This is a genomic window from Serratia sp. szju (genome assembly GCF_044594185.1).
Lineage (GTDB): Bacteria > Pseudomonadota > Gammaproteobacteria > Enterobacterales > Enterobacteriaceae > Serratia > Serratia bockelmannii.
The window spans coordinates 168628-283066 of the sequence record NZ_CP172576.1 but is presented as its reverse complement, the minus strand read 5'-3'; the positions used below and the strand labels follow the sequence as shown (position 1 = coordinate 283066).

General features: G+C 60.1%; 105 protein-coding genes, 1 other RNA gene and 1 other annotated feature (2 of these 107 running past the window's edge). Of the genes, 59 read left to right on the top strand and 47 right to left on the bottom strand.

Translation table 11 applies throughout. From position 1 onward, the window contains the following. Both brnQ and proY read left to right on the top strand, forming a co-directional pair. On the top strand, positions 1–912 hold the 3' portion of the coding sequence (brnQ, locus tag RE418_RS01410) for a branched-chain amino acid transport system II carrier protein (protein WP_025301742.1). It extends 405 nt beyond the left edge of the window; the window shows 912 of its 1317 coding nt (coding positions 406–1317); its start codon lies beyond the left edge, outside the window; the stop codon is at positions 910–912. Between the two features lie 73 nt (positions 913–985). Continuing rightward, positions 986–2392, top strand: a complete 1407-nt coding sequence (gene proY, locus RE418_RS01405; RefSeq protein ID WP_025301743.1) for a proline-specific permease ProY — start codon at positions 986–988, stop codon at positions 2390–2392. Between the two features lie 32 nt (positions 2393–2424). Here the strand turns inward: proY and RE418_RS01400 are convergent, their stop codons facing one another. Beyond that, on the bottom strand, positions 2425–2688 hold the full coding sequence (locus tag RE418_RS01400; RefSeq protein ID WP_089180595.1) for a hypothetical protein: 264 nt from the start codon (positions 2686–2688) through the stop codon (positions 2425–2427). A 132-nt stretch (positions 2689–2820) separates the two neighbouring features. Next, on the bottom strand, positions 2821–4077 hold the full coding sequence (locus RE418_RS01395) for a mechanosensitive ion channel family protein (protein WP_049295136.1): 1257 nt from the start codon (positions 4075–4077) through the stop codon (positions 2821–2823). Between the two features lie 247 nt (positions 4078–4324). Between RE418_RS01395 and malZ the strand changes: the two genes are divergently transcribed. Beyond that, a complete protein-coding gene (gene malZ / locus RE418_RS01390) occupies positions 4325–6148 on the top strand; it encodes a maltodextrin glucosidase (protein ID WP_089180596.1) in 1824 nt (607 codons plus the stop codon). 53 nt (positions 6149–6201) lie between these two features. On the opposite strand, the gene ggt is transcribed toward malZ, so the two are convergent. The 3 genes from ggt to RE418_RS01375 all read right to left on the bottom strand — a co-directional run bounded on the left by ggt (position 6202) and on the right by RE418_RS01375 (position 9613). Beyond that, positions 6202–7965: a gamma-glutamyltransferase gene (gene ggt / locus RE418_RS01385; RefSeq protein WP_089180597.1), complete on the bottom strand. Its 1764-nt coding sequence runs from the start codon at positions 7963–7965 to the stop codon at positions 6202–6204. Between the two features lie 234 nt (positions 7966–8199). Further along, positions 8200–8802 carry a peroxiredoxin C gene (locus RE418_RS01380; RefSeq protein ID WP_004940403.1) on the bottom strand — a complete coding sequence of 201 codons (603 nt, stop codon included), beginning with the start codon at positions 8800–8802 and terminating at the stop codon, positions 8200–8202. 229 nt (positions 8803–9031) lie between these two features. Then, the gene (locus RE418_RS01375) at positions 9032–9613 is read right to left on the bottom strand and encodes an ACP phosphodiesterase (protein ID WP_033651078.1); all 582 of its coding nucleotides are present in this window, start codon (positions 9611–9613) and stop codon (positions 9032–9034) included. Between the two features lie 120 nt (positions 9614–9733). Between RE418_RS01375 and queA the strand changes: the two genes are divergently transcribed. The 5 genes from queA to secF all read left to right on the top strand — a co-directional run bounded on the left by queA (position 9734) and on the right by secF (position 15218). Further along, positions 9734–10804, top strand: coding sequence for a tRNA preQ1(34) S-adenosylmethionine ribosyltransferase-isomerase QueA (queA, locus tag RE418_RS01370; RefSeq protein ID WP_089180598.1), 1071 nt, complete (start codon positions 9734–9736; stop codon positions 10802–10804). A gap of 72 nt (positions 10805–10876) precedes the next feature. Continuing rightward, positions 10877–12001, top strand: coding sequence for a tRNA guanosine(34) transglycosylase Tgt (tgt, locus tag RE418_RS01365; RefSeq protein WP_016928877.1), 1125 nt, complete (start codon positions 10877–10879; stop codon positions 11999–12001). Positions 12002–12034: 33 nt separating this feature from the next. Then, positions 12035–12367 (top strand): preprotein translocase subunit YajC, encoded by a 333-nt coding sequence (gene yajC / locus RE418_RS01360; protein WP_004940391.1) that lies wholly within the window; start codon positions 12035–12037, stop codon positions 12365–12367. A gap of 24 nt (positions 12368–12391) precedes the next feature. Further along, the gene (gene secD / locus RE418_RS01355) at positions 12392–14239 is read left to right on the top strand and encodes a protein translocase subunit SecD (protein WP_004940390.1); all 1848 of its coding nucleotides are present in this window, start codon (positions 12392–12394) and stop codon (positions 14237–14239) included. A gap of 10 nt (positions 14240–14249) precedes the next feature. Next, positions 14250–15218, top strand: coding sequence for a protein translocase subunit SecF (secF, locus tag RE418_RS01350; protein WP_004940389.1), 969 nt, complete (start codon positions 14250–14252; stop codon positions 15216–15218). A gap of 65 nt (positions 15219–15283) precedes the next feature. On the opposite strand, the gene RE418_RS01345 is transcribed toward secF, so the two are convergent. Beyond that, positions 15284–15844, bottom strand: coding sequence for a DUF3251 domain-containing protein (locus tag RE418_RS01345; RefSeq protein WP_089180599.1), 561 nt, complete (start codon positions 15842–15844; stop codon positions 15284–15286). Between the two features lie 176 nt (positions 15845–16020). Between RE418_RS01345 and nrdR the strand changes: the two genes are divergently transcribed. From nrdR to pgpA, 6 genes are all read left to right on the top strand, one after another. Next, the gene (gene nrdR, locus RE418_RS01340) at positions 16021–16470 is read left to right on the top strand and encodes a transcriptional regulator NrdR (protein ID WP_004940387.1); all 450 of its coding nucleotides are present in this window, start codon (positions 16021–16023) and stop codon (positions 16468–16470) included. A gap of 10 nt (positions 16471–16480) precedes the next feature. Then, the gene (gene ribD, locus RE418_RS01335; protein ID WP_025301750.1) at positions 16481–17590 is read left to right on the top strand and encodes a bifunctional diaminohydroxyphosphoribosylaminopyrimidine deaminase/5-amino-6-(5-phosphoribosylamino)uracil reductase RibD; all 1110 of its coding nucleotides are present in this window, start codon (positions 16481–16483) and stop codon (positions 17588–17590) included. Positions 17591–17697: 107 nt separating this feature from the next. After that, positions 17698–18168, top strand: coding sequence for a 6,7-dimethyl-8-ribityllumazine synthase (gene ribE / locus RE418_RS01330; protein WP_004940385.1), 471 nt, complete (start codon positions 17698–17700; stop codon positions 18166–18168). Positions 18169–18188: 20 nt separating this feature from the next. Continuing rightward, the gene (nusB, locus tag RE418_RS01325) at positions 18189–18605 is read left to right on the top strand and encodes a transcription antitermination factor NusB (protein ID WP_004940384.1); all 417 of its coding nucleotides are present in this window, start codon (positions 18189–18191) and stop codon (positions 18603–18605) included. A gap of 51 nt (positions 18606–18656) precedes the next feature. Further along, positions 18657–19649: a thiamine-phosphate kinase gene (thiL, locus tag RE418_RS01320; RefSeq protein ID WP_043135634.1), complete on the top strand. Its 993-nt coding sequence runs from the start codon at positions 18657–18659 to the stop codon at positions 19647–19649. Further along, a complete protein-coding gene (pgpA, locus tag RE418_RS01315) occupies positions 19642–20136 on the top strand; it encodes a phosphatidylglycerophosphatase A (protein WP_004940382.1) in 495 nt (164 codons plus the stop codon). Before thiL ends, pgpA begins: the two co-directional genes overlap by 8 nt. A gap of 33 nt (positions 20137–20169) precedes the next feature. On the opposite strand, the gene RE418_RS01310 is transcribed toward pgpA, so the two are convergent. From RE418_RS01310 to xseB, 4 genes are all read right to left on the bottom strand, one after another. Beyond that, positions 20170–21144, bottom strand: coding sequence for an aldo/keto reductase (locus RE418_RS01310; protein ID WP_049206201.1), 975 nt, complete (start codon positions 21142–21144; stop codon positions 20170–20172). A 107-nt stretch (positions 21145–21251) separates the two neighbouring features. Then, on the bottom strand, positions 21252–23117 hold the full coding sequence (gene dxs / locus RE418_RS01305; RefSeq protein ID WP_025301753.1) for a 1-deoxy-D-xylulose-5-phosphate synthase: 1866 nt from the start codon (positions 23115–23117) through the stop codon (positions 21252–21254). Positions 23118–23151: 34 nt separating this feature from the next. After that, positions 23152–24072, bottom strand: coding sequence for a (2E,6E)-farnesyl diphosphate synthase (gene ispA, locus RE418_RS01300; RefSeq protein WP_043135638.1), 921 nt, complete (start codon positions 24070–24072; stop codon positions 23152–23154). 5 nt (positions 24073–24077) lie between these two features. Continuing rightward, positions 24078–24341: an exodeoxyribonuclease VII small subunit gene (gene xseB, locus RE418_RS01295; protein WP_025301755.1), complete on the bottom strand. Its 264-nt coding sequence runs from the start codon at positions 24339–24341 to the stop codon at positions 24078–24080. A gap of 160 nt (positions 24342–24501) precedes the next feature. Here xseB and thiI point away from each other — a divergent pair, with 160 nt between their 5' ends. Further along, positions 24502–25950, top strand: a complete 1449-nt coding sequence (thiI, locus tag RE418_RS01290; RefSeq protein ID WP_025301756.1) for a tRNA uracil 4-sulfurtransferase ThiI — start codon at positions 24502–24504, stop codon at positions 25948–25950. Positions 25951–26016: 66 nt separating this feature from the next. Here thiI and yajL read toward each other — a convergent pair whose 3' ends face one another. Both yajL and panE read right to left on the bottom strand, forming a co-directional pair. Continuing rightward, on the bottom strand, positions 26017–26607 hold the full coding sequence (gene yajL, locus RE418_RS01285) for a protein deglycase YajL (RefSeq protein WP_043135643.1): 591 nt from the start codon (positions 26605–26607) through the stop codon (positions 26017–26019). Further along, positions 26570–27481 (bottom strand): 2-dehydropantoate 2-reductase, encoded by a 912-nt coding sequence (panE, locus tag RE418_RS01280; RefSeq protein WP_049295137.1) that lies wholly within the window; start codon positions 27479–27481, stop codon positions 26570–26572. Before panE ends, yajL begins: the two co-directional genes overlap by 38 nt. A gap of 182 nt (positions 27482–27663) precedes the next feature. On the opposite strand from panE, the gene RE418_RS01275 reads away from it, so the two are divergent. Continuing rightward, complete coding sequence (locus RE418_RS01275; RefSeq protein WP_025301759.1) at positions 27664–28155, top strand: YajQ family cyclic di-GMP-binding protein; 492 nt, start codon at positions 27664–27666, stop codon at positions 28153–28155. Positions 28156–28189: 34 nt separating this feature from the next. Here the strand turns inward: RE418_RS01275 and RE418_RS01270 are convergent, their stop codons facing one another. The 8 genes from RE418_RS01270 to RE418_RS01235 form a co-directional block, all read right to left on the bottom strand. After that, positions 28190–29554, bottom strand: a complete 1365-nt coding sequence (locus RE418_RS01270; RefSeq protein WP_025301760.1) for an MFS transporter — start codon at positions 29552–29554, stop codon at positions 28190–28192. Positions 29555–29752: 198 nt separating this feature from the next. After that, positions 29753–30643 carry a heme o synthase gene (cyoE, locus tag RE418_RS01265; protein ID WP_025301761.1) on the bottom strand — a complete coding sequence of 297 codons (891 nt, stop codon included), beginning with the start codon at positions 30641–30643 and terminating at the stop codon, positions 29753–29755. Positions 30644–30660: 17 nt separating this feature from the next. After that, on the bottom strand, positions 30661–30999 hold the full coding sequence (locus RE418_RS01260; RefSeq protein WP_016928864.1) for a cytochrome o ubiquinol oxidase subunit IV: 339 nt from the start codon (positions 30997–30999) through the stop codon (positions 30661–30663). Beyond that, a complete protein-coding gene (locus RE418_RS01255; RefSeq protein WP_004940367.1) occupies positions 30999–31613 on the bottom strand; it encodes a cytochrome o ubiquinol oxidase subunit III in 615 nt (204 codons plus the stop codon). Before RE418_RS01255 ends, RE418_RS01260 begins: the two co-directional genes overlap by 1 nt. Then, a complete protein-coding gene (gene cyoB, locus RE418_RS01250; protein ID WP_025301762.1) occupies positions 31603–33594 on the bottom strand; it encodes a cytochrome o ubiquinol oxidase subunit I in 1992 nt (663 codons plus the stop codon). The genes RE418_RS01255 and cyoB overlap by 11 nt, the downstream gene beginning before the upstream one ends. 3 nt (positions 33595–33597) lie before the next feature. Beyond that, positions 33598–34548 carry a cytochrome o ubiquinol oxidase subunit II gene (gene cyoA / locus RE418_RS01245; protein WP_025301763.1) on the bottom strand — a complete coding sequence of 317 codons (951 nt, stop codon included), beginning with the start codon at positions 34546–34548 and terminating at the stop codon, positions 33598–33600. A 440-nt stretch (positions 34549–34988) separates the two neighbouring features. Beyond that, positions 34989–36467, bottom strand: coding sequence for a muropeptide MFS transporter AmpG (gene ampG / locus RE418_RS01240; RefSeq protein ID WP_089180600.1), 1479 nt, complete (start codon positions 36465–36467; stop codon positions 34989–34991). 51 nt (positions 36468–36518) lie between these two features. Then, a complete protein-coding gene (locus RE418_RS01235) occupies positions 36519–37097 on the bottom strand; it encodes a lipoprotein (protein WP_033634001.1) in 579 nt (192 codons plus the stop codon). A gap of 314 nt (positions 37098–37411) precedes the next feature. On the opposite strand from RE418_RS01235, the gene bolA reads away from it, so the two are divergent. From bolA to RE418_RS01190, 9 genes are all read left to right on the top strand, one after another. Further along, the gene (bolA, locus tag RE418_RS01230) at positions 37412–37726 is read left to right on the top strand and encodes a transcriptional regulator BolA (protein ID WP_004940361.1); all 315 of its coding nucleotides are present in this window, start codon (positions 37412–37414) and stop codon (positions 37724–37726) included. Between the two features lie 367 nt (positions 37727–38093). Continuing rightward, entirely contained in the window at positions 38094–39398 is a 1305-nt protein-coding gene (tig, locus tag RE418_RS01225) for a trigger factor (protein ID WP_060447644.1), read from the top strand. A 438-nt stretch (positions 39399–39836) separates the two neighbouring features. Further along, positions 39837–40460, top strand: coding sequence for an ATP-dependent Clp endopeptidase proteolytic subunit ClpP (gene clpP / locus RE418_RS01220; protein WP_004940356.1), 624 nt, complete (start codon positions 39837–39839; stop codon positions 40458–40460). Between the two features lie 143 nt (positions 40461–40603). Beyond that, entirely contained in the window at positions 40604–41875 is a 1272-nt protein-coding gene (gene clpX / locus RE418_RS01215) for an ATP-dependent protease ATP-binding subunit ClpX (RefSeq protein WP_004940354.1), read from the top strand. 194 nt (positions 41876–42069) lie between these two features. Beyond that, on the top strand, positions 42070–44424 hold the full coding sequence (gene lon / locus RE418_RS01210) for an endopeptidase La (protein WP_025301766.1): 2355 nt from the start codon (positions 42070–42072) through the stop codon (positions 44422–44424). A 216-nt stretch (positions 44425–44640) separates the two neighbouring features. Continuing rightward, positions 44641–44913 carry a nucleoid-associated protein HU-beta gene (hupB, locus tag RE418_RS01205; RefSeq protein WP_004940351.1) on the top strand — a complete coding sequence of 91 codons (273 nt, stop codon included), beginning with the start codon at positions 44641–44643 and terminating at the stop codon, positions 44911–44913. 178 nt (positions 44914–45091) lie between these two features. Beyond that, positions 45092–46975 (top strand): peptidylprolyl isomerase, encoded by a 1884-nt coding sequence (gene ppiD / locus RE418_RS01200; protein ID WP_049209308.1) that lies wholly within the window; start codon positions 45092–45094, stop codon positions 46973–46975. A 138-nt stretch (positions 46976–47113) separates the two neighbouring features. Further along, on the top strand, positions 47114–47494 hold the full coding sequence (locus RE418_RS01195) for a helix-hairpin-helix domain-containing protein (RefSeq protein WP_089180601.1): 381 nt from the start codon (positions 47114–47116) through the stop codon (positions 47492–47494). Positions 47495–47648: 154 nt separating this feature from the next. Further along, complete coding sequence (locus tag RE418_RS01190; protein ID WP_025301769.1) at positions 47649–48062, top strand: thioesterase family protein; 414 nt, start codon at positions 47649–47651, stop codon at positions 48060–48062. Positions 48063–48097: 35 nt separating this feature from the next. Here RE418_RS01190 and queC read toward each other — a convergent pair whose 3' ends face one another. Together queC and RE418_RS01180 are read right to left on the bottom strand one after the other, a co-directional pair. After that, complete coding sequence (gene queC, locus RE418_RS01185) at positions 48098–48796, bottom strand: 7-cyano-7-deazaguanine synthase QueC (RefSeq protein WP_049206257.1); 699 nt, start codon at positions 48794–48796, stop codon at positions 48098–48100. Positions 48797–48911: 115 nt separating this feature from the next. Next, positions 48912–50627, bottom strand: coding sequence for an SgrR family transcriptional regulator (locus tag RE418_RS01180; RefSeq protein ID WP_043135653.1), 1716 nt, complete (start codon positions 50625–50627; stop codon positions 48912–48914). A 103-nt stretch (positions 50628–50730) separates the two neighbouring features. Here RE418_RS01180 and cof point away from each other — a divergent pair, with 103 nt between their 5' ends. Then, the gene (cof, locus tag RE418_RS01175; protein ID WP_049295141.1) at positions 50731–51555 is read left to right on the top strand and encodes an HMP-PP phosphatase; all 825 of its coding nucleotides are present in this window, start codon (positions 50731–50733) and stop codon (positions 51553–51555) included. A gap of 61 nt (positions 51556–51616) precedes the next feature. Here cof and RE418_RS01170 read toward each other — a convergent pair whose 3' ends face one another. Then, the gene (locus tag RE418_RS01170) at positions 51617–52657 is read right to left on the bottom strand and encodes a PLP-dependent cysteine synthase family protein (protein WP_025301773.1); all 1041 of its coding nucleotides are present in this window, start codon (positions 52655–52657) and stop codon (positions 51617–51619) included. Positions 52658–52779: 122 nt separating this feature from the next. On the opposite strand from RE418_RS01170, the gene RE418_RS01165 reads away from it, so the two are divergent. From RE418_RS01165 to amtB, 5 genes are all read left to right on the top strand, one after another. Beyond that, positions 52780–53241: an Lrp/AsnC family transcriptional regulator gene (locus RE418_RS01165; protein ID WP_004940330.1), complete on the top strand. Its 462-nt coding sequence runs from the start codon at positions 52780–52782 to the stop codon at positions 53239–53241. 92 nt (positions 53242–53333) lie between these two features. Further along, positions 53334–55109: a multidrug efflux ABC transporter permease/ATP-binding subunit SmdA gene (gene smdA, locus RE418_RS01160; protein ID WP_060432557.1), complete on the top strand. Its 1776-nt coding sequence runs from the start codon at positions 53334–53336 to the stop codon at positions 55107–55109. Next, positions 55102–56880, top strand: a complete 1779-nt coding sequence (smdB, locus tag RE418_RS01155) for a multidrug efflux ABC transporter permease/ATP-binding subunit SmdB (RefSeq protein ID WP_089180602.1) — start codon at positions 55102–55104, stop codon at positions 56878–56880. The genes smdA and smdB overlap by 8 nt, the downstream gene beginning before the upstream one ends. Before the next feature lie 280 nt (positions 56881–57160). Then, complete coding sequence (gene glnK, locus RE418_RS01150) at positions 57161–57499, top strand: P-II family nitrogen regulator (protein ID WP_004940327.1); 339 nt, start codon at positions 57161–57163, stop codon at positions 57497–57499. Positions 57500–57535: 36 nt separating this feature from the next. Beyond that, positions 57536–58822: an ammonium transporter AmtB gene (gene amtB / locus RE418_RS01145; RefSeq protein ID WP_038628958.1), complete on the top strand. Its 1287-nt coding sequence runs from the start codon at positions 57536–57538 to the stop codon at positions 58820–58822. A 90-nt stretch (positions 58823–58912) separates the two neighbouring features. Here the strand turns inward: amtB and tesB are convergent, their stop codons facing one another. Beyond that, positions 58913–59776 carry an acyl-CoA thioesterase II gene (tesB, locus tag RE418_RS01140; protein WP_016928847.1) on the bottom strand — a complete coding sequence of 288 codons (864 nt, stop codon included), beginning with the start codon at positions 59774–59776 and terminating at the stop codon, positions 58913–58915. A gap of 231 nt (positions 59777–60007) precedes the next feature. Between tesB and RE418_RS01135 the strand changes: the two genes are divergently transcribed. Then, positions 60008–60499, top strand: coding sequence for a YbaY family lipoprotein (locus tag RE418_RS01135; protein ID WP_025301777.1), 492 nt, complete (start codon positions 60008–60010; stop codon positions 60497–60499). 64 nt (positions 60500–60563) lie between these two features. Here RE418_RS01135 and RE418_RS01130 read toward each other — a convergent pair whose 3' ends face one another. After that, on the bottom strand, positions 60564–60878 hold the full coding sequence (locus RE418_RS01130) for an MGMT family protein (protein ID WP_025301778.1): 315 nt from the start codon (positions 60876–60878) through the stop codon (positions 60564–60566). Positions 60879–61034: 156 nt separating this feature from the next. Here RE418_RS01130 and ffs point away from each other — a divergent pair. After that, positions 61035–61131: signal recognition particle sRNA small type (gene ffs / locus RE418_RS01125), an RNA gene on the top strand. A gap of 330 nt (positions 61132–61461) precedes the next feature. Here ffs and RE418_RS01120 read toward each other — a convergent pair. From RE418_RS01120 to RE418_RS01110, 3 genes are all read right to left on the bottom strand, one after another. Then, on the bottom strand, positions 61462–61665 hold the full coding sequence (locus RE418_RS01120) for an HHA domain-containing protein (protein WP_004940313.1): 204 nt from the start codon (positions 61663–61665) through the stop codon (positions 61462–61464). Between the two features lie 50 nt (positions 61666–61715). Next, complete coding sequence (tomB, locus tag RE418_RS01115) at positions 61716–62084, bottom strand: Hha toxicity modulator TomB (RefSeq protein WP_004940312.1); 369 nt, start codon at positions 62082–62084, stop codon at positions 61716–61718. A gap of 158 nt (positions 62085–62242) precedes the next feature. Then, positions 62243–62596 carry a hypothetical protein gene (locus RE418_RS01110; protein ID WP_025301779.1) on the bottom strand — a complete coding sequence of 118 codons (354 nt, stop codon included), beginning with the start codon at positions 62594–62596 and terminating at the stop codon, positions 62243–62245. Between the two features lie 408 nt (positions 62597–63004). Between RE418_RS01110 and RE418_RS01105 the strand changes: the two genes are divergently transcribed. Genes RE418_RS01105 through RE418_RS01095 form a run of 3 tightly spaced genes read left to right on the top strand, consistent with a single transcriptional unit; the run spans position 63005 to position 65476 of the window. Continuing rightward, entirely contained in the window at positions 63005–63718 is a 714-nt protein-coding gene (locus tag RE418_RS01105; RefSeq protein WP_060447642.1) for a metal ABC transporter ATP-binding protein, read from the top strand. After that, a complete protein-coding gene (locus RE418_RS01100) occupies positions 63715–64572 on the top strand; it encodes a metal ABC transporter permease (protein WP_043135664.1) in 858 nt (285 codons plus the stop codon). Before RE418_RS01105 ends, RE418_RS01100 begins: the two co-directional genes overlap by 4 nt. 25 nt (positions 64573–64597) lie before the next feature. After that, positions 64598–65476: a metal ABC transporter substrate-binding protein gene (locus tag RE418_RS01095; RefSeq protein WP_025301782.1), complete on the top strand. Its 879-nt coding sequence runs from the start codon at positions 64598–64600 to the stop codon at positions 65474–65476. Positions 65477–65586: 110 nt separating this feature from the next. Here the strand turns inward: RE418_RS01095 and ykgO are convergent, their stop codons facing one another. The 4 genes from ykgO to sdeX all read right to left on the bottom strand — a co-directional run bounded on the left by ykgO (position 65587) and on the right by sdeX (position 70532). After that, positions 65587–65727 (bottom strand): type B 50S ribosomal protein L36, encoded by a 141-nt coding sequence (ykgO, locus tag RE418_RS01090; protein WP_004940304.1) that lies wholly within the window; start codon positions 65725–65727, stop codon positions 65587–65589. A 12-nt stretch (positions 65728–65739) separates the two neighbouring features. Then, positions 65740–65994, bottom strand: coding sequence for a type B 50S ribosomal protein L31 (locus RE418_RS01085; protein WP_004940303.1), 255 nt, complete (start codon positions 65992–65994; stop codon positions 65740–65742). Between the two features lie 186 nt (positions 65995–66180). Beyond that, positions 66181–69327, bottom strand: coding sequence for a multidrug efflux RND transporter permease subunit SdeY (gene sdeY, locus RE418_RS01080; RefSeq protein WP_025301783.1), 3147 nt, complete (start codon positions 69325–69327; stop codon positions 66181–66183). 17 nt (positions 69328–69344) lie between these two features. After that, positions 69345–70532, bottom strand: coding sequence for a multidrug efflux RND transporter periplasmic adaptor subunit SdeX (gene sdeX, locus RE418_RS01075; RefSeq protein ID WP_025301784.1), 1188 nt, complete (start codon positions 70530–70532; stop codon positions 69345–69347). Between the two features lie 142 nt (positions 70533–70674). Here sdeX and acrR point away from each other — a divergent pair, with 142 nt between their 5' ends. From acrR to mscK, 3 genes are all read left to right on the top strand, one after another. After that, complete coding sequence (gene acrR, locus RE418_RS01070; RefSeq protein ID WP_043135668.1) at positions 70675–71349, top strand: multidrug efflux transporter transcriptional repressor AcrR; 675 nt, start codon at positions 70675–70677, stop codon at positions 71347–71349. An 11-nt stretch (positions 71350–71360) separates the two neighbouring features. Then, on the top strand, positions 71361–71714 hold the full coding sequence (locus RE418_RS01065; RefSeq protein ID WP_004940282.1) for a DsrE/DsrF/TusD sulfur relay family protein: 354 nt from the start codon (positions 71361–71363) through the stop codon (positions 71712–71714). Between the two features lie 100 nt (positions 71715–71814). Beyond that, on the top strand, positions 71815–75198 hold the full coding sequence (gene mscK, locus RE418_RS01060; protein WP_089180603.1) for a mechanosensitive channel MscK: 3384 nt from the start codon (positions 71815–71817) through the stop codon (positions 75196–75198). 40 nt (positions 75199–75238) lie between these two features. Here mscK and rsmS read toward each other — a convergent pair whose 3' ends face one another. Continuing rightward, complete coding sequence (gene rsmS / locus RE418_RS01055) at positions 75239–75418, bottom strand: pleiotropic regulatory protein RsmS (protein ID WP_016928837.1); 180 nt, start codon at positions 75416–75418, stop codon at positions 75239–75241. A 106-nt stretch (positions 75419–75524) separates the two neighbouring features. Next, complete coding sequence (gene priC, locus RE418_RS01050; RefSeq protein WP_025301787.1) at positions 75525–76061, bottom strand: primosomal replication protein PriC; 537 nt, start codon at positions 76059–76061, stop codon at positions 75525–75527. A gap of 134 nt (positions 76062–76195) precedes the next feature. Between priC and RE418_RS01045 the strand changes: the two genes are divergently transcribed. The 12 genes from RE418_RS01045 (at position 76196) to RE418_RS00990 (ending at position 89502) form a co-directional block, all read left to right on the top strand. Further along, positions 76196–76576 (top strand): DUF454 family protein, encoded by a 381-nt coding sequence (locus tag RE418_RS01045; RefSeq protein WP_089180604.1) that lies wholly within the window; start codon positions 76196–76198, stop codon positions 76574–76576. Positions 76577–76729: 153 nt separating this feature from the next. Next, a complete protein-coding gene (gene apt / locus RE418_RS01040; RefSeq protein WP_019454166.1) occupies positions 76730–77281 on the top strand; it encodes an adenine phosphoribosyltransferase in 552 nt (183 codons plus the stop codon). A 92-nt stretch (positions 77282–77373) separates the two neighbouring features. Next, positions 77374–79332, top strand: coding sequence for a DNA polymerase III subunit gamma/tau (dnaX, locus tag RE418_RS01035; protein WP_089180605.1), 1959 nt, complete (start codon positions 77374–77376; stop codon positions 79330–79332). Then, positions 78665–78729: a sequence feature (DnaX frameshifting element), on the top strand. It overlaps the preceding gene by 65 nt. 41 nt (positions 79333–79373) lie before the next feature. Then, entirely contained in the window at positions 79374–79703 is a 330-nt protein-coding gene (locus RE418_RS01030) for a YbaB/EbfC family nucleoid-associated protein (protein ID WP_025301790.1), read from the top strand. Further along, positions 79703–80308, top strand: coding sequence for a recombination mediator RecR (gene recR, locus RE418_RS01025; RefSeq protein WP_025301791.1), 606 nt, complete (start codon positions 79703–79705; stop codon positions 80306–80308). The genes RE418_RS01030 and recR overlap by 1 nt, the downstream gene beginning before the upstream one ends. A gap of 144 nt (positions 80309–80452) precedes the next feature. Next, complete coding sequence (gene htpG, locus RE418_RS01020) at positions 80453–82318, top strand: molecular chaperone HtpG (RefSeq protein ID WP_038628970.1); 1866 nt, start codon at positions 80453–80455, stop codon at positions 82316–82318. 203 nt (positions 82319–82521) lie between these two features. Continuing rightward, positions 82522–83166, top strand: a complete 645-nt coding sequence (gene adk, locus RE418_RS01015) for an adenylate kinase (RefSeq protein WP_025301793.1) — start codon at positions 82522–82524, stop codon at positions 83164–83166. Between the two features lie 167 nt (positions 83167–83333). Beyond that, positions 83334–84467, top strand: coding sequence for a sugar diacid recognition domain-containing protein (locus RE418_RS01010; RefSeq protein WP_089180606.1), 1134 nt, complete (start codon positions 83334–83336; stop codon positions 84465–84467). Between the two features lie 119 nt (positions 84468–84586). Continuing rightward, on the top strand, positions 84587–85852 hold the full coding sequence (locus RE418_RS01005; RefSeq protein ID WP_025301795.1) for a GntP family permease: 1266 nt from the start codon (positions 84587–84589) through the stop codon (positions 85850–85852). Between the two features lie 9 nt (positions 85853–85861). Continuing rightward, the gene (locus RE418_RS01000; protein ID WP_049295146.1) at positions 85862–87025 is read left to right on the top strand and encodes a glycerate kinase; all 1164 of its coding nucleotides are present in this window, start codon (positions 85862–85864) and stop codon (positions 87023–87025) included. Positions 87026–87144: 119 nt separating this feature from the next. Then, complete coding sequence (gene hemH, locus RE418_RS00995) at positions 87145–88107, top strand: ferrochelatase (RefSeq protein WP_004940253.1); 963 nt, start codon at positions 87145–87147, stop codon at positions 88105–88107. A 90-nt stretch (positions 88108–88197) separates the two neighbouring features. Continuing rightward, complete coding sequence (locus RE418_RS00990; protein WP_025301797.1) at positions 88198–89502, top strand: inosine/guanosine kinase; 1305 nt, start codon at positions 88198–88200, stop codon at positions 89500–89502. 58 nt (positions 89503–89560) lie between these two features. Here RE418_RS00990 and ybaL read toward each other — a convergent pair whose 3' ends face one another. Both ybaL and RE418_RS00980 read right to left on the bottom strand, forming a co-directional pair. Next, positions 89561–91252, bottom strand: coding sequence for a YbaL family putative K(+) efflux transporter (ybaL, locus tag RE418_RS00985; protein ID WP_025301798.1), 1692 nt, complete (start codon positions 91250–91252; stop codon positions 89561–89563). A 245-nt stretch (positions 91253–91497) separates the two neighbouring features. Continuing rightward, positions 91498–92718, bottom strand: coding sequence for an MFS transporter (locus RE418_RS00980; protein WP_089180607.1), 1221 nt, complete (start codon positions 92716–92718; stop codon positions 91498–91500). A 178-nt stretch (positions 92719–92896) separates the two neighbouring features. Here RE418_RS00980 and ushA point away from each other — a divergent pair, with 178 nt between their 5' ends. After that, positions 92897–94549: a bifunctional UDP-sugar hydrolase/5'-nucleotidase UshA gene (ushA, locus tag RE418_RS00975; protein WP_025301800.1), complete on the top strand. Its 1653-nt coding sequence runs from the start codon at positions 92897–92899 to the stop codon at positions 94547–94549. 108 nt (positions 94550–94657) lie between these two features. On the opposite strand, the gene RE418_RS00970 is transcribed toward ushA, so the two are convergent. Beyond that, positions 94658–95425, bottom strand: coding sequence for a helix-turn-helix domain-containing protein (locus RE418_RS00970; protein ID WP_049209318.1), 768 nt, complete (start codon positions 95423–95425; stop codon positions 94658–94660). Between the two features lie 100 nt (positions 95426–95525). Between RE418_RS00970 and RE418_RS00965 the strand changes: the two genes are divergently transcribed. Both RE418_RS00965 and dacB read left to right on the top strand, forming a co-directional pair. Beyond that, complete coding sequence (locus tag RE418_RS00965; RefSeq protein ID WP_089180608.1) at positions 95526–96683, top strand: multidrug effflux MFS transporter; 1158 nt, start codon at positions 95526–95528, stop codon at positions 96681–96683. A 92-nt stretch (positions 96684–96775) separates the two neighbouring features. Continuing rightward, on the top strand, positions 96776–98242 hold the full coding sequence (gene dacB / locus RE418_RS00960) for a D-alanyl-D-alanine carboxypeptidase/D-alanyl-D-alanine-endopeptidase (protein WP_089180609.1): 1467 nt from the start codon (positions 96776–96778) through the stop codon (positions 98240–98242). A 10-nt stretch (positions 98243–98252) separates the two neighbouring features. Here the strand turns inward: dacB and ybaK are convergent, their stop codons facing one another. The 3 genes from ybaK to copA all read right to left on the bottom strand — a co-directional run bounded on the left by ybaK (position 98253) and on the right by copA (position 102612). Then, positions 98253–98732, bottom strand: coding sequence for a Cys-tRNA(Pro)/Cys-tRNA(Cys) deacylase YbaK (ybaK, locus tag RE418_RS00955; RefSeq protein ID WP_004940240.1), 480 nt, complete (start codon positions 98730–98732; stop codon positions 98253–98255). Between the two features lie 228 nt (positions 98733–98960). Then, on the bottom strand, positions 98961–99767 hold the full coding sequence (locus tag RE418_RS00950; RefSeq protein ID WP_025301805.1) for a TraB/GumN family protein: 807 nt from the start codon (positions 99765–99767) through the stop codon (positions 98961–98963). A gap of 133 nt (positions 99768–99900) precedes the next feature. Continuing rightward, on the bottom strand, positions 99901–102612 hold the full coding sequence (copA, locus tag RE418_RS00945) for a copper-exporting P-type ATPase CopA (protein WP_089180610.1): 2712 nt from the start codon (positions 102610–102612) through the stop codon (positions 99901–99903). Positions 102613–102719: 107 nt separating this feature from the next. Between copA and cueR the strand changes: the two genes are divergently transcribed. Then, entirely contained in the window at positions 102720–103121 is a 402-nt protein-coding gene (cueR, locus tag RE418_RS00940) for a Cu(I)-responsive transcriptional regulator (protein ID WP_025301807.1), read from the top strand. Here the strand turns inward: cueR and RE418_RS00935 are convergent. Together RE418_RS00935 and RE418_RS00930 are read right to left on the bottom strand one after the other, a co-directional pair. Then, positions 103118–103579, bottom strand: a complete 462-nt coding sequence (locus tag RE418_RS00935; protein WP_025301808.1) for an NfeD family protein — start codon at positions 103577–103579, stop codon at positions 103118–103120. The two genes, cueR and RE418_RS00935, sit on opposite strands and share 4 nt — an antisense overlap. A gap of 2 nt (positions 103580–103581) precedes the next feature. Beyond that, on the bottom strand, positions 103582–104487 hold the full coding sequence (locus RE418_RS00930) for an SPFH domain-containing protein (protein WP_004940203.1): 906 nt from the start codon (positions 104485–104487) through the stop codon (positions 103582–103584). Between the two features lie 320 nt (positions 104488–104807). Here RE418_RS00930 and cfa point away from each other — a divergent pair, with 320 nt between their 5' ends. Further along, on the top strand, positions 104808–105959 hold the full coding sequence (cfa, locus tag RE418_RS00925) for a cyclopropane fatty acyl phospholipid synthase (RefSeq protein WP_089180611.1): 1152 nt from the start codon (positions 104808–104810) through the stop codon (positions 105957–105959). A gap of 112 nt (positions 105960–106071) precedes the next feature. On the opposite strand, the gene RE418_RS00920 is transcribed toward cfa, so the two are convergent. From RE418_RS00920 to tesA, 3 genes are all read right to left on the bottom strand, one after another. After that, complete coding sequence (locus RE418_RS00920) at positions 106072–106926, bottom strand: co-chaperone YbbN (protein WP_025301810.1); 855 nt, start codon at positions 106924–106926, stop codon at positions 106072–106074. A gap of 77 nt (positions 106927–107003) precedes the next feature. Then, complete coding sequence (locus RE418_RS00915; protein ID WP_004940195.1) at positions 107004–107780, bottom strand: SDR family oxidoreductase; 777 nt, start codon at positions 107778–107780, stop codon at positions 107004–107006. Positions 107781–107806: 26 nt separating this feature from the next. Beyond that, entirely contained in the window at positions 107807–108445 is a 639-nt protein-coding gene (gene tesA, locus RE418_RS00910; RefSeq protein WP_161800806.1) for a multifunctional acyl-CoA thioesterase I/protease I/lysophospholipase L1, read from the bottom strand. Between tesA and ybbA the strand changes: the two genes are divergently transcribed. The 3 genes from ybbA (at position 108416) to RE418_RS00895 (ending at position 113295) form a co-directional block, all read left to right on the top strand. Next, complete coding sequence (gene ybbA, locus RE418_RS00905) at positions 108416–109102, top strand: putative ABC transporter ATP-binding protein YbbA (RefSeq protein ID WP_025301812.1); 687 nt, start codon at positions 108416–108418, stop codon at positions 109100–109102. The two genes, tesA and ybbA, sit on opposite strands and share 30 nt — an antisense overlap. Then, positions 109099–111531 (top strand): putative ABC transporter permease subunit YbbP, encoded by a 2433-nt coding sequence (ybbP, locus tag RE418_RS00900; protein WP_089180612.1) that lies wholly within the window; start codon positions 109099–109101, stop codon positions 111529–111531. Before ybbA ends, ybbP begins: the two co-directional genes overlap by 4 nt. A gap of 357 nt (positions 111532–111888) precedes the next feature. Next, the gene (locus RE418_RS00895; RefSeq protein WP_043135713.1) at positions 111889–113295 is read left to right on the top strand and encodes a sugar porter family MFS transporter; all 1407 of its coding nucleotides are present in this window, start codon (positions 111889–111891) and stop codon (positions 113293–113295) included. 64 nt (positions 113296–113359) lie between these two features. On the opposite strand, the gene purK is transcribed toward RE418_RS00895, so the two are convergent. Both purK and purE read right to left on the bottom strand, forming a co-directional pair. Further along, the gene (purK, locus tag RE418_RS00890; protein WP_004940189.1) at positions 113360–114427 is read right to left on the bottom strand and encodes a 5-(carboxyamino)imidazole ribonucleotide synthase; all 1068 of its coding nucleotides are present in this window, start codon (positions 114425–114427) and stop codon (positions 113360–113362) included. Further along, a protein-coding gene (gene purE, locus RE418_RS00885; protein WP_016928802.1) for a 5-(carboxyamino)imidazole ribonucleotide mutase crosses the window boundary here: on the bottom strand, positions 114424–114439 show its final stretch. 509 nt of this gene lie beyond the right edge of the window; the window shows 16 of its 525 coding nt (coding positions 510–525); its start codon lies beyond the right edge, outside the window; the stop codon is at positions 114424–114426. Before purE ends, purK begins: the two co-directional genes overlap by 4 nt.

Here is a 114439-nt window from a genome sequence, read left to right as displayed (position 1 = left end):
ATCTCCCTGTATCCGGGCCGTCTGCTCGATACCGTCGGCCACGTGCTGGCGCCGCTGAAGATCGTGGCGCTGGCCGTACTGGGCATCGCCGCGCTGCTGTGGCCTGCCGGCGCGCCGATCCCGGCGACGGCGGCTTACCAGAGCGTGCCTTTCTCCTCCGGCTTCGTTAACGGCTATCTGACCATGGATACGCTGGGGGCGCTGGTATTCGGCATCGTTATCGTCAACGCGGCGCGTTCACGTGGCGTGAAAGACGCCGGTCTGTTGACTCGTTACACCATTCTGGCCGGTTTGATCGCCGGCGTGGGCCTGACGCTGGTTTACCTGAGCCTGTTCAAGCTGGGCTCCGGCAGCGGCGCGCTGGTGCCTGACGCCACCAACGGCGCGGTGATCCTGCACGCTTACGTTCAGAACACCTTCGGCGGTTTGGGCAGCTTCTTCCTGGCGGCGCTGATCTTCATCGCCTGCATGGTGACCGCGGTAGGCCTGACCTGCGCCTGCGCCGAGTTCTTCGCGCAATATCTGCCGTTCTCGTACAAGACGCTGGTGTTTATCCTGGGCCTGTTCTCGATGGTGGTGTCCAACCTCGGCCTGAGCCACCTGATCCAGATCTCCATTCCGGTGCTGACCGCGATTTACCCGCCGTGCATCGTGCTGGTGGTGCTGAGCTTCACCCTGCGTTGGTGGCACAGCGCGCCGCGCATCATCGCGCCGGTGATGCTTGTCAGCCTGTTGTTTGGTATCCTTGACGCGGTGAAAGCGTCCAGCTTCCAGCAGCTGCTGCCGGCCTGGACCACTCACCTGCCGCTGGCGGAGCAGGGGTTGGCATGGTTGCCGCCTTCGCTGCTGATGCTGGCGCTGGTCGCGATTTATGATCGGGTGTGCACGCGTTCCCAAGTGACCGCGCACTGATAATCCCCCGGCTTAATCTAGGGCCACGGACATGTCCGTGGCTTTTTTACGTTTAAAACTATGGGTCATTTTCATGCAACAACAGTCACCCACCACTGTCCCCGACAATAAGCTGAAACGCGGCCTCAGCACGCGTCATATCCGCTTTATGGCGTTGGGGTCAGCCATCGGCACCGGGTTGTTCTACGGCTCGGCGGACGCCATCAAAATGGCCGGCCCGAGCGTGCTGCTGGCTTACCTGATCGGCGGCATCGTGGCCTTCATCATCATGCGCGCATTGGGGGAGATGTCGGTCAACAACCCGCAGGCCAGCTCATTTTCCCGCTACGCGCAGGACTACCTCGGCCCGATGGCGGGTTACATCACCGGCTGGACTTACTGCTTTGAAATCCTGATTGTCGCCATCGCCGACGTGACCGCCTTCGGCATCTATATGGGGGTCTGGTTCCCGGAAGTGCCGCACTGGATCTGGGTGCTGAGCGTGGTGCTGATCATTGGCGCCATCAACCTGATGAGCGTCAAGGTATTCGGCGAACTGGAATTCTGGTTCTCGTTCTTCAAGGTCGCCACCATCATCATCATGATCGCAGCCGGCATCGGCATCATCATCTGGGGTATCGGCAACGGCGGGCAACCGACCGGTATTCATAACCTGTGGTCGAACGGCGGCTTCTTCAGCAACGGCTTTATCGGCATGATCCTGTCGCTGCAGCTGGTGATGTTCGCTTACGGCGGCATTGAAATTATCGGCATCACCGCCGGCGAAGCCAAAGATCCGAAAAAATCGATACCCAAAGCCATCAACTCGGTGCCGTGGCGCATTCTGGTGTTCTACGTCGGCACGCTGTTCGTCATTATGTCTATCTACCCGTGGAACCAGGTGGGCACCAACGGCAGCCCGTTCGTGCTGACCTTCCAGCATATGGGCATCACCGTGGCGGCAGGCATCCTCAACTTCGTGGTGATTACCGCGTCGCTGTCGGCGATTAACAGCGACGTGTTCGGCGTCGGCCGCATGCTGCACGGCATGGCTGAGCAGGGCCACGCGCCGAAGATGTTCAGCAAGGTGTCGAAGCGCGGCATTCCTTGGGTGACGGTAGTGGTGATGATGTTGGCGCTGCTGCTGGCGGTATACCTCAACTACATCATGCCGGAGAGCGTGTTCCTGGTGATCGCCTCCCTGGCGACCTTCGCCACCGTGTGGGTGTGGATCATGATCCTGTTCTCGCAAATTGCCTTCCGCCGCAGCCTGAGCAAAGAGCAGGTGAAACAGCTGGCGTTCCCACTGCGCGGTGGGGTATTTACCTCGGTGGTGGCGATCGTGTTCCTGGTGTTCATCATCGGCCTGATCGGCTACTTCCCGACCACGCGCGTCTCGCTGTACGCCGGCCTGGTCTGGGTGGTATTGCTGCTGGCGGGATACTGGTTCAAGGTCAACCATCAGAAAAAACGCGCGCCGTTGGCGACGCAGCAAGACTAAATGGAAAAACACCGGCTAAGGCCGGTGTTTTTTTAGCGTTGGTCTTCCACTTCATCCTCCCCGGCGGCGCGCGCTTCGATGCGTACGCCGCCGTCGTTCAGCCGTTCCTCTTCTTCCTCGCCGGCGCAGCGCGCCAGCACTTCGCGAATGTCCTGCAGGTTGCTGCTGAGTGCACTCAGCGAAGGTTGCAGATTGCGGGGCATGCGGCTTTCATCCAGCGACGCGCTGTGCAGGCAGCCGATAAACAGCAGGGTGGCCAGCAGGGTAAACAGCCGGTGACGTAACCGTTTCAGCAAGGGCTTTCCCTCTCGGTAGTGAAGGTGATGGCGCATTAACGCCGTTTTCGCCGGGGAAAAGAAGGGGATGGAGATATCTGCTGGCAATTGAAAGAGAATAATTACCAGCAGACACAGTTACGTCAGCCGACGTCAGGAAGCGTTCGCGCTTTGTCGCAGCATGCCGCGCAGGTCGTTGCCGGTTGGCGTTTGATGCACGCGCAGGCCGAACTCGTCGATCACCGCCAGGAGATGGTCGAAAATATCCGCCTGAATGCTTTCGTACTCCGCCCAGACCGTGGTGTTGGTAAAGGCGTAGATTTCCAGCGGCAGGCCCTCCGGCGTCGGCGCCAGCTGGCGCACCATCAGCGTCATATTCTGGTGAATGCGCGGGTGAGCGCGCAGGTAGGCTTCCAGATAGGCGCGCAGCGTGCCGAGGTTGGTCAGGCGGCGGCCGTTGAGCGGCGAGGCCAGATCGACGGCGATCTCCTGGTTATGCTGGCTCAGCTCCTGGGTCTTGACGTTCAGGTAGCTGTGCAGCAGCGGGTTGCGCTGCAGGCGGCGCTGTTCCTCTTCCGACAGGAAGTGCACGCTGCCGGTGTCGATATTCAGGCTGCGCTTGATGCGGCGCCCGCCGGATTCCGACATCGACCGCCAGTTCTTGAACGAGTCGGAGATCAGCGCGTAGGTAGGAATAGTGGTGACGGTGTTGTCCCAGTTACGCACTTTGACCGTGGTCAGGCCGATGTCGGTGACCGCGCCGTCGGCGCCGTATTTCGGCATTTCCAGCCAGTCGCCGATCTTCAGCATATCGTTGGCGGAGAGCTGAATGCCGGCCACCAGCCCGAGGATCGGATCCTTGAACACCAACATCAAGACCGCGGTCATGGCACCCAGGCCGCTGAGCAGCAGCAGCGGCGATTTGCCCATCAGCAACGAAACGATCATGATGCCGATCAGGATCGCCGCCACCAGTTTCAGGCCCTGGAAAATGCCGCGCAGCGGCAGCTGATTGGCGATCGGACTTTGGCGCAGCAGCGCCAGCAGCGTATCCAGCAGCGAGAACAGCGACAGCAGGGTGAAGGCGAGGATCCACACCTGCGCGGCGGTGACGATCACCGCCTGGGTTTGGCTGCCGCTCTGCAACCACAGCGTCGCCTGGATGCTGATGATCACCCCTTGCAGCAGCAGCGCCACGCGCTGGAACAGTTTGTATTGGGTGATGGCCTGTTGCCAGACGCGCTGCGATTGCTGGCCGCGGCGCTGAAGGGCGGCCAACACCACCCGGTGCAGCACCAGGTGGATCACCACCGAGATCAGGACAATCAACCCCAATACCATCAACAGCGACATCACTCCGCCGAATTCCAAACCAAACTGTTCCAGCCAGCGCGTTATCTGTTGTTGCATTACCGCTCCTTAAAAAATGCGCAAAAAATATCCTGTAAGCTCAAAACGCGTTAGCCTAAGGGGTAACGTGAAGGATTTGTGCCTGTTTACCTTTTTTTACATCGAGTTAGCGTTATTTTTCGGTCTCCGCCCCCCGGCTCATCCCTGGGTTTTGCGGCCAGAGAGGAGGGGGAGTTGCACTTAACGTGGCATTGTTCGCTTCTTGAAGAACGCCGTCGATTTCGTTTGGTACAGCAGGAGAAACAGTATGCTTAACGCCTGGCATCAACCGGTCCCGCCTTTTGTGGTGAAGCAAGGGCAACGTTTGGATATCACGCTGTGGTTACAGGGGGATGAACTGCCGGAACGGGTGTTTTTGCGCGCCGAACCGGACAACGAAGAGTGGCTGTTGGTGATGAAAGCGCAGCGCTACGAGGGGATGCGGCGCTACCAGGCCAGCCTGACGCTGAATGAGGGCGAGCCGACGCGGCGTTACTGCTTCAAGCTGCTGTGGGCCGATCGCCAGCAGTGGTTCGGCCCGCAGGGCTGGTCGCCAACGCCGCCGGGCCAGCTGGCGCAGTTCGCCGTCGACGAGCCCGACCATGGCCCCGAGTGGGTGGCGGATCAGCTGTTCTACCAGATTTTCCCCGATCGCTTCGCCAGCAGCGGCGGCGAGCACGGCATCCAAAGCGGCAGCTACCGCCATCACGCGGCCGGTGCCGAGGTGATTCGGCGCGACTGGCAGCATCCGCTGGAGGATCGTCACGCCGCCTCGACCTTTTACGGCGGCGATCTGGACGGCATCTGCGCCAAACTGCCGTATTTGCAGCAGCTGGGCGTGACCGCGCTGTATCTGAACCCGATTTTTACCGCGCCGAGCGTGCATAAGTACGATACCGAGGACTATTACCAGGTCGATCCGCACTTTGGCGGCAACGCGGCGCTGCAGCGTTTGCGAGTGAGCACTCACAAGGTGGGCATGAAACTGGTGCTGGACGGGGTATTCAACCACACCGGTGACTCGCATCCGTGGTTCGACCGCCATCGCCAGGGCGAAAACGGCGCCTGTCACCACCCCGATTCACCGTATCGCGGCTGGTTCAACTTTTACCCGGACGGCCGCGCGCTCGACTGGAAGGGCAACGCCAGCCTGCCGAAGCTCAACTTCGCCGAGCCGCAGGTGGCGGAAGCGATCTATCGCGGGGAAGGCAGCGTGGTGCGCCACTGGCTGCGCCCGCCGTACAGCATCGACGGTTGGCGGCTGGACGTGGTGCACATGCTGGGGGAGAACGGCGGTGCCACCGGCAACCTGCACCACCTGGCTGGCATCTATCAGGCGGTGAAGCAGGAGAATCCGCAGGCCTACGTATTGGGCGAACACTTCGGCGACGCGCGCCGCTGGCTGCACGCCGGCGTGGAGGATGCGGCGATGAACTACATGGGCTTTGCGCTGCCAGTGCGGGCGTTCTTGGCGGGGCTGGACGTGGCCTATCACCCGGTGCGGCTGGACGCCGCCGGGTGCGCGCAGTGGATGGACGGCTACCGCGCGGGGCTGCCGCACGGCCGCCAGCTGATCCAGTTCAATCAGCTGGACAGCCACGATACCGCGCGTTTCCTCACGCTGTTGCAGGGGAACGCGGCGCGCATGCAGATGGCGGCGGTGTGGTTGCTGAGCTGGATCGGCGTGCCTTGTCTCTATTACGGCGATGAGATTGGCCTGGACGGCGGCAACGATCCGTTCTGCCGCAAGCCGTTCCCGTGGGACGTCGGTGACTGGGAGCGGCCGCTGCTGGCGCTGTTCCAGCGTATGGCGGCGCTGCGTAAACAGAGTGTGGCATTGCGCCGCGGCGGCTGTCAGGTGCTGTATGCCAGCGGAGAAACGCTGGTGTTCGTGCGTCTGTATCAGCAGGAGCAGGTGTTGGTGGCGCTGCAGCGCGACGGCAGCGGCCAGGCGCAGCTGCCGCACAACCCGCTGTTGGCCCGCGGCCCGTGGCGGCGTGTGGAAGGGCGGGGAGAGTTGAGCGAAAAGGCCGGCGGGCTGCGCCTGCAGCTGGCGGAAGAGTCGGCCACCGTGTGGCGGTATGAAGGCTAAGGGAACTGCGGGGGCCGTAAGGCCCCCGCGATCAAGGTGAGTAGGCGTTTACATCAGTAACCGACCGCGGAGCCTGCCGGGCGACGCACGTCGTTGGCGCCGTACAGGTAACCTTCGCGCACTTTGCCGGAAACCGCCGAATCGTTGCCGGAGTTGGCCGGGCTGACGCCCGCCGCGCCCGGCAAACCGACCAGAATCAGTTCGGCGGCGCCCCATGGCGTTTGCTCGACCATCTTATAGCCCATGCCGCTCAGCAGCTTCAGCGTATCGGCGGAAACGCCGCGCTGTTCGTAGTACACCTCATCCGGCAACCATTGGTGATGGATGCGCGGTGCGTCCACCGCTTCCTGCGGCGCCATACCGTGGTCGATCACGTTCAACGCGGTCTGCAGGGTGATGGTGATGATGCGTGAGCCGCCCGGCGAGCCTAGCACCATAAAGATCTTGTTGTCCTTGGTCACCAGCGTCGGGCTCATCGACGATAGTGGGCGCTTACCGGGGGCAATGCTGTTGGCGGTGCCCTGCACCAGCCCGTACAGGTTTTTCTCGCCCACTTTCACCGTGAAGTCGTCCATCTCGTCGTTGAGGAAGAAGCCGGTGCCCGGTGCGATCACCACGGCGCCGAAGCGGCCGTTGACGGTATAGGTGGTGGAGACCGCGTTGCCGTCATGGTCGACGATCGAATAGTGGGTGGTTTCCGGCTTCTCATGCGGTTCCATGCCGGGCTGCACATTTTCCGACGGCGTGGCCTTGTCCGCGACGATTTTCTTGCGGATCTGCTCGGCGTAGCTCTTGCTCACCAGCCGGTCGATCGGGTTCTTGATGAATTCCGGGTCGCCGAGGTAGGTGTTGCGGTCCATGTAGGCATGGCGCATCGCCTCGGTCATGGTGTGAATGGCCGCCGCCGAGTTGAAGCCCATGCTTTTCAGGTCATAGCCTTCCACCACGTTGAGGATTTCGCACAGCGTGACGCCACCGGAGCTGGGAGGCGGCGCCGACACGAATTTGTAGCCGCGATAGCTGCAGGTGATCGGCGGCGTTTCGGTGACCTTGTAGTCGGCGAAGTCGGCGGCGGTCAAAATGCCGCCGCCCTGTTTGGCCGCCGCCTCCACCGCCTGTGGGATCTTGCCTTTGTAGAAGGCGTCGGTTCCCCCTTTGGCGATGGCTTCCAGCGTATTGGCCAGATCGGTTTGCACCAGTTTGTCCCCCGGCTGCAGCGGGCTGCCGTCCGGGCGCAGGAAGATTTTGGCCGACTCGGGATCCTGTTTGAAGCGCGCGATGGTGGTGTCGAGGATATCGGTATCGGCGCGGGTCAGCACAAAGCCTTCGCGCGCCAGCCTGATCGCCGGCGCCAGCACCTGTTCGCGGCTCAGTTTGCCGTACTTCTCACGCGCGGTTTCCATTCCCAGCACGGTGCCCGGTACGCCGGCCGCCAGATAGCCGTACAGGCTGGCGTCTTTCTTCACCTTGCCGTCGGCGTCCAGATACATGTTGGCGCTGGCCGCCGCCGGCGCGGTTTCGCGGAAGTTGATGAAGGTGTCGGTGCCGTCCGCCAGGTGGACGGTCATAAAGCCGCCGCCGCCGATGTTGCCGCAGCAGGGGTTCACCACCGCTTGCGCATAGCCGACCGCCACGGCGGCGTCGATGGCGTTGCCGCCCATCTTCAGGATATCCACCCCGACCTGCGAAGCCAGATGCTGCGAGGTGACCACCATGCCGTTTTTGGCTTCCACCGCTGGGTTGGATGCCGCATGCAGGCTGCCGCTGACCAGCAGCGCCGCCATGGTCAGGGGTTTGCTCCATTTCTGTAAAAACATAGTTATTCCTACCCTGTCAGTTTTTTATTGTGTTGTGTTTGCTTGCCGCTGTTCGCTTGCAAAGCGCGAGCCAGCGTTATTGATAGTAGCCGCAGATGGGCATTCACGCGGCGAACTGGGCGGGAAATGTGAGCGGAAACAGGGAAATAAAGCACTGAAGGCGGGCGGTCTGCCCCAAAAAGGGGCATAAAAAAACCGGCCGCGTGGGCCGGTTGATTCACTATCAGGCTGAAATTACAGCTTGGCAGCGTTTTCAGACAGGTATTTTGCCACGCCGTCTGGGGAAGCGCCCATACCTGCTTTGCCTTTTTCCCACTGAGCCGGGCACACTTCACCGTGCTCTTCGTGGAATTGCAGCGCGTCAACGGTACGGATCATTTCGTCGATGTTACGGCCGATTGGCAGGTCGTTAACAACCTGAGCACGCACGATGCCGTCTTTGTCGATCAGGAAGGAGCCGCGCAGCGCAACGCCAGCTTCCGGGTGTTCGATGCCGTAAGCTTTCTGGATTTCACGCTTAACGTCAGCAACCATTGCGTATTTCACTTCACCGATGCCGCCTTTGTCGACAGGGGTTTTACGCCATGCGTTGTGGACGAATTCTGAGTCGAAGGAAACGCCAACCACTTCAACGCCACGCTTCTGGAACTCTTCATAGCGGTGATCGAAAGCGATCAGCTCGGAAGGGCATACGAAGGTGAAGTCCATTGGCCAGAAGAACAGCACGGCTGGTTTACCGTTCAGGTGCTTCTTCAGGTTGAAGTTTTCAACGATTTCGCCGCTACCCAGTACGGCAGCTGCAGTGAAGTCAGGGGCTTGACGAGTTACCAGGACCATAATTACTCCTGTAATAGGTGTTAAAGGGTGGATGTAAAAACAAGGGCCAGTATAGGGGCCACGACTTGGCGAATAAAGGGCAAAAGACCAATCGATGAGATAGCTTTTACCTATTAAATTCATTAATTAAATTTGACAGGCTTTAAAAATAACCTTTTCCCACAAAAGGGCAAGCGGCAAAGCGTAAATTCTTGCAAGGCGCTGCAATTTCAAACGCTTGAGCTTGACCTCAGAGCGTTTTTTCCTTCGCCTGCTGCATCATTTGTGGATAAAACTGCCAGAATTGTGTTTCAAGCTGATGATAGTGTCGCTCGACGTCGGCGAACGAGCCTGCCAGGGCATCGAGGCGCGGACGGCGGCTGGCCATGCCCTGCAATACCCGGGCGATGAACGGCAATTCGGCGTAGCGTTCCAGCCAGCGTTCCGGCCACAGATAGCCGTTCAGGTTCTGAAAACGCGGCGGCGTGAGCGGCAGGTAAGGTTCGATCTGGCTGCGGGCTTCCTGGGTAAACTGGTGCAGGTCGCGTGAAGGCTCCAACTGCTGCCAGTGGCGCGCCAGAAAATGGTCCCACACCACGTCGAGGGTAATTGGCGCCACGCGGCGGTAGGGGGCGCTGAAATAGTCGCGGCAGGCTTTCACCTGCGGCAGGCTGTCGGTCAGCACGTCGACGCGGCGGTGCATCATGATGCCGGCTACGACCTCGGGCTGATAGTCGGCGGCGGGGTTGCCGCGCACGAAATCAGCCAGCAGGTTGCCCAGCAGCGAGCTGTCCGCCAGCATGGCCAGGTGAAGATGAGCGAGAAAATTCATCCCTCAACTATACCCGAAGTCAGGCAAATCCTCCTTATTTCTTGCCGCTGACCGCCCCCGGCTTTAGACTAGGCCGCCTGTTTTTTACCAACCAGCCTTAAATTGAAGAAGTGAATACCCATGCGCGTCGCTGATTTTTCGTTTGAACTTCCCGAATCCCTGATTGCCCACTATCCCCAGGCCGAGCGCAGCGCATGCCGCCTGCTGCAGCTGGACGGGCCGAGCGGGGCGCTGACGCACGGCGTATTCACCGATCTGCTGAATAAGCTGGAAGCCGGCGACCTGCTGGTGTTCAACAATACCCGCGTGATCCCGGCGCGCATGTTCGGCCGCAAGGTCAGCGGTGGCAAGATAGAAGTGCTGGTGGAGCGCGTGCTGGACGACCATCGCGTGCTGGCGCACGTGCGCGCGTCGAAAGCGCCCAAGCCGGGCGCCGAGCTGCTGTTGGGGGATGATGAGAGCATCGCCGCTACCATGGTGGCGCGCCACGAGACGCTGTTCGAGCTGCGCTTCAACGACGAACGCGATGTATTCACCCTTCTCAACGCGGCCGGCCACATGCCGCTGCCGCCTTATATCGCTCGCCCGGATGAAGACGCCGACCGTGAGCTGTATCAGACGGTCTACAGCGAGAAACCGGGCGCGGTCGCCGCGCCGACCGCCGGCCTGCACTTCGACGAACCGCTGCTGGCGGCGCTGCGCGCCAAAGGCGTGGAAATGGCGTTCGTGACGCTGCACGTCGGCGCCGGCACCTTCCAGCCGGTGCGCGTGGAAACCATCGAAGATCACGTGATGCACGCCGAATACGCCGAAGTGCCGCAGGAGGTGGTGGATGCGGTACTGGCCTGCAAAGCGCGCGGCAAGCGCGTCGTGGCGGTGGGCACCACCTCGGTGCGTTCGCTGGAAAGCGCCGCTGCGGCCAGCAAAGAGGCGCTGATTGCGCCGTTCTTCGGCGACACCAGCATCTTTATCTATCCGGGCTATCACTACCAGGTGATCGACGCGCTGGTGACCAATTTCCACCTGCCGGAATCGACCTTGATCATGCTGGTGTCGGCCTTCGCCGGCTACAAAAATACCATGAACGCCTATCAGCAGGCGGTGGCCGAGCAGTACCGCTTTTTCAGCTATGGCGATGCGATGTTCATCAGCCGTAATCCGCAGGCGGAAAACGAGTCCGTCGGCGGTTAATTTCCCGGGCTGCGCCCACGGCGCGGCCCCGTTTCAACGACATCAGACTGTTTCTCTGATGCTGGAGGCTTTGTGAAGTACGAACTACAAACTACCGATGGCCGCGCACGCCGCGGCCGCCTGATTTTCGACCGCGGCGTGGTGGAAACCCCGGCCTTTATGCCGGTCGGCACCTACGGCACGGTCAAGGGCATGACGCCGGAAGAAGTGAAAGAAACCGGCGCGCAGATCCTGCTGGGCAACACCTTCCACCTGTGGCTGCGCCCTGGCCAGGAGATCATGAAGCTGCACGGCGATCTGCATGATTTCATGCAGTGGCCGGGCCCGATCCTCACCGACTCCGGCGGTTTTCAGGTGTTCAGCCTGGGGGCGATGCGCAAGATCAAAGAGGAAGGCGTGTACTTCCGCAACCCGATCAACGGCGACAAGGTGTTCCTGAGCCCGGAAAAATCGATGGAAATCCAGTATGACCTGGGTTCCGACATCGTGATGATTTTCGATGAATGTACGCCGTACCCGGCCGACTGGGACTACGCCAAGCGTTCGATGGAAATGTCGCTGCGTTGGGCGCAGCGCAGCCGCCAGCGTTTCGACGAGCTGGAAAATAAAAATGCGCTGTTCGGCATCATTCAGGGCGGCGTTTACGAAGATTTACGTGATGTTTCCGTCAAAGGGCTGGTGGATATCGGCTTTGACGGGTACGCTGTGGGCGGCTTGGCTGTAGGCGAGCCGAAAGAGGATATGCATCGCATTCTTGAACACGTTTGCCCGCAAATTCCGGAAGATAAGCCACGCTATTTGATGGGCGTCGGCAAGCCGGAAGATTTGGTGGAAGGCGTGCGCCGCGGCATCGACATGTTCGACTGCGTCATGCCGACCCGCAACGCCCGCAACGGCCATTTGTTCGTGACTGACGGTGTGGTAAAAATCCGTAATGCCAAGCACAAGGATGATACTTCTCCGCTGGATAAGGACTGTGATTGCTACACGTGTCGCCATTACAGCCGCGCCTACTTGCACCATCTCGACCGTTGCAACGAAATATTGGGTGCTCGACTGAACACAATTCATAACCTGCGTCACTACCAGCGCCTGATGGCGGGTTTACGCCAGGCTATCGAAGAGGGTAAATTAGAGCAGTTTGTTGCGGATTTCTATGGTCGGATCGGCAAGCCGATTCCGCCTTTAAACGCTTGATCTAATAATTGATAACTTAATGAGGGAATTTCAATGAGCTTTTTCATTTCTGACGCCGTCGCATCCGCAGGGGCTCCGGCTCAGGGAAGCCCGTACTCTCTGATCATTATGCTGGTGGTGTTCGGCCTGATCTTCTACTTCATGATCCTGCGCCCACAGCAGAAACGCGCGAAAGATCACAAGAAGCTGATGGACTCCATCGGTAAAGGCGACGAAGTGCTGACCACCGGCGGCCTGATCGGTCGTGTGACCAAAGTGGCCGACACCGGCATCATCGCCATCGCGCTGAACGACACCACGGAAGTGATGATCAAGCGTGACTTCGTGGCGGCCGTTCTGCCGAAAGGTACCATGAAGGCCCTGTAATCTTTTTTCCCGAAGGGAATTGCCGTGCTAAACCGTTATCCTTTGTGGAAGTATCTGATGTTGATCGTCGTGATCCTCGTCGGTCTGCTTTATGCGCTTCCCAACATCTACGGTGAGGATCCGGCCGTACAAATCACTGGCGCGCGCGGTGTTGCCGCCAGTGAAACTACGCTGGACCAGGTCCGTACCGTATTAGAAAAAGACAACATCGCGAGCAAGTCGATTGCGCTGGAAAATGGCGCTATCCTGGCTCGCTTTAAAGATCCTGACGTTCAGCTGCGCGCCCGCGAAGCGCTGGTGACCGAGCTGGGTGACAAATTCGTCGTGGCGCTGAACCTGGCGCCGGCCACGCCGACCTGGCTGGCCATGCTGGGCGCAGAACCGATGAAACTCGGCCTGGACCTGCGCGGCGGCGTGCACTTCCTGATGGAAGTGGACATGGACACCGCGTTGAGCAAGCTGCAGGAACAGACCATGGATACCCTGCGCAGCGAGCTGCGCGAGAAGGGCATTCCTTACGCGTCTATCCGCAAGCTGGACAACAACGGCGTGGAAGTTCGCTTCCGTGACGATGCGGCTCGCGACCAGGCCATCAGCTACATCGGCCCGCGTCAGCGCGATCTGGTGCTGTCCGCCAACGGCGCCAACACCATGAAAGCGAACCTGACGGACGCCCGTCTGAGCGAAGCGCGTGAATACGCCGTCCAGCAGAACATCACTATCCTGCGTAACCGCGTCAACCAGCTCGGCGTCGCCGAACCGCTGGTGCAGCGCCAGGGCGCCGACCGCATCGTGGTCGAGCTGCCGGGCATTCAGGACACCGCGCGTGCCAAAGAAATTCTGGGCGCCACCGCGACCCTGGAGTTCCGTCTGGTGAACACCAATGCGGACGCCACTGCGGCGGCCAACGGCCGCGTGCCGGGCGATTCCGAGGTGAAATATACCCGCGATGGCCAGCCGATCGTGCTGTACAAGCGCGTGATCCTGACCGGTGACCACATCACCGACTCCACCTCGAGCACCGACGAATACAACCAGCCGCAGGTTAACATCTCGCTGGATAGCGCCGGCGGCACGTCGATGTCCAACTTCACCAAGGACAACATCGGCAAGCCGATGGCGACCCTGTTCGTGGAGTATAAGGACAGCGGCAAGAAAGACGCCAATGGCCGCGCTGTGCTGGTGAAACAGGAAGAAGTGATCAACGTGGCGAACATTCAGTCGCGTCTGGGCAACAGCTTCCGCATCACCGGTATCGGCAACCCGAACGAAGCGCGTCAGCTTTCGCTGCTGTTGCGTGCGGGTGCGCTGATCGCGCCGATTCAGATCGTTGAAGAGCGCACCATCGGTCCAACCCTGGGTCAGCAGAACATTACCCAAGGTCTGGAAGCCTGTCTGTGGGGCCTGGTGGCGTCCATCGTCTTCATGGTGGTCTGGTACCGTAAGTTCGGCGTGATCGCCACCACGGCGCTGGTCGCCAACCTGGTGCTGATCGTCGGCGTGATGTCCCTGTTGCCGGGGGCGACGCTGACCATGCCGGGCATTGCCGGGATCGTGTTGACGCTGGCGGTGGCGGTCGACGCCAACGTACTGATTAACGAACGTATCAAGGAAGAGCTGAAGAATGGCAGGTCCGTTCAGCAGGCAATCCATGAGGGCTATAAAGGCGCGTTCTCCAGTATCGTCGACGCCAACATCACCACGCTGATCACCGCGGTCATCCTGTACGCAGTGGGCACCGGTTCGATCAAAGGCTTTGCGATCACCACCGCGATCGGTGTGGCGACGTCCATGTTCACCGCGATTGTCGGTACCCGTGCCATCGTCAACCTGCTTTACGGCGGCAAACGCATTAACAAGCTGTCTATCTGAGGAGTGCGTTGTGGCACAGGATTATACTGTTGAGCAACTCAACTACGGCCGTAAAGTCTACGACTTTATGCGCTGGGACTATTTGGCCTTCGGCATCTCGTTGCTGCTGTTGGTCGCGTCGATCGTCACCATGTCGGTGCGCGGGTTTAACTGGGGTCTGGATTTCACCGGCGGTACGGTGATTGAAATCAACCTGGAGAAGCCGGCTAACCTTGACCTGATGCGCGATACGCTGGAGAAGGCCGGGTTCCAGGATCCGATCATCCAGAACTTCGGCAGCAGCCGCGACGTGATGGTGCGCATGCCACCGGCGACCGGCACCGCAGGCCAGGAACTGGGCAACAAGGTGATCGGCGTGATCAACGACTCGGTGGATAAAAACGCCACCGTGAAGCGCATCGAGTTCGTCGGCCCGAGCGTGGGCAGCGAGCTGGCGCAAACCGGCGGCATGGCGCTGCTGGTGGCGTTGATCTGTATCCTGATCTACGTCGGTTTCCGCTTCGAATGGCGCCTGGCGCTGGGGGCGGTTATCGCGCTGGCGCACGACGTGATCATCACGTTGGGCGTGCTGTCGCTGTTCCACATCGAGATTGACCTGACCATCGTCGCTTCCCTGATGTCGGTTATCGGTTACTCGCTGAACGACAGCATCGTGGTCTCCGACCGTATTCGTGAGAACTTCCGCAAGATCCGCCGCGGTACGCCTTACGAGATCATGAACGTGTCGTTGACCCAGACGCTGAGCCGTACGCTGATGACTTCCGGTACTACCCTGATGGTGGTGCTGATGCTGTACATCTTCGGTGGCGCGATGCTGCAAGGCTTCTCGCTGGCGATGCTGATCGGCGTGTCGATCGGTACCGTTTCCTCTATCTACGTCGCGTCCGCGCTGGCGTTGAAGCTGGGGATGAAACGCGAACACATGCTGCAGCAAAAAGTGGAAAAAGAGGGCGCGGATCAGCCTTCGATTCTGCCTTAACCGCCGCAGTATTCAGCGAAATGAGAAGGAGCGCCTATCGGCGCTCCTTTTTTTTGCCTCGGATTTCAGTGTTGCTGCACCACCGCCGGCTGGGCGGTGGCCACCAGGCTGTGCAGACGGATATAGCCCAGCTGTTCCGGCGTCAGGCCGCTGAAGCGTAGCTCGAAGTCCTGACCGGGTTTCGGCAGCAGCGAGTCGGCGCTGGCGATCGGTTGCGACAGTGCTTCGGCGGTCAGCGGCCGGCCGGTGGCCTCATCCAGTTGACCCCATTCCACCACCGCGTTGAACGGCGGCAGCGTAGCCTGTGAGAGGATGCGCACATGCAGCTGCGCCTGCGTGCCGTTGGCTTCGCTCTTGATGTGGCTCAGCGAAACGCTCAGTTCGCCGATGCTGCTCTGCAAACGGGCAGCGCTTCGAGCCGCCGGCAGCAGGTAGACGCCATTGTCGGAGTGCTGATTGAGCAAATTCTGCCGCTCCAGTGCGGTGGTTTGGTCGGTCAGTACGCTCACTTTCTGGTTCAGCGCGGCGACCTGATGGCGCAGCTGAGGCACGGCGGTGTTGCGCGCGCAGCCCGCCAGCAAAATGGCGGCGGCGAGCAGGGCGATTTTAGGGTAACAGGTTGTCATGACGGCGATTTCCTATGCTGAGTCTCCTGCTATCAAGCTTAGTCCGCATAGTGGTGAAAGTCATATCGCTGCCACCTTCCCGCCGCCTGTCGCAACAAATGGCCGCCGCCCTTTGTTGTGGCTGCACTTCGGGTTAAACTGCATTCATCTATAAAAAACGTTTATCAGGACGTGTTATGCATTGCCCTTTCTGCGCCGCCGTTGATACCAAAGTCATCGATTCCCGCCTGGTGGGGGACGGTTCGCAAGTGCGCCGCCGCCGCCAGTGTCTGGTATGCAATGAACGCTTCACCACCTTCGAGGTGGCCGAGCTGGTGATGCCGCGAGTGATTAAAAGCGATGAGGTGCGCGAGCCGTTCAACGAAGACAAACTGCGTCGCGGCATGCTGAAAGCGCTGGAAAAGCGCCCGGTCAGCTCGGACGATGTGGAAAACGCCCTTAATCATATCAAATCCCAACTGCGCGCCACCGGCGAACGCGAAGTGCCGACCAAGTTAGTCGGCAATCTGGTGATGGACGCGCTGAAAAAGCTGGATAAGGTGGCCTACATTCGCTTCGCGTCGGTGTACCGCAGCTTCGAAGACGTGCGCGAGTTCGGTGAAGAGATTGCCCGCCTGCAAGACTAAAGGATCTTTCATGCATCACGACGAATTTTACATGGCGCGCGCCTTCGAACTGGCGCGGCTGGGGCGTTTCACCACCGCGCCCAATCCGAACGTCGGCTGCGTTATCGTGCGCGACGGCGAAATTGTCGGTGAAGGCTATCATCTGCGCGCCGGCGAGCCGCATGCGGAAGTGCACGCGCTGCGCATGGCGGGCGACAAGGCGCGCGGCGCCACTGCCTATGTCACGCTCGAACCGTGCAGTCACCACGGCCGCACGCCGCCCTGCGCCGATGCGCTGGTGGCCGCCGGCGTGACGCGGGTGGTCGCGGCGATGCAAGATCCCAATCCGCAGGTGGCGGGGCGCGGCTTGTACAAGCTGCAGCAAGCCGGCGTCGAAGTCCGTCATGGCCTGATGCTGGCCGAGGCCGAAGCGGTCAACCTGGGCTTCCTCAAACGCATGCGCACCGGTTTCCCCTATGTGCAGCTGAAGCTGGGCGCGTCGCTGGACGGCCGCACGGCGATGGCCTCCGGCGAAAGCCAGTGGATCACCTCACCCGAAGCGCGTCAGGACGTGCAGCGCCTGCGCGCGCAGAGCGCCGCCATTCTCAGCACCAGCGCCACCGTGCTGGCGGACGATCCGTCGCTGACGGTGCGTTGGGATGAGCTGGACGCCGAGACGCAGCGCCTCTATCCGCGCGAAAATCTGCGCCAGCCGCTGCGCATCCTGCTCGACAGCCAAAATCGCATTACCCCGCAGCACCGCGTGGTGCAGCAGCCGGGCGCTACCTGGCTGGCGCGCCTGCAGGCGGATGAACAGGCCTGGCCGCAAGAGGTCGAACAGTTTATCTGCCCGGCGCACGGCGGCGGCATCGATCTGGTGGTGATGATGATGCTGTTGGCCAAGCGCCAGGTGAATTCAATCTGGGTAGAGGCGGGCGCAACGCTGGCCGGCGCGCTGCTGCAGGCTGGCCTGGTGGATGAGCTCATTTTGTACATCGCGCCGAAACTGTTGGGCGATAATGGCCGTGGCCTGTGTCATCTGCCGGGCCTGGAACGGCTGGCCGACGCGCCGGAATTCGTCTTTAGTGACGTGCGTCAGGTTGGCCCCGATCTGCGTTTGCGCCTGCGGGCGAAACACTGAATCTCGCGCCCGCGCGCCGGTTTTACAAAAGCGCCGCGCAGGCGATGAAAGAATATGATAGAATCCGCCCCCCTGCGGGGTATTGAACCCATTTTTAAGGAAAGCCCATGAAAGTTATCGAAGGTGTTGTTGCTACTCCAAATGCCCGTGTGGCGATCGCAATTGCACGTTTTAACAATTTCATCAACGACAGCCTGCTGGAAGGTGCTATCGACGCGCTGAAACGCATTGGTCAGGTTGCTGACGACAACATCACCGTTGTCTGGGTCCCGGGCGCTTACGAGCTGCCGCTGACGGCGAGCGTATTGGCCAAAACCGGCAAATACGACGCGGTTATCGCGCTGGGCACCGTTATCCGTGGGGGCACCGCGCACTTCGAATATGTAGCGGGCGAAGCCAGCTCCGGCATCGGCAACGTTGCGATGAATGCCGAAATCCCGGTTGCCTTTGGCGTGCTGACCACCGAAAGCATCGAACAGGCGATCGAACGCGCCGGCACCAAAGCGGGCAACAAGGGCGCTGAAGCCGCGCTGACCGCACTTGAAATGATTAATGTTATCAAAGCTATTAAAGCCTGAATTTAGTTAAGGGGAATTCCGTGAAACCTGCTGCTCGTCGCCGCGCTCGTGAGTGCGCTGTTCAAGCGCTTTACTCTTGGCAGTTGTCTAAAAACGACCTTGCCGATGTTGAACACCAGTTCCTGACGGAGCAGGATGTCAAAGATGTTGACGTCGCCTATTTTCGCGAGTTGCTGTCCGGCGCGGCAGTGAATGCAGGTATGCTGGACGAACTGATGGCGCCTTACCTGTCGCGTCAGCTCGAAGAGCTGGGCCAGGTGGAGCGCGCGGTGCTGCGCGTCGCGCTGTTTGAACTGAAAATGCGCGAGGATGTCCCTTATAAGGTGGCGATTAACGAAGCGATCGAGCTGGCGAAAACCTTCGGCGCGGAAGACAGCCACAAGTTTGTGAACGGGGTGCTGGATAAAGTGGCGCCAACCCTTCGCAAGAAAAAGTAAAACATTAAGGCCGGCATTCCCGGCCTTAATTTCTTCTAGTGGAATATCGATATGGCATGCGGCGAATTTGACCTCATTGCCCGCTATTTTGACCGGTTTAAGCGCGTGCGCCGGGATGTACAGTTGGGCATTGGAGATGACTGCGCACTGCTGGCAGTGCCGGAAAAACAGCTGGTGGCCGTCAGTACCGATACGCTGGTGGCGGGCATTCACTTCCTGCCGGACATCGATCCGGCCGATCTCGGTTACAAGGCGCTGGCGGTCAATCTGAGCGATCTGGCGGCGATGGGCGCCGATCCTGCGTGGCTCTCGCTGGCCCTGACCCTGCCGGAGGTGAACGAGCCGTGGCTGAAGGCCTTCAGCGACAGCCTGTTCGATCAGCTCAACTATTACGGCATGCAGCTGATTGGCGGTGATACCACGCGCGGCCCGCTGAGCATGACGTTGACCATTCAGGGGCTGATCCCGGCCGGCCGGGCGCTGACCCGCAGCGGCGCGCGCATCGGCGACTGGATCTATGTGACCGGCACGCTGGGCGACAGCGCCGCCGGTCTGGCGATCCTGCAGGATCGCCTGGCGGTGACGGATGCGGCGGCGCGCGATTATCTGGTCGCGCGTCATCTGCGGCCGCAGCCGCGGGTGTTGCAGGGGCAGGCGCTGCGCGATCTGGCCAGCTCGGCGATCGACATCTCCGATGGCCTGATTTCCGATCTGAAGCATATCCTGAAGGCCAGCGACTGTGGCGCACGCATCGTACTGGACGAGCTGCCGATGTCGCAGGCGCTGAGCAGCCACGCCGATGCCGAGCAGGCGCTGCGCTGGGCGCTGGCGGGCGGCGAAGATTATGAGCTGTGCTTCACCGTGCCGGAGATCAACCGCGGTGCGCTGGAAGTGGCGCTGAGCCACCTCGGAGCCGACTACACCTGTATCGGCCAAATTGGCCCGCTGTCTGAAGGTATTCGCTATTATCGCGACGATGAGGCGGTAGAGCTGGACTGGGCCGGCTTCGATCATTTCAACGCGGAGCCGGGCACCGATGGATGAAGCCAAGCGCCGGCTGCGGATGAGCAATCCGTGGCACCTGCTGGCCACCGGTTTTGGCAGCGGTTTGTCGCCGGTGATGCCGGGCACCATGGGATCGCTGGCGGCGATCCCGTTCTGGCTGCTGCTGATCCAACTGCCGTGGCAGCTTTACTCGCTGGCGGTGATGTTCAGCATTTGCATCGGTGTCTATATTTGCCATCGCACGGCAAAAGACATGAAGGTGCACGATCACGGCAGCATCGTCTGGGACGAGTTCGTCGGCATGTGGATCACGCTGATGGCGTTACCGGTCAACGATTGGCGCTGGGTCGCCGCCGGTTTCGTCATCTTCCGCATTCTGGATATGTGGAAGCCGTGGCCGATCCGCTGGTTCGACCGCAACGTGCATGGCGGCATGGGTATTATGGTCGACGATATCATCGCCGGCGTGCTGTCCGCCGGCATCATCTACCTGATTGGGCACCACTGGCCGATCGGGCTGTTCTGACAGACGGGCGCGCTGTTTCGCGCCCGCTTCTCTTTATTCAAACCCTGTCACCCGGTGCGGCACGTAAGCCGTCTCCAGTTCCGCCACCTCTTGCGGCGACAAACTCAAATCGACTGCGGCGATGGCGTCGTCCAGCTGTTCGCTGCGCGAAGCGCCGACGATCGGTGCGCTGACCGCCGGCTTGTTCAGCAGCCAGGCCAGCGCGATCTGCGCGCGTGACACGCCGCGTTCGTCGGCGAGGCTGGCGACGCGCTCGGCGATAATGGCGTCAATGCCTTCGGTTTCCTCGTACAGGCTCTTGCCGAACTGGTCGGAAACCAGCCGCGCGGTGGTTTCGCCCCAGGGGCGGGTCAGGCGGCCGCGCGCCAGCGGGCTCCACGGCAGCACGGCGATGCCTTCGGCGGCGCACAGCGGGTGCATCTCGCGCTCTTCTTCGCGCTGGATCAGGTTGTATTGATCCTGCATGCTGACGAAGCGCGTCCAGCCGTGCAGATCGGCGGTATACAGCGCTTTGGCGAACTGCCAGGCGTACATCGAGGAGGCGCCGATGTATCGCGCCTTACCGGCTTTCACCACGTCGTGCAGCGCTTCCAGCGTCTCTTCCAGCGGCGTTTCGTAATCCCAGCGATGGATTTGCAGCAAATCGACATAGTCGGTGCCCAGACGCCGCAGGCTGTCGTCGATGGATTGCATGATCTTGGCGCGCGACAAACCGCGCTCCAGGTTGCTCAGCGGGAAATACACCTTGGTGGCGATCACCACCTCCTCGCGGCGCGCATAGTCGCGCAGTGCCCGGCCGAGGATCTCCTCGCTGCTGCCGTCGGAATAGCTGTTGGCGGTGTCGAAAAAGTTGATGCCGGCTTCCAGCGCCTGTTTCAGCAGCGGACGGCTACTCTCTTCAGGCAGCGTCCAGGCGTGATTGCCGCGGTTCGGTTCGCCGTAGGTCATGCAACCCAGGCAGATGCGCGAGACGTTCAGATCGGTGTTGCCCAGTTTCAGGTACTTCATGCTTGCCTCCCATTCACAGCTCAGACAGTAACTGTAGCGCGGATCCCGAAGGGCGGAAACGAAAACGCCCCCGAGAGCGGAGGCGTTTTTTCAGGCGCGGGGGCTGATTACTGCGCCAGCCAGGTTTCGATTTGGCGCTGAATGCCGGCGGCGTCCAGCCCCAGATCGGCGCGCAGCTCTTCCTGGCTGCCCTGCGAGACGAAGCTGTCCGGCAGGCCGAGGTTCAGCACCGGCACCGGGCGGCGTTTGGCCATCAGCAGTTCGTTAACGCCGCTACCGGCGCCGCCCATGATCGCGTTTTCTTCCAGCGTGACCAGCGTTTCATGGCTGGCGGCCAGTTCGAGCACCAACTGCTCGTCCAGCGGTTTGACGAAGCGCATGTCGACCAGCGTGGCGTTGAGCGCTTCCGCCGCTTGCGCGGCCTCCGGCAGCAGGGTGCCGAAGTTGAGAATGGCGATCTTTTCCCCCTGACGGCGCACCACGCCTTTGCCGATCGGCAGCAGGCTGAGCGGCTCCAGCGCAGCGCCGGTGCCGGTGCCGCGCGGATAGCGCACGGCGCTCGGGCCGTCGTTATAGTGATAGCCGGTATACAGCATCTGCCGGCATTCGTTCTCGTCGCTTGGCGTCATGATCACCATGGTCGGGATGCAGCGCATGAACGACAGATCGAACGCCCCCTGATGGGTCTGGCCGTCGGCGCCGACGATGCCGCCGCGATCGATGGCGAACATCACCGGCAGGTTTTGGATCGCCACATCATGGATCAGCTGATCGTAGGCGCGTTGCAGGAAGGTGGAATAGATCGCCACCACCGGCTTGTAGCCGCCGATCGCCAGCCCGGCGGCGAAAGTGACCGCGTGCTGCTCGGCGATCGCCACGTCGAAATATTGCTGCGGGTAGTCGCGAGAGAACTGCACCATGCCGGAGCCTTCGCGCATCGCCGGCGTGATCGCCATCAGCGAGCTGTCTTTGGCGGCGGTTTCACACAGCCAGTCGCCGAATATTTTCGAATAGGTCGGCAGACCTCCGGCGCTTTTCGGCAGCGTGCCGCTGGCGGGATCGAACTTCGGCACCGCGTGGAAGCTGATCGGATCCTTCTCCGCCGGCGCGTAACCACGGCCTTTCTTGGTCATGATGTGCAACAGCTGTGGGCCTTTCAGATCGCGCATGTTTTTCAACGTGGCGACCAGGCCCTGTACGTCGTGCCCGTCTACCGGGCCGATGTAGTTGAAGCCCAGCTCTTCGAACAGCGTACCCGGCACCACCATGCCTTTCAGGTGCTCTTCGGTGCGTTTCACCAGCTCCTTGATCGGCGGCACGCCGGCCAGCACTTTCTTGCCGCCTTCGCGCAGGGTGGAGTAAAGCTTGCCGGACAGCAGCTGCGCCAGGTGATTGTTCAGCGCGCCGACGTTTTCCGAGATCGACATCTCATTGTCGTTCAGCACCACCAGCATGTCCGGATTGATGTCGCCGGCGTGGTTCATCGCTTCGAACGCCATGCCGGCGGTGATGGCGCCGTCGCCGATCACGCACACCGTGCGGCGGCCTTTGCCTTCACGCTCTGCCGCCACCGCCATGCCGAGGCCGGCGCTGATCGAGGTCGATGAGTGGCCGACCGACAGCACGTCGTATTCGCTTTCGGCGCGCCACGGGAAGGGGTGCAAGCCGTTCTTTTGCCGAATGGTGGCGATGCGGTCGCGACGACCGGTCAGAATTTTGTGCGGGTAGGCCTGGTGGCCGACGTCCCACACCAGATGATCGAACGGCGTGTTGTAGACGAAATGCAACGCCACCGTCAGTTCGACGGTACCCAGCCCGGAGGCAAAGTGGCCGCTGGAACGACTGACGCTGTTCAGCAGGTATTGCCGCAGCTCATCGCACAGCTTCGGCAAGCTCTCTTTGGGCAGCGAGCGGAGTTCCTCGGGGTTTTCCGCTAGCGCCAGGGTTGGGTATTTGGCTATATCAAGACTCATTCGATACTCATATCAGAGGAGTTAACGTCACACGTTAATTGTCGCGTTCAATAATGAAGCTGGCTAACGCTCGCAATGGCGCTGTGTTATAAGATTGCGCTGCCAAAGTGTCCAATGCAGCTAATGCTTCCTGATAGAGATCCCACGCTTTTGCTTTCGCGCTGTCAAGCCCGAGTAACGCCGGGTAGGTACTCTTTCCGTGTTGTTGGTCCGCTCCCTGGCGCTTGCCGATTTTCTCAGTCTCGCCGACAACGTCCAAAATGTCATCCTGAACCTGGAACGCCAGGCCGACCGCGGCGGCGTAACGATCCAGCTGCGGCAGCGCCGCTCGCCCGGCTTCGCCGGCGCTCAGCGCGCCCAAGCGCACCGCCGCGCGGATCAGCGCGCCGGTTTTGTGGCGGTGGATCTGCTCTAGCGCCTGCAGATCGACGCGCTTGCCTTCGGCTTCCAGATCCAGTGATTGGCCGCCGCACATGCCGGCTACGCCGCTGGCGGTCGCCAGTTCGGAGACCATCGCCAGCCGATCGCGCAACGCCACGTCAGGCATTTCGGCATCGGCCAGGATCGAAAACGCCAGCGTTTGCAGCGCATCGCCGGCCAGGATCGCGTTGGCTTCGCCGAATTTAATGTGGCAGGTCGGCTGGCCGCGGCGCAGATCGTCGTCGTCCATCGCCGGCAGATCGTCGTGGATCAGCGAGTAGGCATGAATGCATTCTACCGCTGCCGCCGGCGCATCCAGGTTGCTCAGCGACACGCCGAACATCTGGCCGGTGGTGTAGACCAGGAATGGCCGCAGGCGCTTGCCGCCCAGCAAGGCGCCGTGACGCATCGCCGCCACCATGTTGCCGTCGTTGAACGGCAGCGGGGCGATGAAGTCCAACAGCGCGCGATCGGCACGCTGGCGGAAAATCTGCATTTGATCGGCAAAAGCGGCCGATGGGGCGATCTCAGACATGTCGGTTACTCGGTATCCGGTGTAAAAGGCGTCAGCGCCGCATCGTCGGCGCTGTCGTTAAGGAGTATCTGCACACGCTGTTCCGCCTGTTGCAGTTTCTGCTGGCCTTGACGCGCCAGCTGTACGCCACGTTCGAACTCGTTCAGCGCGTCTTCCAGCGGCAATTCGCCTGACTCCAGACGCGTCACGATGCTTTCCAGCTCGCCGAGGGCGCTTTCAAAGCTGGCAGTTTGCTCTGTACTGGCTGATTGTGCTGGTTTTTTCGGCATAATTTTCTTTTTACGTCATCATGTGAACCGTGGCGCCAGAGCCTATCCTAGCGGATCTTGATTAGCAAATCATGGCGCTCATGTGTGGTTTTGTGCGCAGAGCACGGCGATATGGTGATATACTCCGCGCCGTAATTCTTATCTGACAACAAAGACCGCCATGAAGTTTATCATTAAATTGTTCCCGGAAATCACCATCAAGAGCCAATCTGTGCGCTTGCGCTTTATCAAGATTCTCTCGACCAATATTCGCAACGTCCTGAAGCAGTATGATGAAACGCTGGCGGTCGTCCGTCACTGGGATCATATCGAAGTTCGCGCCAAAGATGAAAACCAGCGGCCGATCATCGCCGACGCCCTGACGCGCATTCCCGGCATCCACCATATTTTGGAAGTGGAAGACCGCGCTTATACCGACATCCACCACATCTTCGAGCAGACGCTGGAAGCCTACCGCGCCCAGTTGGAAGGCAAAACCTTCTGCGTGCGCGTCAAGCGCCGCGGCAAGCAGGCGTTCAATTCGCAGGACGTGGAGCGCTACGTCGGCGGCGGCCTGAACCAGCATATCGAGAGCGCGCGCGTTAACCTGACCCGCCCGCAGGTCACGGTAAATCTGGAGATTGAAGACGACAAGCTGATGCTGGTCAAACGCCGCCTCGAAGGCATCGGCGGTTACCCGGTCGGCACCCAGGAAGACGTGCTGTCGCTGATTTCCGGCGGTTTCGACTCGGGCGTCTCCAGCTATATGTTGATGCGTCGCGGTTGCCGCGTGCACTTCTGCTTCTTCAACCTGGGCGGCGCCGCGCACGAGATTGGCGTGAAACAGGTGGCGCACTACCTGTGGAACCGTTTTGCCAGCTCGCACAAGGTGCGCTTCGTCGCCATCGATTTCGAACCGGTAGTGGGCGAGATCCTGGAGAAGGTCGACGATGGCCAGATGGGCGTGGTGCTCAAGCGCATGATGGTGCGCGCCGCTTCGCAAGTGGCCGAACGCTACGGCGTGCAGGCGCTGGTGACCGGTGAGGCGCTGGGGCAGGTCTCCAGCCAGACGCTGACCAACCTGCGCTTGATCGACAATGCGTCCGATACCTTGATCCTGCGTCCGCTGATCTCGCACGATAAAGAGCACATCATCAAGCTGGCGCGCGAAATCGGCACTGAAGACTTCGCCAAAACCATGCCGGAATATTGCGGTGTGATTTCGAAGAGCCCGACGGTAAAAGCCGTCAAGGCCAAGATCGAAGAGGAAGAGAGCCACTTCGATTTCAGCATTCTTGACCGCGTGGTGAGCGAGGCGAAGAACGTTGATATCCGCTCTATCGCCGAACAGACGCAGGAACAGGTGACCGAGGTGGAAACCGTCGCGGCCTTCGGCGCCGACGAGGTGATCCTGGATATCCGCTCCAACGACGAGCAGGAAGAGAAACCGCTGCAGCTGGAACAGGTTGAAGTGAAAGCGCTGCCGTTCTACAAGCTGAGCACCCAGTTTGGTAATCTGGACCAGAGCAAAACCTACCTGCTGTACTGCGAGCGCGGCGTGATGAGCCGCCTGCAGGCGCTGTACCTGTTGGAGCAGGGCTTCAACAACGTGAAGGTTTATCGCCCGTAACGCACGGAGCGGCATCAACGAGAAGGGCTGAACCGATGTTCAGCCCTTTTTTTATCGGCAAGCCGCTCAGTCGCGGAAGTCGTACATCCCCGGGATCAGCACCAGCTGCGCGGCGATCTCCGCCGCCTTGGCTTTACCAAGCAGCAGGTCTATCAGCTTCAGCGCGAACTCCATCGCGGTGCCCGGCCCCTGGCTGGTGAGCAGGTTGACGCGGGCGTCGTACACCACGCGGCGCTCCATCCATTTATCCGCCGGTATCTGGTCTTTCAGGCCCGGGAAGCCGGTCATGTTGCCGATCGGGAACAGATCGTGGTGTTGCAGCACCAGCGCCGGCGCCGCGCAGATGGCGGCGACGATGTTGCCCTGCAGATGCATCTGCCGCACCTTCTCCACCAGCAGCGGGCTGTCGCGGAAGCATTCCGCGCCTTTCAGGCCGCCGGGCAGCACGATGGCGTCGAACGGTTCATCGACGATCGCCACCAGCGGCGCGTCGGCCAGCAGCTTGACGCCGCGCGAACAGACGATAGTCAGCTCGCCGTCGCCGGCAACGCTGGCGGTAGTGACTTTTACGCCCGCCCGCACCAGCAGATCGATGGTGGTGACGGCTTCGGTTTCTTCGCTACCAGGTGCCAGGCAGACCAGCGCCGATACGCTCATATTCATTTTCCTTTCGTTTAATCAATTCAAACAGCCGCGCATTCTCCGGCAGCGTGAGGCCGTGGCTGCGCGCGCGGCGCAGCAGGTAACCGGTGATGTAGTCGATCTCGGTGTGCCGCTGGCTGCGGATGTCCTGCAGCATCGACGAAATGTTGTCGGCGGTGCTGTGGATCACGTCCATCACGTATTGCATCAGGCCTTCACAGGAGGTGTGGTAGCCCTCCATCGCCATCACGCTAGCGACTTCACGGCACAGCGTTTCGATCTGTTCCGGGTAACGCTGCAGGTCGCCGTTGCGGCAGCCGTACAGCGCCGTCAGCGGGTTGATCACGCAGTTGACCGCCAGCTTGCGCCAGTTGGCCGAGGCGATATTGTTGTGCCAGGCGACGTCAGGCAGCGCCTGATGCAGCACTTCCGCCAGGTGGCTGAGGTGTTGGGCGGCCGGCGAGGTTGGGCCGATGTGAGTGATGCCGGTGGCGACGTGGATAATGGTGCTGCCTTCGTGGCGCGCAGCGTGGGTGGTGGTGCCCTGCAGGATGGGCTGGCCGTTCGGCGGCAGCTCTTCCTGGGTGCCCATACCGTTGTGCAGCAGCAAAATAGCACAGTGGGGGTTCAGCTTCGGCAGCAGCGCGCTGACCGCGCTGGACACCTGCCAGGCTTTTAGCGTCACCAGCAGCAGCTCGCTTTGCGCAAGATGCTCCGGATCGTTGGTGGGCAAATTGCGATTGAACGAGACGCCTTCCGGCTCTATCACGTTCACTGCGCAAAAAGGCTGTGGCACTCTTAGCCATCCCTGTACATCGTGGCCCTGCTGATACAGCCGGGAGAGCCACAGTTGTCCGAGCGCGCCGCAACCAAGAATGGTTATTTTCATTCAGTCTCCTTGGAAACACGGGAATACCGCTCAATTACCGTGAATTAACTATAGGCTTTATGGCAGCCCGAAGCGCTATCCCTGCGTGCGTTCAGCAGATTTTGTCTGAGGCGGCAAAGCGGTTATCATGCTCGGCATCAAAATCGCCTAAGCTATTAGGCACTCATTCAGGAGGAAGAAGTATGCCATCTTTCGACATCGTTTCCGAAATTGATATGCAGGAAGTGCGTAACGCCGTTGAGAACGCTACCCGCGATCTCGGTACCCGCTGGGATTTTCGCAACGTGCCGGCCAGCTTTGAGCTAAACGAGAAAGACCAAAGCATCAAGGTTGCCACCGAGTCTGATTTCCAGGTGCAACAGCTGCTCGACATTCTGCGCGAAAAGCTGAGCAAGCGCAGCATCGACGGCGCTGCGCTGGAGATCCCGGAAGAGTTTACCCACAGCGGCAAAACCTACAGCGTGGAAGCCAAGCTGAAGCAGGGGATTGAAACCTCTGTGGCGAAGAAAATCGTCAAGCTGATCAAAGACAGCAAGCTGAAGGTGCAGGCGCAGATCCAGGGTGAAGAAGTACGGGTGACCGGCAAGTCACGCGACGATTTGCAGAGCGTGATGGCGCTGGTGCGCGGCGGCGATCTGGGGCAGCCGTTCCAGTTCAAGAACTTCCGCGATTAATCTCTACGGGGCCGGCATTGCCGGCCCTGATTCTTTACAGCGAATTGACCAGCGCTTCCAGCTGACCGCGATTGGTCTGCTTAGTATCCACCTTGACGTAGGCGCTGCGCTCTTCCGGCACGACTATCGCCTCGGCCACACCGGGCTGTGCCTTCAGGCGGCTTTCCAGCGCCGAATCCTTCACCGCCAGTTCCGACAGCGTAATGCGCAGGCTGCTGACATACGGCGGCTCTTTCATGGTGCTGCTGACCAGGAACCAGACTGCGGCCAGCACGGCGCCGGCGATAAACACCAAGCCCGCCCCCTGCAAACCGTACAGCCAGCCTCCGAGGCTGCCGCCGATCGCCACGCCGATAAACTGGCTGGTGGAGTAGACCCCCATCGCGGTGCCCTTGTAGCCGGCCGGTGATTCTTTGCTGATCAGTGAAGGCAGAATGGCTTCCATCACGTTGAAGGCCATGAAGAACAGCTGCACGCCGGCGATGATGCCCCATAGATGAGCGCCGGAGAGCCACAGCAGCACTTCGGCGCAAAACAGCACCGCCACGCAGCCCATAAACACCTGCTTCATGCGGCGATATTTTTCGGCATAGATGATGAACGGCACCACGGCGGCGAACGACACCAGCATGGTCACCAGGTAGACGATCCAGTGCTCGCTGGCCGCCAGCCCGGCTTTCTCCATCGCCAGCGGCAGCGCCACGAAGCTCGACATCAGCAGGATATGCAGGCACATGATGCCGAAGTTGAGCTTCAGCAGGCGCGAGTTGCTCAGCACTTTGCGGAAGCTGCCGCGCACGATGCTGGACTCGCGGTTCAACAGATGGGTGTCGGCGGAAGGTACTACTGCCAGAGTGATGACGATGCCGGCCAGCGCCAGCACGGCGATCATCCAGAACAACGCATGCAGGCCCAAGGCATGGGTGATGATGGGGCCCAGAACCATGGCGATGGCGAAGGTGATACCGAAGCTGACGCCGATGAACGCCATCGCTTTGGTGCGGTTCTGCTCGCGGGTCAGATCGGAGAGCAGCGCCATTACCGCGGCGGCGATGGCGCCGGAGCCTTGCAACGCGCGGCCGAGGATCACGCCCCAGATAGAGTCTGTGACGGCGGCGATCACGCTGCCGAGGGCAAAGATCAGTAGGCCGCCGACGATCAGCGGCTTGCGGCCGATGCGATCGGACACCAGGCCGAACGGGATCTGAAATACCGCCTGTGCCAGGCCGTAAATGCCGATGGCGATGCCGATCAGCGCTTCGCTGGCGCCGTTGAGCGCCATGCCGTAGGTGGTTAGCACCGGCAGTACCATAAACATGCCGAGCATGCGCAGGGAGAATACGGTGCCCAATCCCCAGGTGGCGCGGCGCTCCTGCGGGGTCATTGAATTATCGTTCACATCAAACCTCGGTAAAAACCATGCCATCAGACGTTGCGACAGCGCCTGATGGCATGATTTCTGTAAAGCTGCGTCATTTTAGTGTGCGGGGCAGGGGGGGTAAATCGAATGTTGTTTAACAGATATTACAGTTTGACCGCTTTTCGGCGTGACAAATAAAATGGGCCGCAAAAGCGGCCCATTCACAGATGATTTGGCTTACCAAACGTAGGTCACCAGCGCTTCAGGCGCCGCCGTGGCGCTGAAGTCGATCGACATCATCACGCTCAGCGAGGTGATGGCGACGATGGAGAACACGAACAGTTTACGCGCCCAGACGCTGTCGTTTTCGGTCTTGTAACCGCGCAGCGCCATGCCCAGCCACCATACGCTCACCGCCGCAGCGACGATCAGGTACTTGTAGCCGGCATAACCAACCAGGGTCAGCATCAGCGTGGCGATCATAAATGCCAGGATGTAGACCGTGATGTGGTTCTTGGCGACGGAAATGCCTTTCACCACCGGCAGCACCGGAATGTTGGCCGCCTGGTAATCTTTAAAGCGGAAGATAGCGATCGCATAAGAATGCGGCATCTGCCACAGGCTAAAGATAGCCAGCAGGATCAACGCGCCGGCGTCGAACTCGTTGGTCACCGCGCAGTAGCCGATAACCGGCGGCGCGGCGCCCGACAGGCTGCCGATCAGCGTGCCGTAGACCGAGTGGCGTTTCATGTACAGGCTGTAAACGCCGACATAAACCACGAAGCCCATCACCGCCAGCCACATGGCCAGCGGGTTGGCTGCGATATACAGCAACGCAAAGCCCACAATACCCAAAGCGGTCGCATAAACCAGGGTGACACTCGGCGCGATCAGGCCTTTTACCAGCACCCGATTCTTCGTTCTCTCCATTTTCTTGTCGATGTCGCGGTCGATGTAGTTGTTAAACACACAGCCCGACGCGACCACCAACGAGACACCCACCAGGGTGGCGAGAAACAGGGGATAGTCGATGCTCCCTTTGGAAGCGAGCAGGAATCCCCCGACGACAGAAATTAAATTGCCGAAAATAATTCCTGGTTTAGTGACTTGCAGGTATTGCTTAATCATCACGTGCAGCTCAGCTCTTAATCGACCATCATATTGATGTTGAGGTTGTACATAATCCAGAGTGAACCTACAACAACGATACCGATGATCATAGCGGTGAACAGCAATGCCACCAGGTTCCAGCGCTCTTCCGATGAGGTGTTCATGTGCAGGAAGTAAACCAGGTGAACAATCACCTGGATAACCGCCATACCGACAACAACCGCCAGGATGGTGGAATGAGAGGCGGAGCCGTTCATTACCATCGCAAATGGAATTACCGTCAGGATGATCGACAGGATAAAGCCGATCAGGTATGACTTCACGCTGCCGTGGCTTGCGCCGCCGTGAGAGGTTTCATGGGATGAATGGCTCATTACATAACCCCCAGCAGGTAGACAACGGTAAATACGCAGATCCAGACCACGTCCAGGAAGTGCCAGAACAGGCTCAGGCACATCAGGCGGGTTTTGTTGGTCGCGGTCAGGCCGAACTTGCTCACCTGAATCATCAGCACGATGATCCAAATCAGGCCAGAAGTCACGTGCAGACCGTGGGTGCCGACCAGCGCGAAGAAGCTGGACAGGAACGCGCTGCGATCCGGACCGAAGCCTTCGGCGATCAGGTGATGGAATTCATAGATTTCCATCGCCACGAAGCCCAGACCAAACAGGAAGGTCAGGAACAACCAGGTGTTTACACCGCCAACTTTACCTTTGTTCATGGCGATCATCGCCATGCCGTAGGTGATGGAGCTGAACAACAGCAGGAAAGTTTCGACCAGGACAAACTTCAGGTCGAAGATGTCTTTGCCTGAGGGACCGCCAGCGGTCCCGTTCACCAGGACTGCATAAGTCGCGAACAAGCTCGCAAACAAAATACAGTCGCTCATCAGGTAGATCCAGAATCCGAAGACTTTGGTCTCTCCTGCGTCGTGGTGCCCATGCTCTGCATGGGCTGCGTTATGATTGGTCAGAGTTTCAGTTGACATGGTTCACGCCTGCTTTACGGATTTGTTCGTAGTGTTGGTTCTCAATGCGCTCGATTTCATCAACCTGCACATAGTAGTCAACATCGTGATCGAAGCTCTTGCCGATCCAGACAACGATCATACCGATGAAGCCGGCCAGAGCCATCCACCAGATTTCCCAAATCATTGCGAAACCGAATACCAGGCTGAAGAAGGCGATGATAACGCCGGCGCCGGTGTTCTTAGGCATATGAATCGGTTCGTATTTAGCCGGTTTCTTATACGCTTCGCCTTTTTCTTTCATGTCCCAGAACTCATCACGGTCATGGATCTGTGGCACTACGGCAAAGTTATAGAATGGCGGTGGAGACGAGGTTGACCACTCCAGAGTACGAGCACCCCATGGGTCACCGGTCAGATCGCGGTTCTGTTCGCGGTCACGGATACTGACGAAGATCTGGGTCAGCTGGCACAGGATGCCACAGGCGATCAGCGCCGCACCGCCGGCTGCAACCAGCAGCAGAGGGTGGAACTCAGGGTTGATGTTCTGGCTGATACGACGGGTCATGCCCATAAAGCCCAATGCGTACAGCGGCATGAAGGCGGTGAAGAAGCCGATGATCCAGAACCAGAACGCGCGGATGCCCCATTTTTCGTTCAGCGTGAAGCCGAAGGATTTCGGGAACCAGTAGGTCAGGCCCGCGAAGCAACCGAACACCACGCCGCCGATGATGACGTTGTGGAAGTGAGCGATCAGGAACAGGCTGTTGTGCAGCACGAAGTTCGCGCCCGGTACCGCCAGCAGAACGCCGGTCATACCACCCACGGAGAAGGTGATGATGAAGCCAACGGTCCACAGCATCGCGGAGTTGAGCTTGATACGGCCCTGATACATGGTGAACAGCCAGTTGAAGATTTTCACCCCGGTCGGGATGGAAATGATCATGGTGGCGATACCGAAGAAGGCGTTAACGTTCGCGCCGGACCCCATGGTGAAGAAGTGGTGCAGCCAGACGATGAACGACAGAACGGTAATCGCGATGGTTGCCCATACCAGTGAGGTATAGCCGAACAGGCGTTTTCTGGAGAAGGTTGCGGTGACTTCGGAGAACACGCCGAACACCGGCAGAACCAGGATATACACCTCTGGGTGACCCCAGGCCCAAATCAGGTTGATGTACATCATCATGTTGCCGCCCATATCATTGGTGAAGAAATGGGTGCCCAGATAGCGATCCAGGGTCAGCAGCGCGATGGTGACGGTCAGAATTGGGAAAGAAACGATGATCAGGACGTTAGTACACAGTGCCGCCCAGGTGAACACCGGCATCTTCATCAGAGGCATGCCAGGGGCGCGCATCTTCAGAATGGTGGCGAAGAAGTTCACGCCGGTCAGCAGGGTACCCAGACCGGAAATCTGCAGACTCCAGATCCAGTAATCGACCCCGACGCCAGGACTGTACTCTTTACCCGACAGCGGCGGATACGCCAGCCAACCGGTCTGAGCGAACTCACCGACCCCCAGGGAGATGTTGATCAGCACAACGCCCACCACGAAGAACCAGAAGCTCAGGGAGTTCAGGAACGGGAAGGCAACGTCGCGCGCACCGATTTGCAGCGGCACCACGACGTTCATCAGGCCGACCACGAAAGGCATCGCCATGAAGAAGATCATGATAACGCCGTGCGCGGTGAAGATCTGGTCGTAGTGGTGCGGCGGCAGGAACCCGGCTTCGCCGGCGGACGCCAACGCCTGCTGGCTACGCATCATGATGGCGTCGGCGAAGCCGCGCAGCAGCATGACCATCGCCACGACGATGTACATGATACCAATTTTTTTATGGTCGACCGAAGTCAGCCATTCGCTCCACAGCCACTTCCATTTGCCGAAATAGGTCAGCAGCGCCAGCACTGCCAGGCCCCCGACAATAATTGCGGCTACGGTGACCATGATGATCGGTTCGTGGTACGGAACCGCATCAAGTGTTAATTTTCCCAACATCAGTTATTCCTCGGCTCCGGCGTGAGCAGCATGTTCACCCATGTCCATACCTTGGCTCATGTCCATGCCTTCGTGCGCGCCAGCGCCCTTGTGCATATCCATGTCGCCCATGAATTTGGCAATTGTTTCTTTGAACAAATTCGGTTTGACAGCGGCAAAGTACTCAACCGGGTTGTTTTCACTCGGCTCTGCCAGTTTGTTAAAGTCGTCGGTGGTGTTCAGGTTTTTAGACGATGCCTTCACCTTGGCCACCCACTGATCGAAGTCGCCTTCGGTCGGGGTAACGATCGCGGTGAATTTCATACCGGAGAAGCCTGCGCCGCTGTAGCTGCTGGAGATGCCCTTGTAGGCACCGGCTTCGTTGCCGATCAGGTGCAGTTTGGTCTGCATGCCGGCCATCGCATAAATCTGTCCACCCAACTGCGGGATAAAGAACGAGTTCATTACCGAGTTAGAGGTGATCTTGAATTCGACTGGAACATCTTTCGGGAAAGCCAGCTCATTAACCGTCGCAATGCCTTGTTCCGGGTAGATGAACAGCCATTTCCAGTCGAGCGACACCACTTCGATCGTCATCGGCTTCTTGTCGGTGACAATCGGCTTGAACGGGTCGAGTTCGTGGGTAGTCTTCCAGGTAATGGTGCCAAGGATGGCGATGATAATGATAGGAATGGTCCAGACGACCGCTTCGATCTTGTTGGAGTGGGCCCAGTTCGGACTGTACTTGGCGTCTTTGTTGGAAGCGCGATACTTCCAGGCAAAGGCGAACGCCATGAAGATAACTGGCACCACCACGATCAACATCAACGCGATTGCAGTGATAATCAGTGTCCGTTGCTCAACACCAATTGCTCCTTTGGGATTCATCAAAACCATATCGCAACCACTGAGCAATACAGTGGCTGCGATTAATGACAGCATCCCAATACTTTTATTGTATTTCTTAAGTCTCATCTAACGACCTCAATAACAAAGGCTCAATTGTCGTTTCATGTGTGCGGGCATTTTACGGGAAGGTTGCAGTACTGTAAACATGCTTAAGGGAGTGTCAGCGGCTTGTTGACACTTTCTGTTAAGGGGGTCACAGATGTAACCCTACGTGACAATTTACTAATGACAACAACGCGTTGGCACGCTGAATCGTGACGAGCAGCCCGTATGTTAAGGAAAACTAAAGGTATGATGAATTTGGCGAAGAAATGCGCGGCGGGGAAATACGCAGAAAAGGTTTATTTAATGTAAAATAATTGTGTCTTAAAGGTGAATTTAATTTTATTTCCGAGCGCCGCAGTCGGATAAAAAAATAATTTCCGCGCCGATTATCTTTTTTTAGCGAAATAAATATATCCTCGGATCGTTTTTTTTTCGGCCGGCGAAATCGCCGGCCGGTCAGGTTATGCCAAACGGGTGCGGCGCAACGCCAAGTAATCCAGCGTGCTGCCCATTGCGACGCCGAGCAGGCTCAGCGCGGCGCCGACCTGCAGCAGCCGATCGGCCAACAGCGGTGCCTGTGCCCAGTCCAGCGCATTGGCGATCAGCAACAGCAACCACAGACCCAGCAACGAACAGCCTAGCGCCAGCAAGCGCAGAGCCCAACGGTAAGATTCTGAAAACTCGGTGCGCGGCATAAAGTCGCCATGCTGCTGGGTGTGTTCCAGCGTCTGGCGGCAGATGCCGAGCAACAGCAAGCCCGGCAGGGCGGCGGCGATCGAGAACAGATAGAACAGCGGCCAACCATGGGCTTCGACGAACCAGCCGGCGATCGGGCCGACATAGACGCGTCCTACGGCGGACAACGCCGACAGCAGCGCGAACTGAGTGGCGGAGAACGAGCGGTTGCACAGCGTCATCAGCAGTGCCACGAAGGCCGCGGTGCCCATGCCGCCACACAGGTTTTCGAGGAAGATGGCGCTGCCCATGGTGAGCAGACTCTTGTCGGTCACCGCCAGGATCCAATACCCGAGGTTGGAGACTGCCTGCAGGACGCCGAACAGCATCAGCGCACGGAACAGGCTGAGACGCTGCATCAGCACACCGCCGAACAGGGCGCCGACGATGGTAGCGAACAGGCCGAGGGTTTTGTTCACCAGTCCGACTTCACCGGCGTCGAACCCCACGCCGCGGATCAGGAACGTGGTGCTCAGGCTGCCGGCGAAGGCGTCGCCCATTTTGTACATCACGATCAGCAGCAGGATCAGCCAGGCGTTGTTGCGGCCGAAGAAATCGCGCAGCGGCGCGACGACCGCCTGTTCCATAGTGCGCGGCGCCGGGATGCTTTCGTCCGGCTCCGGCGCCAGCAGCGTGGCCGCCACGCCGATCAGCATCAACCCGGCCATCAGCCAGTAGGTGGCTTGCCAGCCGAAATAGCGATCCGCCAGCCACAGCGCCAGGCCGCCGGAAACCAGCATCGCCAGCCGATAACCCAGTACCGATATCGCCGCACCCGTGCCGCGCTCTTCGGCTTTCAGCAGGTCGGTTTTATAAGCGTCGAACACGATATCTTGCGAGGCGGAGCAGAACGCCACCAGCACCGCCAACGCCGCCAACCACCACAGGTGCTGCGCGGGCTGCATGAAGCCCATCGCCACGATCGCGACCACCAGCAGCATCTGGCTGATCAGCAACCAACCGCGTCGTCGCCCGAGGAACGGCGGGGTATAGCGGTCCATGAACGGCGACCAGAGGAATTTGAAGACGTAGGCCTGGCCCACCAGCGAGAAGATGCCGATGGTTTTCAGATCGATATTTTCGACGGTCATCCAGGCTTGCAGCGTGCCGGAGGTCAATGCCAGCGGCAGACCCGACGCGAAGCCCAGCAGCAGCAGAATGGCGGAGTTACGCTGGGTGAAGATGTTCAGATAGTGTTTCGACATGAGTTCCCTGTCTGTGCCGCCCGATCCGCCGGGCGGCGCAAGGTGCGGTGATTAGCGCGCGTTTTGCTTGATGAAATCGTTGACGCTGGTGTCCTGTGCCATGTCGGCGATCACGTCGCCCAGCACGGAGTTGACGGCGTCGGTGATCTTCTCGTTGGTCGCCGTGAAGGCGCCCTGCACGTTATAGGTCGAGCGGTAATTCTTCACCTGCTTGTTGCCGTTCTTCGCCTGGGCGATGATCGAGATGTCGGCTTTGGTGGTGATGTTGTAGCGCAGGTTGCCTTCGGAGACGTCCGCGTACAGGTTATTGACGACAATCTGCAGCGCCACCGGGCCGTCGGCGCCGATCATGTAGCCGCGTGCGCCCATCTGTTTCTCCAGCACTTCCTGCAGCAGGAAACGCAGATCGCGCGATGGCGTCAGCGTGACCAACTGGCCGTCGCGGTTTACCTTGGCCAGCGCCTGGTCGGTACGCTGATCCGCACCGTTGATGCTGACGGTGATGCCCTGCAGGGTAGGATCCTGCTGCGGCAGAACGATTTTCGGCGTGACGTTCAGGGTGTTGCTGCTGGTTGCGCAGCCGGCCAGCAGCAGGGCGGCCAGCAAAGGAAGACAAAGTTTCTTTAACATGTTTTCTGTCTCATTCTCGATGGATTTAGCAATAATCAGAGTGGGATAGCCGACAACAAATTGCCGACATCATAGCATCGCCGCCGTGCGGTGGAAGCGCGGAAGGCGCCAGAGTGACAAATTTTTACCTGCCGTTGATAAAAACACGCTTTTTTGTCCCGCTCAATCGGATAATCCCCCAAGCGACGGGGATAGCGCTCATCATTTGACCGCAGAAAAGAGAAATTTGTCCCTGCGATGGTCTAAACGGGGGAAAACCGGCTAATATTGAACTAGATGGGCACGGTCCTCTGCCGGTGTTGTAAGGAGATCCTATGATTCGCGAGCAAATAGAAGCAAAGTTAAGGGCGGCGTTTGAGCCCGCGTATCTGGAAGTCGTTGATGAAAGCTATCGTCATAACGTTCCGGCGGGTTCAGAAAGCCATTTCAAAGTGGTATTGGTCAGCGATCGCTTCGTCGGCGAACGTTTTTTGACGCGTCACCGCTCCATCTACGGGGTATTGTCGGAAGAGTTGGCCGATGGCGTACACGCGCTGGCGCTGCACACCTATACGCTCAAGGAGTGGGAAGGGTTGCAGGATACCGTGCCGGCCTCGCCGCCGTGCCGCGGCGCTGGGACGCTGGCCTGAGGGGGAAATTTTCAGGTATCAGTGGAACTTTGCCCTTGAATTAGGGTATTACTACTGACGAATTTTGAAACGGCCTGCGGGCCGTTTCTGTTTTTGACGACGACACGGCCGACGCGCAATGTGGCCAACGTTCGGTCTGTTTTGGCGGCCTTTTGGCGATCGAATCGGCAAAAGTGTGAGTTTTAGCGCGCCTGCGCCGCCTAGCTTTCCTCGACTCGCCACGCATGCGCCGCTATAATGTCGCGTCTTATTTTTCCGGAATGGTTTCGGGACGCTTCTGTCATCAGGGAACTCGGTTCTTATCTGTAGCCGTCCTGGTTCTTGGAACGGAGTTGACCGAGCACTGTGATTTTTTTGAGGTAACAAGATGCAAGTTTCAGTAGAAACCACTCAAGGCCTTGGGCGCCGTCTCTCTATTACTGTACCGGCTGATACTATCAAGCAGGCGGTGAAGAAAGAGCTGATCAACGCAGCGAAAAGCGTGCGTATCGACGGCTTCCGCAAAGGTAAAGTGCCGATGAACATCGTGGAACAGCGTTACGGCGCTTCTGTTCGTCAGGACGTGCTGGGCGAAGCGATGCAGCGCAGCTTCGTTGATGCGATCATCAAAGAAAAGATTAATCCGGCCGGCGCACCAAACTACGTGCCGGGCGAGTACAAAGAAGGTGAAGACTTCACTTTCGCCGTTGAATTCGAAGTGTATCCAGAAGTTGAGCTGAAAGGCCTGGAAAACATCGAAGTTGAAAAACCTGTGGTCGAAGTGAACGACGAAGACGTCGACGCGATGCTGGACACCCTGCGCAAGCAGCAGGCGACCTGGAAAGAAACCGATCGCGCAGCGGAAGCTGAAGATCGCGTGACCGTTGACTTCACCGGTTCTATCGACGGTGAAGAGTTCGAAGGCGGCAAAGCGTCTGACTTCGTGCTGGCAATGGGCCAGGGCCGCATGATCCCAGGCTTCGAAGAAGGTCTGGTCGGTCACAAAGCGGGCGAAGAGTTCTCCATCGACGTGAACTTCCCGGAAGATTACCACGCGGAAAACCTGAAGGGCAAAGCGGCCAAATTCGCTATCGTGCTGAAGAAAGTTGAAGAGCGCGAACTGCCGGAACTGACCGAAGAGTTCATCAAACGTTTCGGCGTGGCGGACGGTTCCGTTGCCGGCCTGCGCACCGAAGTTCGCAAGAACATGGAGCGCGAGCTGAAAGGCGCCGTGCGTAACCGTATCAAGTCTCAGGCGATCGATGGCCTGGTGAGCGCGAACGAAATCGACGTGCCAGTTGCCCTGATCGACGGCGAAATCGACGTACTGCGTCGTCAGGCTGCACAGCGTTTCGGCGGCAACGAGAAGCAAGCGCTGGAACTGCCACGCGAGCTGTTCGAAGAGCAAGCGAAACGCCGCGTAGTGGTTGGCCTGCTGCTGGGCGAAGTGATCAGCACCAACGATCTGAAAGCTGACGAAGACCGCGTGAAGACGCTGATCGAAGAAATGGCTTCTGCCTACGAAGATCCAAGCGAAGTCATCGAGTTCTACAGCAAAAACAAAGAGCTGATGAACAACATGCGCAACGTGGCTCTGGAAGAGCAAGCGGTTGAAGCCCTGCTGGCAAAAGCGAAAGTGACAGAAAAAGCCACTACCTTCAGCGAGCTGATGAACCAGACTCAACAGGCGTAATGCCGGCGTGCCGGGCGCAATGAACGGCGCCCCCGGTTTCGCCTGGCGAACCGGCGCCCGATGAAAAAGCCCGCAACCTCAGGTTGCGGGCTTTTCTTTTTGCCACGTTGCTGATTAATCTCAGGTTAAACGGGGCAATATGCACTATATTTACCCTGTTGCCTGGGGAACTGGCTGGCATGATAACGGTCAGATTAACGGCATCGTTTTCGGCGCGCGGAGAAAATCGGCCTCTGGGCTTGAAATCGCGCCGGGCTCCCCCAATCTGTAAAGAATAATTCTGGGGCTGTTTGCCAAAGTGCGCGGGATGAAATAACCGTCGGGTACGTGTGGCGCGGGTCGAATGCTTGAGCATAGTCATCATGGCCGTTCTCAAGTAGAATCGGCGTATTAGGGTGACACCCTGGCCGCCAAGGCAATTTCTATTAGGAGACGGTAATGTCATACAGTGGCGAACGAGATCAATTTGCACCGAACATGGCGCTGGTGCCGATGGTGGTAGAGCAGACTTCACGCGGGGAGCGTTCTTACGACATCTATTCCCGCCTGCTGAAAGAGCGCATCATTTTCCTGACCGGCCAGGTGGAAGATCACATGGCCAACCTGATCGTGGCGCAAATGCTGTTCCTCGAAGCGGAAAGCCCGGAAAAAGACATTTACCTCTACATCAACTCGCCGGGTGGGGTAATTACCGCGGGCATGTCGATTTACGACACCATGAAGTTCATCAAGCCGGACGTCAGCACCATCTGTATGGGCCAGGCGTGCTCGATGGGCTCCTTCCTGCTGACCGCCGGCGCCAAAGGCAAGCGTTTCTGCCTGCCGAACTCGCGCGTGATGATTCACCAGCCGCTGGGCGGCTACCAGGGCCAGGCGACGGACATCGAAATCCACGCGCGTGAAATCCTCAAGGTGAAAGCGCGCATGAACGAACTGATGGCCGAGCATACTGGCCAGCCGCTGGAGCAGATCGAACGCGACACCGAGCGCGATCGCTTTATGACCGCGGAAGAAGCCGTGGAATACGGCCTGGTTGACGGCATTCTGACACACCGCAGCTAGAACCACGCGGCGCCGATGGACTATAGTAATCAGAGTGGGCAGGGGCTCGCTCTGTTGTAGCCCCTCGGCGTTCCCGATATGAGTTTGGGCGCACTGCCGCCGTGATTTTCCTGCGGGACAAGACTAAAGAAGAGGTTTGACTGATGACAGATAAGCGCAAAGACGGTTCAGGAAAGCTGCTGTACTGCTCTTTTTGCGGCAAAAGCCAGCATGAAGTGCGTAAGCTGATTGCCGGGCCGTCAGTGTATATCTGCGATGAATGTGTCGATCTGTGTAACGACATTATTCGCGAAGAGATTAAAGAAGTTGCCCCGCATCGTGAGCGCAGTGCGCTGCCGACGCCGCATGAAATCCGCCACCACCTGGATGACTACGTCATCGGCCAGGAGCAGGCGAAGAAAGTGCTGGCGGTTGCGGTGTACAACCACTACAAACGCCTGCGCAACGGCGATACCAGCAACGGTATCGAGTTGGGCAAGAGCAACATCTTGCTGATCGGCCCGACCGGCAGCGGTAAAACCCTGCTGGCGGAAACGCTGGCGCGTTTCCTGGACGTGCCGTTCACCATGGCCGACGCCACCACGCTGACCGAAGCCGGTTACGTGGGCGAGGACGTGGAAAATATTATCCAGAAGCTGTTGCAAAAATGTGACTATGACGTGCAAAAAGCGCAGCGCGGCATCGTTTATATCGATGAAATCGATAAGATTTCCCGCAAGTCCGACAACCCGTCGATCACGCGTGACGTCTCGGGTGAAGGCGTGCAGCAGGCGCTGCTGAAGCTGATTGAAGGCACCATCGCCGCGGTTCCGCCGCAGGGCGGGCGCAAGCATCCGCAGCAGGAGTTCCTGCAGGTCGATACCTCCAAGATCCTGTTTATCTGCGGCGGCGCATTTGCCGGCCTGGATAAGGTGATCGGTCAGCGCGTCAACACCGGCTCCGGCATCGGCTTCGGCGCGACCGTCAAGGGCGAGTCCGAGAAGGCGACCGAAGGCGAACTGCTGCTGCAGGCCGAACCGGAAGACCTGATCAAATTCGGGCTGATCCCTGAGTTCATCGGCCGTTTGCCAGTCGTGGCGACCCTGAGCGAACTGAGCGAAGACGCGCTGATTCAGATCCTGAAAGAGCCGAAGAACGCCCTGACCAAGCAGTACCAGGCGCTGTTCAACCTGGAAGGCGTGGAGCTGGAGTTCCGTGACGAAGCGCTGAACGCCATTGCCAAGAAAGCCATGGCGCGCAAAACCGGCGCCCGCGGCCTGCGTTCCATCGTGGAAGGCGCGCTGCTCGACACCATGTACGATCTGCCGTCGATGGACAGCGTAGACAAAGTGGTGATCGACGAGTCGGTGATCGCCGGCCAATCCAAGCCGCTGCTGATTTACGGCAAGCCGGAAGCCCAGGCATCTGGCGAATAATTAGCCAGTCAAACCAGAGCGTTATCAGCAAAATGGGGGATTTCATCCCCCATTTCTTTTTCCTGCATTCTTGCCGTTGAATGTAAGAGATTCATCCCCATATACTCATTAACCAGATTTTATGAAACGTTAGATGCTTGCGTCTCATGAGATTCCCCCTCAACCTGGCGGAAATTAAACTAAGAGAGAGCTCTATGAACCCTGAGCGTTCCGAACGCATTGAAATCCCCGTCCTGCCATTGCGCGACGTGGTGGTTTATCCGCACATGGTGATCCCGTTATTTGTTGGCCGGGAAAAATCGATTCGGTGCCTCGAAGCCGCAATGGATCACGATAAGAAGATCATGCTGGTGGCACAGAAAGAGGCCTCAACGGATGAACCTGGCATTAACGACTTGTTCTCGGTTGGCACCGTAGCGTCGATCCTGCAGATGCTGAAGCTGCCGGACGGCACGGTAAAAGTGCTGGTCGAGGGGCTGCAGCGCGCGCGCATCACTACGCTGTCCGACAGCGGTGAGCATTTCGCCGCGCAGGCGGAATACCTGGAGTCGCCATCGATCGACGAGCGCGAGCAGGAAGTGCTGGTGCGCACCGCGATCAATCAGTTTGAAGGCTATATCAAGCTGAACAAAAAAATCCCGCCGGAGGTGCTGACCTCACTGAACAGCATCGACGACGCCGCGCGCCTGGCGGACACCATCGCCGCCCACATGCCGCTGAAACTCAGCGACAAGCAGTCGGTGCTCGAGATGTCCGACATCACCGAGCGTCTGGAATACCTGATGGCGATGATGGAATCGGAGATCGACCTGCTGCAGGTTGAGAAACGTATCCGCAACCGCGTCAAGAAGCAGATGGAGAAGAGCCAGCGCGAGTACTATCTGAATGAGCAGATGAAGGCGATTCAGAAAGAACTGGGCGAAATGGACGACGCGCCGGACGAGCACGAAGCGCTGAAGCGCAAGATCGATGCGGCGAAAATGCCGAAAGAGGCGCGCGAGAAAACCGAAGCGGAACTGCAAAAGCTGAAGATGATGTCGCCGATGTCGGCGGAAGCGACCGTGGTGCGCGGCTACATCGACTGGATGCTGCAGGTGCCGTGGAATGCGCGCAGCAAGGTGAAAAAAGACCTGAACAAGGCGCAGGAAGTGCTCGATACCGATCACTACGGCCTTGAGCGCGTCAAGGATCGCATCCTCGAGTACCTCGCGGTTCAGAGCCGCGTCAGCAAAATCAAGGGGCCGATCCTGTGTCTGGTGGGGCCACCGGGCGTGGGTAAAACCTCACTGGGGCAGTCGATCGCCAAAGCGACCGGTCGCCAGTACGTGCGCATGGCGCTGGGCGGCGTGCGTGACGAAGCGGAAATCCGCGGTCACCGTCGTACCTACATCGGTTCGATGCCAGGCAAACTGATCCAGAAGATGGCTAAGGTTGGGGTGAAGAACCCGCTGTTCCTGCTGGATGAGATCGACAAGATGTCTTCCGACATGCGCGGCGATCCGGCTTCCGCTCTGCTGGAGGTGCTGGATCCGGAACAGAACGTGGCGTTCAACGACCACTACCTGGAAGTCGATTACGATCTGTCCGACGTGATGTTCGTTGCCACCTCGAACTCGATGAACATTCCTGCGCCGCTGCTGGACCGTATGGAAGTGATCCGCCTGTCGGGTTACACAGAGGACGAGAAGCTCAACATCGCCAAGCAGCACCTGCTGCCGAAGCAGCTTGAGCGCAACGCGCTGAAAAAAGGCGAACTGACGGTCGACGACAGCGCCATCATCGGCATCATTCGCTTCTACACCCGCGAAGCCGGGGTGCGTAGCCTGGAGCGTGAAATCTCCAAGCTGTGCCGTAAAGCGGTGAAAACGTTGCTGATGGACAAGAAGCTCAAGCATATCGAGATCAACGGCGACAACCTGAAGGATTACCTGGGCGTGCAGCGCGTCGATTACGGCCGTGCGGATACCGAAAACCGCGTGGGCGAAGTCACCGGGCTGGCGTGGACGGAAGTGGGCGGCGATCTGCTGACCATCGAAACCGCCTGCGTGCCGGGCAAAGGCAAGCTGACCTACACCGGTTCCCTGGGTGAGGTGATGCAGGAATCGATTCAGGCGGCGCTGACCGTGGTGCGTGCGCGCGCGGAGAAATTGGGCATCAACGCCGATTTCTACGAGAAACGCGACATCCACGTGCACGTGCCGGAAGGGGCGACGCCGAAAGACGGCCCGAGCGCCGGTATCGCGATGTGCACCGCGCTGGTCTCCTGCCTGACCGGCAACCCGGTACGCGCCGATGTGGCGATGACCGGCGAGATCACGCTGCGCGGCCAGGTGTTGCCGATCGGCGGCCTGAAAGAGAAGCTGTTGGCGGCACATCGCGGTGGCATCAAAACCGTGCTGATCCCTTACGAGAACAAGCGCGATCTGGAAGAGATCCCGGACAATGTTATCGCCGATCTGGAGATTCATCCGGTGCAGCGAATCGATGAAGTTTTGAACATTGCGTTGCAAAACCCGGCCTTCGGCGCACTGCCGGTAGCGGCAAAATAGTGACGAATCGCAAAAACCATTGATAAAACTTATACTGGCAAGCCATTTCGGACTTGCCAGTATTTTTTTGTACCGCTAAGTTAGATCTCTGTCGGCCCGCGTTTTGCCACCCAGTCGGTGGCTTGCCAAGGTTCGATGGGATTGATATAACAGCTGCGCTGTCGCAACCGTAGGGATTTTTCGGTGCGACGATAGAATTCTAGAGGGGATGATAGAGTGAATAAGTCACAACTGATCGACAAGATTGCCGCAGGTGCTGATATTTCCAAAGCGGCAGCGGGACGTGCTTTAGACGCAGTAATCGCTTCCGTTACCGACTCTCTGAAAGCAGGGGATGACGTGGCTCTGGTAGGTTTCGGTTCCTTCACCGTGCGTGAACGTTCGGCTCGTACCGGCCGCAACCCGCAGACCGGTAAAGAGATCAAAATCGCGGCAGCCAAAGTACCGGCCTTCCGTGCAGGGAAAGCGCTGAAAGACGCTGTAAACTGATTTAGCGTCTAACCGTTTAGCGTAACAGGGTTTTGTAATAAACAATCACCTGACGCAGCGGTGCTGGTAAGGTAAGATACAAGGCGCATCGGACTGATGCGCTTTTTTTATTTTTGTCGCAGGGAACGCGCCTGCACAAGGGTTGTTAATCCACATCACAGCGGAGTGTTGTCACACTATGATGGACAATTTACGCGCGGCTGCCAATCACGTCGTGCTCAAAATCATCCTGGCCCTGATCATCCTGTCATTCGTTCTGACCGGGGTGGGTAACTACCTGATCGGCGGCTCCGGCGATTATGCTGCGAAAGTAAATGGTCAGACGATCGAACGCGCTCAGCTGGAACAGGCTTTCCAAAGCGAGCGTAGCCGCATGCAGCAGCAACTGGGTGACCAGTTCTCCGCGCTGGCCGGCAACGAAGGCTACATGCAGCAGATGCGCCGTCAGGTGTTGTCCCAGTTGATCGACAACATGCTGCTCGACCAGTACGCCAAGAAACTGGGCCTGACGGTCAGCGACGATCAGATCAAGGACGCCATCCGCAAGGCGCCTTACTTCCAGACCAACGGCCAGTTTGATAACGCCAAATACCTCGACCTGATCGGCCGCATGGGCTACACCGCCGACAATTTCGCGCAGTCGATGCGTCAGCAATTGGTCAATCAGCAGGTGATCCAGGCCTTCGGCGATTCCGGCTTTGTGCTGCCGTCCGAATCGCAAGCCATGGCGGCGTTGGTGCTGCAGGAGCGCGACGTGCGCCTGGCGACCATCGATTTGAAAGCGCTGCAGGCGAAACAGAGCGCCGGCGACGACGAACTGAAGGCGTATTACGATCAGAATAAAAACAGCTTCATCGCTCCGGAGCAGGTGAAGGTGAGCTATATCCCGCTGGACGCCGCGTCCATGCAGGACAAGGTGAAAGTGAGCGAAGAGGACATCAGCGCTTACTATGACCAGCACAAGAGCAGCTATGGCCAGCCGGAGCGTAAAAACTACAGCGTGATCCAGCTGAAAACCGAGGCGGAAGCCAACGCGGCGCTGGACGAGCTGAAGAAGGGTGCCGATTTCGCCACCCTGGCGAAAGAGAAATCCACCGACATCATCTCACGCCGTACCGGCGGTGAGCTGGGTTGGCTGGAGCCGGAAACCACCGCCGACGAGCTGAAACAGGCTAACCTGACCGAGAAAGGGCAGCTGTCCGGCGTGGTGAAATCCTCTGTCGGTTTCCTGATCGTGCGTTTGAACGACATCGAACCTGAGAAACTGAAACCGCTGAGCGAAGTGCATGACGCTATCGCCAAGCAGGTGCAGCAGGAGAAAGCGGTAGACGCGTATTACGCGCTGCAGCAGAAGGTGAGCGAAGCGGCGACCAGCGACAACGAATCACTGGCCTCGGCTGAAGAAGCGGCCGGCGTGAAAGCGGCGCAAAGCGACTGGTTCACCCGCGACAACATTCCCGCCGCGCTGAACTTCAAGCCGGTCGTGCAGGCGATCTTCGATGGCTCGCTGATCGGCGAGAACGGCGCGCCGGGCAGCAACTCTGACGTTATCACCGTAGACGGCGACCGCGCCTTCGTGGTGCGCGTGAGTGGCCACAAGCCGGAAGGCATCGAGCCGTTCGACCAGGTCAAAGACCGCGTGGCAGATCTGGTGAAGCGCAACAAGGCGCTGCAGGCAGCGAAGCTGCAGGGTGAGAAGCTGCTGGTTGAGCTGAAGCAGGGCAAGGGCGACGAGGCGATGAAAGCCGCCGGCCTGAGCTTTGGCGCCGTGCAGAAGATGGCGCGCGCGCCGGAAGACAGCCAGCTGGTGGAGAGCGTGTTCGCGCTGCCGCACCCGCAGGATGGCAAACCGGTGTACGGCATGTCGCAGGATCGCCAGGACAACGTGGTGCTGATCGCACTCGATGCGGTGAAGCCAGGCACGCTGCCGGAAGACGAAATGAAAACCTTCGTCGGCAAGATGGAAGAGGGCGCGACCGGCGTTTCCTTCGATTCGCTGCTGGCGAGCCTGCGTAAAGAAGCCAAAATCAAAATGGGCGCCGCTGAGCAACAGCCGCAGTAATCGCCGCATTTTTCTGCAACGCAGTGCAACAAACAAAGGCCGCTTTCGCGGCCTTTTCCACATCTGATATCCGCCGATTGCTGAATATCCGCCGCCGCGGCAAGGTAGCCGTGCTGTCACACACAAGGAGGATACAGCATGCAACATACAGAGAAAAAAGCGTTATCAGGTTACCGTCATCACGTCAAAGCGGCGCTGACCGCGCTGTTGTTATGCCTCGCGGGGCCAGCCGCCGCGACGGATAAAGCCGATGCGCCGGCGCCGATGCTCTCAACACCGGCGGGCAATGGCGGGCAACAGGTGATGACCAAGGCGGCCGAAGAGACGGCGGTCAGCATCAATCAGGCCACCGCCGAACAGCTCGCAGCGGCTCTGAGCGGTGTCGGTCTGAAGAAGGCGGAAGGCATCGTGCGCTACCGCGAACAGAACGGGCCGTTCACCCAGGTTGAGCAGTTGCAGGAGGTGCCGGGCATCGGGCCGGCGCTGTTCGAGAAGAACCGCACCCGACTGAAAATGTGATCCCGGTCGCGGCTGCGTGGCAAAATGCCGCTGAGGCCGTGACTCCTCTGCTACATTTTACAGGTCTTACCAGTTTGGCGCGTTGACCAAACGGGCGAGGGAGCCTCTGCGGCTCCCTCTTTCTGTAATCACCAGGCAGGAGCGATCGTTCCCTATGCAAACCTTTATCAAAGTTCGCGGTTATCACCTTGATGTTTACCAGCACGTTAACAACGCCCGCTATCTGGAGTTTCTGGAAGAGGCGCGCTGGGAGTGGCTGGAAAACGAGGCCGGGTTCCGCTGGATGACGGAAAACAACATCGCTTTCATCGTGGTGAACATCAATATCAATTACCGCAGCCCGGCAGTATTGGGGGATAAGCTGCGTATCGACAGCCAGATGGTGCAGCTCAACGGCAAGAGCGGGGTGCTGAGCCAAAAGGTGACGCAGGATCCGGCGGGGACGCCGGTGGCCGACGCGCTGCTGACTTTCGTGTGCGTCGATCTGAAAACGCAGCGGGCGCTGCCTATTGAAGGCGAATTGCGCGAGCACCTGGAGGCGCTCACGCTGAAGGAAAACCCGCAGTAAACTCACGGGCGGCAGAGGTTGCCGCCGTCACTGCCTCAGGCCAGAGCGGCCTTCTGTTTCAACGCCGCCATCACTTCCGCCTGGTTGGCCTGGTACTGCATCAGGCCATTGGCGCGCAGGTTGCAGGCAGCGCATTCACCACAGCCGTCACCCTTGATGCCGTTGTAACAGGTCAGCGTATCCTGCCGCACGCGATCCAACTGGTGGTAATAATCCGCCAGCGCCCAGGTCTCGGCCTTGTTCAGCCACATCAGCGGCGTTTCGAAGCGGATATCGCGGGCGATGCCCAGCACCACCGCTTTGTTCAGCGCTTTAACGAACTCGTCGCGGCAATCCGGGTAGCCGGAGAAATCGGTTTCACATACGCCGGTGATCACCGCTTCCGCTTCCACCTGGTAGGCGTAGATCGCCGCCAGCGTCAGGAACAGGATATTGCGGCCCGGCACGAAGGTGCTCGGCAGCGCATTTTTCTGGTTGGGATCGTAGGCGGGAACCGGAATATTGTCGCGCGTCAGGCTGCTGACGGCCAGCTCATTGAGCAGCGTTACGTCCAGCACCTTGTGCGCTTTGGCGCCGAGGGCCACCGACAGCTCTTGAGCCACTTCAATCTCGGCGCGATGGCGCTGGCCATAATCGAACGTGACGCAGTGAACTTCGTCATACTGTTGCAATGCCTGGATCAAGCAGGTCGTGGAGTCTTGTCCACCGCTGAAAACGACAACCGCGCGCTTCATAAAATCACCTTTTTGGACTTTGGCCATTCCCGATACACATTCGGGCGGCAGGATAAAAATTGCGTTGCGGCGACAATAGTAGCAGAAAGGGCCGCCAGGCGCAGGGCGGTTCGGCTCAGGTCGGTGCGTCGTCCACCGGCGGCGGCAGCCACGCCTGGCAAAAATCGAACCAGCCGTGCGCGGTCAGCGTCACGCCATGCATGCGCGGCGGCGCGCTGATCTGATACTGGTAGTGGAACAGCGGCGTGATGATGGCGGCGGCCATCAGCCGTTGGTAATAGGCCTGCAGCCGCTCGAAGCGCGGTTGCTGCGCCTGCAGCTGCTGGATCTGCTGCAGCGTCTCCTGTTGCTGTTGCCAGCGGCTTTCCGTCAGGATGCCGCGCCACAGCGTATCCTGCCGCAGCCAGCTCTCCAGCGTCGCCTCAGGCGCTTCGCCGATCAGGTTGTCCGCCAACAGCAGGTCGGCCTGGGCGATCTGTTCCTCGCTTTGCCAGCGCTTGCCGGCGTAGTAGCGCACCTCCAGCTCGCAGCCGTGCTGCGCCAACAGCTGTTGCAGCGCGACCGTCACCGTTTCCAGCTCGACCGGCGGCCGATACAGCAGCGTCAGCCGGGCAGGCAGGGGGACATCTTCTTCAATCTGTTGGCTGGGAATGCGCCAGCCGGGCAGCATTTCATGGCTGGGGGTGATCACGCTGTTGGGGATCGGCAGATGGTTCAGCAGGCCTGACTGCTGGATCAGCATCAGCAGCTTTTGCCCCTGGGCTTCGCTCAGCACGCCGTGGCGCAGGTTCAGCGCCAAATAACACCAGCCCAGGCTCATGCTGCGCTGTACCGGCCGGGCCTGCGCCAAATCGTCTTGCTGACCGATGGTGATGCGCACCGGATGCTGGCAGCTGGCGTCGGCGCCGGCGGTGGGCAGATCGGGGGTGATCCAGTATTCGATGGTGTCCAGATACGGATGCTGCAGATGGTAACCGGCGTGCTGTTCTAGCCGCACCAGCTGCGGTTCATTCAACGTCAGTTTGAACGGGCCGGCGCCGATGGCCGGCAGCTCCGGATGGGTCATCAGACAAGGCAGCTCCGCCAGCCGGTGGGCCAGCCAATAGTCCGGCAACTGCAGATCAAACTGAATGCACAGCGGATGCGGCAGGCTGATGTTCGCGACGTTGGCCAAGCTGGGTTGGCTACGCGGGTGGCGCTGCAGTTTTTCCAGCGTTTGCAGCAGCTGGTGGCCGGTCAGCGGTTCACCGTTGTGCCAGCGCAGCTGGCTGCGCAGAAAGAAGCGCCAGCGCAGGCCGCGATCGTCAATCTGCCAGTGGTGCGCCAGATCGGGCTGCGGTTCCGGGTTACCGGTCACCAGGCGCGTCAGCCCGGCGTGCAGGGTCGACACCAGATGTTGTTCGGCGCGGCCGGTCAGCGTGAGCGGGTCGAGCGCTTCCAGCGTGCGGTAATAGGGAATGCGCAGCGTCGGGCTGCCGGCCTGCCATTGCCCGCCGAGGTGCGGGCTGAGCAGATCCTGCAGGTGCTGCGGATCGAGTTGCGCCATCTCCAGCGCCCCCTGATGGTTGCCCTGTTGCAGTAGCTGTTGCAGTAGCTGCGCGCGCAGTTCATCCGGGGTTTTCAGGCAGTGCAGGCGAGCGCGTTTGCCACGGCCGGGCTGCGAATGCCAGCTCAACCAGCCTTGATCCTGCAGCTGTTGCACCAGCGTGCGGGCGTGCCGCTCGCTACAGTAGAACATCGCCGCCAGTTCGCCGATGGTCACGGCGACCGGCGCGCTGCCGAGTTGATGGTACAGGCGTTGATATTGGCTGAGACGGTGAACCAGGCGCATGAGTAGAAATCCGGAACAGTTTTCTCAAATTGTTCACTATTACTTCCGCAAATGCCATCCCATACTGCAGTGATTGTAATCGCGTTCACATTCAGAGGTCTCTATGTATCGCCTGGCAGCTTTCGATATGGACGGCACGCTGTTGATGCCGGATCACCGGGTTGGCCCGGAAACGCTGGCGGTGCTGAACCAGCTGGTGGAACGGGAGATGGTGGTGACGTTCGCCACCGGACGGCACTACCTCGATGCGCAACCGATCATGGCGCAGCTGGGGCTGCAGGGCTACCTGATCACCGGCAATGGCACGCGGGTGTATGACAACCGCGGCCAACAGCTGCATGCCACCGATCTGCCGGCGGCGGTCGCCGAAGAGGTGCTGCATCATCATTGGCGCACCTGCGCCAGCATGCATGTGTTCCGCGACGAAGGTTGGCTGACCGAATTCCCCGTGCCGGAAGAGATGCTGCGGGCGCATCACCTGAGCGGCTTTCGTTTTCAGTTGGCCGACGTGCGCCGTCTGCCGGCGTTCGGCAACAGCAAGGTGTGTTTTGTCGCGCCGCATGAGGAATTGCTGGCCTTGCAGGTGCAGCTGCGGGCACAGCTGGGTGGTGAGGCCGATCTGTGCTTTTCCGCCTACGACTGCCTGGAGGTGTTGCCGCTCGGTTGCAACAAGGGTACGGCGCTGGACCGGCTGAGCCGCCATCTGGGGCTGAAGATGGCCGACTGCATGGCGTTCGGCGACGCAATGAACGACAAAGAGATGCTGGGGGCGGTGGGGCACGGCGTGGTGATGGGCAACGCCCTGCCGCAGCTGAAATCCCTGCTGCCGCAGCTACCGGTTATCGGCCATTGCCAGCAACAGGCGGTGGCCCACTATTTACAACATTGGCTGCGTTCACCTTGCCTCACCTATTCCCCCGAAGAATGAGGTTCTCCTTACAGCCGGCCGGGTATGACTACCCGGCTTTTTTTTTACCTAACGCCTGGCGTTACAAATCCGCCAGCTGCGCCAGATACGGCTGCAGATCGCCGATGTTGTTGCTGACCCATTCCGGGTTGTAATAGGTATCCAGGTAACGCTCGCCGCTGTCGCACAGCAGGGTGACGATCGATCCTTGCTCGCCGTTTTCCCGCATCTGCTTCGCCAACTGCAGCGCACCCCAAACGTTGGTGCCGGTAGAGGCGCCAACCTTGCGGCCCAGCACGCCTTCCAGCCAGTGAATAGTAGCGACGCTGGCAGCATCCGGCACGCGCAGCATGTTGTCGACCACCGACGGGATGAACGACGGCTCGGCGCGTGGGCGGCCGATGCCTTCGATACGGCTGCCGCAGCTGCCGATCAGGGTGCGATCGCCGTGGTGGAAGCAGTCATAGAACACCGAGTTTTCCGGATCGACCACCGTCAACCGGGTGTCGTGCCCCTGATAGCGGATGTAGCGCCCCAGCGTGGCGGAGGTGCCGCCGGTGCCGGCGCTCATTACGATGTGTTTCGGCACCGGGAAGGGTTCGCGCGCCATCTGGCGGAAGATGCTGTCGGCGATGTTGTTGTTGCCGCGCCAGTCGGTGGCGCGCTCGGCGTAGGTGAACTGATCCATATAGTGGCCGTTCAGCTCTTTCGCCAGCTGTTCGGAGGCGGCGTAGATCTGGGCGGCGTGATCGACGAAGTGACAGCGGCCGCCGTAAAAGGCGATCTGTTCCACCTTGCGGCGCGCGGTGCAGGACGGCATCACCGCGATGAACGGCAGGCCGATCAGGCGAGCGAAGTAGGCTTCGGACACCGCGGTGCTGCCGGAAGAAGCCTCGATGATGGTGGTGTTCTCGGTGATCCAGCCGTTGCACAGGCCGTAAAGGAACAGCGAGCGCGCCAGGCGGTGTTTCAGGCTGCCGGTCGGGTGGGTGCTCTCATCTTTCAGGTACAGGCAGATGCCAGGAAACGCCGGCAGGTTCAGGCGAATCAGGTGCGTATCGGCGGAGCGTTGAAAATCCGCTTCTATTTCACCGATAGCATATTTTACCCAAGAGTTTGTCATGATTTGGCCTCAGAATAGGGGGCTGATTTATGGCGTAGCATAGCCTGTCGGCGGGAAAAAAGGATTGCCATTTTTCCTGTTTAATCGCCTAATGAGAGAAAATTTTTCTCCTGGTGGCCGCTATGTTAGATAAAACAGACCGTAAGCTGCTGTGCATGCTGCAGCAAGATTGCACCCAGTCGCTGCAGGCGCTGGCGGATGCGGTCAATTTGACCTCGACGCCGTGCTGGAAACGCCTGAAGCGTCTGGAAGACGAGGGCTATATCCGCGGTCGGGTGGCCTTGCTGGATAATGAAAAGCTCGGCCTGGGGCTGACGGCGTTCGTGCTGATCAAAACCCAGCAGCACAGCAGCGAGTGGTATCAGGCTTTTGTGCAGCTGACCAGCCAGATGCCCGAGGTGCTGGCGTTTTACCGCATGGCGGGAGAGTACGACTACCTGATGCAGGTCGAAGTGGCGGACATGAAAAGCTACGACGGCTTTTATAAGCGTCTGGTGAACGGCGTACCGGGCCTCATCGACGTCACCTCGAGCTTTGCCATGGAAAAAATCAAATACACCACCGCGCTGCCGGTGCCGGAGTGAAAAGTTCACCGGACGGGCGGCTCAACGGTGGTATCCTGCTCTGCTGAAGCAGAAAAAGAGACAAATCCCATAAAACCCTGGAATCAAACTGCGTGAGATTATTTGCTCAAATCGGCTGGTACTTCCGCCGGGAGTGGCGCCGCTACCTCGGGGCGGTGGTGCTGCTGATCGTCATCGCCATCCTGCAACTGCTGCCGCCTAAGCTGGTCGGCATCATCGTGGACGGCGTCACCGAAAAACAGATGTCCACCGGCGTGCTGATGGCCTGGCTCGGGTTGATGATCGGTACCGCGATCGTCGTTTACCTGCTGCGCTATGTGTGGCGGGTGTTGCTGTTCGGCGCGTCCTACCAGCTCGCGGTCGAGCTGCGCGAAAACTTTTACCGTCAGCTCAGCCGGCAAAACCCCGCGTTTTACCTGCGTCACCGCACTGGCGATCTGATGGCGCGCGCCACCAACGACGTGGATCGCGTGGTATTCGCCGCCGGTGAAGGCGTGCTGACGCTGGTGGATTCGCTGGTGATGGGGTTGGTGGTGTTGGTGGTGATGAGCACCCAAATCAGCTGGCAACTGACAGTGCTGGCGTTGATCCCGATGCCGTTGATGGCGATCGCCATCAAATATTACGGCGATCAGCTGCACCAGCGCTTTAAATCGGCACAGGCGGCGTTTTCCAGCCTGAACGATCAGGCGCAGGAAAGCATGACCAGCATCCGCATGATCAAGGCCTTCGGGCTGGAAGATCACCAATCCAACCGCTTCGCCGAGGTGGCGGCGCAGACCGGGGCCAAGAACATGCACGTGGCGCGGGTGGATGCGCGCTTCGATCCGACCATTTATATCGCCATCGGTGCGTCTAACCTGCTGGCCATTGGCGGCGGCAGTTGGATGGTGGTGAACGGTTCGCTGACGCTCGGGCAACTGACCAGCTTTGTGATGTATCTCGGCCTGATGATCTGGCCGATGCTGGCACTGGCCTGGATGTTCAACATCGTCGAACGCGGCAGCGCGGCCTACAGCCGCATCCGCAGCCTGCTTGATGAGGCGCCGGCGGTGCAGGATGGCCCACAGGCGCTGCCGGCCGGGCGCGGCGTGCTGGACGTGGATATCCGCGCGTTCCACTACCCGGAAAACCCACATCCGGCGCTGCACGATGTGGCGGTGACGCTGAAACCAGGGCAAATGCTGGGGCTGTGCGGGCCGACCGGGGCCGGTAAATCGACGCTGTTGTCGCTGATCCAGCGTCAGTTCGACGTCGACCAAGGGCAGATCCGCTATCACGGCCTGCCGTTGCCGCAGGTCAAACTCGACGACTGGCGTTCGCGACTGTCGGTGGTGAGCCAAACGCCGTTCCTGTTCTCCGATACCGTGGCGAACAACATCGCGCTGGGCCATCCGGGCGCGACGCAGGCGCAGATCGAACAGGCAGCGCGGCTGGCCAGCGTCCATGAGGACATTCTGCGGCTGCCGCAAGGCTATGACACCGAGGTGGGCGAACGCGGCGTGATGTTGTCGGGCGGGCAGAAACAGCGCATCTCCATTGCGCGTGCGCTGCTGCTGGATGCAGAGATCTTGATCCTCGACGACGCGCTGTCGGCGGTGGACGGCCGTACCGAACACCAAATCCTGCACAACCTGCGCAGCTGGGGGCAAGATCGCACGGTGATCATCAGCGCGCACCGGCTGTCGGCATTGACCGAAGCCAGCGAGATCCTGGTGATGCAGCACGGCGGTGTAGCGCAGCGCGGCGATCCGGCGGCGCTGGCGGCGCAGCCGGGCTGGTATCGCGATATGTACCGTTATCAGCAGCTGGAAGCGGCGCTGGACGAAGCGCCGGAAAACGGCGAGGAGGCGTTGGCCGATGAATAAAGTGCAAAAGCTGTGGCCGACGCTGAAGCGGCTGCTGGCCTACGGCTCGCCGTACCGCAAACCGCTGGGGCTGGCGGTGCTGATGCTGTGGATAGCGGCGGCGGCGGAAGTCGCCGGGCCGATCCTGGTCAGCTATTTTATCGATAATTACGTCGCCAAAGGGCAACTGCCGCTGATGATTGTCGGCGGGCTGGCGGCGGCCTACATTCTGCTGGAGCTGCTGGCGGCGGCGCTGCACTACTTCCAGGCGCTGTTGTTCAACCAGGCGGCGGTGGGCGTGGTGCAGCGGTTGCGTACCGACGTGATGGACGCCGCGCTGCGCCAACCGCTCAGCGCCTTTGACACACAACCGGTCGGGCAATTGATCTCGCGCGTTACCAACGACACCGAAGTGATCAAGGATCTGTACGTGATGGTGGTCTCCACGGTGCTGAAAAGCGCCGCGCTGATCGGCGCCATGCTGGTGGCGATGTTCAGCCTCGACTGGCGCATGGCGCTGGTGGCTATCTGCATCTTCCCGGCGGTGTTCGTGGTGATGGGCATCTATCAATACTACAGCACGCCGATTGTGCGCCGGGTGCGCAGTTATCTGGCGGACATCAACGACGGTTTCAACGAAGTGATCAACGGCATGGGCGTGATTCAGCAGTTCCGCCAGCAGGTGCGCTTCGGCGAGCGCATGAGCGCCGCCAGCCAGTCGCATTATCTTGCGCGCATGCAGACCCTGCGGCTCGACGGTTTTCTGCTGCGGCCGCTGCTCAGCCTGTTTTCGGCGCTGGTGCTGTGCGGCCTGTTGATGCTGTTCGGCTTCAGCGGCGAGGGCGTGATTGGCGTCGGCGTCCTCTACGCCTTCATCAACTACCTGGGGCGTCTGAATGAACCGCTGATCGAGCTGACGTCACAGCAGTCGATCCTGCAGCAGGCGGTGGTGGCCGGCGAACGCATTTTCGAGCTGATGGATCGCAGCCAGCAGAGTTACGGTGCCGACGATCGTCCTCTGGCCGGTGGCCGCATCGACATCACCGATCTGAGCTTCGCTTACCGTGCGGACAAAAAGGTGCTGCAGCATATTTCGCTGGCGGTGCCCTCACGCGGCTTCGTGGCGCTGGTCGGGCATACCGGCAGCGGCAAGAGCACCTTGGCCAACTTGCTGATGGGCTATTACCCGGTCAGCGAGGGGGAAGTGCGTCTCGATGGACGCCCGATATCCAGCCTGTCGCACCGCACGCTGCGTCAGGGTGTAGCGATGGTGCAGCAGGATCCGGTGGTGATCGCCGATTCGGTACTGGCCAACGTCACGTTGGGGCGTAACATCGAGGAAGACGCCGTTTGGCGGGCGCTGGAAACGGTGCAGTTGGCGAGTCTGGTGCGCGGCTTCCCGCAGGGTATCCACACCCGCCTGGGGGAGCAGGGCAATAACCTGTCGGTCGGGCAGAAACAGCTGCTGGCGATGGCGCGGGTCTTGGTGCAGGCGCCGCAGATTTTGATTCTCGACGAGGCGACTGCCAATATCGACTCGGGCACCGAACAGGCGATCCAGCGGGCGCTGCGTGCGATCCGCGAGCACACCACGCTGGTGGTGATCGCCCACCGGCTGTCGACCATCGTCGATGCCGACTCCATCCTGGTGCTGCATCGCGGCCAGGCAGTGGAGCAGGGCAACCATCAACAGCTGCTGGCGCAGCAGGGGCGCTACTACCAGATGTATCAGCTGCAGCTGGCGGGCGAGCAGTTGGCGGAAGCGGTGCGCGAGGAGAGTCAACCCGCCTGATCCCAGGGGCCGCGATCGCGGCCCTTGTTTCTTTCCCACGCACCACAAGCAGGCAACCCGCCTGTGCCATGCCCCCTTTCTGCACTTTTTCGACGCGATGTGCACCAAATCAGTGCGCATTATTTAACCCATTCAAGGTATCGGCGCTGCGCTGCGTCGCGGCGGCGCCCGCGTGTGCGCTAATCCGCTGAATCGTCATGCAAAATTAAATTTGGCACAGCCCTTGCTACATATGACGCGTACCAGGGGTGAGTTTGGGCTTAATTCGTGGAGGGGCAATATGAAGCTGGTGACCGTGGTAATCAAACCGTTCAAGCTGGAGGATGTGCGCGAGGCTCTGTCCTCCGTGGGCATTCAGGGGTTGACCGTAACCGAAGTGAAGGGCTTTGGCCGCCAGAAGGGGCATGCCGAGCTGTATCGCGGCGCCGAATATAACGTCAACTTCTTGCCCAAGGTCAAAATCGATATCGCTATCGCCGACGATCAGTTGGATGAAGTGGTTGATGTGATTAGCAAAGCCGCCTACACCGGTAAAATCGGCGACGGCAAAATTTTCGTTGCCGAGTTGCAACGCGTGATCCGCATTCGCACCGGCGAAACCGACGAATCGGCACTGTAACCACGAACTCAGTTAAGCAATGGGGATGGATTGATAATGAAAAGACTGTTATCCATGTTGGGCCTGAGTTCGGTAACCCTGGTTCCTTCTTTGGCCCTGGCCGCCCCGGCGGTCGCCGATAAGGCCGACAACGCCTTTATGATGATCTGCACCGCGTTGGTGCTGTTCATGACGCTGCCGGGCATCGCGCTGTTTTACGGCGGCCTGCTGCGCGGCAAAAACGTGCTGTCGATGCTGACGCAGGTCACCGTCACCTTCGCGCTGGTCTGCGTGCTGTGGGTGCTGTATGGCTACAGCCTGGCGTTCAGCGAAGGCAATGCGGTGTTCGGCGGATTCGAGACGGCGATGCTGAAAGGCATCGGCATCGACAGCGTCACTGGCAGCATCAGCCAGATGATCCACGTCGCTTTCCAGGCCTCCTTCGCCTGCATTACCGTGGCGCTGGTGGTGGGGGGCTTCGCCGAACGCATTCGCTTCTCGGCGGTGCTGATCTTCGCGATCCTGTGGTTCACCCTGTCTTACCTGCCGATCGCGCACATGGTGTGGGGCGGTGGCTATCTGGCCACCGACGGCGCGCTGGACTTCGCCGGTGGCACCGTGGTACACATCAACGCCGCCAGCGCGGGGCTGATCGGCGCCTATCTGCTCGGCAAACGCGCCGGCTTCGGTAAAGAGGCGTTCAAACCGCACAACCTGCCGATGGTGTTTACCGGGGCGTCCATCCTGTATATCGGCTGGTTCGGCTTTAACGCCGGTTCCGCCAGCGCGGCCAACGGCATCGCGGCCCTGGCATTCCTCAACACGGTGGTGGCTACCGCGGGCGCCATTCTCTCCTGGACCTTCGCCGAGTGGGTGCTGCGCGGCAAGCCTTCGCTGCTGGGCGCCTGCTCCGGCATGATCGCCGGGCTGGTTGCGGTGACGCCGGCGGCGGGCACCGTCGGCGTGGGTGGGGCGTTGATCATCGGCCTGGTAGGCGGCGTTGCCGGCCTGTGGGGCGTCGTGACGTTGAAGAAATGGCTGAAAGTGGACGACACCTGCGACGTGTTCGGCGTGCACGGGGTGTGCGGCATTGTCGGCTGTCTGCTGACCGGCGTGTTCACCGCTTCTTCCCTCGGCGGCACCGGCTATGCCGAAGGCGTGACGATGGGCCATCAGGTGTGGATCCAGCTGCTGAGCGTCGTGATTACGCTGGTGTGGTCAAGCGTCGCCGCCTTTATCGCCTTCAAGATTGCGGGCGCGATGGTGGGGCTGAGAGTGCCGGAAGAGCAGGAGCGCGAAGGGCTGGATGTCAACAGCCACGGCGAGAGCGCCTACAACCAATAAGACTCGAAGCAGGGCAGTGCGCGAAAGACTAAAATAATGATGAAGCAAAAAGGGGCGATGGAAACATCGCCCCTTACTTTATATTGCGGATTAGGCGTCGCGCTGGCGAATCACCCCTTCCTGCACGGTGGTGGCGACCAGTACGCCGTCGCGAGTGTAGATCTGGCCGCGCACAAAGCCCCGTGCGCCGGAGGCGGAGGAGCTCTCCACCGCGTACAGCAACCAGTCATCCATACGGAACGGACGGTGGAACCACATTGAGTGGTCAATGGTGGCCACCTGCATGCCCGGCTCGAGGAAGCCGACGCCGTGTGGCTGCAGCGCCGTCGGCAGGAAGTTAAAGTCCGACGCGTAGCCCAGCAGATATTGGTGGATGCGCTGATCGTCCGGCATGCTGCCGTTGGCACGGAACCACACGTAGCGATGCGGCTCTTCCACGCTGCCTTTCAACGGATTGTGGAATTTCACCGGGCGCATTTCGATCGGCTTCTGGCCGATAAATTTTTCGCGCACTTTTTCCGGCAGCATATGCGCCAGCTTCTGGGCGATCTCTGACTCGGACAGCAGCCCTTCCGGCGGCGGCACGTCCGGCATCAGGTTCTGGTGCTCGAAACCGGTTTCCGGGCTTTGGAAAGAGGCGGTCATATAGAAAATAGGTTTGCCGTGCTGAATAGCGCTGACGCGACGGGCGCTGAAGCTGTTGCCGTCGCGCAGGGTTTCTACGTCGTAAACGATGGGTTTGCTGCTGTCGCCCGGGCGCAGGAAGTAGCTGTGGAACGAGTGCACGCTGCGCTCGTCCGGCACCGTCTGCTTGGCGGCGTAGAGCGCTTGGCCGACAACCTGTCCACCGAACACCTGGCGCAGCCCCAGATCTTCGCTTTGGCCGCGGAACAGCCCTTCTTCGATTTTCTCCAGATCCAGCAGATCAAGGAGGTTTTGCAATGCCTGGCTCATAAAATTGTTACCTTTCTAATAATCATTTTGCGCAGTGTGCGGAATATCACGGCGTGGCGTCAACATTTTGCATTACAGGGCCGATGAGAATGCTCTTAATCGTGGGCGCCTTGGGCTGTTTAAGTGATTAATAGGCGGGGTAAAGTGGATTTATCAGTGTTTTGTGCTAGGTTTAATAAGTGCGGTGGTGAAAGCCACCAACATGTTGATAATAAAAAAGGAGACCGATCCATGAAACTCTGGCAAATCGTAGGCGGTGCCGCGGCACTGACGATCACGCTGGCAGGATGCGCGCAAAAGAGTGCTGATGTGCCTACACAGGCGGCCGGTAATCCGGCGGCTGCGCAAACGCAGATTCAAGGCCCGGCGGTGACAGGTTCGGTTAATATACGTCAGCGTATTGCGCTGCCGCCGGACGCCGTACTGACGGTCACCCTCTCTGACGCCTCGCTGGCGGATGCACCGTCCAAAGTGATTGCACAGCGCGCGATACGTACTGAAGGGCAACAGGCGCCATTCAACTTTACGCTACCGTACAATCCGTCCGACATCCAACCGAATGCGCGTATCATTCTGAGCGCGGCGGTGACGGTCAACGGGCGACTGATGTTTATTACCGACACTATCCAGGAAGTGGTTAACCGCAACGGTACCCGCGCCGATCTGCTGCTGGTTCCGGTTCAGGGTGTGCCGATTCAGGCTGCGCCAACCGCCATGCAGTAAATTTCCTGCGGTACAGCAAGATGAAATCAACAGCCTTTGCGCTTCGGCCAAAGGCTGTTTTGTTTTACCAGCGCCAGCCGTAGCGCTCGAAATCGACCGTGCTGTGCGGGCCGAAAATAATCCCTTCCGCCAGCAGTGCCTGCCGTTGCCGTTGAAAATCCTCCCCCTGCTGCGAGATCTGTCCGTGCCGGTTGATCACCCGGTGCCAGGGCAGCGCGCTGCCTTCCGGCAAACGCCGCAGCACGCCGCCAACCTGGCGCGCGGCGCGCGGTGAACCGGCCAGCCGGGCGACTTCGCCGTAGGTGGTGACTTTGCCGTAAGGAATGGCGGCCACGATGTGGAATACCCGCTGGCTGAAAGAGGCGTCTTCTGGTTGCATATTGCTGTTCCTGCGCGAGTCAAAACCCAGGCGAAGAGTGTGCCACAGTGCAGGTGGGTAAGAAAACAGCGGTTAGCCCCGGTTGGCTTGCTATTTGGCGGGGCATCGCCGATAATGCCCACCGCTTCAGAGTACAGAAGCCGTCAATGGGGGCCCTGTTGGTTCTCCCGCAACACTAACTTGTGAACTCGGTCAGGTCCGGAAGGAAGCAGCCGCAGCAGGTGACGTGTGTGCCGGGATGTAGCTGGCAGGGTCCCCACCCATTTGGCCTTCGCCAATCCGCACTTTTGCCGTCTCTCTTCTACTCATCGATTATCCCTTTCTGCCATCAGGCAGAGCGACAAGGCATTTCTTTTCTTCCCGCCCTCAATTCTTTTGGATAATGAATTAGCGGTTCTGGATGCAAGCATAATGAGGGGGCGATGGCGTAACCTGTCTCGATTTAAAAAGAAAATTGCTTCCAGGCAATATTATTATTGAAAGGGGGAGTGCAAATGAAGTTTTACTGTCAATAGGAAAAGTACGTATTCAGCTTGAACATTGAAGCCGATAAAAGCATCGGCTCAACGCGTTGGGGGTCTGATTATCTGACATATTTCCAAACGGAGGTGGGGATTTTGTCATACAGTTTGTTCATGGTGAGCTCTGCCAGACGGTGATCGGCCGCTGAGTAAAACAGCTCCAGTTCATCATCGGAAAGCTCGTACTTATTTTTCTCAATAACACGTTCGAGAGTATCAATCGTGGTGCATTTACGTAAACGCATCAGATAGTCGGTTTTAGTCATGGTGGCCTTTAGTTTAATAACCGTAAAAATAGCTCGGGAATAATTATCCCTTAAGTTTTCATTGTCGTACAGATGTCCTCTCCTGAGAACATTCTGAATAATCTCGCCTTGGTTTTTTGCCAGCGGCGCAGGTCGGAATCATTGATACCGTAACTGCTGAACAGCGTATAGGTATCATCGAGATATTCTTCGACTAACTCCGACAGGTCAGATTCGTCCATGTATTTAATTTTATAGCTCATCACAAACGAAGCGATATGTTCGATCAACTCATTAAGCTGCAGGTTGACGGAGGACGTCGGATCGTTGACCCACCCATGATGACTGTCTCCCAGGGTAGCGATACCTTCATCATACAAATTTTCGCACAAGAATTTGAGCTGAGCAATGTCGTGTCGCTTAGGCGAATACTCATCCATATCATCCCCTCCGTAAGTCTTAATTGCGGTGTGATAACACTATGTGAGTAAGCTGATTTACATCATGGACGGAGGCAGCTTAACGGTCTTTAAATAAACTTCCCGTAAAGTGAATATAAATCATTTTTTCGCGTTTGGCCTGTAGTTATTACGTAAACTTACAATTCATCCGCTGTTGATGGACGTGAGTTATCAATGATGTCGAAGATTAAACCCCGTTCTGTCACACGGAACCGGACGCTATCGCTGAGAGTGTCTTCGCTGTTGATATCCAGGCAGGCATTAAAAATGCCCCACTTATAACGATAACTCATTGAATAATCGCTACCACCCTGTTGCACTATATCAAGTATTTCTAATGAATCTTCGGCATAGCGTGCGCTTTCAGAATAAAAACTGAGTCCGCTGGTCAGTGCCGGCACTAACTCCGCTATATTGTCATTAATCACTTTCTTTAATTTGTTAACAGAAAGTGCGTTGACATCCAGGTTACAGGCAAGGGTAACAAGCATTAATCTCGGCCAACAGCAATGTTATCTGCTTATCTTACTCCTTTTCCTCCCTCGTCGGTAAATTTTTCGATTTACCGCTGTTCTTTACCTTACGCCAACATTTCAACCGAATGGGAATATCCCTGGATTTGATAAGGAGGCTTGGGGGGAAAGTGCCGCTGCGCGAGAGATTGTTACGTTCCGTTGCATTATTGTCGCGCCATAGCTTGAGATGCGACAGTCTATGTGATGTTATATTATAACTATAAACCCATCATTTTTGGCTACGACATTGACTCCCACTTCGCAACATGACGCCACGCCGTCACTGAATTCGTTGTTCACCACCTCTGCTGCCGCGCGTTGCGCAGGTGCCGTTATGCTGCTGGCCCTGCTGTGGCTCGGCATCTTCTGGGCGGTGTCGCTGCCATGATTACCTTGCGTCAGTTGGCGATAGGCTATGGCGCCACGCCGCTTTTCCCGCCGCTGAGCGGGCAGTTTACCGCCGGATCGCTCACCGCGGTGGTGGGCGTCAACGGGGCAGGTAAGTCGACGCTGCTGAAAACCTTCGCCGGATTGTTGCCGCCGCTGGGCGGCAGCCTGAGTTTTATCGGCGGAAAGCCGCCGCGCAGAGCTTATCTACCGCAACAGGCTGAGCTGGATCGGCAATTCCCGATTGCGGTAAGCGATCTGGTGGCGATGGGCTGTTGGCCGCAAAGTGGCATGTTCGGCGGCATGAGCAAGCGTGCGGCGAGCCAGGTCAACGAGGCGTTGGCGAGCGTTGGCATGAGCGCGCTGGCGCACACTCCGGTGGGTGAACTGTCCGGCGGCCAGCTGCAGAGGGTGTTGTTTGCGCGCCTGCTGGTCCAACAGGCGCCGCTGATTTTGCTGGATGAACCTTTCACCGGTATCGACAGCGCCACCACGCAAATTTTGCTGCAGGTGATTGCGCAACTGCACCGGCAGGGGAAAACGGTGATCGCCGTGCTGCACGATATGTCGATGGTCGCCGAGCATTTTTCACAGGTGCTGTTGCTGACGCCGCAGGCTTGCCACTGGGGCGCGGCCAAGCGGGTGCTGGAACAGGTGCCGAGGTATCACGCCGCCGAACGGCAGCCGGATCTGCGGGCGGTGGCGCCATGATGTTGTTGCATGGGCTTATCGATCCTTTCCTCTCTTTCGGTTTTATGCGCCGCGCGCTCATGGCCTGTCTGGCGTTGTCGCTCAGCGCCGCCCCGCTGGGCGTGTTTCTGCTGCTGCGCCGCATGAGCCTGGTCGGGGACGCATTGTCCCACGCGGTGTTGCCGGGCGCGGCGATCGGTTATCTGATCTCCGGCATGTCGCTGGTGGCGATGGGGGTGGGCGGTTTTATCGCCGGGTTGGCGGTGGCGATGCTGTCCGGCCTGGTGAGCCGCCGCACGCCGTTAAAAGAAGATGCCAGCTTCGCCGGGTTCTATCTGGGGTCACTGGCGCTGGGGGTCACGCTGGTCTCGCTGCGCGGTTCCAGCGTGGATCTGCTGCACGTGCTGTTCGGTTCGATTTTGGCGGTGGATGCGCAGGCCATGCTGATGGTCGGTGCGATCGCCTCGGTTTCGCTGCTGGCATTGGCGGCGCTGTACCGCGCGTTAGTGATCGAATCCTTCGACGTGACTTTTCTGCGCGTCAACGCCCCGCGCCGGTTGGCACTGATCCACGGCCTATTTCTGGCGCTGGTGGTGGTCAATCTGGTGGCGGGATTCCAGATCCTCGGCACCCTGATGTCGGTGGGGCTGATGATGCTGCCCGCCGCCAGCGCGCGCTTCTGGGCGCGCAATCTGCCGCAGACGCTGGCGACGGCGATGGGCATCGGCGCGCTGTCCAGCGTGATTGGGCTGGTGTGGTCCTACTATGCTTCGCTGCCTGCTGGCCCGGCGATCGTGCTCAGCGCCAGCGTCATCTTTTTCGTCTCGATCCTATTTGGAACGCGCGGAGGCATTTGCGCCTTCGCGCGCCGTTGAGAAGTGCCATTTGCAAGGAGAAAGTATGAAACGTTTACCTATATCGCTGGCGGTTGCTGCTCTGCTGGCCAGCCCATGGGCGATGGCGAAGACCGTCGACGCCGTCGCCAGCTTTTCCATTCTGGGTGATATCGTCAAAGAGGTGGGCGGCGATCACGTTAAGGTCAGCACGCTGGTGGGGCCGGATGGCGATCCGCACAGCTTCGAGCCTTCGCCGCAGGACGGCAAGAAGCTGGCTCAGGCTGATGTGGTGTTCGTCAGCGGTCTGGGGCTGGAAGGGTGGATCGATCGCTTGGTCAGCGCTTCGGGTTATAAAGGGCAGGTGATCACCGCTTCACAGGGGATCAGTACCCGCCAGATGGAAGAGGACGGCAAACCGATTACCGATCCCCACGCCTGGAATAGCATGAAAAACGGCGTACAGTACGCCACTAACGTGATGAACGCCCTGATTGCCGCCGATCCCGAGGATGCCAACTATTTTCGCCAGCGCGGAGCCGAATACATTCAGCAGTTGCAAAAACTGGACCAGTGGGCCAAAACCCAGTTCGCCGCAGTGCCACCACAGAAACGTAAGGTGCTGACCAGCCATGATGCGTTTGGCTACTTTGGGCAAGAGTATGGCGTCACCTTCCTTGCCCCGGTCGGGTTTTCCACCGAGGCCGAAGCCAGCGCCAGCGACGTGGCCAATCTGATCAAGCAAATCAAACAGGAAAAGGTCAACGCTTACTTTATCGAAAATCAGACCGATCCGCGGTTGGTGAAACAGATCGCCGCCGCCACCGGCGCCAAGGCGGGCGGCGAGCTGTACCCTGAAGCGCTCTCCCGCGCGGGCGGCCCGGCGGCCACCTATGAGCAGGCGTTCAAGCACAATGTCGACGCGCTGCTGAGCAGCATGAAGTAATCTCCGCCCCCGCCTGCCGGCGGGGGACGGCTTGCAGGTACTTTCTCGCCGTAAAAAAAAAAAGCCCCGTTGAGCAGCAACGGGGCTTTGCGACAGATGACACTTTGGAGTTAACGCTTTTTCTTACGTCCCTGTACCGCTTTGAATCGCGGATTGCTTTTACAGATCACATAGATGCGGCCACGACGACGCACGACTTTGCAATCCGGGTGGCGGTTTTTCGCCGAACGCAATGAACTCAATACCTGCATGGGATTTCCTTGTTACTTATTGCCGATAAAGCGGCCAAAGCGCTGCTGGAAGCGCGCCGTGCTGCCTTCTTTGGAATAGTCTTTCTGCTTGCCGGTGTAATACGGATGCGAAGCAGAAGAGACGTCAAGGGTGACATACGGCCAGCTTTCGCCGTCCAGTTCGATGGTGCGATCGGTTTTGATGGTCGATCCCACTTTGAAGTAGGCATTGGCGCTGACGTCGTGGAACACCACGGTGCGATAATCGGGATGGATGCCGGGTTTCATAATGGCTCTCTCGTGTAATGTTATACTATAACAATAATTATGCGCCGACCTGGCATCGCGATCAAGCGTAAATTGCACACAAAAGTGAATTAATGAGAACGGTTTGCATTAAGCAACTGAAGCAAAAGAAAAAGGCCGCATGCGCGGCCTTTTCGGTTATCGGGTGGAGCTCACATCACTGAGCGATCAGTGGTGTTCTACCGGATGGCTGTGTTCCAGGTCCTCGTTCTTCTTGCTGAAGCGGCGGCGAACCACCACGAAAAACACCGGCACGAAGAAGATCGCCAAGACGGTGGCGGTGATCATCCCGCCCATTACGCCGGTACCTACCGCGTTCTGTGCGCCGGAGCCTGCGCCGCTGCTGATAACCAGCGGCAGAACCCCGAGGATGAAGGCCAGGGACGTCATGAGGATTGGACGCAGACGCATACGCACCGCCTCCAACGTCGCTTCGATCAGACCTTTGCCTTCTTTCTCCATCAGATCCTTGGCGAACTCAACGATCAGGATGGCGTTCTTCGCCGATAGACCGATGGTGGTCAGCAGCCCTACCTGGAAGTACACGTCGTTGTTCATGCCGCGCATCGTCGCGGCCAGCAACGCACCGATAACCCCCAGCGGCAATACCAGCATGACCGAGAACGGCACGGACCAGCTTTCATACAGCGCTGCCAGACACAGGAACACCACCAGAATCGAGATGGCGTACAGCGCCGGCGCCTGGTTGCCCGACAGACGTTCCTGATAGGACATACCGGTCCAGTCGTAACCGATGCCACTTGGCAGTTTGGATGCCAGCTGTTCCATCAGGTTCATCGCTTCACCGGTACTCTTGCCCGGTGCGGCCTGGCCCAGAATTTCCATCGACGGCAGGCCGTTATAGCGTTCCAGACGCGGCGAGCCGTATTCCCACTTCGCCGAAGAGAAGGCGGAGAATGGCACCATCTGGCCGCTGGTACCGCGCACGTACCACTTGTTGATGTCTTCCGGCAGCATACGGAACGGCGCGTCGGCCTGTACATACACCTTCTTCACACGACCGCGGTCGATGAAGTCGTTGACGTACGAACCACCCAGGGCGGTGCTCAGCGTGCTGTTGATGGTGGTGATGCTGACGCCCAGCGCCTTGGCTTTCTCCTGATCGACGATCAGTTTGAACTGCGGTGTATCTTCCAGGCCGTTCGGGCGCACACCCACCAGCACGTCCGGATGCTGAGCAACCATGCCCAACAGCTGGTTACGCGCTTCGGTCAGTTTTTCGTGCCCCAGGCCACCCTGGTCAATCAGCTCGAAGTCGAAGCCGGTTGCGGTACCGAGTTCGATGATCGCCGGCAGGTTGAACGGGAACACCAGGCCTTCTTTAATCTGCGAGAAGGCGCCCATGGCACGGCCCGCGATCGCCTCGACCTTGTTCCCGGCCCCTGGACGCTCACCCCAGTCTTTCAGGCTGACGAATGCCAGGCCGTTGTTCTGGCCGTTACCGTTGAAGCCGAAGCCCGCGACGGTAAACACCGAAACCACGTTGTCCTTTTCCTTGTTCAGGAAGTAGTCGGAGACTTCTTCCAGCACTTTGTTGGTACGGGACTCGGTGGCACCGGCAGGCAACTGCACCATGGTCAACAGGATGCCCTGATCTTCGTCCGGCAGGAACGAGGAAGGCAGGCGCAGGAACAGCAGGCCCATGCCAACCACGATCAACAGGTAGATGATCAGATAGCGGCCGGTGCTGCGCAGGATGTTGCCCACGCTGTCGGTATAGTGATGCGTGCTCTTCTCGAACATGCGGTTAAACCAGCCGAAGAAGCCTGTTTTAACCCCGTGATCGCCTTTCGGGATCGGTTTGAGTAGGGTGGCGCACAGCGCCGGCGTCAGGATCAAGGCCACCAGCACCGACAGCGCCATCGCGGACACGATGGTGATCGAGAACTGGCGATAGATGGCGCCGGTTGAACCGCCGAAGAACGCCATCGGCACGAATACCGCCGACAGCACCATGGCGATACCCACCAGCGCGCCCTGGATCTGGCCCATCGATTTACGGGTAGCTTCTTTCGGCGGCAGCCCCTCTTCGGACATGACGCGCTCGACGTTTTCCACCACCACGATGGCGTCATCCACCAGCAGGCCGATCGCCAACACCATGCCGAACATCGTCAGGGTGTTTATCGAGAAGCCGAACGCGGCGAGGATCGCAAAGGTCCCCAGCAGTACTACCGGCACCGCGATGGTTGGGATCAGCGTCGCGCGGAAGTTCTGCAGGAACAGATACATCACCAGGAAGACCAGGATGATGGCTTCGATCAGCGTTTTCACCACTTCGTTGATGGAGATTTTAACGAACGGGGTGGTGTCGTACGGATAAACCACTTTCATCCCTTGCGGGAAGAATGGCGCCATCTTGGCCAGCTCGTCTTTCACACCTTTGGCGGTGTTCAAGGCGTTGGCGCCGGTCGCCAGTTTGATACCCAGGCCGGCGGCAGGCTTGCCGTTGTAGCGAGCGGTAACGGCATAGCTTTCCGCGCCGCGCTCGATATGAGCGACGTCGCGCAGGCGTACCTGAGAACCGTCGGTATTCACTTTCAGCAGGATCTTGCCGAACTCTTCCGGCGAAGTCAGACGGGTCTGCGCGATGATCGAGGCGTTCAACTGCTGCCCCGGCACCGGCGGCAGGCCGCCCAGCTGGCCTGCGGCGATCTGGTTGTTCTGCTCGGTGATGGCGGAGGTCACGTCCGTGGTCGTCAGTTGGAAGTTGTTCAGCTTGTTCGGATCCAGCCAGATACGCATCGCGTACTGGGCACCGAACAGCTGCACTTCACCCACGCCGGACGAACGGCTGATCGGGTCCTTGATGTTGGACGCCACGTAGTCCGCAATATCGTCCTGAGTCATGTTCGGATCGTCGGAAACGAAGCCGGCCACCATCAGGAAGCTGCTGCTGGATTTTTCTACTTTCAGGCCCTGTTGCTGAACTTCTTGCGGCAGCAACGGGGTGGCCAACGACAGTTTGTTCTGAACCTGAACCTGCGCGATGTCAGGATCGGTGCCGGAATCAAACGTCAGGGTAATGGTGACGCTACCAGAGGAATCACTGGTGGAGGACATGTACATCAGGTTATCGATACCGTTCATGTTCTGTTCGATAATCTGCGTGACGGTATCCTGCACCGTTTTGGCATCTGCGCCCGGGTAGTTGGCGGAAATACTCACCGCCGGCGGTGCAATAGTGGGATACTGCGCGATTGGCAGTTTCATTATTGCAAGCACCCCCGCCAACATGACGATGATGGCGATTACCCAGGCGAAAATCGGGCGATCTATAAAGAACTTAGCCATGTATTACAGGCTCCTTTTTATGACTTCTGCGCTTCAGACTGCGGCTGTTTTTGCGCCTGAGTGTCAACTTCCTGCACTTTTACCTGCGCGCCCGGATGCACTTTCATCAGGCCGGAGACGATCACGCGATCGCCGGATTTCAGGCCATCGGTAACCAGCCATTTGTCGCCGATCGCCTGGTCGGCCTTCAGCGTGCGCAGCTCAACTTTGTCGTCTGCCCCTACCACCAACGCCGTCGCGTCGCCGCGCGGGTTGCGGGTAACGCCTTGCTGAGGCACCAGCAGCGCATCGCTGCGCACGCCTTCGTCCAGACGGGCGCGTACGAACATGCCCGGCAACAGCGTATCGTTCGGGTTAGGGAACAGGGCGCGAATGGTGATGGAGCCAGTGGTTTCATCGACGGTGACGTCAGAGAACTCCAGCGTGCCTTCCTGCGCGTATTCGGTGCCGTTTTCCAGCATCAGTTTCACTTTTGCCTTGCCGTTTTCCTGCTTCAGCGCGCCGCTGGCCAGCTCTTGCTTCAGGCGCAGGAAATCAGTGCTTGACTGGGTGACGTCGACATACATCGGATCCAGCTGCTGCACGGTAGACAGTGCGGTTGCCTGGCCGTTGCTGACCAGAGCGCCTTCGGTCACGGCGGACTTGCCGATGCGGCCGGAGATCGGAGAGGTCACCTTGGTGTACGCCAGGTTGATGCGCGCGGTTTCCACGGCGGCCTTGGCGGCCACGACGGCGGCGTCCGCCTGCTGCAGCGTGGAGACGGCGTTGTCGTAGTCCTGTTTACTGATGTAGCTCGTGCCCAGCAATGGCTTGTAGCGGTTTACCGTCACGCGTGCGATGGAAGCGCTGGCCTGTGCTTTGGCCAAATCGCCTTTCGCGCTGTCGTAGCTGGCTTGATAGGTTGCGGGATCGATTTGGTACAGAGACGTCCCGGCCTTGATATCGCTGCCTTCAACGAAGTTGCGCTTCAGGATGATGCCGCTGACCTGAGGGCGAACTTCGGCGATACGATACGCAGCGGTGCGGCCAGGAAGATCGGTAGTAATGTTGAGAGGCTCAGCCTTCAAGGTGACTACGCCCACTTCAGGCGCCTGTTGTTGGGCGCCTTGCTGTTGGGTTTCTTTATCGTTACATCCTGTTAGCACTAAGCTGCCTGAAAGCATCAGAACGGCCGCCAGAGGCGTTAACCCTCTGTTTTTGTTCATAGAAAAACCTCAAGTGTCCGATTTCAAAATGATCAATGGATCACAAGCTTTAAAACCCATTGCTGCGTTAATTATATGTGCGTGCTATGGTACATACATTCGCGAATGTATGTAAATCACACTCCCCCTAAATAACAATGCCATGGCACGAAAAACCAAACAGCAGGCGCAAGAAACCCGACAGCAAATCCTTGATGCTGCGGTGAGAGAGTTCTCTGAACGTGGCGTTGCTGCAACGTCACTGACAGATATTGCCACCGCTGCCGGGGTTACGCGTGGAGCCATCTACTGGCACTTCAAGAATAAGGTAGACCTGTTTAATGAAGTTTGGGAATCTACCGAGCCGAAAATTGACCAGCTCGAAACAGAGTATCAGGCAAAGTTTCCCGATAATCCACTGCGGGTTATCCGAGAAATTCTGATTTACATTCTGACGTCTACGGTTGAAGACGGCCGTAGGCGGGCGTTGATGGAAATTATATTCCACAAATGCGAGTTTGTCGGTGAAATGATGCCGCTGCTGGATTCGCGCAAGGTGCTGTACCTCGCCGGTTATGAACGCATCGAAGCGGTGCTGTATAACTGCATTCACCACGGGCAATTGCCCGCCGATTTACATACCCGTCGTGCGGCGATCATCCTGCGCGGTTATATCACCGGCCTGATGGAAAACTGGCTGTTTATGCCGGAAAGTTTCGATCTGCGGGCCGAAGCCGAAGCGCTGGTGGACGCGTTTTTGGAGATGCTGCAGTTTTGCCCCACCTTGCGCCTCAAACCCGACGCGGTGACGCCTGACGCCGACCGCGTTCCTTTATAAGGAGAGATTTCATGTCATCAGTTGTTCTTATTGCCAATGGCGCCGCCTATGGCCATGAATCCTTGTTCAATGCGCTGCGGTTGGCCATCGCCATGAAAGAGCAGCAGAGCAGCCTCGACCTGCGGCTGTTTCTGATGTCCGACGCGGTGGTGGCCGGGCTGGCCGGACAGCAGCCGCACGAAGGGTACCATCTGCAGCAGATGCTGGAGATCCTCACCGCGCAGCAGGTGCCGGTCAAGCTGTGCAAGACCTGCGCCGACGCGCGCGGCGTCAGCCGCTTGCCGCTGGCGGACGGCGTGGCGATCGGCACCTTGGTCGAGCTGGCGCAGTGGACGCTGGCGGCGGAGAAAGTGCTGACTTTCTGATTTCGCGACAACGAGACATCACCGGCAACGTTTTTGTTGTTCGTTGCCCGCCGGCGGTCGTGATAATCTTCAGGCTTCTTTACCGATCCGAAGCCAAATCATGCATCGCTGGTTGACTCTGCCTTCTCTGACGCCGCTCACGTTTGTCGGCGCATGCCGGCGGCGCATCGCCGCCGTGACACTCCTTTTCCTGATTTTTGCGTGTTGCTTGCCGGCACAGGCGGCGCTGAACGGCGATCTGCCGCAGCGCAGCGAAGTGCAAAGCCAGCTGGAAACGCTGAACAAACAAAAAACCCTGACGCCGGTCGAAAAGCTCTCCCAGCAGGATTTGACCCGCACGCTGGAACTGCTGGATGCCATCGAGCGCAACCGGCAAGACGTCGCACAGCTTAAACAGCAGGTGCAGCAGGCGCCGGCGAAGCTCAATCAGGTCACCGCCGAACTGGATGCGCTGAAGCAGCCGACGGACAACGCGGCCGCGCGCGCCGCGCTGTTGCCGCTGTCGCTGCGCCAGCTGGAAAGCCGGCTGTATCAAACGCTCGACGAGCTGCAAAGCGCGCAGGAGAGCCTCTCGACCTACAACAGCCAACTGGTGTCGCTGCAAACCCAGCCTGAACGGGTGCAGAGCACCATGTACGCCGCTTCGCAGCGCCTGCAGGAGATCCGCAGCCAGCTCAGCGGCCAGACGCCGGGGCAAGATTCGCTGCGCAATAGCCAGCAGGTCATGCTGGCCACCGAACAGGCGCTGCTCAACGCGCAGTTGGAGCTGCAGCGCAAGAGCCTGGAAGCCAACACCACGCTACAAGATCTGCTGCAAAAACAGCGTGATTACACCACGGCGCATATCGATGCGCTGGATCGGTCGGTGCAGCTGCTGCAGGAGCTCGTCAACAGCAAGCGCCTGACGCTGTCTGAAAAAACCGCCAAAGAGGCGCAGAACCCGGAAGACGCCACCGATATCCAGCACGATCAGCTGGTCAGCAAGCAGCTGGACGTCAACCGACAGTTGAGCCAACAGCTGATTGCCGCCACTGAAGAGAGCAACACCCTGTTCCAGCAGAATATTCGGGTCAAAAACTGGCTCGATCGCGGTCTGCAGGCGGAACGTAACCTGAAAGAGCAGATCCAGGTGCTGAAGGGCAGCCTGGTGCTGTCGCGCATTCTGTATCAGCAGCAGCAGAGCCTGCCGCAGGGCACGCTGCTGGCTGATATAGACACGCGTATCGCCGATCTGCGGCTGGAGCAGTTCGATATCAATCAGCAACGCGACGATCTGTTCAAGGGTGAGGATTACATCAACCAGCTGGTGGCCGAAAGCAAGGAAAAGGCCGGCCCGGAAGTGATCGACGCACTGAACGAGATCGTCGACATGCGCCGCGAACTGCTGGATCAACTGAACAAGCAGCTCAGCAACCAGCTGTCGCTGTCGATCAACCTGCAGATCAACCAACAGCAGCTCACCAGCGTCTACGGCTCGCTGCAGGATACGCTGACCCAGCAGATTTTCTGGGTCAACAGCAACAAGCCGGTCGATCTGGCGTGGCTGAAGGCAATGCCGGAGGCGGTGCGCGATCAGCTCGCCGGGCTCGATATCAAATTCGACGGTGGCAAGCTATTGCAGGGCGGCTTGAATGCGCTGGTGTTCCTGATCCCGTTGCTGTTGGCGATCGGGGTATTGCGCTGGCGCTACCGGTTGATCGACAGTCATTTGCAAAAGCTGGCCAACGACGTGGGGCAACTGAAGCGCGACGGCCAGCTGCACACGCCGAAGGCCATCGCGCTGACCTTGCTGAAGGTGTTGCCTGGCGCCGCGCTGCTGCTCGGCGTCGGTTTCTGGATGTATCGCGCGGATTTGGGTATCAGCGACTTTATTTGGGCGTTGTCGCAGCAGCTGGCGTTGTCGTGGCTGGTGTTCGGCTTCAGCTATCGCATGCTGAAACCGGGCGGCATCGCCGAGCGGCATTTCAACTTCGGCGCTAACCTGTGCGCGCATTACCGCCGCCAGACGCTGCGGCTGGGGCTGGCGCTGCAGCCGCTGATCTTCTGGTCGGTATTGGGCGAGAAAGCGCCGCTGCGTCTGGTGGAAGACGTCATCGGCCAGATCGTGGTGATGTTGACGCTGGCGCTGCTTGCGGTGCTGGTGTTCCCGCTGTGCCGCGACAGCTGGCGTGAAAAGGGCTCGCATGCCGTGCGGCTGGTGGTGGTGACCGCGCTTGCCGCCACACCGCTGATCCTGCTGGGGCTGATGTTCGCCGGTTACTTCTATACCACGCTGCGGCTGGCCAGCCGCTGGATAGACAGCCTGTATCTGTTCTTCCTGTGGAATATCGTGTATCTGACTGCCCTGCGCGGCCTGAGCGTGGCGGCGCGGCGTTTGGCCTACCGGCGCGCGTTGGCGCGGCGGCAAAACGTGGTGAAAGAGGGGGCCGAAGGCGGCGAAGCGGTGGTGGAAGAGCCGCCGCTAGCGCTCGATCAGATCAACCAGCAGTCGCTGCGCCTGACCACCCTGGTGCTGTTCGCCATCTTCGCCAGCGCCTTCTACGCCATTTGGTCGGATCTGGTGACGGTCATCGCTTACCTGGACAGCATCACGCTGTGGCATTACACCAGCACCGTGGCGGGCAGCAGCGTGTCGCAGGCGGTGACGCTGGGTAACATGATGGTGGCGATCGCCGCGGTGATCGTCGCTTATGTGCTCACCCGCAACTTGCCCGGCCTGCTGGAGGTGGTGGTGCTGTCGCGGCTGCAGCTGCGGCAGGGGGCGTCTTATGCCATCACCACCGTGCTCACTTACCTGATCACCGCCGTGGGCGCCGTGGTTGCGCTGGGATCGCTGGGCGTATCCTGGGACAAACTGCAATGGCTGGCCGCCGGTCTGACGGTCGGGCTTGGCTTTGGCCTGCAGGAGATCTTCGCCAACTTCGTCTCCGGCCTGATCATTCTGTTCGAACGCCCGATCCGCATCGGCGATACCATCACCATCGGCACCTTCTCCGGTTCGGTCAGCAAGATCCGCATTCGCGCCACCACCATTACCGACTTCGACCGCAAAGAGGTGATCATTCCGAACAAGGCGTTCGTCACCGAGCGGCTGATCAACTGGTCACTGTCCGACACCATCACCCGCGTGCTGATCAAGGTGGGCGTGGCTTACGGTTCCGATCTCGACAAGGTGAAAAAGGTGCTGCTGCAGGCGGCGCACGACAACCCGCGGGTGATGACCGATCCCGAACCGCAGGTGTTCTTCCTCAACTTCGGGGCCAGCACGCTGGATCACGAACTGCGGCTCTATGTACGGGAACTGCGCGATCGCAGCTACACGGTGGACGAACTGAACCGCTCAATCGACCGCTTGTGCCGGGAAAACGACATCGACATTGCCTTCAATCAGCTGGAGGTGTATCTGCATAACCAGCAGGGCAATGAAGTGCAGGAAGTGAAAAGAACGCTCTCGCCGGATGAAGGCGGCCAGACGGCGGGCTGATGTGCGTTGAAAGATGGAAGGGACAGCGGGCTGTCCCTGATTACTGTCCGGCAGGCAAATAGGGAGAGGTGACGCCGGCGCGCTGCAGCTTTTCCTGATAATCCCGTTTGACGATATCCAGTGCTGCCAACGCGGTAGCCGGATCGATCTCGTTGCATTCCAGCAGGTAAATCAAGTCTACCGCCAGCTGCAGTTCGGGTGAGGCATTTTCCAGAGACATAGCACCTGCGCTTATTAATTAATGGGATGAAAAACTCGTGTCTCGGCAGAGTATAGTGAACCCGGCGCGCAACCGGGAATAATCATTAAAATATTGTGATAAATCTTCAAAAACCGTTTTCTTTGCGCTCGATATTGCGCTCGATGCGCGCCAGCGCCTGACGGCAGCGCATCAGTCTCCCCTCCAGCGCCGCCAGCTCGTGCTGCAGCTTTTGCTGCGCCGCCAGCGTGGTCTGGCGCCCCAGCAGGCTTTCCCGATCCTGAATCATGGCGATCAGCCGGCGTTCGTAATCCTGGTGCTCGGCCAGCTTGTGGTACAGATCGGCCTCGGGGGCTTCCTTCGGCTGATTCTTGCGCCGTAGCGCCTGGGTTGCCAGCTCGCGCTGCAGGGCAGAGATTTGGGCAACCAGTTTTTCGGCCAGAAAGGCCACCTGGCTGGCGCGGCTGTCGTTAGCGGCGTTTTGCAGCTGGGCGAAGTTTTTCTCCACCTCGGCCAGGTAGTCGCGCAGCCGCGTGCCGCGGTTGGCGAACAGGGCGGCGTCGAAGCGCGCCTGCGGGATCGGGGCGTCGCCGCGCGGAGTGACTTCGGCCGCCAGCGCCGCGATCTGCTGCGCCAACACCTGTAATAGACGCTGAGTGCTCACATAAGCTCCCTCTTGATTTCAACAGGCGTAAGCTTGCCCGCGATGCCGCCCTGAAACAAGCGCCGCATGCATATTCCGCCGGCGCGGCGCCGATGCTACAGTAAGCCGCAACCGATTGAGGAGCGAAGAGCCGCATGACGCGTGGGTTATTGATCATTTTGGGCTGGCTGGCGGTGGTGCTGGCGACGTTGGGCGTGGTGCTGCCGCTGTTGCCGACCACGCCGTTCCTGCTGTTGGCTGCCTGGTGCTTCGCCCGCTCTTCGCCGCGCTTTCATCACTGGCTGCTGTACCGTTCCTGGTTTGGCCCTTATCTGCGCCACTGGCAGCAGCATTGCGCGCTGCCGCCGGGAGCGAAGTGGAAGGCGGTGCTAGTGATCGTGCTGACCTTCGCCTGTTCGCTGTGGCTGGTGAAAATCTGGTGGGTGCGCGGTCTGTTGCTGCTGATGTTGGCTATTTTGCTGACCTTTATGCTGCGCCTGCCGGTTATTGACCTGCCGCAACAAAAACAGCGCTGATTGTGCGCCGCTGGTTGCATTTGTCCGCCAGTTTGCATAGATTTGGGCGTTTTCGTGCGCGGATCGCCTGCCATTCCTTCTCCGGTGTGTTTCACCCAGAGGCGGCGGGTGAGCGGCGCGCCGGTTTTCAGGCAGCTTTATCAGGCAACAATTATGACCGCTACTGCGCAGCAGCTTCAGTTTATTAAAGACAGTATCAAAACCATCCCGGATTATCCGAAGCCGGGCATCCTGTTCCGCGACGTGACCAGCCTGCTGGAAAACCCGTTGGCCTACGCCGCCAGCATCGAGCTGCTGGTTGAGCGCTATCGCGAAGCGGGCGTGACCAAGGTGGTGGGTACCGAAGCGCGTGGTTTCCTGTTCGGCGCGCCCGTCGCGCTGGCGCTGGGCGTCGGTTTCGTGCCGGTGCGCAAACCGGGCAAACTGCCGCGTGCCACGCTCAGCGAAAGCTATGAGCTGGAGTACGGCACCGACAAGCTGGAGATCCACACCGACGCCATCACCGCGGGTGACAAAGTGCTGGTGGTGGACGATCTGCTGGCGACCGGCGGCACCATCGAAGCAACCACCAAACTGATCCGCCGTCTGGGCGGTGAAGTGAAAGACGCCGCGTTCATCATCAACCTGCCGGATCTGGGCGGGGAAGCGCGTCTGAACAAGCTGGGTATCGACTGCTACTGCCTGGTGGACTTCGCCGGCCATTGATGCGGCATCGCCCCTTGGGCACAACGGCCTCGCGGATCGCCGCGGGGCTGTGTTAGCATGACCCTCCAGATTACTCGACTTCTCCGGTATTAATGAGCTATCAGGTTCTCGCCCGTAAGTGGCGCCCTCAAACGTTCGCAGACGTGGTCGGCCAGGAACATGTCCTGACCGCGCTGGCCAACGGCCTCTCGCTGGGGCGGATCCATCACGCCTATCTGTTCTCGGGCACCCGCGGCGTGGGGAAAACCACCATCGCGCGCCTGCTGGCTAAAGGCCTGAACTGTGAAACCGGCATCACCGCCACGCCGTGCGGCCAATGCGACAACTGCCGTGAGATCGAACAGGGGCGTTTCGTCGATCTGATCGAGATCGACGCCGCTTCCCGAACCAAGGTGGAAGATACCCGCGATCTGCTGGACAACGTTCAGTACGCGCCGGCGCGCGGCCGCTTCAAGGTCTACCTGATCGATGAAGTGCACATGCTCTCGCGCCACAGCTTCAACGCGTTGCTGAAGACGCTGGAAGAGCCGCCATCGCACGTGAAATTCCTGTTGGCCACCACCGATCCGCAAAAATTGCCGGTGACCATTCTTTCCCGCTGCCTGCAGTTTCACCTCAAAGCGCTGGACGTCGATCAGATCCGTCAGCAGCTGGAAACGGTGCTGACGGCGGAGCAGATCACCAGCGACGCCCGCGCGCTGCAACTGCTGGCGCGCGCCGCCGACGGCAGCATGCGCGATGCGCTGAGCCTGACCGATCAGGCGATCGCCATGGGGCAGGGGCAGGTGACCGCCGCCACCGTCAGCCAGATGCTCGGCACGCTCGATGACGAGCAGCCGCTGGCGATCCTCGAAGCGCTGGTCAGCGCCGACGGCGAAAAGGTGATGGCGCAGGTCGCGCAGGCCGCTTCGCGCGGCGTGGACTGGGAAAACCTGCTGGTGGAGACGCTGGCGTTGCTGCACCGCATTGCGATGGTGCAACTGCTGCCTTCGATGCTCGACAACCACTACGCCGCCGTGGAACAACGGCTGCGTGAGCTGGCGCGCACTCTGCCGCCGGCCGATGTGCAACTCTATTACCAAACGCTGTTGGTGGGCCGCAAAGAGCTGGCCTATGCGCCGGATCGTCGCATGGGGGTTGAGATGACTCTACTGCGTGCGCTGGCGTTTCACCCGAAAGCGGTGATCCCGGAGCCGGTGGCGTTGGTGCAGACCGCGCCGGCGCCGATGGCGCAGCCGCAGCAGGCCACATCGCCACAGCCGCCGCAGTTTCAGGACGCGCCGCCCCCGCTAGGGCAGCCGGCCGCGCCGCAGCGACAATCATCGACCCCTTTACCGGATGCCACCGCCCAGCTGTTGAAAGCGCGGTCCCAGCTGCAACGGCAGCAGGGAGCATCCACACCAAAAAAGAATGAGCCGGCGGCGCCAGGAATAGCGCGGCCGGCAAACTCGGCGCTGGGGCGTTTGGCTTCCGTGACCGAGCGTAGCCAGCAGCGCCTGGCGGAGAAGAAGGTGCCGGAAAAACCGGCGAAGCCGGAAGCCTATCGCTGGCGCGCGCAGACCGAGCCGGAAGCGGCGCCGGAACCGTTGGCGACGCCGAAAGCGCTGCGCACGGCGTTGGAGCACGAGAAAACGCCGGAGCTGGCCGCCAAGCTGGTGGTGGAATCGCTGGAGCGCGACGCCTGGGCGGCGGAAATCGATAAGCTCAAGATCCCGAAACTGGTGCAGCAGCTGGCGTTGAACGCCTTCAAGCAGCAGCCGGAACCGGGCAAGATTAACCTCCATCTGCGGTCTTCGCAGCGCCATCTGAATTCGCCTTCGGCGCAGAAGACGCTGGCCGAAGCGCTCGGCGAGCTGTACGGCAGCCCGGTTGAGCTGACCGTGGTGGAGGACGATAATCCGGCGGAGCGCACCCCGCTGGAGTGGCGACAAGCCATCTATGAAGAAAAGCTGGCGCAGGCGCGCCAGTCCATCGTTGCGGATACCCATATCCAGACGCTGTGCCGGTTCTTCGACGCGGATCTGGATGAAGAGAGTATCCGCCCCCTTTAAACGCCGCGCGAGGTGCGCGGCCCTAGCGACGAGAGACGACTATGTTTGGTAAAGGCGGTCTGGGCAACCTGATGAAGCAAGCCCAGCAAATGCAAGAAAAAATGCAGCAGATGCAGGAAGAAGTCGCCAAATTGGAAGTGACCGGCGAGTCTGGCGCAGGCCTGGTGAAAGTCACCATCAACGGCGCACACAACTGCCGCCGCGTGGAGATCGATCCTAGCCTGATGGAAGATGACAAAGACATGCTGGAAGATCTGATCGCCGCCGCGTTTAACGACGCCGCGCGCCGCATCGAAGAGACTCAGAAAGAGAAAATGGCCTCCGTTTCCAGCGGCATGCAGTTGCCGCCTGGCTTCAAGATGCCGTTCTGATGCAAACCAGCCCGCTCCTTGAATCCCTGATGGAGGCGCTGCGCTGCCTGCCGGGCGTCGGCCCGAAATCGGCGCAGCGCATGGCGTTTCAGTTGCTGCAGCGCGATCGCAGCGGCGGCATGCGCCTGGCGCAGGCGTTGACGCGCGCGATGTCGGAAATCGGCCACTGCGCCGACTGCCGCACCTTCACCGAGCAGGACATCTGCACCATCTGCGCCAATCCGCGCCGTCAGCAAAACGGCCAGATTTGTGTGGTGGAAAGCCCGGCGGATATTCACGCCATCGAGCAGACCGGCCAGTTCGCCGGGCGCTACTTTGTGCTGATGGGCCATCTGTCGCCGCTAGATGGCATCGGGCCGGGGGATATCGGTCTCGATCGCCTGGAGCAACGGCTGGAAAAGGAAAGCATCACCGAAGTGATCCTCGCCACCAACCCAACGGTGGAAGGGGAAGCGACTGCCAACTACATCGCCGAGATGTGCGGCCAGTATGGCGTGCTCGCCAGCCGCATCGCCCACGGCGTACCGGTGGGCGGCGAGCTGGAGATGGTCGACGGCACCACGCTGTCGCATTCGCTGGCCGGGCGTCACGCCATCAAGTTCTGATGTTTTCCCGGACGGGGCCACTCGGCCCCGTCGTTTTTTTGCCAAAAATTTCCCGCCGTCCGCTTGAAAAACAAGACCCTGACCCTCATCTGATCCTCATTGTTCGATTTTGGTAGCCATTGTCTTTTGAGGTAATCAATGAGTATGAAAGGTCAAGAAACCCGCGGGTTCCAGTCTGAAGTAAAACAGCTGCTTCATTTGATGATCCATTCGCTGTACTCCAACAAAGAAATTTTCCTGCGCGAGCTGATTTCCAACGCCTCTGACGCCGCCGACAAGCTGCGCTTCCGCGCCCTGTCCGCGCCAGAGCTGTATGCCGGCGACGGCGAGCTGCGCGTGCGCTTGTCCTTCGATAAAGAGCAGCGCACCCTGACCATCGCCGACAACGGTATCGGCATGCGCCGCGAAGAAGTGATCGAAAACCTCGGCACCATCGCCAAATCGGGCACCAAAGCGTTCCTGGAATCCATCGGTTCAGATCAGGCGAAAGACAGCCAGCTGATCGGCCAGTTCGGCGTCGGTTTCTACTCGGCGTTCATCGTGGCGGACAAAGTGACCGTGCGCACCCGCGCTGCCGGCGCCGCCGATGACGAAGGCGTGTTCTGGGAGTCCGCCGGTGAAGGCGACTACACCATCGCCGACATCACCAAAGAGACCCGCGGCACCGAAATCACCCTGCATCTGCGCGAAGGCGAAGATGAGTACCTCGACGCCTGGCGCTTGCGCTCGGTGATCGGCAAATATTCCGATCACATCGCCCTGCCGGTAGAGATCGAAAGCAAGAACGAAGAAGACGGCACCGTCACCTGGGAGAAGATCAACAAGGCGCAGGCCCTGTGGACCCGCAGCAAGGCTGACGTCACCGACGAAGAGTACAAAGAGTTCTACAAACACATCGCCCATGACTTCACCGATCCGCTGAGCTGGAGCCACAACCGGGTGGAAGGCAAGCAGGAGTACACCAGCCTGCTGTATATCCCGGCGCAGGCGCCGTGGGACATGTGGAACCGCGATCACAAGCACGGCCTGAAGCTGTACGTGCAGCGCGTGTTCATCATGGACGACGCCGAGCAGTTCATGCCGAACTACCTGCGCTTCGTGCGCGGCCTGATCGATTCCAACGATCTGCCGCTGAACGTGTCGCGCGAGATCCTGCAAGACAGCCGTGTGACGCAGAACCTGCGCGGTGCGCTGACCAAGCGTGTGCTGCAGATGCTGGATAAGCTGGCCAAAGACGACGCCGAAGGCTACCAGAAATTCTGGCAGCAGTTCGGTCTGGTGCTGAAAGAAGGCCCGGCGGAAGACAACGGCAACCAGGAAGCGATCGCCAAACTGCTGCGCTTCGCGACCACCCACGGCGACAGCTCGGCGCAGACCGTGTCGCTGGAAGAGTACGTCGGCCGCATGGCGGAAGGGCAGGAAAAGATTTACTACATCACCGCCGACAGCTACGCCGCCGCCAAGAGCAGCCCGCATCTGGAGCTGTTCCGCAAGAAAGGCATCGAAGTGTTGCTGTTGTCCGATCGCATCGACGAGTGGATGATGAGCTACCTGACCGAGTTCGACGGCAAGCCGTTCCAGTCGGTCAGCAAAGCGGATGAAACGCTGGATAAACTGGCGGATGAAACCGAAGAGCAGAAGGCGGCCGAGAAGCAGTTGGAACCGTTCATCGAACGTGTGAAAACCCTGCTGGGCGAGCGTGTGAAGGATGTACGCCTGACGCACCGCCTGACCGATACGCCGGCGATCGTGGTGACCGACGCCGACGAAATGAGCACCCAGATGGCCAAGCTGTTCGCCGCCGCCGGTCAGCAGGCGCCGGAAGTGAAGTACATTTTCGAGCTTAATCCCGAGCATGCGCTGGTCAAACGAGCATCCGACGTGGGCGATAACGAACATTTCGCCGAATGGATCGACCTGTTATTGGATCAGGCGCTGCTGGCAGAACGCGGCACGCTGGAGGATCCGAACTTGTTCATCCGTCGCATGAATAAGTTGCTGTCCGCTTAAAAGCTGAAGATATGCGCCCTTAACGGCACCGTTAGGGGCGTATTTCCGGTTTTTCCCCGCTTTTTCTTGCCTTTTGTTCGTCCGTTTTTTTGCACATTCCGCAATCGATTTCCTTCGCGCGCCTTGAGCCTGCCCCCCCTGAAATGGTATCGTTGAGCGTTTTCGCAATTTTATAAAAACTACATAGCAAGGGGATTTACGCAATGCGTATCATTCTGCTGGGCGCTCCGGGCGCTGGTAAAGGTACTCAGGCTCAATTCATCATGGAGAAATACGGCATTCCGCAAATCTCCACCGGTGACATGTTGCGCGCAGCCGTGAAGGCCGGCAGTGAACTGGGCAAGCAGGCGAAAGAGATCATGGACGCCGGCAAGCTGGTGACCGATGAGCTGGTGATCGCGCTGGTCAAAGAGCGCATCACGCAGGAAGATTGCCGCAAGGGCTTCCTGCTGGACGGCTTCCCACGCACCATTCCGCAGGCTGACGCGATGAAAGAAGCCGGCATCAACGTGGACTTCGTGCTGGAGTTCGACGTGCCGGACGAGCTGATCGTTGACCGCATCGTTGGCCGCCGCGTACACGCGCCGTCCGGCCGCGTCTACCACGTGAAGTTCAACCCGCCGCAGGTGGAAGGCAAAGACGACGTGACCGGCGAAGAGCTGACCACGCGCAAGGACGATCAGGAAGAGACCGTGCGCAAGCGCCTGGTGGAATACCATCAGATGACCGCGCCGCTGATCTCTTACTACAGCAAAGAAGCGGCAGCGGGCAACACCCAATACCGCAAAATCGACGGCACCCGCAAGGTGGCCGAAGTGAGCGCAGAGCTGGCGACTATCCTCGGTTGATAGCAAACTGGCAGTGCATGACGCCGGGCCTGTGGTCCGGCGTTTTTTTTTTGCCGTTTTCCCGCCAAATTGTGATCGCGGCAGCTTGTTGCGGCCGTGCCCGTTAATCGCCCGCGCCAAATGGCGTATAACAAGCCTGCGTTTTCACCCTCAGCAGGGAGCCGGGCATGCTCAGACACACCAATCTTCTGGCGGAAGCCACCGCGCGCCAGATCGTCCAGCGGGCGATGGGCATCATCAGCCATTCCGTCAACGTGATGGACAGCAACGGCGTGATCATCGCCTCCGGCAACCCGCAGCGCCTGTTCCAGCGTCATGAAGGCGCGGTGCTGGCGCTGGCGGAGAACCGGGTGGTGGAAATCGACCGCGCCACCGCCGAACACCTGAAGGGCGTGCGGCCCGGCATCAACCTGCCGTTCAGCTTTCGCAATCAGCGGGTGGGGGTGATCGGCATCTCCGGCGAGCCGGCCGAGGTGCGCGCCTATGCCGAGCTGGTGAAGATGGCGGCGGAGATGATGGTGGAGCAGGCGGCGCTGCTGGATCAGCACCAGTGGGAAAAACGTTACCGGGAAGAGCTGGCGAATCAGCTGCTGCAACCGCAGCCGAACACCGCGTCGCTGGAGGCGATGGCGGCGTATCTGGGATTGGATCTGCGCCAGGCGCGCATCGTCTGGATCGTCGAGCTGCAAGAGGCGCAGCCGCACCTGCTGCGTGAGCTGTTGGCGGAGCTGGAGGCCACCCAGCGCGACGCGTTGATCGCCATTACCGGCTTCAATGAAATGACCCTGTTGCGCCCGGCCTGCATGGCTCAGGGCGAATGGAGTTTGAAGCTGGAGCGCCAGCAGGCGCAGCGTTTGCAAAACCAGCTAAAACACCGCTTTCGGGTGCGGCTGATCGTCGGCGGTTTTTATGACGATCCGCAAAGCGCCTACCGTTCCAGCCTGACGGCGCGTGCCACCCAGGCAATGGCGCAGCGCCTGAAACTGCGTCACGCCACGCTGTTCTACCACGACTATCCGCTGCCGTCGCTGCTGTGCGATCTCGGGGAGGACTGGCGAGCGCAAGAGCTGGGGCGCCCCTGGCGGACGCTGGGCGAACAGGATGAAAAAGGCGTGCTGCGCGCCACGCTGCGCCACTATTTTTCGCAGAATTGTGATCAGACGCAGGCCGCCGCGCAGCTGCATATTCACGTCAATACCCTGCGCTACCGCCTGCAGCGCATCGAAGCCATAACTGGCATGAAAATCAATCAATTAACCGACGCTCTGCGGTTGTATATCGGCATGCTGATGCACGACTGAGTTGTGCCAACCCACAAATTTCGCGCCGTTCCTTCGGCAATTTTTTGTTGTTTCCCCTCAGGTCAACGCCGGGCGCGCGGGATATGTTGGCCTGCACATCAACCACGGAGAAAACAACAATGACAACCGTATCCACTCTGGGAGCGCTGGTGGCGTTAGCCGTCGCCATCGTTCTGATCCTACGCAAGGTGCCGCCGGCTTACGGCATGATTGCCGGCGCGCTGGCGGGCGGGCTGTGCGGCGGCGCCGATCTGGTGCAGACCGTAACGCTGATGATCGGCGGGGCGCAGGGCATCACCAACGCCGTGATGCGCATTCTGGCGGCGGGGGTATTGGCCGGGGTGCTGATCGAATCCGGTGCGGCGCACACCATCGCCGAAACCATCGTGCGCAAAGTGGGCGAAACCCGCGCGCTGCTGGCGCTGGCGGTGGCTACACTGATCCTGACGGCGGTGGGGGTGTTTATCGATGTGGCGGTGATCACCGTCGCGCCGATCGCGCTGTCGATCGCCCAGAGGGCCGGCATTTCACGCGCGGCGATCCTGCTGGCGATGATCGGCGGCGGCAAGGCCGGCAACGTGATGTCTCCCAACCCGAACACCATCGCGGCGGCGGACAACTTCCACGTGCCGCTCACTTCGGTGATGATGGCCGGCATCGTGCCGGGGCTGTGCGGCCTGGTGGTGGCCTATCTGCTGGCGCGCCGCCTGAGCGATAAAGGCGGCAGGGTGATGGCTGAAGAGCTGACTCAGCATGCCGAAGGGGCGCGGCCGGGCTTCGCTGCGGCGATCAGCGCGCCGCTGGTGGCGATCCTGCTGCTGTCGCTGCGGCCGATCGCCGGTATCGCCGTCGATCCGCTGATCGCGCTGCCTGCTGGCGGGTTGGCGGGCGCGCTGCTGATGGGGCGCATCCGCCAGTGCAATCAGTTTATGGTTTCCGGCCTGTCGCGCATGGCGCCGGTGGCGATTATGCTGCTCGGCACCGGCACGCTGGCGGGCATTATCGCCAACTCGGCGCTGAAGGATGTCTTGATTAACGGTTTGACGCACACCGGGCTGCCGGCCTGGCTGCTGGCGCCGCTGTCCGGTGCGCTGATGTCGATGGCGACCGCCTCGACCACCGCCGGCACCGCCGTGGCTTCCGGGGTGTTCAGCTCCACGCTGCTCGAGCTGGGGGTGAGCGGATTGGCCGGTGCGGCGATGATCCATGCGGGCGCCACGGTGCTGGATCACCTGCCGCACGGCAGCTTCTTCCACGCCACCGGCGGCAGCGTCAATATGGCGGTGCACGAGCGGCTGAAGCTGCTGCCGTATGAAACGCTGGTGGGGTTCACCATTGCGGCAATCTCGGCGCTGATGTTTGGCGTATTTAACCTGGCGGGATAAGGAACAGTGATGAAAACGCTGAAAAAAGTGGTTATTGCCCCGGATTCTTTCAAAGAGAGCCTGAGCGCGCTCGGCGTCGCTGACGCCATCGAGCGGGGATTCCGCCAAATTTACCCGCAGGCGCACTACGTGAAGCTGCCGATGGCGGACGGCGGCGAAGGCACAGTGGAGTCGATGGTGGCGGCCACCGGCGGCGAAATCGTCCAGGTGACGGTCACCGGGCCGCTGGGGGAGCCGGTGTTGGGATTTTATGGCCTGCTGGGCGACGGCGAAACCGCGGTGATTGAAATGGCCGCCGCTTCCGGGCTGCATTTGGCGCCGCCCAACCGGCGCGATCCGCGCATCACCACCAGTTACGGCACCGGTGAGCTGATGCTGGCGGCGCTGGAGCGCGGCGTGAAGGCGATCATTCTCGGCATCGGCGGTAGCGCCACCAACGACGGCGGCGCTGGGATGATGCAGGCGCTGGGCGTTAAATTGCTGGATAAGGATCGCCGGCCGCTGCCGGTGGGCGGTGCGGCACTGGCGCAGCTGGCGCATCTCGATCTCGCCGAGCTGGACGCGCGTTGGCAACGGGTGAGCGTAACCGCCGCCTGCGACGTGGATAACCCGCTGTGCGGCGAAAAGGGCGCGTCGGCGGTGTTCGGGCCGCAGAAGGGGGCGACGCCGGAGATGGTGGCCCAGCTCGATGCGGCGCTGCATCACTATGGCGAACTGCTGGAGCGGGAAACCGGCCGCGCCGTGCTGACCCAGCCAGGGGCGGGCGCGGCGGGCGGCATGGGGGCGGCGCTGCTTGGCATGCTCGAAGCGCGCTTGCGGCCGGGCATCGAGATTGTCACCGAAACCCTGCGCCTGGATGAAGCGGTGCGCGATGCCGACTTGGTGATCACCGGCGAAGGGCGGCTGGACAGCCAGTCGATCCACGGCAAAACGCCGATCGGCGTGGCGCGAGTGGCCAAGCGTCACGGCGTGCCGGTGATCGCCATCGCCGGCAGCCTGACGCCGGATTATTCGGTGGTGCATCAACACGGCATCGATGCGGCGTTTTCGGTGCTCGATCGCATCGTGACGCTGGAAGACGCGCTGGCGGACGCCGATCGCAATCTGCAGGTGACGGCGCGCAACGTGGCGGCGGTATGGCAACTGGCGCAAGGGGGAAGCCCACAGGGATAGCCTGTTGCTGTTATCGGTTCCGACGCAGGACTTTTCCGTTACAATAGCCGGCATTAATGGCTGCTGACATCCCGACCCAGAACGGAATGCCGGCCGGAAAGGAAATGAGGGGAACTGAGATGAAGCAAGAGAAACACGGCGTATTGCTGGTGAACCTGGGCACACCAGATGCGCCGACCTCGTCGGCGGTCAAACGCTATCTGAAGGAATTCCTCAGTGACGATCGCGTGGTCGACACGGCGCCGCTGATCTGGTGGCCGATCCTCAACGGCGCGATCCTGCCGATCCGCTCGCCGCGCGTGGCGAAGCTCTATCAGTCGGTGTGGATGGAAGAAGGCTCGCCGCTGCTGGTATACAGCCGCCGCCAACAGCGGGCGCTGGCGGCGCGCATGCCGAATACGCCGGTGGAGCTGGGAATGAGCTACGGCTCGCCAAGTTTGGCGGAAGCCATCGACAAGCTGCTGGCGCAAGGTGTGACCAACCTGGTGGTGCTGCCGCTCTACCCGCAATACTCCTGTTCCACCAGCGCGGCGGTATGGGATGGCGTAGCGCGAGTGCTGAAAGGCTATCGCCGCTTGCCGTCGGTGGCCTTCATCCGCGATTACGCCGAACACCCGGCCTATATCGCCGCGCTGCAGCAAAGCGTGGAGCGCTCGTTCGCCGAGCACGGCCAGCCGGATCGGCTGGTGCTGTCGTTCCACGGCATCCCCAAACGCTATGCGCGCCTGGGCGACGACTACCCGCAGCGCTGCGAGGATACGCTGCGTGCGCTGAGCGCCACGCTGCCGCTGGCGCCGGAGCGCGTGATGATGACGTACCAATCGCGCTTTGGCCGCGAGCCGTGGCTGACGCCATACACCGATGAGACCCTGAAGGGGCTGCCGGCGCAGGGCGTGAAGCACATTCAGCTGATTTGCCCCGGTTTCTCGGCGGACTGCCTGGAAACGCTGGAAGAGATCAAAGAACAGAACCGCGAGATCTTCCTCAAGGCCGGCGGCGAGAAGTTTGAATATATCTCGGCGTTGAACGACGAGCCGGCGCATATCGATATGATGCAGCAGCTGGTGGCGCAGCGCCTGTAATCATCCATAATCTGTCTATTAGATGCATCGTGATCGGGCGGGGATGTGTTAACATTCTCCGCTTGTTAAACCGTCACCACCGCCAATCACATGAAATTTCCTGGTAAACGCAAGTCCAAACACTATTTCCCGGTGAGCGCCCGCGATCCGCTTCTGCAGCAGGCTCAGCCCGAAAGTGAAATCAGCACCTCGTATATCGTCGGCATCGATCAGACGCTGGTGGATATCGAGGCGAAAGTGGACGACGCTTTTGTCCAGCGCTACGGCCTGAGCCTGGGCCACTCTCTGGTGATCGAAGACGACGTCGCCGAGGCGCTGTATCAGGAACTGAACGAAAACAACCTGGTTACCCATCAGTTCGCCGGCGGCACCATCGGTAACACCATGCACAACTATTCGGTGCTGGCGGACGATCGCTCGGTGCTGCTCGGCGTGATGTGCAGCAACGTGAAAATCGGCAGCTACGCTTACCGTTACCTGTGCAATACCTCCAGCCGTACCGATCTCAACTATCTGCAGGGCGTAGACGGCGCCATCGGCCGCTGCTTCACGCTGATCGGGGAAAGCGGCGAGCGCACCTTCGCCATCAACCCTGGCCAAATGAACCAGCTGCGCCCGGAAAGCATTCCTGAAGAGGTGATCGCCGGCGCGTCGGCGCTGGTGCTGAGCTCTTATCTGGTGCGCTGTAAGGAGGGGGAGCCGATGAAGGCCGCTACCCTGCAGGCGATCGAATATGCCAAAAAACACGACGTGCCGGTGGTGTTGACGCTGGGCACCAAGTACGTGATCGCCGACAACCCGCAGTGGTGGCGCGACTTCCTGAAGGAAAACGTGACGATTCTGGCGATGAATGAAGACGAAGCGCTGGAGCTGACCGGGCTGAGCGATCCGCTGACCGCCTCGGACATGGCGCTGGAGTGGGTGGATCTGGTGCTGTGCACCGCCGGGCCGAACGGCCTGTATATGGCGGGTTACACCGAAGAAGCCAACAAGCGCCAGACCCAGCACCCGCTGCTGCCGGGGCATATCGCCGAGTTCAACCGCTACGAATTCAGCCGCGCCATGCGCCGCGAACACTGTGAAAATCCGCTGCGCGTTTATTCGCACATCGCGCCTTATATGGGCGGCCCCGAGAGGATCATGAACACCAACGGCGCCGGCGACGGCGCACTGTCGGCGTTGCTGCACGATATCGCCGCCAACGGCTATCACCGCCATAACGTGCCGAATTCCAGCAAGCACGTGCGCAGTTACCTGACATACTCCTCATTGGCGCAGGTGTGCAAATACGCCAACCGCGTCAGCTACCAGGTGTTGAACCAGCATTCGCCGCGCCTCACTCGCGGCCTGCCGGAGCGCGAAGACAGCCTGGAAGAGTCTTACTGGGAGCGTTAACCCGCTGAAAAAGAAAAGGTCCGGCATGCCGGACCTTTTTTTGTGCGCGCGGGGCGTTTCAGATCGGGCAGCCGCCCATTTTTTCTTCTTCGCTCAGGGTGTCCAGCTGCAGGATGTTCAGCATGCTGTTGGCGATCTCCCGTTCGCCCATCACTACCTGATTGGCGCCGCGATCGGTGATGTAGGCCACCTCGTCGTCGTAGTGGGCGCGGGCGATGATCTCGATGTTCGGGCGCTTGGCGCGCGCCGAGGCGACGATCTCGCCGGCCTCATAGCCGTTGGGGATAGTCAGCAGCAGCCAGCGTGCGCAGTCGAGCCGCGCCAGATCCATCACTTCCGGATTGGCGGCGTTGCCCAACACCGTCTTAATGCCTTGCTCGCGCAGCGCTTCCACCCGCGGGCGGGAGTTTTCGATCACCACCAGCGGAATGCCCGCCTCGGCCAGTTTGCCGCCCAGCAGGCTGCCGACGCGGCCGTAGCCGACCACCAGCGCATGGTTGCACATCTCTACCGGGATCTGCTTCTCTTCTTCCACCGCCTCTTCGAGGATTTGCTCTTCGATGGTTTCGGTCTTGGCCAGATAGCGCTCCAGCAGGGTGAACAACAGCGGGTTGAGCATGATCGACAGGATAGCGCCTGCCAGCACCAGATTGCGACCGTGTTCCGACATCATGCCGAGCGTGATGCCGAGGCCCGCCAGAATAAAGGCGAACTCGCCGATCTGTGCCAGGCTGGCGGAGATGGTCAGCGCGGTGCGCTTGGAGTGGCCGAACATTTTCACCAGCAGGAACGCAGCGGCGGATTTGCCGAACACGATGATCGCCAGCGTCGCCAGCACCGCCAGCGGTTCGTTAATCACGATCATCGGATCGAACAGCATGCCGACCGAGACGAAGAACAGCACCGCGAACGCGTCGCGCAGCGGCAGGGTATCGTGCGCCGCGCGGTGGCTCAGTTCGGACTCGTTCAGCACCATGCCGGCGAAGAAGGCGCCCAGGGCGAAGGAGACGTCGAACAGTTTCACCGCGCCGTAGGCGATGCCGAGCGCCAGCGCCAATACCGCCAGGGTGAACAGTTCGCGCGAGCCGGTGCTGGCGGTTTTCGACAGGATCCACGGTACCAGACGGCGGCCGACCACGATCATCAGCGCGATGAAGGCGATGACCTTGCCGATGGTCAGCGCCAGCTCCATCAGCAGTTGGCCGCTGCTGGCGTTGTTGTTGCCCAGCATGTTGCCGAAGGCCGGTAGTAACACCAGCGTCAGCACCATCGCCAAATCTTCGACGATCAGCCAGCCGATGGCGATTTGCCCGCGCTGGCTGTCGATCAGCTGCCGTTCCTCCAGCGCGCGCAGCAGCACCACGGTGCTGGCGGTGGAGAGACAGAGGCCGAACACCAGCCCGGAGATCAGATCCCAGCCGAGCAGCTTGGACAGCCCCATGCCGAGCAGGGTAGCGACGGCTATCTGCGCCACGGCGCCGGGTATGGCGATAGATTTTACTGCGAGGAGGTCTTTCAAAGAGAAGTGCAGGCCAACACCGAACATCAACAGGATAACGCCGATTTCCGCCAGTTCCGGCGCCAGTGAGGTATCAGCAACGAAACCGGGGGTGAACGGGCCGGCGAGTACCCCTGCGGCCAGATACCCCACCAGAGGGGAGATGCGCAGGCGGTTCGCCAGCATGCCGAGGAGGAAGGCGAGTACTAACCCTCCGACGATGGTGGTAATGAGCGGTGTTGAATTATGCATCCATACTCCTTCTGGCTATGCATCGCGGCACGGGAGAAACGCAACAAAGTTACGAAAAGATACATTTAGTTTATTGCATTTGTTCGCGGCTTGCTTGGCTAATTTGGCCTTTTTTGTAAAAAAGCAGAGGATTTCACTTAAGGCGGGGCAATAAGGGAGTTTTGTGTCAGATAAGCCAAATAACATTGATTTATCCGTAGGATAACCCGGATGAATAAATAATTTCATCCGGGCGGTTCGCGGGGTTATTGCGGTTTATGCTCCATATTGGGCAGTAGCGCGGTAATAATGCCGATCAGCGGTAGGAAAGCACAGATTTGGTAGACCAGTTCGATACTGGTTAAATCGGCGACATAACCAAGAACTGCCGCGCCTAACCCGCCCATACCGAAAGCAAAACCGAAGAATAAGCCGGAAACCATGCCGACTTTACCGGGGATAAGCTCCTGAGCGTAGACCAGAATGGCGGAGAACGCCGAGGCGAGAATAACCCCGATGATCACCGTTAAAATGCCGGTCCAATAGAGTGATGCATAGGGTAAAACAAGGGTAAATGGCGCAGCGCCGAGAATAGAGCCCCAAATAACGTATTTACGCCCTATCTTATCGCCAAGAGGCCCGCCGATAATGGTGCCAGCTGCTACCGCGAACAGGAAGGCGAACAGATGAATTTGCGCATTCTGCACTGAAACGCCGAACTTATGTATCAGATAAAAGGTGTAATAGCTGCTAATGCTGGCCAAGTAGAAGTATTTGGAGAAAATTAGCACCAGAAGAATGCCCAGCGAGTAGGCAACGGTACGTTTTGGCAGCGGTTTCAGCATCGACGGGCTTTTCGGCTGCCCTTTAGTTGCCCGGTGCTGATGTTGATACCACTTGCTGACCTGCAGCAATACCACGATCGCCAGCAGTGCCGCCAGCGTGAACCAGGCGACGTTGCCTTTGCCGTAAGGCGCGATGATCAGCGCGGCCAGCAGCGGGCCGAGCGAGCTGCCGAAGTTGCCGCCGACCTGGAACAGCGACTGCGCCAGGCCGTGTCGTCCGCCGGAGGCCATGCGCGCCACGCGCGAGGATTCCGGGTGGAAGACCGATGAGCCGGTGCCCACCAGCGCCGCCGCCAGCAGCACCAGCGGGAAGGTGCTCGCCACCGACAGCAGCAGCAGGCCGGACAGGGTAAAGCCCATGCCGATCGGCAACGAGTAAGGCTGCGGGTGTTTATCGGTGTAATACCCGATCAGCGGCTGCAGCAGCGAGGCGGTTAGCTGATAGGTCAGGGTGATCATGCCGATCTGCACGAAACTGAGGTGGAAATCGGCTTGCAGGAGCGGGTAGATCGCCAGGATCAGCGACTGGATCATATCGTTGAGCAGGTGAGACACGCTGATGGCGCCAAGGATGGAGAAGGCGGTTCCCTTCACCGCACTGCCCTTGGCGGGCGGCATCGCGCTTTGGCTACTGTCGGTCATATTATTATTAGCCTGAGAAGTTGTTGAGCACAGAGATGACATCTTAGGCAGGGCGCCCAATTTTTACCATATCTGAAATAATCAGACTCACATCGCAAAAATTTGAAATCAGCTGTCATTAATTCGCGCTACAATTCCGCCCTCATCATAAAAGCTATTGAATACACGGAGATCCGCCATGCGTTTTTCGCTGAAAACCACCGCATGCGCGCTGGCCGTTTCCCTGACGTTGCTGTCGGGGGCCGCCAGTGCCTGGGAAAAGGATAAGACCTACGCCATCACCATTCTGCATACCAACGATCATCACGGTCACTTCTGGCAGAACGATCACGGCGAATACGGTCTGGGCGCGCAGAAAACGCTGGTGGACGGCATTCGTCAGGAAGTGGCGGCGCAGGGCGGCAGCCTGCTGTTGCTGTCCGGCGGCGATATCAACACCGGCGTGCCGGAATCGGATTTGCAGGACGCCGAGCCGGACTTCCGCGGCATGAACCTGGTGGGCTATGACGCGATGGCGATCGGCAACCACGAATTCGACAACCCGCTGAGCGTACTGCGCCAGCAGGAGAAATGGGCAACTTTCCCGCTGCTGTCCGCCAATATCTATCAGAAAAGCACCGGCCAACGCCTGTTCAAGCCTTACGCCTTGTTCGACAAGCAGGGCATCAAGATTGCCGTTATCGGCCTGACGACCGACGACACTGCTAAGATTGGCAACCCGGAGTACTTCACCGACATGGAGTTCCGCGTGCCGGCGCAGGAAGCGAAGCAGGTGGTGGAGCAACTGCGCAAGGACGAGAAGCCGGACGTGATTATCGCCGCCACCCACATGGGGCACTACGATAACGGCGAACACGGCTCGAACGCGCCGGGCGACGTGGAGATGGCGCGCAGCCTGCCGGCCGGATATCTCGACATGATCGTCGGCGGCCACTCACAGGATCCGGTGTGTATGGCCGGCGACAACCGCAAACAGGTGGATTATGTGCCGGGCACGCCGTGCTCGCCGGATCGCCAGAACGGCACCTGGATCGTGCAAGCGCATGAGTGGGGGAAATACGTGGGTCGCGCCGACTTCGAATTCCGCAACGGCGAGCTGAAGCTGGTGCATTATCAGCTGATCCCGGTAAACCTGAAGAAGAAGGTGGAGAAGGCGGACGGCACCAGCGAGCGGGTGTACTACACCCAGCAGATTGCGGAAGATCCGACCATGATGAAGCTGCTGACGCCGTTCCAGGATAAGGGCAAGGCGCAGCTGGGCGTGAAGATCGGCAGCGTCAACGGCAAGCTTGAAGGCGATCGCAGCAAGGTGCGCTTCGTGCAGACCAACCTGGCTCGGGTGATGCTGGCGGCGCAGAGGGAGCGCGCCGACGCCGACTTCGCCGTGATGAGCGGCGGCGGGGTGCGCGATTCGATTGAAAGCGGCGATATCACCTACAAGAACGTGCTCAAGGTGCAGCCGTTTGGCAACACGTTGGTGCATGTCGATATGAAAGGCCGTGAGGTTGAACAGTATCTGGCGGTGGTGGCCAACATGAAGCCGGACTCCGGCGCCTACGCCCAGTTCGCCAACGTCAGCCTAGTGGCGGACGGCAAGGGCGTCAGCGAGGTGAAGATCAACGGCCAGCCGCTGCAGGCGGATAAAACCTACCGCATGGCGACACTGAACTTCAATGCGCTGGGCGGCGACGGCTATCCGAAGCTGGACGGGCTGCCGAGCTACGTCAACACCGGCTTTATCGATGCCGAAGTGCTGAAGCAGTACATCGAGAAACACTCGCCGCTGGATGCGGCGGCCTACGAGCCAAAGGGCGAGATCGTCTATCGATAGAGGTGTAGCGGAACGGCGTTCTCGCTTGTCGCGGGGGCGCCGTTCCCGCCTTCGCGAGCCTCCTCTCCATCAACGCCTTCTGTCGGCGTTGCCGTTTTAGACGGCGTCTTACTTTCGTCTCTCCATATACGCCCTCGCTGGGCAACCCATCATATTCTTGAAAAAAGTGGCGAAGGCGCTGTCGCTGGAAAACGCCAGCTGGCCGGCGACCTCGGATTGGCTCAGCCCTGCGGCCAACATCTCTATCGCTTTGATCAGGCGCCATTGCTGACGCCACTGTTGATAACTGAGACCGGTTTCACGGCGGAAAATCCGGCTGATGGTTTTCTCGGAAGCGCCGCTATAGCGCGATAGCTCGTGCAGCGGCGGAAGCATGTCCAGATTGGCCAGATGGCGCAGGCGCCGGTCGCTGGGCAGCGGCAGCAACGTCAGTTCGCGCGGTGCGGCGGCGATCTCGTCGAGGCAGACCGCCAGAATATTGGCGTGAGGCCCGTGCTGCCAGTCGGTGTCGAAGGCGGCGAACGCGATGCGTTCCAACACCTCGCGCAGCAGCGGCGAGGCTGTCAGTACGGCAAGCTGCGCAGGCAGACAGGCATAGCGATCGGCGTCGAGATAAAGCGAACGGTAACCGACGACGCCGTTGACCTGAACGCGGTGAGCCACCTGCGGCGGGATCCAGGCGACTCTGCCCGGCGGCAGCATGCAGATGCTTTGGTTGAGCGTGATGCGCATGCTGCCTTGCTGACAGAACAGCAACTGCCCCCTGTCATGCCAATGCGTGCCCGAGTCGTGCTGCGCCAGTTCGGCGGCGATCCCGAGTACCCCGTTGTCGAGCGTATCCGGATTAAAACTGTCCTGCGCCTGAAGCCACGCCATAGTATGTCCGATTTTGTAAATTTATTGTCTTTTATATTGTAATCGGCACCGGGGAGCTGATGCTACCTTGTGCAGCCTATTCTTGGCTACAGGATCTGTTATGCAACGTAAACTGACGCTGACGTTGGCGACGTCGATGATGATGTTTCCCCAGGTGGTGGAGACCATCTACAGCCCGGCATTGACGCACATTGCGCACGGTTTCCGGGTCAGTGCGGAGATGGCGGCGCAAACGCTCTCTTGTTACTTTTTCGCTTTTGCGCTCGGCGTGGTGGTATGGGGGCGGATGTGCGACGTCATCGGACGCCGTCCCACCATTTTGGCCGGGCTGACGCTCTATCTGCTGGCTTCTCTCGTTGCGCTGTTCAGCGGCAGCTTCAGCATGCTGCTGGCGGCGCGGGTGCTGGCCGCCTTTGGTGCGGCGGTCGGCTCGGTCGGGACGCAAACGGCGATTCGCGATCGCTTCGACGGTTATGAGTTGGCGCGGGTGTTCTCGGTGATGGGGATCGCCATGGCGATCAGTCCGGCGGTTGGCGTGTTGAGCGGCGCAGTGCTGACTTACTATTGGGGCTATCAGGGGGTGTTCGGCGGTTTGGTGCTGTTGGCGGCGCTGTTGTTGGGCTATGCCGGTTGGCAACTGCCGGAGACGCGTCCGCAACAGGTGGTGAAGAGTTCATTTTTTGGCACGCTGGGGCGGATGATCAAGGACGGGGATATTTGGCTCAGTGCGCTGTTGGTGGCGTTGTTCAATATTTGCATGTTCAGCTATTACCAACTGGCGCCATTCCACTTCTCAGCGTTGGGATTGCCGACGCAGTGGTTCGGTTATACCGGTTTGGTATTGGCGGTCGGAGTGGGTATCGGCGCGGCGATCAACAAGTTTTTGATCGGCAAACGCTGGCTGTTCCCCGCACTGTTGATGCTGGCCTGCGCGCTGTCGCTGACCGGCGGCCTGCTGGTATTGCTGCTGGAAGGGACCTTGTGGTTTGTTCTGCCGATGATGCTGGTGGTGATGGCGTACGGCATCGCCATTCCCAATATTCTGGCGCGCGCGCTGCGCCATTATAAAGACTGCATGGGCACTGCCGGCGCCATCCTTGGCCTGATGTATTACCTGATGCTCGGCGGTGGCCTGGTGCTGGCGGGGCTGTCGCTGCACTTGGGTGCCGTGCTGTCGCTCTGCAGCCTCTGCGTGCTGCTGTTGGCGTGGCGGGTGGCGCACAACGAGCGTCGTTTGGCGTTGCCTGCGCGTAGCTGAATGATAAACGGGGCGGACATTCTCGCCACCGCTGCCTTCCAATGATAGCCTGAGCGACAATTTGGTTTTGATAACGCAAACAGGAAGATGACATGTTGAAAACCGCAGGCTGGCTGCTGCCCGCCATCCTGGCGCTGGCGGGGTGTTCGTCATCCGGCCAAGGTCATGAGCAAACGCTTAGCCAGGCGCTGGCGGCCCTCGGCCAGGACAAGGCGCTGGTTGGGGCGTCGAGCGGCGTGATGGTGCGCGATGCCGAGAGCGGCACCGTGCTGTATCAGGCGCACGCGGAGCAGCGTTTGGCGCCGGCTTCCAACATGAAGATGTTCACTTCTCTGGCGGCGTTCGGCGTGCTGGGGGCGGATTACCGGTTTGAAACCCGGCTGCTGACCACCGGTGAACAGCGCGGCAACACCTTGCAGGGGGATCTCTATCTGCAGGGCAGCGGCGATCCGACGTTGCATCCTGACGATCTCGACACCTTCGCCGCCACGCTGGCGCAGCGCGGCGTTCGCCAGATTCATGGGCGGCTGATCCTGGACGCCAGCGCGTTCGATCAAACGCCATTCGGCGCCGGCTGGAGCTGGGACGATGAACCCTTTGCCTTCGCTGCACCGATCTCGGCGCTAAACTACGCCTTTACCCCCGGCGGCGATATCAACGTGGTGCGGGTGGATGTGCAACCGGGCGCCCGCGCCGGTGCGCCGGGGCGGGTGAGCTTCTATCCCGCCAATGACGCGGTGACGCTGGTCAACCGTACCAGCACCGGCGGCGACACCGCACTGACGTTCGAGCGCCAACCGGGCAGTAACCGGGTTGTGGTCAGCGGCACCATTGCCGCGCAGGCGGAGGCCCGTTCGCGATTGATCACTGTCGATCAACCCACCCGCGTGGTTGGTGCCTTACTGCAAAATGCCCTGCGCGCGCACGGCATTACCCTGCGCGGTAATGCTGAAGAGGGTGTGACGCCAGCCGGCGCACAGCTGCTGGCGCAAAAAAACTCGCCGCCGCTCTCCCGCCTGATCGTCACCTTCCTGAAAGTGTCCAATAACGGTTACGGTGAGGTACTGACCAAAGCGATGGGCCGCAAAACGCAGGGTAAGGGGGATTGGGCCGCCGGCCTGCAGGCGATCGGCCAGTTTGTGCAAAGCCAGGGCATCGCGGCCGGCGCGTACCGTCAGGTGGACGGTTCAGGGCTGTCGCGTATGAACCAGATCACGCCGCAACAGCTGACGACGCTGCTGTTGGCGGCCAGAAAACAGCCGTGGTTCGCCGACTGGTATCGCGCTTTGCCCGTCGCGGGCCAGCCGGGGTTGCTGGTGGGCGGCACGCTGCAGAGCCGTATGGTGAAGACGGCGGCGGCGGGCCGCGCCCACGCCAAGAGCGGCTCCATGACCGGGGTCTCGTCGCTCAGCGGCTATGTCGATTCGGCGACCGGACGGCCGCTGGCGTTCGCCATTATCAGCAACAACTATCTGGTGCCCGGCGCGGAGGTGAAGGCGCTGGAGGACCGCTTGGTGGAGACGCTGGCAGCCTGTGACGCCACGGTGGTGTGCCGCTGAGTACGCGGCGTCAGTCGCGTTTGGCGATGTCGGCGAAGCTGCCGGCCAGCAGGCGGCACAGATCGGCGGCGGCCAGCTCGATGTCCAGCCCGCGTTTGCCGCCGGAAACGTAGATGGTGGCGAACGCTTGCGCCGGGCTGTCGATCACCGTCGGCAGCCGTTTTTTCTGCCCCAGCGGGCTGATGCCGCCCACCAGATACCCGGTGACGCGCTGCGCCAGCTGCGGATCGGCCATCTCGGCCTTTTTGGCGCCGAGGGCGCGGGCAACCTTTTTCAGATCCAGCTGGGTGGCGACCGGCGTGACCGCCACCGCCAGGTGTTTGGCGTCGCCGTTCAGCGCCACCAGCAAGGTTTTGTAAACCCGATCGGCATCCAGCCCCAGCTTTCTCACCGCCTCATCGCCGAAGTTGGTTTCGTCGCTGTCGTGGTGATAAGGATGGAGGGTGAAGGCGACCTTTTGTTTCTCAAGCAGAACGACTGCGGGCGTCATGATGTGTTGTCCAAAATGTCCCCAGCGGGGAAGGGGTGATAACCAGTCTTAAAAATACAAAAATCCAACCTGCCCGGCAACCTGAACGGCTGTTACATAAAGCGGGTTGCCAAGATATTCACCGGGTTGCTACCCTGTTTACTGTAACCGTTAACACGGTTGCTATGCGTATAACTAGAATACAAGAAATTCCTCTTTGACTGGCCAATAGCGATATTGGCCACTTTTTTACCCCTGTGGCTGCAGCATCGCCGGCAGGTTATCCTCGCCATACAGGTGCAATGCGCCAACCGCCACCACATAGTCCCCGGCCGGCAGCGCCTCCAGCTGACGCCGCCAGTCGCGATTGCGCTGATGCATCAGCACGTCGTACAGCCCAGCGCTGAAGGTGGCCGGCAGCGTGTCCAGCGTGCCGCGCGGTTTGGCGTCCAGCCACCAGCTCACCATGGTTTGCAGCAGCCGCGCGTTGGTATGCCAGTGTTCCAGCGTATCGCGCAGCAGTGCGATGCCGCCTTCCGGCAGCTGTTCCAGCATTGCCAACTGCTGCTGCGCCCCTTCAAGTTCGATCACCGGTTTGTCCTGCGCTCTGGCGGCCTGCAGCAGCTGATAATCTACGCCGTACTCTGCGCGCAGCCCCAGACGCTGAGCCTGCCGCGCCTGCATCATCAGCGCCACCTGCCAGCCGGGCAGGGTGGCGAAGGCGTGCGGATCGGCGCCCAGTTCGTGGCACAGCGCCAGCAGCTGTTGATACTCTTCGGCGGACAGGCGCTGTTCCAGCTCCGGCTGCTGTTCGGCGTGGTCGAAAGGGGAGGCGGCGCCGGTGATATCGGCTTCGACGATCAGCGCGTCGGCCTGTTGCAGCCGGGCGGCCAGCCGGGGCGGCAGCGGCGACATATCGACGGTGCCCATATGGATGCTGCCCACCAGATGCAGCCGACGTTCGCCCGGCAGGGTGATGTCCAGCGCCGGATAAGCGTAACTTTTGGGCGAGATCAGGCCGAGAAAGGCGGCGAGGCGGCGTAACAGTTGACCCATACGGCGTGGCTCCTGAATAACGGGTGCGCGTTTTCGCGTGCAAGGCGAGGGAAAATCGTCATTCATGCTAAACGCTATCTGCCGCGCAGGGAAGCCCGGAAAACAGCGGGGCGCCTTGACGGCGCCCCGGAGCTTACTTCCTGGGTTTAAAACGCAGCAGCCGGTTGGCGTTGCTGACTACGGTAATCGACGACAGCGCCATTGCGGCACCCGCCACCACCGGGCTGAGCAGTGTGCCGGTCAGCGGGTAGAGCACGCCGGCGGCGATTGGAATGCCCAGCGTATTATAGATAAAGGCGCCGAACAGGTTCTGCTTCATGTTGCGCAGCGTGGCCTTCGACAGCTCCACTGCATCCGCTACGCCATTCAGGCTGTGGCGCATCAGGGTGATGGCAGCGGTCTCGATGGCGATGTCGCTGCCGCCGCCCATCGCGATGCCCACGTCGGCCTGCGCCAGCGCCGGGGCGTCGTTGATGCCGTCGCCGACCATCGCCACGCGTTGGCCCTGCGCCTGCAGCTGTTTGATCGCCGCCGCTTTGCCGTCCGGCAGCACGCCGGCAATCACCCGATCGATACCGGCCTCTTTGGCGATGGCGTTGGCGGTCACCGGGTTGTCGCCGGTCAGCATCACCAGCTGATATCCCTGCTGGTGCAGGCGCTGCAGCGCCGCGACGCTGTCCTCGCGTAGCGGATCGCGAATGGCGAACAGCGCGGCCGGTTTACCGTCAACGGCCAGCAGCACCGGCGTCACGCCGCGTTCGGCCTGGGCGCGCATCGGCGCATCCAGTTCGGCGGTCGCGACCTGATGCTGTTCCAGCAGCGCGGCGTTACCCAGCAGCAACTGCGCGCCGTCGATCTCCCCGCTGACCCCGGCGCCGCGCAGGGTGCGGAACTGCGCCACCTGCGGCAGCGTTTGCCCGGCGGCGCGTTCCATGATGGCGCGCGCCAGCGGGTGGTTGGAGCCTTGTTCCAGCGCGGCGGCCCAGCCGATCGCCTGCTGCTCGCTGACCTGATTGAAGGTCAGGATCTCCACCACCTGCGGTTTCCCTTCGGTCAGGGTGCCGGTTTTGTCGAACACCAGGGTGTCCAACTGGCTGGCCTGTTGCAGGGCGTCGGCGTCGCGAACTAGCACGCCGAACTCCGCCGCGCGGCCGACGCCGGAGATGATCGACATCGGCGTTGCCAGGCCCAATGCGCACGGGCAGGCAATGATCAGCACCGTAGTGGCGATCACCAGTGTATAGACCAGCTGCGGCTGCGGGCCGAAGAAGTACCACATCGCTGCGCTGAACAGGGCGATCGCCACCACCGCCGGCACGAACACCGCCGAGACGCGGTCAGCCAACTGGCCAATCGCCGGTTTACTGCTCTGCGCCTGACGCACCAGTTTGATGATGCGCGCCAGCGTGGTTTGGCTACCGATGGCGGCGGCGCGGAACAGCACGCTGCCGTCGTCGACCACCGTCCCGGCATGCACCGTATCGCCGGGGCCTTTCTGCTGTGGCACCGCTTCGCCGGTCAGCATCGCTTCATCGAGCCAGACTTCGCCCTGCACGATTTCACCGTCGACCGGCACGCGATCGCCGGTGGTCAGCCGCAGCGTCATGCCGAGCTGCACCTCCGCCAGCGGGATATCGCGTTCGCCGTCGTCGGTCACCAGCCGCGCGGTGGGCGGTGTCAGATCCAGTAACCGCTCCAGCGCCTGTGAAGAACGCTGACGAGCGCGCTGCTCCAGCGCATGGCCGAGGTTGATCAAACCGATGATCATCGCGCTGGCCTCGTAATAGAGGTGGCGCGCTTCCGTCGGGAAGAAATCGGGCCAAATGTTGACGGCGATCGAGTAAAGCCAGGCGGCGCCGGTGCCGAGTGCCACCAGGGTATCCATGGTGGCGCTGCCGTTCATCAGCGCGCGCCAGGCGTTGCGGTAGAAGTGCCCGCCGGCAAACACCATCACCGCCAGGGTGATGACGCCGACCAGCAGCCAGGGGCGCTGGGTTTCCGGCGTCAGCGTCATGCTGCCGCCGAACAGCCCCCAGGCCATCAGCGGGATACCCAACGCCAGCCCCAGCGCCGCCTGCCAGCTAAAGCGCTTCATGTTGGCGCGTGCGGTCTGCTGTTGGCGTTCGCGACGTTCTGTCTCGTCCTGAATCATCTCGGCACCGTAGCCGGCTTTTTCCACCGCCGCTACCAGTGCCTGCGCATCGGCGGCGCCGGTGACCAGCGCACTGCGCTCCGCCAGGTTGACGCGCGCGTGTTCAACGCCGGGGACGCTTTGCAGCGCATGCTGCACTTTATTGACACAGCTGGCGCAGGTCATGCCGCTGAGCAGCAGCTGTACGCTGTCGTCCGCGTTGTCGGTTGCCGGAAGGGGAGGCTGCGCCGCTGGCTGAACGTCCGGCAACGAAGGTGTTGCGTCAGTCAACGGCTCAGTTTTTGGGACGACGGCACCCGCCACGCTGGCGTGATAACCGGCATGTTCCACCGCGGCGATCAGCGCCTGCGGATCGGTATCGCCGTACACTTTCGCGCTGTCGATCTCGACCTCGGCGGCGAACACCCCCGGCACCGCTTCCAGCGCCTTGCGGGTACTGCCGACGCAGTGCATGCAGCTCAGGCCACTCAGCTGCAGTTCGGTGTCGGCGCGCGGCGCGACTTCTGCCTGATAGCCGGCGGCGATCACGCTGTCGATCAATGCGCTGTTCGGCGCTTCGCCGGTCACTTTGGCGTAATGGACGTTAACCTCCGCCTGTTCGACATCGCTGCGGCTTTCCAGGGCTTTTTTCACCCGCTGCGCGCAGTTCATGCAGGACAACCCCTGCAATGCCAGCATAGTGGTGTGTGACATGATTGAACTCCTTGCGTAGAGGCGGTGTTTAAAGGTTGACCGCCGGACCTGTTTTCACTAAGAATGGAGCTTAAACCTTCCAGCAAGGGTAAGGTCAAGGAGGGAAAATGAATATTAGCGACGTCGCGAAAAAAACCGGTTTAACCAGCAAGACGATTCGTTTTTACGAAGAGAAAGCGTTGATTACCGCCCCGATTCGCAGCGACAACGGTTACCGCCACTATTCCGCCAAGCATGTCGAAGAGCTGACGCTGCTGCGCCAGGCGCGGCAGGTGGGCTTCAACCTGGACGAGTGCCGCGAACTGGTAGCGTTGTTCAACGATCCGGCCCGCCACAGCGCCGACGTGAAGGCGCGCACGCTGCAGAAGGTGGCGGAGATCGAAAAGCACATCAGCGAGCTGGGGAACATGCGCCAGCGCCTGCTGACGCTGGCGGAACAATGCCCGGGCGATGAGGGGGCGGAGTGCCCCATCATCAATAACCTGGCGGGGTGTTGTCGTTCTAATTAACGGCTGATGGCGCGGATCACCAGCGTGACCCCTTCCACCGCCACCACTTCCACCTCGGTGCCGGCGGGCAGATCTTCCGCCGCCTGCGCGCGCCAGCTGCTGTCGCCGATATTAATGCGCCCCATACCGTTGTGCATCGGCTCCGTCAGCGTGGCGCGGGTGCCGATCAGCTGGCGGTTGCGCTGGTTGAGCACCGGCGACCCGCCGGATGCGGCTGCCGGGCGCCGACGCAGCCAGTACCACCACAGGTAAGCGACGACGACGGTCAGGACGGCGAAGATCATGCCTTGCCATGCCCAGGAAAGCGGCGGCAGTAGCCAGATCAGGGCGCCGACCAACAGCGCCGCCACACCGCTCCACAGCAGGTAGCCGCCGGCGCCGAGCATTTCCGCCGCCAGCAACACGCCCCCGAGAGAGAGCCAGAACCACAGCGGATTCGCCGCGATCAGTTCGAGCATGATTATTTGCCTTTGCTTTCTTTCAGCAATTCGGTAATGCCGCCGATCGAGCCGAGCAGGCTGCTGGCGTCCAGCGGCATCATCACCACTTTGCTGTTGTTGGAGGAACCAATCTTTTGCAGCGCGTCGGTGTATTTCTGCGCCACGAAGTAGTTCACCGCCTGAATGTTGCCGCTGGCGATGGCGTCGGATACCAGCTGGGTGGCGCGCGCCTCGGCCTCGGCGGCGCGTTCACGCGCTTCCGCCTGCAGGAACGCCGACTGGCGTTCGCCCTCGGCCTTCAGGATCTGCGATTGTTTCTCCCCCTCGGCGCGCAGAATGGCCGCCTGACGCACCCCCTCTGCCTCCAGGATGTCGGCACGCTTGGTGCGCTCGGCCTTCATCTGGGCGTTCATCGAGGCGATCAGTTCCGCCGGCGGCCGCACGTCGCGGATCTCGATACGGGTGATTTTCACCCCCCAAGGATTGGTCGCTTCATCGACGATGTGCAGCAGGCGGCTGTTGATGCTGTCGCGCTGCGACAGCATTTCGTCGAGCTCCATTGAGCCGAGCACGGTGCGGAAGTTGGTCATGGTCAGGTTGACGATCGCCTGTTCGAGGTTGCTAACCTCGTAGGCGGCGCGCGCCGGATCGACCACCTGGATGAAGCACACCGCGTCGATGGCGACGTTGGCGTTATCGCGGGAAATCACCTCTTGGGAAGGGATATCCAGCACCTGCTCCATCATGTTGATTTTGCGGCCGATGCGGTCCATGAACGGCACCACCAGGTTCAGCCCCGGCATCAGCGTTTTGGTGTAGCGGCCGAAGCGTTCTACCGTCCATTGGAACCCCTGCGGCACAATTTTGACGCCGGCGAACACCACAATCAGCGCGACGACGATCACGATGGGAATAAAAGTAAGCATGCAAACCTCCTGTCAGACATATGTAAACAGATATTACGTCAGCGCCGGAAAAATGCCTACTGATACCGCGACTTAATCCAGGGCGCTGACGCAACCCGCGAGCGGTGGATCCCGCGTCTGGAACAGAGTGTTGTCACGACAAGTGTGGCACAGCTGAAAAATAAGTATGCCTAAATGGCATGATTTCAATAATTTTTATTCATTTCATGCTGTTGCTCGCCTTGGCTAGAGTAAAAACACCCCCTGTATTTACCGTCAAAAAGTTGTCATTTTTATTTGCGACTATGCTTTTTGAAATGACATTTCGGCCAAGGATTGTTATGGATTCGCTCAGTGTTGATGAACTCGCCCAGAAGAAGGATCGTTGGTATCGCATTGTGGAGGAGATGTTGGCGGAAGCCGGCGTCGCCATCAACGGCCCGCGCGCCTGGGATATCCGCGTGCATAACCCGGCGCTGTTCAAACGCATTTTGCAGGAAGGCTCGCTCGGCTTCGGCGAAAGCTATATGGACGGCTGGTGGGAGTGCGAACGGCTGGACATGCTGTTCACCCGCATTCTGCAGGCCGGCGTCGATGAACGGTTGCCGAAAAGCCTGAGCGACATCGCGCGCATCGCCTATGCCCGGCTGTTCAATCGCCAATCGCGCAAGCGTGCCTGGCAGGTGGGCAAAGAGCACTACGACATCGGCAACGACCTGTTCCGGGCGATGCTCGATCCTTATATGCAATACTCCTGCGGCTACTGGAAAGAGGCGCAGACGCTGGAGCAGGCGCAGCAGGCCAAGCTCAGGATGATCTGCGAAAAACTGCAGTTGAAACCGGGCATGACGCTGCTGGATATCGGTTGCGGCTGGGGCGGATTGGCGCAGTTTGCGGCGCAAAACTACGGCGTCTCGGTGCACGGCGTGACCATTTCGGCCGAGCAGCAGAAGCTGGCGCAGGCACGCTGCGCCGGGCTGGACGTCGAGATCTTGCTGCAGGATTACCGCGATCTGGATCGTCAGTTTGATCGCATCGTGTCGGTCGGCATGTTCGAGCACGTCGGGCCGAAAAACTACGACACCTATTTCAGCGTCGCGGCGCGCAACCTGAAGCCCGACGGCCTGTTTTTGCTGCACACCATCGGTTCCAATCAAACCGATCTCAACGTCGACGCCTGGATAGACAAATACATCTTCCCCAACGGCTGCCTGCCTTCGGTGCGGCATATCGCCGAGGCCAGCGAAGGGCGTTTCGTGATGGAGGATTGGCACAACTTTGGCGCCGATTACGATCGCACGCTGATGGCCTGGCTGGAGAATTTCAAACGGGCGTGGCCGGATCTGATGGGCGGTTATTCCGAGCGCTTCGAACGCATGTTCACCTATTACCTGAACGCCTGCGCCGGCGCGTTCCGTTCGCGCAACATTCAGCTGTGGCAGGTGTTGTTCAGCCCGGCGGGCGTGGAGGGCGGGGTGCGGGTCTATCGCTAATCCCCGTCATATTTCAAGCTGGCTGCACGTTCGAGCCCTGGTCACTTAGTTATCTAAGCTCCCAGGGCTTTTCACATTTGCCGCCTGGATGCAGCTTCAAGTATGACGGATATCAGTACAGCAGGGAGTACAGCTGGCGGCGATATTTAGCGGCCAGCGCGTCGCCGGTGCCGAGCGCGGCCAGAATGTCCATCAGGGTTTTGCGCGCGCTGCCGTTGGCGGCGGCCAGATCTTTCTTCAGATGCCCCATCAGCAGTTCCAGCGCTTCTTCGTTACGCCCGACCTGATGCAGCTGCAGCGCCAGCTGCACCGCCAGTTCGACGTTGTCCGGCTGCTGCTGCACCTGTTGTTGCAGCTGCTGGATTTCCGGCGTGTCCGCCGCCTGCTTCAACAGTTCAATCTGCGCCACCAGGCCCTGATAGCGGGTATCGCGATCCTGCAGCGGGATGGTCGCCAGCACAGCTTCGGCATCTTCGCTGCGGCTGAGGGCGATCTGGGTTTCGGCCAACGTCAGACCGATGTCGCTGCGCTGCTGGCTGCTCTGCCAGGCGTCTTTCAGCAGCGGCAGCGCTTCGGCGGCGTTGCCGGCGGCCAGCAATTCTTGCGCCTGCGCCAGTTTCAGATCTTCTTCCTTCGGCAGGAAACGCTGCAGCAAGTCGCGGATCGCTTCTTCCGGTTGCGGGCCCTGGAAGCCATCGACCGGCTGACCGTCTTTAAACAGGTAGACCGTCGGAATCGAACGCAACCCGAATTGGGAGGCGATCATCTGTTCGGCGTCGCAGTCCACCTTGGCCAGAATGAACTGACCGGCGTATTCCGCCGCCAGCTTGTCCAGCACCGGCGTGAGCTGCAGGCAGTGTTGGCTGCGCTCGGACCAGAAGTAGAACAGCACCGGAATGGACATCGACTGTTCCAGCGTCTGGTGCAGGTTAGTTTCGTTAATATCAACAACAGCTTGAGCTAGCATCTTTTTTCTCTCTGATCGTGCGGAGCCATGGGGTGTAGATGGGGGCGCGCCGCCATTCTTCAACCCCGGCGGGCGAATTAAGCGTTGCTGCGCAGCAGCCAATCCAGACAGCGGCCCGGCAAAATGCGGCGCAGCACGCTCATGGCGTGCGCCAGCAGGGTCACCGGGTAGCGCAATTTGGCGCGCGGGCTTTCCAGCGCGTGGCGCAATTTGGGCAGAATGGCCTCCGGCGGCAGCGTCAGACGCTTGGCGATACCGGGATTGTGCACCGGCTTGTCGCTCTGCGCCTGGTTGACGTTCTGGCTAAAGTGGGTGGAGATCGGCCCCGGTTCGATCAGGCTGACCTGAATGCCGCTGCCGTGCAGCTCCATGCGCAGCGCGTCCGACCAGGCTTCCAGCGCGAACTTGCTGGCGGCGTAGGCGCCGCGCCCAGCGCTGGAAACCAGGCCCATCACCGAACTGGTCTGAATAATGCGCCCTTCGCCGTGCGGCAACATCGCGGGCAACAACAGTTGGGTCAGTTGGTGGGTGCCGAACAGGTTGGTGGCGAATTGCCGCTCCAGCTGGCTGCGCGAAATGCGGCTGAGCGGGCCGTAAACGCCGAAACCGCCGTTATTGAACAGGCCGTACAGGCGGCCGTCGGTCAGCGCGATCACCTCGGCGGCGGCGCGCTCGACGCTGGCGCTGTCGTCCAGATCCAGCTCGATGCCTTCCAGCCCGAGCTGGCGCATGTTTTCCACGTCCTGCGGTTTGCGGCAGGCAGCCAGCACCCGGTAGCCGCGGTTGCGCAGATCCTGCGCCGCAATCAAGCCTATCCCGCTGGAACAGCCGGTTATCAATACCGCTTTTTGCATAACTTTACCTAGTGTACGACCCTAATTTAGTGAGACTCATGCTTTACTAGAGGCTCCAGGCGCTCCGCCATCCAGGTGGCGATAAACGGCTGGGCATCCCCATTGGGGTGCAATCCGTCATCCTGCATCCATTCCGGCTTCACCACCACCTGTTCCATATAGAACGGCAGCAGCGGAATGTTGAACTGTTTGGCCAGCGCCGGGTAGACGGCGCTGAACGCTTCAGTATAGCGGCGGCCGTAGTTCGGCGGGATGCGGATCTGCATCAGCAGCGGCTGCGCGCCGGCTTGCTGCACCAACGTGATGATTTGGCCGAGATCGCGCTGTACGTCCTGCGCCGGGAAGCCGCGCAGGCCGTCGTTGGCGCCCAGCTCGATCAGCACCCAGCGCGGCTGATGCTGTTTCAGCAGCGCGGGCAGACGCGCCAGCCCCTGCGCGGCGGTGTCGCCGCTGATGCTGGCGTTGACCAGCTGCGGCGCGCCCGATTTTTTCTGCCACTGTTCGGCCAACAGCGTCGGCCACGCCCGCTCGATCGGCAGGCGGTAGCCGGCGCTTAAACTGTCGCCCAAAATCAACAAGGTATCGGCGGCGGCAGCGCGTAAACTGAATAATCCCAACAGCAAAAGGAAGGGAAGATGCCAGCGGAAAACGTTCTTGAAGTTCATCATCTTAGTAAACACGTTGGTCAGGGTGAGCATCAGCTCACCATCCTTACCGGAGTCGAGCTGCTTGTCAAACCCGCGCAGACGATCGCTCTGATCGGCGAATCCGGATCGGGGAAATCGACCTTGCTGGGCATTTTGGCCGGGCTGGATGACGGCAGCGAAGGCGAGGTGCGCTTGCTCGGCGAGTCGCTGACCGCGCTGGACGAAGAGGGGCGCGCCGCGCTGCGCGCCAGGAATGTCGGCTTCGTTTTTCAGTCGTTCATGCTGGTGCCGACGCTGAACGCGCTGGAGAACGTGCAGCTGCCGGCGCTGTTGCGCGGCGAGAGCGACAGACAGAGCCGCGAGCAGGCGGTGCAACTGCTCGATCAGTTGGGGCTGGGGAAACGGCTCGATCACCTGCCGGCGCAGCTGTCCGGCGGCGAGCAGCAGCGCGTGGCGCTGGCGCGCGCCTTCAGCGGCCGACCGCGGGTGCTGTTCGCCGATGAACCGACCGGCAACCTCGATCGTCAGACCGGCGATCGCATCGCCGACCTGCTGTTTTCCCTCAACCGCGATTTTGACACTACCCTGATCCTGGTGACCCATGACGAAACCCTGGCGGCGCGCTGCCAGCGGCGGCTGCGGCTGCGTGAAGGCAAGCTGTGGGAGGAAGCATGATCTGGCGCTGGTTCTGGCGCGAATGGCGCTCGCCGTCGCTGCTGATCGTTTGGTTGGCGTTGACGCTCTCCGTGGCCTGCGTGCTGGCGCTGGGCAGCATCAGCGATCGCATGGACAAAGGGCTCAGCCAGCAGAGCCGTGACTTTATCGCCGGCGATCGGGTGTTGCGCAGCGCGCATCCGGTGCCGGAAGGCTGGCTGCTGGACGCGCAGCAACAGGGGCTGAAGGTGAGTCGTCAGCTGTCGTTCACCACCATGACCTATGCCGGCGATCGGCCGCAGCTGGCGGACGTGAAAGCCACCGATCTGGCCTATCCGCTGTACGGCAAGCTGGAAACGCGCCCGGCCAACATCCAGCCCGAACCGGGCAGCGTGCTGGTGGCGCCGCGTTTGCTGGCGCTGCTGAACGTGAAAGTGGGGGATTCGCTCGAGGTGGGCGACACCACGCTGCGCATCGCCGGTGAAATCATTCAGGAGCCGGACGCCGGTTTCAATCCGTTCCAGACCGCGCCGCGCATCATGATCAACCTGGCGGACGTCGATAAGACCGGCGCAGTGCAGCCGGGTAGCCGGCTGACCTACCGCTACATGTTCGCCGGCGCCGAGCCGGATATTCAGCGTTACGAAGCGCGGTTGACGCCGCAGTTGACGCCGGATCAGCGCTGGTTCGGGCTACAGGAGTCCGGCAGCGCGCTCGGCAAGTCGCTGCAGCGCTCCCAACAGTTCCTGCTGCTGTCGGCTCTGCTGACGCTGCTGTTGTCGATCGCCGCCGTGGCGGTGGCGATGAGCCACTATTGCCGCAGCCGCTACGATCTGATTGCGGTGCTGAAAACTCTTGGTGCCGGGCGCGGCGCGCTGCGTAAATTGATCGTCGGCCAGTGGCTGGCGGTAATGGCGCTGGCGGCGGTGTGCGGCGGGGCGATCGGGCTGGCGTTCGAAGCGCTGCTGATTCGCCTGCTGAAACCGGTGTTGCCGGCTGCATTGCCCGCCGCCGGCGCCTGGCCGTGGCTGTGGGCGCTCGGCGCGCTGGTGCTGATTTCGCTGCTGGTCGGGTTGCGGCCGTATCGCCAACTGCTGGCTACCCAGCCGCTGCGGGTGCTGCGCCGCGATGTGGTGGCCAACGTCTGGCCGCTGCGCTACTTCCTGCCGGTGACGGTGGCGATCGTGGTGGCGCTGTTGGTGACGCTGATGGGGGCCAGCACGCTGCTGTGGGCGATCCTGGCGGGTATGGCGGTACTGGCGCTGCTGCTGGGCGGCATCGGCTGGGGCAGCCTGCTGCTGCTGCGCCGCATCACGCTCAAGAGCCTGGCGCTGCGGCTGGCGGTCAACCGCCTGCTGCATCAGCCGTGGGTGACCATCAGCCAGCTGGCGGCGTTCTCGCTGTCGTTCATGCTGCTGGCGCTGCTGTTGGTGCTGCGCGGCGATCTGCTCGAACGCTGGCAGCAACAGCTGCCGCCGGACAGCCCGAACTATTTCCTGCTCAACATGACCGAGGCGCAGGTGCCGCAGGTGAAAACCTTCCTGCAGCAGCACCAGATCAAACCGGAAACCTATTACCCGATCGTCCGGGTGCGCCTGACCGAGATAAACCAGCAGGTGGCGACCGAACGGGTGCATGAAGACGATCCGGGCGGCGAGGCGGTGAACCGTGAGCTGAACCTGACCTGGCTGGCCGAACTGCCGGATCACAATCCGTTGGTGGCGGGCAATTGGCCGCCGAAAAGCGGCGAAGTCTCGATGGATGAAGGTATCGCCGGGCGGCTGAAGATCAAGCTGGGCGACACGCTGACCTTCAGCGGCGATACCCAGGCGTTCAGCGCCAAAGTCACCAGCCTGCGCCAGGTGGATTGGGAAAGCCTGAAGCCGAACTTTTACTTTATCTTCCCGCCGGGCGCGCTGGACGGCCAGCCGCAGACCTGGCTCACCAGCTTCCGCTACGACGGCGACGGCCAGATGCTGACCCAGCTCAACCGCCAGTTCCCAACGCTCAGCCTGCTGGACATCGGCGCGATCCTGAAACAGGTCGGCGGCGTGCTGCAACAGGTCAGCCGCGCGCTGGAGGTGATGGTGGTGCTGGTGGTGCTGTGCGGCGGCCTACTGCTGCTGGCACAGGTGCAGGTCGGCATGCGTCAGCGCCGCCAGGAGCTGGTGGTGTACCGCACGCTGGGGGCCGGCAAACGGCTGCTGCGCCGCACGCTGTGGTGCGAGTTCGCCCTGCTGGGGCTGGTGGCGGGCATCGCGGCGGCGGTAGGCGCCGAGGCGGCGCTGTGGCTGCTGCAGAGCCGGGTGTTTGACTTACCGTGGACGCCGACGCCGGTGCTGTGGTGGGCGCTGCCGCTGGCCAGCGCGCTGCTGCTGTCGCTGTGCGGCGGCTGGCTGGGCGTGCGCCTGCTGCGCGGCCGGGCGTTGTTCCGCAGTTATGAGGGCTGATCTTGCTGTCGCAGGCCCGTTGCCGCCAAGCGTGGCCGGGCCTGCCGTTTTTCTTGGGCGCGTTACTGGCGCTATTCCTCTTCATGCCTACCTTAAGTGAAATCGATTACATTTATGTTGTGTCAATACGGCTACCTTTGATAATCGGTGCAACGGATATCAGGTCGGTTTCGCCTATTTTATGCATTAATTTATAAGGTTATGCATAAATTAAGCGACTTTATCCACCTTGAAAAACAGCATATCCATTTTTAATGGAATGTAACCGTTTTCACTAATGTGATCGCACTCACTTATCTTAGACGCATTGCCTCCTATCATGTCGCACACTGATGACCGTTTTCTCCTGGAGGCTGTATGAGCGATACCGTCAAAGTGACACCGGCGGAGAAAAGCCCGACTCATGTCGGCATGACTTTTTTCGTCTGTTTTTTAGCCGCCTTGGCCGGCCTGCTGTTCGGTCTTGATATCGGCGTGATCGCCGGCGCCCTGCCGTTTATTACCGAGACTTTTCAGATCACCAGCTCTCAGCAGGAGTGGGTGGTCAGCTCAATGATGTTTGGCGCCGCCGTCGGCGCTATCGGCAGCGGCTGGATGAACTTCCGGCTGGGGCGCAAATACAGTTTGATGATCGGCGCTATCCTCTTCGTGGCGGGATCGCTGTGTTCTGCGTTCGCCCCCAACGTGGAGGTGTTGATCGTTTCACGTATTCTGCTGGGATTGGCGGTGGGGATCGCTTCTTATACCGCGCCGATTTATCTTTCTGAAATCGCGCCGGAGAAAATCCGTGGCAGCATGATCTCGATGTATCAATTGATGATCACCATCGGCATTCTGGCCGCTTACCTGTCTGATACGGCATTCAGCTATACCGGTGCCTGGCGCTGGATGTTGGGCGTCATCACCATCCCGGCCGGGCTGTTGTTGGTCGGCGTGTTCTTTTTACCTGACAGCCCGCGGTGGTTGGCCTCGCGCAATCGTCATGAGCAGGCGCGTCAGGTGTTGGAGAAGCTGCGCGACAGCAGTGCCCAGGCGCAGTATGAACTGAATGAAATTCGTGAAAGCCTCAAACTGAAGCAAAGCGGTTGGGCGTTGTTCAAAGGCAATAAAAATTTCCGCCGCGCGGTTTTCCTTGGCATTCTTCTTCAGGTGATGCAGCAGTTCACCGGGATGAACGTCACCATGTATTACGCGCCGAAGATTTTCGGTCTGGCGGGCTTCGCCAGTACGGAACAGCAGATGTGGGGCACGGTGATCGTCGGTCTGGTCAACGTGCTGGCCACCTTTATCGCTATTGGGCTGGTCGACCGCTGGGGCCGCAAGCCCACTTTGATCCTTGGGTTTATCGTGATGGCCGTCGGCATGGGGGCGCTGGGAACCATGATGAACATCGGCATGAACTCGGCGGCGGAGCAATATTTCGCCATCGTCATGCTGCTGATGTTCATCGTCGGCTTTGCCATGAGCGCCGGCCCGCTGATTTGGGTGCTGTGCTCAGAGATCCAGCCATTGAAAGGCCGCGATTTCGGCATCACCTGTTCCACCGCCACTAACTGGATCGCCAATATGATCGTGGGGGCGACATTCCTGACCATGCTGAATTCGTTGGGCAGCGCTCACACCTTTTGGGTTTACGCGGGGCTTAACGTGCTGTTTGTTTTCATCACGTTGGCGCTGATCCCGGAAACCAAAAATATTTCTCTGGAACATATTGAACGCAATCTGATGGCCGGCAAACCGTTGCGTAACATCGGCTCGCGTTGATCTTTGCGGCAATAAAAAAGGTTCAGCCTGGGCTGAACCTTCTTCTTTTCGGCGGTATAAACCGTTAAGCCAGCTTCTGCTGTGCCCAGGCCAGCCCGCTTTGGTATTCGCCCGGCAGCAGCGGCGCCAGCGCTTGCAGCGCCTGACGCAGATCGGCGGCGCTCGGGTCGTTCAGATTGAGGTGGCCGACCTTGCGGCCCGGACGCACCTCTTTCTCATACCAGTGCAGATGCACCAGCGGCAGCGACAGCCACTGTTCGTTGACGGCGGTGCCGATCAGGTTGACCATCACCGACGGCGTGCTCACCACCGGCTGCGGCAGCGGCAGGCCGAGAATCGCGCGCAGGTGCAATTCGAACTGGCTGATGGACGCGCCGTTTTGCGTCCAGTGGCCGCTGTTGTGCACGCGCGGCGCCAGTTCGTTGATCAGCAGCCGATCGCCGACGATAAAGCACTCCATCGCCATCACGCCGACGTAGTTCAGCTCGTTCAGGATCGCCGCCAGCATCTGCTCGGCCTGTTGCTGCAGTGCCGGGTTGGGCTGCGGCAGCGCCACGCTGGTGCGCAGGATGCCGTCTTCATGCAGGTTGTGGGTCAGCGGGTAGAATACCGAACGGCCGTCGTGGCCGCGCGCGCCCACCAGCGACACTTCGCCGGAGAAATTGATGCCTTGCTCGACGATGCACTCGCCATAGGCGTCGGCCGGCAGTTCGGCTTCCTGGCCCGGGCGCAAGCGCCATTGGCCGCGGCCGTCATAGCCGCCGACCCGGCGTTTGACGATCGCCAGCTCGCCCAGCGCAGCGAACACCTGCGGCCATTCGGCGGCGCTCGCCAGCAGCTGCCACGGCGCGGTCGCCAGGCCGAGCTGGTCGAGCAGCTGTTTTTGCGTCAGGCGATCCGCCAGACGCGGGAAGATGTCACGGTTGACGAAGGCGCTGTGGGTCGCCAGCTCGCGCGTCAGCGCGGTTTCTGGCCAGCGTTCGATCTCGGCGGTAATGACGCTGTTCTGATACGGCACCGCTTCAGGTTCGGCATCGATGCCGACAGGGTAGACGGCGATGCCCAGCGGTTCGCCGGCCTGGCGCAGCATGCGCCCCAGTTGGCCGTTGCCCAGTACGCAAACCGGCTTCATGCGTCCTCCCGC

Excerpts from the sequence above, each read along its gene's own strand:
- proY (WP_025301743.1), top strand. The coding sequence starts at position 986 with ATGCAACAACAGTCACCCACCACTGTCCCCGACAATAAGCTGAAACGC.
- RE418_RS01395 (WP_049295136.1), bottom strand. The coding sequence starts at position 4,077 with ATGCAACAACAGATAACGCGCTGGCTGGAACAGTTTGGTTTGGAATTC.
- malZ (WP_089180596.1), top strand. The coding sequence starts at position 4,325 with ATGCTTAACGCCTGGCATCAACCGGTCCCGCCTTTTGTGGTGAAGCAA.
- ggt (WP_089180597.1), bottom strand. The coding sequence starts at position 7,965 with ATGTTTTTACAGAAATGGAGCAAACCCCTGACCATGGCGGCGCTGCTG.
- RE418_RS01380 (WP_004940403.1), bottom strand. The coding sequence starts at position 8,802 with ATGGTCCTGGTAACTCGTCAAGCCCCTGACTTCACTGCAGCTGCCGTA.
- RE418_RS01375 (WP_033651078.1), bottom strand. The coding sequence starts at position 9,613 with ATGAATTTTCTCGCTCATCTTCACCTGGCCATGCTGGCGGACAGCTCG.
- queA (WP_089180598.1), top strand. The coding sequence starts at position 9,734 with ATGCGCGTCGCTGATTTTTCGTTTGAACTTCCCGAATCCCTGATTGCC.
- yajC (WP_004940391.1), top strand. The coding sequence starts at position 12,035 with ATGAGCTTTTTCATTTCTGACGCCGTCGCATCCGCAGGGGCTCCGGCT.
- RE418_RS01345 (WP_089180599.1), bottom strand. The coding sequence starts at position 15,844 with ATGACAACCTGTTACCCTAAAATCGCCCTGCTCGCCGCCGCCATTTTG.
- nrdR (WP_004940387.1), top strand. The coding sequence starts at position 16,021 with ATGCATTGCCCTTTCTGCGCCGCCGTTGATACCAAAGTCATCGATTCC.
- ribD (WP_025301750.1), top strand. The coding sequence starts at position 16,481 with ATGCATCACGACGAATTTTACATGGCGCGCGCCTTCGAACTGGCGCGG.
- ribE (WP_004940385.1), top strand. The coding sequence starts at position 17,698 with ATGAAAGTTATCGAAGGTGTTGTTGCTACTCCAAATGCCCGTGTGGCG.
- thiL (WP_043135634.1), top strand. The coding sequence starts at position 18,657 with ATGGCATGCGGCGAATTTGACCTCATTGCCCGCTATTTTGACCGGTTT.
- pgpA (WP_004940382.1), top strand. The coding sequence starts at position 19,642 with ATGGATGAAGCCAAGCGCCGGCTGCGGATGAGCAATCCGTGGCACCTG.
- RE418_RS01310 (WP_049206201.1), bottom strand. The coding sequence starts at position 21,144 with ATGAAGTACCTGAAACTGGGCAACACCGATCTGAACGTCTCGCGCATC.
- dxs (WP_025301753.1), bottom strand. The coding sequence starts at position 23,117 with ATGAGTCTTGATATAGCCAAATACCCAACCCTGGCGCTAGCGGAAAAC.
- ispA (WP_043135638.1), bottom strand. The coding sequence starts at position 24,072 with ATGTCTGAGATCGCCCCATCGGCCGCTTTTGCCGATCAAATGCAGATT.
- xseB (WP_025301755.1), bottom strand. The coding sequence starts at position 24,341 with ATGCCGAAAAAACCAGCACAATCAGCCAGTACAGAGCAAACTGCCAGC.
- thiI (WP_025301756.1), top strand. The coding sequence starts at position 24,502 with ATGAAGTTTATCATTAAATTGTTCCCGGAAATCACCATCAAGAGCCAA.
- yajL (WP_043135643.1), bottom strand. The coding sequence starts at position 26,607 with ATGAGCGTATCGGCGCTGGTCTGCCTGGCACCTGGTAGCGAAGAAACC.
- panE (WP_049295137.1), bottom strand. The coding sequence starts at position 27,481 with ATGAAAATAACCATTCTTGGTTGCGGCGCGCTCGGACAACTGTGGCTC.
- RE418_RS01275 (WP_025301759.1), top strand. The coding sequence starts at position 27,664 with ATGCCATCTTTCGACATCGTTTCCGAAATTGATATGCAGGAAGTGCGT.
- cyoE (WP_025301761.1), bottom strand. The coding sequence starts at position 30,643 with ATGATTAAGCAATACCTGCAAGTCACTAAACCAGGAATTATTTTCGGC.
- RE418_RS01260 (WP_016928864.1), bottom strand. The coding sequence starts at position 30,999 with ATGAGCCATTCATCCCATGAAACCTCTCACGGCGGCGCAAGCCACGGC.
- RE418_RS01255 (WP_004940367.1), bottom strand. The coding sequence starts at position 31,613 with ATGTCAACTGAAACTCTGACCAATCATAACGCAGCCCATGCAGAGCAT.
- cyoB (WP_025301762.1), bottom strand. The coding sequence starts at position 33,594 with ATGTTGGGAAAATTAACACTTGATGCGGTTCCGTACCACGAACCGATC.
- cyoA (WP_025301763.1), bottom strand. The coding sequence starts at position 34,548 with ATGAGACTTAAGAAATACAATAAAAGTATTGGGATGCTGTCATTAATC.
- ampG (WP_089180600.1), bottom strand. The coding sequence starts at position 36,467 with ATGTCGAAACACTATCTGAACATCTTCACCCAGCGTAACTCCGCCATT.
- RE418_RS01235 (WP_033634001.1), bottom strand. The coding sequence starts at position 37,097 with ATGTTAAAGAAACTTTGTCTTCCTTTGCTGGCCGCCCTGCTGCTGGCC.
- bolA (WP_004940361.1), top strand. The coding sequence starts at position 37,412 with ATGATTCGCGAGCAAATAGAAGCAAAGTTAAGGGCGGCGTTTGAGCCC.
- tig (WP_060447644.1), top strand. The coding sequence starts at position 38,094 with ATGCAAGTTTCAGTAGAAACCACTCAAGGCCTTGGGCGCCGTCTCTCT.
- clpP (WP_004940356.1), top strand. The coding sequence starts at position 39,837 with ATGTCATACAGTGGCGAACGAGATCAATTTGCACCGAACATGGCGCTG.
- clpX (WP_004940354.1), top strand. The coding sequence starts at position 40,604 with ATGACAGATAAGCGCAAAGACGGTTCAGGAAAGCTGCTGTACTGCTCT.
- lon (WP_025301766.1), top strand. The coding sequence starts at position 42,070 with ATGAACCCTGAGCGTTCCGAACGCATTGAAATCCCCGTCCTGCCATTG.
- ppiD (WP_049209308.1), top strand. The coding sequence starts at position 45,092 with ATGATGGACAATTTACGCGCGGCTGCCAATCACGTCGTGCTCAAAATC.
- RE418_RS01195 (WP_089180601.1), top strand. The coding sequence starts at position 47,114 with ATGCAACATACAGAGAAAAAAGCGTTATCAGGTTACCGTCATCACGTC.
- RE418_RS01190 (WP_025301769.1), top strand. The coding sequence starts at position 47,649 with ATGCAAACCTTTATCAAAGTTCGCGGTTATCACCTTGATGTTTACCAG.
- queC (WP_049206257.1), bottom strand. The coding sequence starts at position 48,796 with ATGAAGCGCGCGGTTGTCGTTTTCAGCGGTGGACAAGACTCCACGACC.
- RE418_RS01180 (WP_043135653.1), bottom strand. The coding sequence starts at position 50,627 with ATGCGCCTGGTTCACCGTCTCAGCCAATATCAACGCCTGTACCATCAA.
- cof (WP_049295141.1), top strand. The coding sequence starts at position 50,731 with ATGTATCGCCTGGCAGCTTTCGATATGGACGGCACGCTGTTGATGCCG.
- RE418_RS01170 (WP_025301773.1), bottom strand. The coding sequence starts at position 52,657 with ATGACAAACTCTTGGGTAAAATATGCTATCGGTGAAATAGAAGCGGAT.
- RE418_RS01165 (WP_004940330.1), top strand. The coding sequence starts at position 52,780 with ATGTTAGATAAAACAGACCGTAAGCTGCTGTGCATGCTGCAGCAAGAT.
- smdB (WP_089180602.1), top strand. The coding sequence starts at position 55,102 with ATGAATAAAGTGCAAAAGCTGTGGCCGACGCTGAAGCGGCTGCTGGCC.
- glnK (WP_004940327.1), top strand. The coding sequence starts at position 57,161 with ATGAAGCTGGTGACCGTGGTAATCAAACCGTTCAAGCTGGAGGATGTG.
- amtB (WP_038628958.1), top strand. The coding sequence starts at position 57,536 with ATGAAAAGACTGTTATCCATGTTGGGCCTGAGTTCGGTAACCCTGGTT.
- tesB (WP_016928847.1), bottom strand. The coding sequence starts at position 59,776 with ATGAGCCAGGCATTGCAAAACCTCCTTGATCTGCTGGATCTGGAGAAA.
- RE418_RS01135 (WP_025301777.1), top strand. The coding sequence starts at position 60,008 with ATGAAACTCTGGCAAATCGTAGGCGGTGCCGCGGCACTGACGATCACG.
- RE418_RS01130 (WP_025301778.1), bottom strand. The coding sequence starts at position 60,878 with ATGCAACCAGAAGACGCCTCTTTCAGCCAGCGGGTATTCCACATCGTG.
- RE418_RS01120 (WP_004940313.1), bottom strand. The coding sequence starts at position 61,665 with ATGACTAAAACCGACTATCTGATGCGTTTACGTAAATGCACCACGATT.
- tomB (WP_004940312.1), bottom strand. The coding sequence starts at position 62,084 with ATGGATGAGTATTCGCCTAAGCGACACGACATTGCTCAGCTCAAATTC.
- RE418_RS01110 (WP_025301779.1), bottom strand. The coding sequence starts at position 62,596 with ATGCTTGTTACCCTTGCCTGTAACCTGGATGTCAACGCACTTTCTGTT.
- RE418_RS01105 (WP_060447642.1), top strand. The coding sequence starts at position 63,005 with ATGATTACCTTGCGTCAGTTGGCGATAGGCTATGGCGCCACGCCGCTT.
- RE418_RS01100 (WP_043135664.1), top strand. The coding sequence starts at position 63,715 with ATGATGTTGTTGCATGGGCTTATCGATCCTTTCCTCTCTTTCGGTTTT.
- RE418_RS01095 (WP_025301782.1), top strand. The coding sequence starts at position 64,598 with ATGAAACGTTTACCTATATCGCTGGCGGTTGCTGCTCTGCTGGCCAGC.
- ykgO (WP_004940304.1), bottom strand. The coding sequence starts at position 65,727 with ATGCAGGTATTGAGTTCATTGCGTTCGGCGAAAAACCGCCACCCGGAT.
- RE418_RS01085 (WP_004940303.1), bottom strand. The coding sequence starts at position 65,994 with ATGAAACCCGGCATCCATCCCGATTATCGCACCGTGGTGTTCCACGAC.
- sdeY (WP_025301783.1), bottom strand. The coding sequence starts at position 69,327 with ATGGCTAAGTTCTTTATAGATCGCCCGATTTTCGCCTGGGTAATCGCC.
- sdeX (WP_025301784.1), bottom strand. The coding sequence starts at position 70,532 with ATGAACAAAAACAGAGGGTTAACGCCTCTGGCGGCCGTTCTGATGCTT.
- acrR (WP_043135668.1), top strand. The coding sequence starts at position 70,675 with ATGGCACGAAAAACCAAACAGCAGGCGCAAGAAACCCGACAGCAAATC.
- RE418_RS01065 (WP_004940282.1), top strand. The coding sequence starts at position 71,361 with ATGTCATCAGTTGTTCTTATTGCCAATGGCGCCGCCTATGGCCATGAA.
- mscK (WP_089180603.1), top strand. The coding sequence starts at position 71,815 with ATGCATCGCTGGTTGACTCTGCCTTCTCTGACGCCGCTCACGTTTGTC.
- rsmS (WP_016928837.1), bottom strand. The coding sequence starts at position 75,418 with ATGTCTCTGGAAAATGCCTCACCCGAACTGCAGCTGGCGGTAGACTTG.
- RE418_RS01045 (WP_089180604.1), top strand. The coding sequence starts at position 76,196 with ATGACGCGTGGGTTATTGATCATTTTGGGCTGGCTGGCGGTGGTGCTG.
- apt (WP_019454166.1), top strand. The coding sequence starts at position 76,730 with ATGACCGCTACTGCGCAGCAGCTTCAGTTTATTAAAGACAGTATCAAA.
- dnaX (WP_089180605.1), top strand. The coding sequence starts at position 77,374 with ATGAGCTATCAGGTTCTCGCCCGTAAGTGGCGCCCTCAAACGTTCGCA.
- RE418_RS01030 (WP_025301790.1), top strand. The coding sequence starts at position 79,374 with ATGTTTGGTAAAGGCGGTCTGGGCAACCTGATGAAGCAAGCCCAGCAA.
- recR (WP_025301791.1), top strand. The coding sequence starts at position 79,703 with ATGCAAACCAGCCCGCTCCTTGAATCCCTGATGGAGGCGCTGCGCTGC.
- htpG (WP_038628970.1), top strand. The coding sequence starts at position 80,453 with ATGAAAGGTCAAGAAACCCGCGGGTTCCAGTCTGAAGTAAAACAGCTG.
- adk (WP_025301793.1), top strand. The coding sequence starts at position 82,522 with ATGCGTATCATTCTGCTGGGCGCTCCGGGCGCTGGTAAAGGTACTCAG.
- RE418_RS01010 (WP_089180606.1), top strand. The coding sequence starts at position 83,334 with ATGCTCAGACACACCAATCTTCTGGCGGAAGCCACCGCGCGCCAGATC.
- RE418_RS01005 (WP_025301795.1), top strand. The coding sequence starts at position 84,587 with ATGACAACCGTATCCACTCTGGGAGCGCTGGTGGCGTTAGCCGTCGCC.
- RE418_RS01000 (WP_049295146.1), top strand. The coding sequence starts at position 85,862 with ATGAAAACGCTGAAAAAAGTGGTTATTGCCCCGGATTCTTTCAAAGAG.
- hemH (WP_004940253.1), top strand. The coding sequence starts at position 87,145 with ATGAAGCAAGAGAAACACGGCGTATTGCTGGTGAACCTGGGCACACCA.
- RE418_RS00990 (WP_025301797.1), top strand. The coding sequence starts at position 88,198 with ATGAAATTTCCTGGTAAACGCAAGTCCAAACACTATTTCCCGGTGAGC.
- ybaL (WP_025301798.1), bottom strand. The coding sequence starts at position 91,252 with ATGCATAATTCAACACCGCTCATTACCACCATCGTCGGAGGGTTAGTA.
- RE418_RS00980 (WP_089180607.1), bottom strand. The coding sequence starts at position 92,718 with ATGACCGACAGTAGCCAAAGCGCGATGCCGCCCGCCAAGGGCAGTGCG.
- ushA (WP_025301800.1), top strand. The coding sequence starts at position 92,897 with ATGCGTTTTTCGCTGAAAACCACCGCATGCGCGCTGGCCGTTTCCCTG.
- RE418_RS00970 (WP_049209318.1), bottom strand. The coding sequence starts at position 95,425 with ATGGCGTGGCTTCAGGCGCAGGACAGTTTTAATCCGGATACGCTCGAC.
- RE418_RS00965 (WP_089180608.1), top strand. The coding sequence starts at position 95,526 with ATGCAACGTAAACTGACGCTGACGTTGGCGACGTCGATGATGATGTTT.
- dacB (WP_089180609.1), top strand. The coding sequence starts at position 96,776 with ATGTTGAAAACCGCAGGCTGGCTGCTGCCCGCCATCCTGGCGCTGGCG.
- ybaK (WP_004940240.1), bottom strand. The coding sequence starts at position 98,732 with ATGACGCCCGCAGTCGTTCTGCTTGAGAAACAAAAGGTCGCCTTCACC.
- RE418_RS00950 (WP_025301805.1), bottom strand. The coding sequence starts at position 99,767 with ATGGGTCAACTGTTACGCCGCCTCGCCGCCTTTCTCGGCCTGATCTCG.
- copA (WP_089180610.1), bottom strand. The coding sequence starts at position 102,612 with ATGTCACACACCACTATGCTGGCATTGCAGGGGTTGTCCTGCATGAAC.
- cueR (WP_025301807.1), top strand. The coding sequence starts at position 102,720 with ATGAATATTAGCGACGTCGCGAAAAAAACCGGTTTAACCAGCAAGACG.
- RE418_RS00935 (WP_025301808.1), bottom strand. The coding sequence starts at position 103,579 with ATGCTCGAACTGATCGCGGCGAATCCGCTGTGGTTCTGGCTCTCTCTC.
- RE418_RS00930 (WP_004940203.1), bottom strand. The coding sequence starts at position 104,487 with ATGCTTACTTTTATTCCCATCGTGATCGTCGTCGCGCTGATTGTGGTG.
- cfa (WP_089180611.1), top strand. The coding sequence starts at position 104,808 with ATGGATTCGCTCAGTGTTGATGAACTCGCCCAGAAGAAGGATCGTTGG.
- RE418_RS00920 (WP_025301810.1), bottom strand. The coding sequence starts at position 106,926 with ATGCTAGCTCAAGCTGTTGTTGATATTAACGAAACTAACCTGCACCAG.
- RE418_RS00915 (WP_004940195.1), bottom strand. The coding sequence starts at position 107,780 with ATGCAAAAAGCGGTATTGATAACCGGCTGTTCCAGCGGGATAGGCTTG.
- ybbA (WP_025301812.1), top strand. The coding sequence starts at position 108,416 with ATGCCAGCGGAAAACGTTCTTGAAGTTCATCATCTTAGTAAACACGTT.
- tesA (WP_161800806.1), bottom strand. The coding sequence starts at position 108,445 with ATGAACTTCAAGAACGTTTTCCGCTGGCATCTTCCCTTCCTTTTGCTG.
- ybbP (WP_089180612.1), top strand. The coding sequence starts at position 109,099 with ATGATCTGGCGCTGGTTCTGGCGCGAATGGCGCTCGCCGTCGCTGCTG.
- RE418_RS00895 (WP_043135713.1), top strand. The coding sequence starts at position 111,889 with ATGAGCGATACCGTCAAAGTGACACCGGCGGAGAAAAGCCCGACTCAT.
- purK (WP_004940189.1), bottom strand. The coding sequence starts at position 114,427 with ATGAAGCCGGTTTGCGTACTGGGCAACGGCCAACTGGGGCGCATGCTG.